This is a genomic window from Paraburkholderia caledonica NBRC 102488, from assembly GCF_000685095.1.
Taxonomy (GTDB): Bacteria; Pseudomonadota; Gammaproteobacteria; order Burkholderiales; family Burkholderiaceae; genus Paraburkholderia; species Paraburkholderia caledonica.
Window position 1 is genome coordinate 1 of the sequence record NZ_BAYE01000012.1, and the last position, 113,227, is coordinate 113,227.

104 protein-coding genes, 1 tRNA gene, 1 other RNA gene, 1 pseudogene and 1 riboswitch are annotated in these 113,227 nt (G+C 63.2%); of the genes and pseudogenes, 54 read left to right on the forward strand and 53 right to left on the reverse strand.

What is annotated here, in order from left to right; all coding sequences use genetic code 11:
• Positions 1-45 precede the first annotated feature (45 nt).
• Complete coding sequence (locus BCA01S_RS22230) at positions 46-978, reverse strand: class II glutamine amidotransferase (protein WP_084166907.1); 933 nt, start codon at positions 976-978, stop codon at positions 46-48.
• 188 nt (positions 979-1,166) lie between these two features.
• On the opposite strand from BCA01S_RS22230, the gene pyrC reads away from it, so the two are divergent.
• The 3 genes and pseudogenes from pyrC to rnpB all read left to right on the forward strand — a co-directional run bounded on the left by pyrC (position 1,167) and on the right by rnpB (position 3,583).
• Positions 1,167-2,237, forward strand: coding sequence for a dihydroorotase (gene pyrC / locus BCA01S_RS22235; protein WP_027778822.1), 1,071 nt, complete (start codon positions 1,167-1,169; stop codon positions 2,235-2,237).
• A gap of 41 nt (positions 2,238-2,278) precedes the next feature.
• A pseudogene (locus BCA01S_RS22240) lies at positions 2,279-3,148 on the forward strand (DUF3025 domain-containing protein); the annotation flags it as partial.
• A 21-nt stretch (positions 3,149-3,169) separates the two neighbouring features.
• Positions 3,170-3,583, forward strand: an RNA gene (rnpB, locus tag BCA01S_RS36520) — RNase P RNA component class A.
• 111 nt (positions 3,584-3,694) lie between these two features.
• Here rnpB and BCA01S_RS22245 read toward each other — a convergent pair.
• Positions 3,695-4,117 (reverse strand): OsmC family protein, encoded by a 423-nt coding sequence (locus BCA01S_RS22245; RefSeq protein WP_025602559.1) that lies wholly within the window; start codon positions 4,115-4,117, stop codon positions 3,695-3,697.
• A 630-nt stretch (positions 4,118-4,747) separates the two neighbouring features.
• On the opposite strand from BCA01S_RS22245, the gene rplM reads away from it, so the two are divergent.
• From rplM to erpA, 3 genes are all read left to right on the forward strand, one after another.
• Positions 4,748-5,176 (forward strand): 50S ribosomal protein L13, encoded by a 429-nt coding sequence (rplM, locus tag BCA01S_RS22250; RefSeq protein WP_020069304.1) that lies wholly within the window; start codon positions 4,748-4,750, stop codon positions 5,174-5,176.
• Between the two features lie 11 nt (positions 5,177-5,187).
• Positions 5,188-5,580, forward strand: coding sequence for a 30S ribosomal protein S9 (gene rpsI, locus BCA01S_RS22255; RefSeq protein WP_007180423.1), 393 nt, complete (start codon positions 5,188-5,190; stop codon positions 5,578-5,580).
• Between the two features lie 267 nt (positions 5,581-5,847).
• A complete protein-coding gene (gene erpA / locus BCA01S_RS22260; RefSeq protein ID WP_007180424.1) occupies positions 5,848-6,213 on the forward strand; it encodes an iron-sulfur cluster insertion protein ErpA in 366 nt (121 codons plus the stop codon).
• Positions 6,214-6,339: 126 nt separating this feature from the next.
• Here the strand turns inward: erpA and BCA01S_RS22265 are convergent, their stop codons facing one another.
• Entirely contained in the window at positions 6,340-7,470 is a 1,131-nt protein-coding gene (locus BCA01S_RS22265) for an anhydro-N-acetylmuramic acid kinase (protein ID WP_027778824.1), read from the reverse strand.
• Between the two features lie 248 nt (positions 7,471-7,718).
• Here BCA01S_RS22265 and tyrS point away from each other — a divergent pair, with 248 nt between their 5' ends.
• From tyrS to BCA01S_RS22280, 3 genes are all read left to right on the forward strand, one after another.
• Entirely contained in the window at positions 7,719-8,969 is a 1,251-nt protein-coding gene (gene tyrS / locus BCA01S_RS22270) for a tyrosine--tRNA ligase (RefSeq protein WP_027778825.1), read from the forward strand.
• A gap of 43 nt (positions 8,970-9,012) precedes the next feature.
• Positions 9,013-9,471, forward strand: a complete 459-nt coding sequence (dtd, locus tag BCA01S_RS22275; protein WP_027778826.1) for a D-aminoacyl-tRNA deacylase — start codon at positions 9,013-9,015, stop codon at positions 9,469-9,471.
• 66 nt (positions 9,472-9,537) lie between these two features.
• Entirely contained in the window at positions 9,538-10,209 is a 672-nt protein-coding gene (locus tag BCA01S_RS22280; RefSeq protein ID WP_027778827.1) for a histidine phosphatase family protein, read from the forward strand.
• 195 nt (positions 10,210-10,404) lie between these two features.
• Here the strand turns inward: BCA01S_RS22280 and ruvB are convergent, their stop codons facing one another.
• From ruvB to ruvC, 3 genes are all read right to left on the reverse strand, one after another.
• Positions 10,405-11,469, reverse strand: a complete 1,065-nt coding sequence (ruvB, locus tag BCA01S_RS22285) for a Holliday junction branch migration DNA helicase RuvB (RefSeq protein WP_020069299.1) — start codon at positions 11,467-11,469, stop codon at positions 10,405-10,407.
• 133 nt (positions 11,470-11,602) lie between these two features.
• On the reverse strand, positions 11,603-12,184 hold the full coding sequence (ruvA, locus tag BCA01S_RS22290) for a Holliday junction branch migration protein RuvA (RefSeq protein WP_020069298.1): 582 nt from the start codon (positions 12,182-12,184) through the stop codon (positions 11,603-11,605).
• Positions 12,185-12,290: 106 nt separating this feature from the next.
• Positions 12,291-12,833, reverse strand: a complete 543-nt coding sequence (gene ruvC, locus BCA01S_RS22295) for a crossover junction endodeoxyribonuclease RuvC (protein WP_020069297.1) — start codon at positions 12,831-12,833, stop codon at positions 12,291-12,293.
• 128 nt (positions 12,834-12,961) lie between these two features.
• Here ruvC and BCA01S_RS22300 point away from each other — a divergent pair, with 128 nt between their 5' ends.
• Positions 12,962-13,201 (forward strand): hypothetical protein, encoded by a 240-nt coding sequence (locus tag BCA01S_RS22300; RefSeq protein WP_027778828.1) that lies wholly within the window; start codon positions 12,962-12,964, stop codon positions 13,199-13,201.
• A gap of 120 nt (positions 13,202-13,321) precedes the next feature.
• Here BCA01S_RS22300 and purH read toward each other — a convergent pair whose 3' ends face one another.
• From purH to BCA01S_RS22325, 5 genes are all read right to left on the reverse strand, one after another.
• Positions 13,322-14,887 (reverse strand): bifunctional phosphoribosylaminoimidazolecarboxamide formyltransferase/IMP cyclohydrolase, encoded by a 1,566-nt coding sequence (purH, locus tag BCA01S_RS22305; RefSeq protein ID WP_027778829.1) that lies wholly within the window; start codon positions 14,885-14,887, stop codon positions 13,322-13,324.
• Positions 14,888-14,943: 56 nt separating this feature from the next.
• Positions 14,944-15,177, reverse strand: a complete 234-nt coding sequence (locus BCA01S_RS22310; protein WP_020069294.1) for a Fis family transcriptional regulator — start codon at positions 15,175-15,177, stop codon at positions 14,944-14,946.
• Positions 15,174-16,250: a tRNA dihydrouridine synthase DusB gene (gene dusB / locus BCA01S_RS22315; protein WP_027778830.1), complete on the reverse strand. Its 1,077-nt coding sequence runs from the start codon at positions 16,248-16,250 to the stop codon at positions 15,174-15,176. The genes BCA01S_RS22310 and dusB overlap by 4 nt, the downstream gene beginning before the upstream one ends.
• Positions 16,251-16,510: 260 nt before the next feature.
• Positions 16,511-17,881: a UbiH/UbiF/VisC/COQ6 family ubiquinone biosynthesis hydroxylase gene (locus BCA01S_RS22320; protein WP_027778831.1), complete on the reverse strand. Its 1,371-nt coding sequence runs from the start codon at positions 17,879-17,881 to the stop codon at positions 16,511-16,513.
• A gap of 19 nt (positions 17,882-17,900) precedes the next feature.
• Positions 17,901-19,292 carry an aminopeptidase P N-terminal domain-containing protein gene (locus BCA01S_RS22325; protein WP_027778832.1) on the reverse strand — a complete coding sequence of 464 codons (1,392 nt, stop codon included), beginning with the start codon at positions 19,290-19,292 and terminating at the stop codon, positions 17,901-17,903.
• Between the two features lie 219 nt (positions 19,293-19,511).
• Here BCA01S_RS22325 and BCA01S_RS22330 point away from each other — a divergent pair, with 219 nt between their 5' ends.
• Together BCA01S_RS22330 and loiP are read left to right on the forward strand one after the other, a co-directional pair.
• Positions 19,512-20,132 (forward strand): glutathione S-transferase family protein, encoded by a 621-nt coding sequence (locus BCA01S_RS22330; protein WP_027778833.1) that lies wholly within the window; start codon positions 19,512-19,514, stop codon positions 20,130-20,132.
• Positions 20,133-20,391: 259 nt separating this feature from the next.
• The gene (gene loiP, locus BCA01S_RS22335; RefSeq protein WP_027778834.1) at positions 20,392-21,150 is read left to right on the forward strand and encodes a metalloprotease LoiP; all 759 of its coding nucleotides are present in this window, start codon (positions 20,392-20,394) and stop codon (positions 21,148-21,150) included.
• An 82-nt stretch (positions 21,151-21,232) separates the two neighbouring features.
• On the opposite strand, the gene lnt is transcribed toward loiP, so the two are convergent.
• The 7 genes from lnt to BCA01S_RS22380 all read right to left on the reverse strand — a co-directional run bounded on the left by lnt (position 21,233) and on the right by BCA01S_RS22380 (position 29,221).
• Positions 21,233-22,951, reverse strand: a complete 1,719-nt coding sequence (gene lnt, locus BCA01S_RS22340; protein WP_027778835.1) for an apolipoprotein N-acyltransferase — start codon at positions 22,949-22,951, stop codon at positions 21,233-21,235.
• Positions 22,952-23,057: 106 nt separating this feature from the next.
• Positions 23,058-23,951, reverse strand: coding sequence for a CorC family transporter (locus tag BCA01S_RS22345; RefSeq protein WP_027778836.1), 894 nt, complete (start codon positions 23,949-23,951; stop codon positions 23,058-23,060).
• 250 nt (positions 23,952-24,201) lie between these two features.
• Positions 24,202-24,915 carry a gamma-glutamylcyclotransferase gene (locus BCA01S_RS22350; RefSeq protein WP_027778837.1) on the reverse strand — a complete coding sequence of 238 codons (714 nt, stop codon included), beginning with the start codon at positions 24,913-24,915 and terminating at the stop codon, positions 24,202-24,204.
• Positions 24,916-24,934: 19 nt separating this feature from the next.
• Complete coding sequence (gene ybeY / locus BCA01S_RS22355) at positions 24,935-25,396, reverse strand: rRNA maturation RNase YbeY (RefSeq protein ID WP_027778838.1); 462 nt, start codon at positions 25,394-25,396, stop codon at positions 24,935-24,937.
• Positions 25,397-25,487: 91 nt separating this feature from the next.
• Positions 25,488-26,567: a PhoH family protein gene (locus BCA01S_RS22365; protein ID WP_027778839.1), complete on the reverse strand. Its 1,080-nt coding sequence runs from the start codon at positions 26,565-26,567 to the stop codon at positions 25,488-25,490.
• A 94-nt stretch (positions 26,568-26,661) separates the two neighbouring features.
• Entirely contained in the window at positions 26,662-28,047 is a 1,386-nt protein-coding gene (miaB, locus tag BCA01S_RS22370; protein WP_027778840.1) for a tRNA (N6-isopentenyl adenosine(37)-C2)-methylthiotransferase MiaB, read from the reverse strand.
• 178 nt (positions 28,048-28,225) lie between these two features.
• Positions 28,226-29,221: a LysR family transcriptional regulator gene (locus tag BCA01S_RS22380; RefSeq protein WP_027778841.1), complete on the reverse strand. Its 996-nt coding sequence runs from the start codon at positions 29,219-29,221 to the stop codon at positions 28,226-28,228.
• Between the two features lie 117 nt (positions 29,222-29,338).
• Here BCA01S_RS22380 and BCA01S_RS22385 point away from each other — a divergent pair, with 117 nt between their 5' ends.
• The 4 genes from BCA01S_RS22385 (at position 29,339) to ribB (ending at position 33,072) form a co-directional block, all read left to right on the forward strand.
• Entirely contained in the window at positions 29,339-29,737 is a 399-nt protein-coding gene (locus BCA01S_RS22385; protein WP_027778842.1) for a VOC family protein, read from the forward strand.
• Between the two features lie 16 nt (positions 29,738-29,753).
• Positions 29,754-30,944 carry an MFS transporter gene (locus tag BCA01S_RS22390; protein ID WP_027778843.1) on the forward strand — a complete coding sequence of 397 codons (1,191 nt, stop codon included), beginning with the start codon at positions 29,754-29,756 and terminating at the stop codon, positions 30,942-30,944.
• Between the two features lie 222 nt (positions 30,945-31,166).
• Positions 31,167-31,856 carry a helix-turn-helix domain-containing protein gene (locus tag BCA01S_RS22395; protein ID WP_027778844.1) on the forward strand — a complete coding sequence of 230 codons (690 nt, stop codon included), beginning with the start codon at positions 31,167-31,169 and terminating at the stop codon, positions 31,854-31,856.
• Between the two features lie 158 nt (positions 31,857-32,014).
• A riboswitch (FMN riboswitch) is annotated at positions 32,015-32,199 on the forward strand.
• Between the two features lie 153 nt (positions 32,200-32,352).
• The gene (gene ribB, locus BCA01S_RS22400; RefSeq protein ID WP_027778845.1) at positions 32,353-33,072 is read left to right on the forward strand and encodes a 3,4-dihydroxy-2-butanone-4-phosphate synthase; all 720 of its coding nucleotides are present in this window, start codon (positions 32,353-32,355) and stop codon (positions 33,070-33,072) included.
• Between the two features lie 162 nt (positions 33,073-33,234).
• On the opposite strand, the gene BCA01S_RS22405 is transcribed toward ribB, so the two are convergent.
• The 4 genes from BCA01S_RS22405 to glpD all read right to left on the reverse strand — a co-directional run bounded on the left by BCA01S_RS22405 (position 33,235) and on the right by glpD (position 38,250).
• Entirely contained in the window at positions 33,235-33,921 is a 687-nt protein-coding gene (locus BCA01S_RS22405) for an HAD family hydrolase (protein ID WP_027778846.1), read from the reverse strand.
• 180 nt (positions 33,922-34,101) lie between these two features.
• A complete protein-coding gene (locus BCA01S_RS22410) occupies positions 34,102-34,815 on the reverse strand; it encodes an MIP/aquaporin family protein (protein WP_027778847.1) in 714 nt (237 codons plus the stop codon).
• 240 nt (positions 34,816-35,055) lie between these two features.
• The gene (gene glpK, locus BCA01S_RS22415; protein ID WP_027778848.1) at positions 35,056-36,555 is read right to left on the reverse strand and encodes a glycerol kinase GlpK; all 1,500 of its coding nucleotides are present in this window, start codon (positions 36,553-36,555) and stop codon (positions 35,056-35,058) included.
• Positions 36,556-36,720: 165 nt separating this feature from the next.
• Positions 36,721-38,250: a glycerol-3-phosphate dehydrogenase gene (glpD, locus tag BCA01S_RS22420; RefSeq protein ID WP_027778849.1), complete on the reverse strand. Its 1,530-nt coding sequence runs from the start codon at positions 38,248-38,250 to the stop codon at positions 36,721-36,723.
• A gap of 198 nt (positions 38,251-38,448) precedes the next feature.
• On the opposite strand from glpD, the gene BCA01S_RS22425 reads away from it, so the two are divergent.
• A complete protein-coding gene (locus BCA01S_RS22425) occupies positions 38,449-38,823 on the forward strand; it encodes a hypothetical protein (protein WP_027778850.1) in 375 nt (124 codons plus the stop codon).
• Positions 38,824-39,029: 206 nt separating this feature from the next.
• Here BCA01S_RS22425 and BCA01S_RS22430 read toward each other — a convergent pair whose 3' ends face one another.
• Together BCA01S_RS22430 and BCA01S_RS22435 are read right to left on the reverse strand one after the other, a co-directional pair.
• Positions 39,030-39,227 carry a hypothetical protein gene (locus BCA01S_RS22430; protein ID WP_006049938.1) on the reverse strand — a complete coding sequence of 66 codons (198 nt, stop codon included), beginning with the start codon at positions 39,225-39,227 and terminating at the stop codon, positions 39,030-39,032.
• 317 nt (positions 39,228-39,544) lie between these two features.
• Complete coding sequence (locus BCA01S_RS22435; RefSeq protein WP_027778851.1) at positions 39,545-40,324, reverse strand: DeoR/GlpR family DNA-binding transcription regulator; 780 nt, start codon at positions 40,322-40,324, stop codon at positions 39,545-39,547.
• Positions 40,325-40,626: 302 nt separating this feature from the next.
• Between BCA01S_RS22435 and BCA01S_RS22440 the strand changes: the two genes are divergently transcribed.
• The 3 genes from BCA01S_RS22440 to BCA01S_RS22450 all read left to right on the forward strand — a co-directional run bounded on the left by BCA01S_RS22440 (position 40,627) and on the right by BCA01S_RS22450 (position 44,108).
• Positions 40,627-42,264, forward strand: coding sequence for a gamma-glutamyltransferase family protein (locus BCA01S_RS22440; protein ID WP_027778852.1), 1,638 nt, complete (start codon positions 40,627-40,629; stop codon positions 42,262-42,264).
• Positions 42,265-42,649: 385 nt separating this feature from the next.
• A complete protein-coding gene (locus BCA01S_RS22445) occupies positions 42,650-43,477 on the forward strand; it encodes a ferritin-like domain-containing protein (protein WP_027778853.1) in 828 nt (275 codons plus the stop codon).
• A 109-nt stretch (positions 43,478-43,586) separates the two neighbouring features.
• Positions 43,587-44,108, forward strand: a complete 522-nt coding sequence (locus BCA01S_RS22450) for a hypothetical protein (protein WP_027778854.1) — start codon at positions 43,587-43,589, stop codon at positions 44,106-44,108.
• Between the two features lie 222 nt (positions 44,109-44,330).
• Here the strand turns inward: BCA01S_RS22450 and BCA01S_RS22455 are convergent, their stop codons facing one another.
• The 4 genes from BCA01S_RS22455 to BCA01S_RS22470 form a co-directional block, all read right to left on the reverse strand.
• Positions 44,331-45,860 carry a DEAD/DEAH box helicase gene (locus tag BCA01S_RS22455; protein ID WP_027778855.1) on the reverse strand — a complete coding sequence of 510 codons (1,530 nt, stop codon included), beginning with the start codon at positions 45,858-45,860 and terminating at the stop codon, positions 44,331-44,333.
• Positions 45,861-46,077: 217 nt separating this feature from the next.
• Positions 46,078-46,698 (reverse strand): PAQR family membrane homeostasis protein TrhA, encoded by a 621-nt coding sequence (gene trhA / locus BCA01S_RS22460; RefSeq protein WP_027778856.1) that lies wholly within the window; start codon positions 46,696-46,698, stop codon positions 46,078-46,080.
• Between the two features lie 126 nt (positions 46,699-46,824).
• Entirely contained in the window at positions 46,825-48,123 is a 1,299-nt protein-coding gene (locus BCA01S_RS22465) for a c-type cytochrome (protein WP_027778857.1), read from the reverse strand.
• Positions 48,124-48,144: 21 nt separating this feature from the next.
• Entirely contained in the window at positions 48,145-48,876 is a 732-nt protein-coding gene (locus tag BCA01S_RS22470) for a c-type cytochrome (protein WP_042319161.1), read from the reverse strand.
• A gap of 386 nt (positions 48,877-49,262) precedes the next feature.
• Here BCA01S_RS22470 and copC point away from each other — a divergent pair, with 386 nt between their 5' ends.
• The gene (copC, locus tag BCA01S_RS22475; RefSeq protein ID WP_027778859.1) at positions 49,263-49,640 is read left to right on the forward strand and encodes a copper homeostasis periplasmic binding protein CopC; all 378 of its coding nucleotides are present in this window, start codon (positions 49,263-49,265) and stop codon (positions 49,638-49,640) included.
• Positions 49,637-50,566, forward strand: a complete 930-nt coding sequence (locus tag BCA01S_RS22480) for a CopD family protein (RefSeq protein WP_027778860.1) — start codon at positions 49,637-49,639, stop codon at positions 50,564-50,566. Before copC ends, BCA01S_RS22480 begins: the two co-directional genes overlap by 4 nt.
• Before the next feature lie 156 nt (positions 50,567-50,722).
• Here the strand turns inward: BCA01S_RS22480 and BCA01S_RS22485 are convergent, their stop codons facing one another.
• Complete coding sequence (locus tag BCA01S_RS22485; protein ID WP_027778861.1) at positions 50,723-51,025, reverse strand: hypothetical protein; 303 nt, start codon at positions 51,023-51,025, stop codon at positions 50,723-50,725.
• Between the two features lie 199 nt (positions 51,026-51,224).
• Positions 51,225-52,373, reverse strand: coding sequence for a galactonate dehydratase (dgoD, locus tag BCA01S_RS22495; RefSeq protein ID WP_020069259.1), 1,149 nt, complete (start codon positions 52,371-52,373; stop codon positions 51,225-51,227).
• A 124-nt stretch (positions 52,374-52,497) separates the two neighbouring features.
• Between dgoD and BCA01S_RS22500 the strand changes: the two genes are divergently transcribed.
• Entirely contained in the window at positions 52,498-53,175 is a 678-nt protein-coding gene (locus BCA01S_RS22500; protein ID WP_042319163.1) for a FadR/GntR family transcriptional regulator, read from the forward strand.
• 287 nt (positions 53,176-53,462) lie between these two features.
• Here the strand turns inward: BCA01S_RS22500 and BCA01S_RS22510 are convergent, their stop codons facing one another.
• The 5 genes from BCA01S_RS22510 to BCA01S_RS22530 form a co-directional block, all read right to left on the reverse strand.
• Positions 53,463-53,801 (reverse strand): hypothetical protein, encoded by a 339-nt coding sequence (locus tag BCA01S_RS22510; RefSeq protein ID WP_027778863.1) that lies wholly within the window; start codon positions 53,799-53,801, stop codon positions 53,463-53,465.
• 78 nt (positions 53,802-53,879) lie between these two features.
• A tRNA-Met gene (locus BCA01S_RS22515) sits at positions 53,880-53,956 on the reverse strand.
• An 85-nt stretch (positions 53,957-54,041) separates the two neighbouring features.
• On the reverse strand, positions 54,042-55,700 hold the full coding sequence (locus tag BCA01S_RS22520; RefSeq protein WP_027778864.1) for an MFS transporter: 1,659 nt from the start codon (positions 55,698-55,700) through the stop codon (positions 54,042-54,044).
• A 218-nt stretch (positions 55,701-55,918) separates the two neighbouring features.
• Positions 55,919-57,466: a sensor histidine kinase gene (locus BCA01S_RS22525; RefSeq protein WP_027778865.1), complete on the reverse strand. Its 1,548-nt coding sequence runs from the start codon at positions 57,464-57,466 to the stop codon at positions 55,919-55,921.
• 9 nt (positions 57,467-57,475) lie between these two features.
• Entirely contained in the window at positions 57,476-58,264 is a 789-nt protein-coding gene (locus BCA01S_RS22530; protein WP_027778866.1) for a response regulator transcription factor, read from the reverse strand.
• 236 nt (positions 58,265-58,500) lie between these two features.
• Between BCA01S_RS22530 and recA the strand changes: the two genes are divergently transcribed.
• The 8 genes from recA (at position 58,501) to BCA01S_RS22570 (ending at position 66,908) form a co-directional block, all read left to right on the forward strand.
• Entirely contained in the window at positions 58,501-59,577 is a 1,077-nt protein-coding gene (gene recA / locus BCA01S_RS22535; protein WP_020069253.1) for a recombinase RecA, read from the forward strand.
• 7 nt (positions 59,578-59,584) lie between these two features.
• Positions 59,585-60,343 carry a recombination regulator RecX gene (recX, locus tag BCA01S_RS22540; protein ID WP_027778867.1) on the forward strand — a complete coding sequence of 253 codons (759 nt, stop codon included), beginning with the start codon at positions 59,585-59,587 and terminating at the stop codon, positions 60,341-60,343.
• Between the two features lie 158 nt (positions 60,344-60,501).
• A complete protein-coding gene (locus tag BCA01S_RS22545) occupies positions 60,502-61,239 on the forward strand; it encodes a DUF2889 domain-containing protein (protein ID WP_027778868.1) in 738 nt (245 codons plus the stop codon).
• A complete protein-coding gene (sucC, locus tag BCA01S_RS22550) occupies positions 61,236-62,405 on the forward strand; it encodes an ADP-forming succinate--CoA ligase subunit beta (protein WP_020069250.1) in 1,170 nt (389 codons plus the stop codon). Before BCA01S_RS22545 ends, sucC begins: the two co-directional genes overlap by 4 nt.
• Positions 62,406-62,531: 126 nt before the next feature.
• On the forward strand, positions 62,532-63,413 hold the full coding sequence (sucD, locus tag BCA01S_RS22555; RefSeq protein ID WP_008920420.1) for a succinate--CoA ligase subunit alpha: 882 nt from the start codon (positions 62,532-62,534) through the stop codon (positions 63,411-63,413).
• Positions 63,414-63,558: 145 nt separating this feature from the next.
• On the forward strand, positions 63,559-64,269 hold the full coding sequence (locus tag BCA01S_RS22560; RefSeq protein ID WP_027778869.1) for a TerC family protein: 711 nt from the start codon (positions 63,559-63,561) through the stop codon (positions 64,267-64,269).
• A gap of 98 nt (positions 64,270-64,367) precedes the next feature.
• The gene (locus BCA01S_RS22565) at positions 64,368-64,991 is read left to right on the forward strand and encodes a pilin (protein ID WP_027778870.1); all 624 of its coding nucleotides are present in this window, start codon (positions 64,368-64,370) and stop codon (positions 64,989-64,991) included.
• Between the two features lie 132 nt (positions 64,992-65,123).
• The gene (locus tag BCA01S_RS22570) at positions 65,124-66,908 is read left to right on the forward strand and encodes a PglL family O-oligosaccharyltransferase (protein ID WP_027778871.1); all 1,785 of its coding nucleotides are present in this window, start codon (positions 65,124-65,126) and stop codon (positions 66,906-66,908) included.
• A 52-nt stretch (positions 66,909-66,960) separates the two neighbouring features.
• Here BCA01S_RS22570 and moaC read toward each other — a convergent pair whose 3' ends face one another.
• Positions 66,961-67,437 (reverse strand): cyclic pyranopterin monophosphate synthase MoaC, encoded by a 477-nt coding sequence (gene moaC, locus BCA01S_RS22575; protein WP_027778872.1) that lies wholly within the window; start codon positions 67,435-67,437, stop codon positions 66,961-66,963.
• Between the two features lie 172 nt (positions 67,438-67,609).
• Between moaC and BCA01S_RS22580 the strand changes: the two genes are divergently transcribed.
• Entirely contained in the window at positions 67,610-69,358 is a 1,749-nt protein-coding gene (locus BCA01S_RS22580; protein ID WP_027778873.1) for a M48 family metalloprotease, read from the forward strand.
• 111 nt (positions 69,359-69,469) lie between these two features.
• On the opposite strand, the gene BCA01S_RS22585 is transcribed toward BCA01S_RS22580, so the two are convergent.
• The 6 genes from BCA01S_RS22585 to BCA01S_RS22615 form a co-directional block, all read right to left on the reverse strand.
• Positions 69,470-70,042, reverse strand: coding sequence for a DUF2946 family protein (locus BCA01S_RS22585; RefSeq protein ID WP_027778874.1), 573 nt, complete (start codon positions 70,040-70,042; stop codon positions 69,470-69,472).
• Complete coding sequence (locus BCA01S_RS22590) at positions 70,035-71,147, reverse strand: YheT family hydrolase (protein WP_027778875.1); 1,113 nt, start codon at positions 71,145-71,147, stop codon at positions 70,035-70,037. Before BCA01S_RS22590 ends, BCA01S_RS22585 begins: the two co-directional genes overlap by 8 nt.
• Positions 71,148-71,187: 40 nt before the next feature.
• Positions 71,188-71,634 carry a nuclear transport factor 2 family protein gene (locus BCA01S_RS22595; RefSeq protein ID WP_020069241.1) on the reverse strand — a complete coding sequence of 149 codons (447 nt, stop codon included), beginning with the start codon at positions 71,632-71,634 and terminating at the stop codon, positions 71,188-71,190.
• Between the two features lie 180 nt (positions 71,635-71,814).
• Positions 71,815-72,840 (reverse strand): lipopolysaccharide heptosyltransferase II, encoded by a 1,026-nt coding sequence (gene waaF / locus BCA01S_RS22600; protein WP_027778876.1) that lies wholly within the window; start codon positions 72,838-72,840, stop codon positions 71,815-71,817.
• Between the two features lie 346 nt (positions 72,841-73,186).
• On the reverse strand, positions 73,187-73,381 hold the full coding sequence (locus BCA01S_RS22610) for a zinc-finger domain-containing protein (RefSeq protein WP_020069238.1): 195 nt from the start codon (positions 73,379-73,381) through the stop codon (positions 73,187-73,189).
• A 90-nt stretch (positions 73,382-73,471) separates the two neighbouring features.
• The gene (locus BCA01S_RS22615; protein WP_027778877.1) at positions 73,472-74,395 is read right to left on the reverse strand and encodes a branched-chain amino acid transaminase; all 924 of its coding nucleotides are present in this window, start codon (positions 74,393-74,395) and stop codon (positions 73,472-73,474) included.
• A 283-nt stretch (positions 74,396-74,678) separates the two neighbouring features.
• On the opposite strand from BCA01S_RS22615, the gene BCA01S_RS22620 reads away from it, so the two are divergent.
• The 9 genes from BCA01S_RS22620 (at position 74,679) to BCA01S_RS22660 (ending at position 84,515) form a co-directional block, all read left to right on the forward strand.
• Positions 74,679-75,425: an AzlC family ABC transporter permease gene (locus tag BCA01S_RS22620; protein WP_027778878.1), complete on the forward strand. Its 747-nt coding sequence runs from the start codon at positions 74,679-74,681 to the stop codon at positions 75,423-75,425.
• The gene (locus BCA01S_RS22625) at positions 75,422-75,745 is read left to right on the forward strand and encodes an AzlD domain-containing protein (RefSeq protein ID WP_027778879.1); all 324 of its coding nucleotides are present in this window, start codon (positions 75,422-75,424) and stop codon (positions 75,743-75,745) included. Before BCA01S_RS22620 ends, BCA01S_RS22625 begins: the two co-directional genes overlap by 4 nt.
• Positions 75,746-76,011: 266 nt before the next feature.
• Complete coding sequence (locus tag BCA01S_RS22630; RefSeq protein ID WP_027778880.1) at positions 76,012-77,205, forward strand: phosphoglycerate kinase; 1,194 nt, start codon at positions 76,012-76,014, stop codon at positions 77,203-77,205.
• A gap of 505 nt (positions 77,206-77,710) precedes the next feature.
• Positions 77,711-79,147, forward strand: coding sequence for a pyruvate kinase (pyk, locus tag BCA01S_RS22635; RefSeq protein WP_020069233.1), 1,437 nt, complete (start codon positions 77,711-77,713; stop codon positions 79,145-79,147).
• A 290-nt stretch (positions 79,148-79,437) separates the two neighbouring features.
• Positions 79,438-80,502: a class II fructose-bisphosphate aldolase gene (gene fba / locus BCA01S_RS22640; protein ID WP_020069232.1), complete on the forward strand. Its 1,065-nt coding sequence runs from the start codon at positions 79,438-79,440 to the stop codon at positions 80,500-80,502.
• Positions 80,503-80,644: 142 nt separating this feature from the next.
• Positions 80,645-81,535: a phosphoribosylaminoimidazolesuccinocarboxamide synthase gene (locus BCA01S_RS22645; protein WP_027778881.1), complete on the forward strand. Its 891-nt coding sequence runs from the start codon at positions 80,645-80,647 to the stop codon at positions 81,533-81,535.
• A gap of 36 nt (positions 81,536-81,571) precedes the next feature.
• Positions 81,572-82,087 carry a 5-(carboxyamino)imidazole ribonucleotide mutase gene (gene purE / locus BCA01S_RS22650; protein ID WP_027778882.1) on the forward strand — a complete coding sequence of 172 codons (516 nt, stop codon included), beginning with the start codon at positions 81,572-81,574 and terminating at the stop codon, positions 82,085-82,087.
• Positions 82,088-82,243: 156 nt separating this feature from the next.
• Positions 82,244-83,440 carry a 5-(carboxyamino)imidazole ribonucleotide synthase gene (locus tag BCA01S_RS22655; protein ID WP_027778883.1) on the forward strand — a complete coding sequence of 399 codons (1,197 nt, stop codon included), beginning with the start codon at positions 82,244-82,246 and terminating at the stop codon, positions 83,438-83,440.
• Positions 83,441-83,450: 10 nt separating this feature from the next.
• Positions 83,451-84,515, forward strand: a complete 1,065-nt coding sequence (locus tag BCA01S_RS22660) for an L-threonylcarbamoyladenylate synthase (RefSeq protein WP_027778884.1) — start codon at positions 83,451-83,453, stop codon at positions 84,513-84,515.
• A 156-nt stretch (positions 84,516-84,671) separates the two neighbouring features.
• On the opposite strand, the gene BCA01S_RS22665 is transcribed toward BCA01S_RS22660, so the two are convergent.
• From BCA01S_RS22665 to BCA01S_RS38065, 4 genes are all read right to left on the reverse strand, one after another.
• On the reverse strand, positions 84,672-85,922 hold the full coding sequence (locus tag BCA01S_RS22665) for an SGNH/GDSL hydrolase family protein (protein WP_027778885.1): 1,251 nt from the start codon (positions 85,920-85,922) through the stop codon (positions 84,672-84,674).
• Between the two features lie 94 nt (positions 85,923-86,016).
• Positions 86,017-86,970, reverse strand: coding sequence for a sterol desaturase family protein (locus tag BCA01S_RS22670; RefSeq protein WP_027778886.1), 954 nt, complete (start codon positions 86,968-86,970; stop codon positions 86,017-86,019).
• 149 nt (positions 86,971-87,119) lie between these two features.
• Positions 87,120-88,817, reverse strand: coding sequence for a D-alanyl-D-alanine carboxypeptidase/D-alanyl-D-alanine endopeptidase (gene dacB, locus BCA01S_RS22675; protein ID WP_027778887.1), 1,698 nt, complete (start codon positions 88,815-88,817; stop codon positions 87,120-87,122).
• Positions 88,814-89,122, reverse strand: coding sequence for a hypothetical protein (locus tag BCA01S_RS38065; protein ID WP_146221181.1), 309 nt, complete (start codon positions 89,120-89,122; stop codon positions 88,814-88,816). The genes dacB and BCA01S_RS38065 overlap by 4 nt, the downstream gene beginning before the upstream one ends.
• Here BCA01S_RS38065 and BCA01S_RS22685 point away from each other — a divergent pair.
• From BCA01S_RS22685 to BCA01S_RS22710, 6 genes are all read left to right on the forward strand, one after another.
• Positions 89,121-89,783, forward strand: a complete 663-nt coding sequence (locus tag BCA01S_RS22685) for a response regulator (RefSeq protein ID WP_020069223.1) — start codon at positions 89,121-89,123, stop codon at positions 89,781-89,783. The genes BCA01S_RS38065 and BCA01S_RS22685 overlap by 2 nt on opposite strands.
• A 4-nt stretch (positions 89,784-89,787) precedes the next feature.
• Positions 89,788-91,089, forward strand: coding sequence for an ATP-binding protein (locus BCA01S_RS22690; protein ID WP_027778888.1), 1,302 nt, complete (start codon positions 89,788-89,790; stop codon positions 91,087-91,089).
• A 141-nt stretch (positions 91,090-91,230) separates the two neighbouring features.
• Positions 91,231-92,751, forward strand: a complete 1,521-nt coding sequence (locus BCA01S_RS22695) for a DegQ family serine endoprotease (protein ID WP_027778889.1) — start codon at positions 91,231-91,233, stop codon at positions 92,749-92,751.
• 256 nt (positions 92,752-93,007) lie between these two features.
• Entirely contained in the window at positions 93,008-93,505 is a 498-nt protein-coding gene (locus tag BCA01S_RS22700) for a hypothetical protein (protein ID WP_027778890.1), read from the forward strand.
• Positions 93,506-93,633: 128 nt separating this feature from the next.
• Positions 93,634-94,026 carry a DUF427 domain-containing protein gene (locus BCA01S_RS22705; protein ID WP_027778891.1) on the forward strand — a complete coding sequence of 131 codons (393 nt, stop codon included), beginning with the start codon at positions 93,634-93,636 and terminating at the stop codon, positions 94,024-94,026.
• Between the two features lie 30 nt (positions 94,027-94,056).
• Positions 94,057-94,791, forward strand: a complete 735-nt coding sequence (locus BCA01S_RS22710; protein WP_027778892.1) for an SRPBCC family protein — start codon at positions 94,057-94,059, stop codon at positions 94,789-94,791.
• Positions 94,792-95,041: 250 nt separating this feature from the next.
• Here the strand turns inward: BCA01S_RS22710 and BCA01S_RS22720 are convergent, their stop codons facing one another.
• On the reverse strand, positions 95,042-96,049 hold the full coding sequence (locus tag BCA01S_RS22720; protein ID WP_027778893.1) for a helix-turn-helix domain-containing protein: 1,008 nt from the start codon (positions 96,047-96,049) through the stop codon (positions 95,042-95,044).
• A 177-nt stretch (positions 96,050-96,226) separates the two neighbouring features.
• On the opposite strand from BCA01S_RS22720, the gene BCA01S_RS22725 reads away from it, so the two are divergent.
• Entirely contained in the window at positions 96,227-96,853 is a 627-nt protein-coding gene (locus tag BCA01S_RS22725) for a cysteine hydrolase family protein (protein WP_027778894.1), read from the forward strand.
• 227 nt (positions 96,854-97,080) lie between these two features.
• Here the strand turns inward: BCA01S_RS22725 and BCA01S_RS22730 are convergent, their stop codons facing one another.
• Positions 97,081-97,719: a TetR family transcriptional regulator gene (locus BCA01S_RS22730; protein WP_027778895.1), complete on the reverse strand. Its 639-nt coding sequence runs from the start codon at positions 97,717-97,719 to the stop codon at positions 97,081-97,083.
• A gap of 425 nt (positions 97,720-98,144) precedes the next feature.
• On the opposite strand from BCA01S_RS22730, the gene BCA01S_RS22735 reads away from it, so the two are divergent.
• Genes BCA01S_RS22735 through BCA01S_RS22745 form a run of 3 tightly spaced genes read left to right on the forward strand, consistent with a single transcriptional unit; the run spans position 98,145 to position 104,148 of the window.
• A complete protein-coding gene (locus BCA01S_RS22735) occupies positions 98,145-99,377 on the forward strand; it encodes an efflux RND transporter periplasmic adaptor subunit (protein WP_027778896.1) in 1,233 nt (410 codons plus the stop codon).
• A gap of 18 nt (positions 99,378-99,395) precedes the next feature.
• Complete coding sequence (locus BCA01S_RS22740; protein ID WP_027778897.1) at positions 99,396-102,617, forward strand: efflux RND transporter permease subunit; 3,222 nt, start codon at positions 99,396-99,398, stop codon at positions 102,615-102,617.
• Between the two features lies 1 nt (position 102,618).
• Positions 102,619-104,148 (forward strand): efflux transporter outer membrane subunit, encoded by a 1,530-nt coding sequence (locus BCA01S_RS22745; RefSeq protein WP_027778898.1) that lies wholly within the window; start codon positions 102,619-102,621, stop codon positions 104,146-104,148.
• Positions 104,149-104,311: 163 nt separating this feature from the next.
• Here BCA01S_RS22745 and BCA01S_RS22750 read toward each other — a convergent pair whose 3' ends face one another.
• Entirely contained in the window at positions 104,312-105,721 is a 1,410-nt protein-coding gene (locus BCA01S_RS22750; RefSeq protein WP_020069209.1) for a nucleobase:cation symporter-2 family protein, read from the reverse strand.
• Positions 105,722-106,148: 427 nt separating this feature from the next.
• On the opposite strand from BCA01S_RS22750, the gene BCA01S_RS22755 reads away from it, so the two are divergent.
• The 3 genes from BCA01S_RS22755 to fghA all read left to right on the forward strand — a co-directional run bounded on the left by BCA01S_RS22755 (position 106,149) and on the right by fghA (position 109,816).
• A complete protein-coding gene (locus BCA01S_RS22755) occupies positions 106,149-107,615 on the forward strand; it encodes a xylulokinase (RefSeq protein WP_027778899.1) in 1,467 nt (488 codons plus the stop codon).
• A 191-nt stretch (positions 107,616-107,806) separates the two neighbouring features.
• Positions 107,807-108,913 (forward strand): S-(hydroxymethyl)glutathione dehydrogenase/class III alcohol dehydrogenase, encoded by a 1,107-nt coding sequence (locus tag BCA01S_RS22760; protein WP_027778900.1) that lies wholly within the window; start codon positions 107,807-107,809, stop codon positions 108,911-108,913.
• A 51-nt stretch (positions 108,914-108,964) separates the two neighbouring features.
• A complete protein-coding gene (gene fghA / locus BCA01S_RS22765; RefSeq protein ID WP_027778901.1) occupies positions 108,965-109,816 on the forward strand; it encodes an S-formylglutathione hydrolase in 852 nt (283 codons plus the stop codon).
• A 60-nt stretch (positions 109,817-109,876) separates the two neighbouring features.
• Here the strand turns inward: fghA and BCA01S_RS22770 are convergent, their stop codons facing one another.
• The 4 genes from BCA01S_RS22770 to BCA01S_RS22785 are packed head-to-tail and all read right to left on the reverse strand — an operon-like array spanning position 109,877 to position 113,087.
• Positions 109,877-110,659 (reverse strand): metal ABC transporter permease, encoded by a 783-nt coding sequence (locus BCA01S_RS22770; protein ID WP_027778902.1) that lies wholly within the window; start codon positions 110,657-110,659, stop codon positions 109,877-109,879.
• On the reverse strand, positions 110,652-111,620 hold the full coding sequence (locus BCA01S_RS22775) for an ABC transporter ATP-binding protein (RefSeq protein WP_027778903.1): 969 nt from the start codon (positions 111,618-111,620) through the stop codon (positions 110,652-110,654). Before BCA01S_RS22775 ends, BCA01S_RS22770 begins: the two co-directional genes overlap by 8 nt.
• The gene (locus BCA01S_RS22780) at positions 111,617-112,558 is read right to left on the reverse strand and encodes a metal ABC transporter solute-binding protein (RefSeq protein ID WP_027778904.1); all 942 of its coding nucleotides are present in this window, start codon (positions 112,556-112,558) and stop codon (positions 111,617-111,619) included. Before BCA01S_RS22780 ends, BCA01S_RS22775 begins: the two co-directional genes overlap by 4 nt.
• 52 nt (positions 112,559-112,610) lie before the next feature.
• On the reverse strand, positions 112,611-113,087 hold the full coding sequence (locus BCA01S_RS22785) for a Fur family transcriptional regulator (RefSeq protein ID WP_027778905.1): 477 nt from the start codon (positions 113,085-113,087) through the stop codon (positions 112,611-112,613).
• Between the last annotated feature and the right edge of the window lie 140 nt (positions 113,088-113,227).

A 113,227-nucleotide genomic window follows, 5' to 3' on the forward strand; every position in this document is an offset into this window, starting at 1 on the left:
AAGAGCGGCTTTTTTATTGCTGAAACGCTGCTGATTCGCGTGTGATCAGGACTCGAACGCCGCGGCGTCGTCCGCCGCTTCGAGATCGACTTCGACTTCCATAGCGGTGGCCGGTGCCGACGCCGCGATCGTGCTCGCCGAAGCGGACGCATCCAGCGCCGGATTGCGCAGCTTTTCCAGCACCGAAGCCGGCACGGGCACATTGACGCGGCCGATTACGTCGCCGTGCTGGAACATCAACAGATCGCCGGGTTCGAACGCGCTCCATACTTCGTTGTCGGTCAGCGGCTGCGTCGCGATCACCGCAACGCGGTCTTCGGGTGTGGTGTATTTGGCGAAGTCTATCGAGACGTCGGCGTCGACCAGATGCGCGGTAGAAAAAGGCCAGCGCCGCACGATGTAGTGCAGATGCGTGGAGCAATGCGCGAACAGCGCCTGGCCATTCGACATCAGAAAATTGAACACGCCGAACTGCGTAATCTCGCGCGTGAGGGTTTCGAGCGCGGCGAAGAGTTCATTGAGCGGCGGTTGCTGCGCGCCAGGAAACGCCTTGCGCAAACCTTCGAGCAATGCGCAAAAAGCAAGCTCGCTGTCCGTCGTGCCGACTGGCTGATAGACGCCCGAGAGTACCGGCGAAAAGTCTTTCAGATCGCCGTTGTGCGCAAAGATCCAGTGGCGTCCCCACAGTTCGCGCATGAACGGGTGGCAGTTTTCGAGCAGGATGTGCCCTTGCGTCGCCTTGCGAATATGCGCAATGGTGTTCTTCGACTTGATCGGATAGCGCTTGACCATTTCGGCGATCGGCGAGGTGGCCGACGATTGATGGTCGATGAACAGGCGACATGCTTTGTCTTCGAAGAAGGCGATGCCCCAGCCGTCGGCATGATGATCGGTGACGCCGCCGCGCGCCGCAAAGCCGGTGAACGAGAACGTGACGTCCGTCGGCGCGGCGCAGTTCATTCCGAGAAGTTGGCACATGTTGCGGGTAAGCCTGTGAACGGGGCGAGCCGTTACAATGACGATTGTTCAAGCATATCACCGAGCCAGAAACGCCAAATAGCAAAATTGACGTGTGTTCAGGCCGCAACACGGCGGTTTGACCTCATTGCTGGCGCATTGCTCGCATTTTCAGCTGCCTCCTGTTCCGCTCTCGCTCTCCTCTCGCCATGACCGATTCCAACGCTTCTCCTGATTCCCGCGACTCGATCACGCTCGCACGCCCTGACGATTGGCACTTGCACGTGCGCGACGGCGCGATGCTTGCAGCCGTGTTGCCGGACACAGCCCGCCAGTTTGCTCGCGCGATCATCATGCCGAATCTGAAGCCGCCGGTTACGACCACGGCGATGGCGCAGGCGTACCGCGAACGCATCGTGGCCGCCATCCCGGCGGGCGCAAAGTTCGAGCCGCTGATGACGCTGTATCTGACGGACAACACGCCGCCGGACGAAATCCGCCGCGCGCGCGACAGTGGTTTCGTGCACGGCGTGAAGCTCTACCCGGCGGGCGCTACGACCAACTCGGATGCCGGCGTGACCGACATCATGAAGTGCGCGAAAACCCTCGAAGCGATGCAGGAGACGGGCATGCCGCTCCTGGTGCACGGCGAAGTGACGGACTCGTCGATCGATCTGTTCGACCGCGAAAAGGTGTTCATCGACCGGGTAATGACGCCGTTGCGCCGCGACTTCCCCGCGCTGAAAGTAGTGTTCGAGCACATCACCACCAAAGACGCGGTCGACTACATCCGCGAAGCCGGCGTTGCGCCGAACCTGCTCGGCGCGACGATCACCGCACACCACTTGCTGTACAACCGCAACGCGATTTTCCAGGGCGGCATTCGCCCGCATTATTACTGCCTGCCGGTGCTCAAGCGCGAGACGCATCGCGTCGCGCTGGTCGAAGCGGCAATCTCGGGCAATCCACGTTTTTTCCTGGGTACCGACAGCGCGCCGCATCCGAAGGGTTTGAAGGAGCACGCTTGCGGCTGTGCCGGCTGCTACACGGCGCTGCACGCGCTGGAGCTGTACACCGAAGCCTTCGACCAGGCGGGCGCGCTCGACAGGCTCGAAGGCTTCGCGAGCTTCTTCGGCGCGGACTTTTATGGTCTGCCGCGCAACCAGGAGAAGGTCACGCTGCGTCGGGAAGAGTGGACGTTGCCTGCTGAACTGCCAGTCGGCGACACGCCTGTTGTGCCGCTGCGCGGCGGTGAGGCGATCGGTTGGCGGCTGATTTGAGGCTTTGCTAGATGCAGAGTGACGCGGGCGCGTGTGTGGGTGTGGACGTGGGCGACGGCGAAGGCGCGGGGGCACGTGTCGGTGTGGAAGCGGTGCCGGGCGCGGGCGCCGGGGCGCGCTTCGCCGCTATCGACTGGTCAAAGCCGTGGTTCGCGCAGTTCGCCCGACGCGGCCAGCGCTGGCAGCGGGCCGCACTTACGAGTTACGCCGCGTTGCTCGCTGAAATGAATGCCGACGCCGCTAACACGTGTCAGACCACAGGGCGCGGCCAACGCCTCGCGTTCATCGCGCAGGACGAACTCCCGCCCGGCGCCGCGTACGAGGCGCACATCGCGTCGACCGGTCGAGTGCCGACACGCCACAATTTGCACGACTTCTTCAACGCGTCGATGTGGTTCGCCTTCCCGCGCATCAAGGCCGCGCTCAATACACGGCAGTCGGCGGCGATCGACCTGCTCGGCGTCGGCTCGACGCGCGGCAGCGTGCGCGATGCGCTCACTCTCTTCGACGAAAACGCACTGCTGTTTGCGTGCAGTGATCCAGCGTTGAGCGCCGCGCTGCGTGGCTTCGACTGGCAGACGTTGCTGCTCCAGCGGCGCGACGCATGGGGTTCGAGCTGCGAGGTGCGCTGCTTCGGCCATGCGCTGCTGGAAAAACTCATCGCGCCGTTCAAGGGCTGCACGGGGCATGCATGGATCGTCGACGTACCGTCGGCGTACTTCGAATGGAACGCCGCCGCCCGCGACGCGTGGCTTGACGAGGCCGTCAGCGCCGCGTTGCTGACCACCGACGCGCTGACGAGCCGGCTGTTCGCGCCGCTTCCGGTGCTCGGAATTCCGGGCTGGTGGGCCGACAACGAGACACCGGGCTTTTACGACGATAAGTCTGTGTTCCGCTCCGGCCGGCGCGCAGATGTTAAAATCGGCGACAGCAAAGCAGGCCAGGCAGTCGCGGCCTCAGCGGCTTCGGCCAAAGAGGGCGAGGAAAGTCCGGACTCCACAGGGCAGGGTGATGGCTAACGGCCATCCGTGGCGACACGCGGAACAGGGCAACAGAAAGCAAACCGCCGATGGCCCGGCGCAAGTCGGGATCAGGTAAGGGTGAAACGGTGCGGTAAGAGCGCACCGCGGCTGCTGCAAGGCAGACCGGCACGGTAACCTCCACCCGGAGCAATTCCAAGTAGGCAGGCGCGCATCTTCGAGATGCAGGACGGGGCCCCCGTCTCGTCTGCGGGTAGGAAGCTTGAGCGTGTCAGTAATGACTCGCCTAGAGGAATGGCTGCCACGCGCGTCGCGTCTTCGGACGTTGCGCGTGCACAGAATCCGGCTTATCGGCCTGCTTTGCCACCTCATAAAAAATGCCGGCGTCTTTTCAGAACGCCGGCATTTTTTGTTTCTACGTGCGGGGCTTCAGTCAGGACCGCCCGCGCGGCTCGTGCCTTCGCCGTGACACCGCGCTCAGTTCGCCACAATATCGAACGAGTGCGTGAGTTCGGCCGTTTTCGCGATCATGATCGACGCCGAGCAGTATTTGTCGTGCGACAGGTTGATTGCGCGTTCCACGGTGGCCGGATTCAGATTCTTTCCGGTCACAGTGAAGTGGAAATGGATCTTCGTGAACACTTTCGGATCTTCGCTGGCGCGCTCGGCCTTCAGCGTCACCGAGCAGCCGGCGATTTCCTGGCGGCTTTTCTTCAGGATCATCACGACGTCGTAGGCGGTGCAACCGCCCGTGCCGAGCAGAACCATTTCCATCGGACGCGGTGCGAGATTGCGGCCGCCGCCCTCGGGCGCGCCGTCCATCGCAACCAGGTGGCCGCTGCCCGTCTCAGCAGCAAACGCCATCCCGTCTTGCCCCATCCAGCTCACTTTGCATTCCATGCTGTACTCCACCGCGCATCGCTATATCGAGACGGCATTGTAGCCCGGCGATGCAGCGTCCGCCCGAGGCGACCCGCGAGTCAAGTATGCGAATTGACGTCTCACGTGCTGCAGCGCGGCATGTTTGGGCCAGGTTAGAAAGATTGCCCGGCGTTTAGGGGTTTTACTCTAGTAGCGCTAGATTGGGGCCGCACGATCCCGTATGCCTCGTCGCTGTATCCACTTGGGCGAACGCCCCTTTCGCCATCCGTGATCCGCATTATGAAATCAGATTTCACATTGCAAATGTTCTTGCGTTGCACAAGCTTGCTTCATATAATTGCGTCATCGGTTGCGGCAGTTCGCAACCTCCGCTGTCTCCTCCACCTCCTCCTTTGGTGGATTAAACCCGAATCGCTTGTTCGGGTTTTTTTTTCGCCTGCGTTCTTACGCGCTCCAAAGGCCCCACGAGGGCACATTTGGAACCAAGTCCCGCACGTTTTGACTTGACGTCGCAAATTCCTTTATAATTCAGGGCTTTTCCGCATTCGCGCCCGCGGAGGAAGAACAGGGAGAGCCTGCACGCGCCTCGATGCGCACACTACAAGCAGGAAAAAACACATTGGGCGCAGCAATTTTTTTGGATCGATCATGAAGACGTTTTCCGCAAAAGCCCATGAGGTGACGCGCGAATGGTACGTGATTGACGCGACGGATAAGGTTCTCGGGCGTGTCGCCAGCGAAGTGGCACACCGTCTTCGCGGCAAGCACAAGCCTGAATTCACTCCGCACGTCGACACCGGTGATTTCATCATCGTTATCAACGCCGGCAAGCTGAAGGTCACGGGCAACAAGGCTACTGACAAGAAGTACTATCGCCACTCGGGCTACCCGGGCGGTATCTATGAAACGACGTTCGGCAAGATGCAGGAACGCTTCCCGGGCCGTGCGCTCGAAAAAGCGGTCAAAGGCATGCTGCCGAAGGGCCCGCTCGGCTACGCGATGATCAAGAAGCTGAAGGTCTACGCTGAAGCAACGCATCCGCATTCGGCGCAACAGCCGAAAGCGCTCGAGATCTAAGGGGAGCCCACATGATCGGTAACTGGAATTACGGCACGGGCCGCCGCAAGAGCGCCGTCGCACGCGTGTTCATCAAGGCAGGCAAGGGCGAGATCATTGTGAACGGCAAGCCTATCGCCGATTACTTCTCGCGCGAAACGTCGCTGATGATCGTTCGTCAACCGCTGGAACTCACGAACCACGGCGTCACGTTCGACATCAAGGTCAACGTGAACGGTGGCGGTGAAACGGGTCAAGCCGGTGCAGTTCGCCACGGCATCACCCGCGCGCTGATGGACTACGACGCAACGCTGAAGCCGGAACTGTCGAAGGCTGGCTTCGTTACGCGTGACGCTCGTGAAGTCGAACGTAAGAAGGTCGGCTTCCACAAGGCACGTCGCAGGAAGCAATTCTCGAAGCGTTAATCGCTTCGGGTGCGCACCGGCTCCAAGGTCGGAACGCAGCAAAAGCCGCCAACGCTGTCGCGAAGGCGGCTTTTTTTATGATCAGTGGCGCCAATTGGGCAATCGCGCGGTCGCCGCTCCGACCGCTTCGGCGCCAATGCAGGCAGACTGCGCGCGCAACGGCAGCGTCGATCGAAGCGACTGTAAGAACCCATTGATTTTGTGGGCTTCGGCACGATATTGAGATCAGCCCTACAATAGCGGTTAGAAGCTTTTTGGAGAGTTCGAATGAACGCAGTCACCGACACACCCGTGACCGAGATGCCCGCCCCCTTCGTCTTTACCGACGCAGCGGCTGACAAGGTCAAGCAACTGATCGAAGAAGAAGGCAATGCGGACCTGAAACTGCGCGTTTTCGTGCAGGGCGGCGGCTGTTCCGGCTTCCAGTACGGCTTTACGTTCGACGAAGCCGTCAACGAAGACGACACCGTCATGAACAAGAGCGGCGTGCAATTGCTGATCGACTCGATGAGCTACCAGTATCTGGTCGGCGCTGAGATCGACTACAAGGACGATATCAACGGCGCGCAGTTCGTGATCAAGAACCCGAATGCGACCACCACGTGCGGTTGCGGTTCGTCGTTTTCGGTCTGACACAACGGACAGACAAAGCGTTGGAAAGCAACGGGGCTTCGCGCCCCGTTTTTTATTGCCTGTGCACGCCGACGAACCGCGCGCCCGCACGACATGTGCAATGGCGCTCGTTCGACGACGACTGCGTCAACGCGGGTAAATTGCTCCCAGCACACGTTCCGCGCTCGCGCCGGTGACGGCCGGCAAATTTCCCGGCAGGCGCGCGACGCAGCGCATTGCGAGCCACGCAAAGGCCAGCGGCTCGACCTGGCTCGGCGGCACCCCGAGGGCGTCGGTCGTCATTACGGGAACGCCGCTTACGCCGCTGTCTTCCAGTGCCTGCTGCAGCGCCTTCAGAATCTCCGGATTGCGCGCACCGCCGCCGCACACGTAAACCGCTCGCGCGTCCGGCGCGTGCCGCTCGACCTCCCGCGCGACCGTCACAGCGGTCAGCGCGACCAGCGTCGCTTGTACATCGGCCGGCGCGAGTTCGCTAAACGGACGCAGTTTGGCGTCGAGCCACTCCGCATTGAAGAGATCACGTCCGGTACTCTTGGGCGGTTGCTGTGCGAAAAACGGTTCGTCGAGCAGCGCGTTCAGCAGTGACCGGTCGACCTGGCCGCTTGCCGCCAACTGACCGTTTTCGTCGAATGGCTTGCCGAGATGGCGCTGCGCCCACTCGTCGAGAAGTGCGTTCGCCGGCCCGCAATCGAAGCCGCGTACGCTGCCAGTCGCGTTCAGAATAGTGATGTTGCTGATGCCGCCAAGATTGCACACCACGCGCGTCTCGTCTTTCGCGCCGAAGATGGTCGCATGAAACGCCGGCACGAGCGGCGCGCCCTGGCCGCCAGCGGCGACGTCCCTACTGCGGAAGTCGGCGACCACGTCGATATGCATCATCTCGGCGAGCAGCGCCGGGTTGTTGATCTGCCGCGTGTAGCCTTTCTCTGGCCTGTGCCGCACCGTCTGCCCATGCACGCCGATCGCGCGCACTTCCGCGGCGGAAACGTGGCAGCCGCGCAGGAGCTCGTGACAACACACCGTATAGCGCGTGGCGAGCGCGTTGGCGGCCAGCGCTTCCCGTTCGATCTCGTTTTCGCCCGGCTGCTGCAGCGCGAACAACGCGTCGCGCAAGCCAGCTGCAAAGCCGACGAACGCCTCGGCCAGCACCACGGGCGGCTTCCCCTGGGCGAACCGGACAGCGACGCCGTCCACGCCGTCCATGCTGGTGCCGGACATCAATCCAAAGTAGACGCCGTCTGCGGGGTCTTGCGCCACGTTGCTGCTCCTGGTAATGGTTCGTTGCTCTTTCATTGCCGCTTCTTTGCGAAGGTTTTAGCAGATTATCGATGCAAGCGCGCTCGAATATAAAGCGTGTCCCGGCCGAAGCGACGTGCTGCGGCCAGGACGCGGCGTGCCGCGAAGTACAACTCGTACCGGCAGGACGCGCTCTCACCCCTGCCGGTGGGCGCGGCGGCGCGCATCTATGGGACAATCTACCTTTTCCGCGACTTCCCGTTTCCAGCATGAGCACCGAGTCCACCAAGCCTAACGCCGCCCCCGCCTTCCCGATCACCGACGAAGTCCGTCACGCGCTCGCCGTCACCAAGCGAGGCGTCGACGAATTGCTGATCGAAGAAGAATTCGCGCAAAAACTCGCGAAGAGCGCGGCGACCGGCACGCCGCTGCGTATCAAGCTCGGGCTCGATCCGACAGCGCCGGACATCCATATCGGCCATACGGTCGTACTGAACAAGATGCGGCAGTTGCAGGATCTCGGTCACACGGTCATTTTCCTGATCGGCGACTTCACGTCGCTCATCGGCGACCCGTCGGGCCGCAATGCCACGCGCCCGCCGCTCACGCGCGAGCAGATCGAATCGAACGCGAAGACTTATTTCGAGCAGGCCGCGCTGGTGCTCGACCGCGAGAAGACCGAGATCCGCTACAACAGCGAGTGGTCGATGCCGCTTGGCGCCGACGGCATGATCAAGCTCGCGTCGCGCTACACGGTCGCGCGAATTCTCGAGCGCGAAGATTTCACCAAGCGTTTCCAGAGCGGCGTGCCGATTTCTATCCACGAATTCCTGTATCCGCTGATGCAGGGTTATGACTCGGTCGCGCTGAATGCCGATCTGGAACTCGGCGGCACCGATCAGAAGTTCAACCTGCTGGTCGGTCGCGAACTGCAGAAGCAGTACGGCCAGGAGCAGCAGTGCATCCTGACGATGCCGCTGCTCGAAGGCCTCGACGGTGTCGAGAAGATGTCGAAGTCGAAGAACAACTACATTGGCATCAGCGAAAAGCCGACAGAGATGTTCGGCAAGCTGATGAGCATTTCCGACGTGTTGATGTGGCGTTACTTCGAACTGCTGTCGTTCCGTCCAATGGACGAAATCGCAGGCTTCAAGAAAGAAATCGAAGCCGGCCGCAATCCGCGCGATTTCAAGGTCATGCTGGGCCAGGAAATCGTCGCGCGCTTTCACTCGCAGGCCGATGCCGAGCGTGCGCTGGAAGACTTCAACCACCGCGCGAAGGGCGGCGTGCCGGACGATATCCCGGCGGTGACGCTGGCGGGCGCACCGCTAGCCATCGGCCAATTGCTGAAGCAGGCCAACCTCGTGCCGTCGACGAGCGAAGCGTTGCGCAACATCGAGCAGGGCGGTGTGAAGATCGACGGCGCGACTGTGTCGGACAAGGGCCTGAAGGTCGAGTCGGGCGAGTACGTCGTGCAGGTCGGCAAGCGCCGCTTTGCGCGCGTCACGCTGACTCCATGAGCGTGCGCGCAATGAACCGAACTTCGCGGCCGGAGCCGGCCCGATGATCGCGTTGATCCAACGCGTGCGGCGCGCCGAAGTGCGCGTGGCCGACCGCGTGACGGGCGAGATCGACGCCGGCCTGCTCGCGCTCGTGTGCGCGGAGCGCGGCGACACCGAAGCGGCGGCCGACCGGCTGCTCGCCAAAGTGCTCGGCTACCGCGTGTTTAGCGACGCCGCAGGCAAGATGAACCTCTCTGTGCAGAACCTGGACGGCGCCGGGCGCGCTGGAGGTCTGCTGCTGGTTTCGCAGTTCACCTTGGCCGCGGACACCAACAGCGGCTTGCGTCCGAGCTTCACGCCGGCCGCGCCGCCAGACGAGGGCAAACGCCTGTTCGACTACTTTGTTTCGGCGGCGCGCGCCAGGCATCCTATCGTCGAGACCGGCGAATTTGGCGCCGACATGCAGGTGTCGCTCGTCAACGACGGGCCGGTCACGTTCTGGCTGCAGACCAACGCCTGAGTTTCGAGCAGTTCTTGCAACCATAGCGGTTTGGCACAACCGGCCAACAGTGCTCAACTGGATCCCATGACCACGCAGATTCTGTTTATCCGGCACGGCGAGACCGACTGGAATCGCATCAAACGCATTCAGGGGCACATCGACATTCCGCTCGCGGCGGTCGGACTTGCGCAGGCGCACAGCCTTGCACGCCGCATCGCCGATGAAGTGAAGCACGGCGCGCGGCTCGACGCGATCTATTCGAGCGACCTGCAGCGCGCGCGGCAAACCGCGCAACCCGTCGCGGACGCGCTCGGTTTGCCGGTGCATTTGCGCGAAGGGTTGCGGGAGCGCTCATACGGCGCGTTCCAGGGTCACGACAGCGACGAAATCGCCGCGCGTTTCCCTGACGAATACGCACACTGGCAAACCCGCGACCCCGGCTTTACGCCGCCCGGAGGTGAGTCGCAGCGCGCGTTCTACCACCGCGTGTTGCACGCGATCGAACCGCTCGTCGCCGCGCATCCGGGCGGGCGAATTGCCTGCGTCGCGCACGGTGGCGTGCTCGATTGTGTGCGCCGCTTTGCATGCGGTTTACCGCTCGATGCGCCACGCGACTACGCGCTGCTGAACACCAGCGTGAATGTGGTGGACTTCGACAACGGCCGCGCTACGGTGGTGTCGTGGGGCGACATCTCGCATCTCGACGCGCCTGGCGCCGACGATAGCTTCAAGAGGGCTCCGGAACCGGGACGTTAATCACTTGCGCCGCGTCACGTGAACTCGTGTCACGCCGTTGAGCGAAGATCCGAGGCCGCGCGCCGCAGTAGCCGACGACGCGCGCGTTCGAACAAGCCTTTCATTCCGTTAATCTGATTACTGGCCGCGACGACCCGCACGCAGGCCAATCTGCTCAACGGGCCCAGGAATAGCCGCTCGCGCTGAGATCCGGCTTCAGGTCGCAGCCGAGTCCCACAGCCCAGGCAAGGTGCTGGACGCGTCTGGCGCCGCGAGTCCGAAGTGCCGGTAAGTCAGCAGCGTGGCCACGCGGCCGCGCGGCGTGCGTTGCAGAAATCCTTGCTGGATCAGATACGGCTCGAGCACGTCTTCGATAGTGTCGCGTTCTTCGCCAATGGCCGCCGCAAGGTTGTCGACGCCGACCGGTCCGCCGTCGAACTTGTGCAAAATCGCTTCCAGCAGCTTGCGGTCCATCAGGTCGAAGCCAACCGCGTCGACGTCGAGCATTCTGAGCGCCGCGTCGGCGACTTGGGCGGTGATGTTGCCGTCGGCTTTGACTTCGGCGAAATCGCGCACGCGGCGCAGCAGCCGGTTGGCGATACGCGGCGTGCCGCGCGCACGCTTGGCGATTTCGAACGCGCCGTCAGGATGAATCTGTGCATTCAGCAGCGAAGCCGAACGCGTGACGATGCGCGCGAGTTCCTCGGCGTTATAAAACTCCAGCCGTGCAACGATGCCGAAGCGATCGCGCAGCGGATTGGTCAACATGCCCGCGCGGGTGGTCGCGCCGACCAGCGTGAACGGCTGCAAGTCCAGCTTGACGCTGCGCGCGGCCGGCCCTTCGCCGATCATGATGTCGATCTGGTAATCCTCCAACGCGGGGTACAGAATTTCTTCGACGACCGGTGAAAGCCGGTGAATTTCGTCGATGAACAATACGTCGTTGGCTTCGAGGTTGGTCAGCAGCGCGGCCAGGTCGCCGGCGCGCTCCAGCACCGGCCCGGAGGTTTGCCGTAGATTCACGCCCATTTCCCGCGCGATGATGTGCGCGAGCGTGGTTTTGCCCAAGCCCGGCGGCCCAAACAGCAACACGTGGTCGAGCGATTCGGAGCGGCGCTTGGCTGCCTCAATGAAGATTTCCAGTTGACCGCGCACTTTTTCCTGCCCGACATATTCTTCGAGCTGGCGCGGTCGCAACGCTCGTTCGAACGCTTCTTCGTTCGGCGAGACGGGCGTGGCCGCGATGATGCGCTCGGCGGCGAGTTTGTCGGTTTCGATCATGTGGTCATTGTACCGCGCGAGGACGGTCGGGAAACCCGGCCGAATGGCCGATGCGCGTCGACCTGACAGACGACCTCACATCACGCGGGCGTCATTGCCCGAGCACGGCGAGGCCGCCGCCGAGACCTCGGCTTCAGGCCTTGGACAACGCCTTGAGCGCGAGTTTGATCCCTTCCGAAACGCCGGTGCCGGCCGGCACGTTCTTGATCGCGGCCAACGCTTCTTTCTCCGAGTAGCCCAATGCGAGCAGCGCGTTGAGAATGTCGGACGCGTGATCCGATGCCGACGCCGCGCCGGCCATCGCGCCGAGGTCCGCGCCAAGCTTGCCCTTCAGTTCGAGCAGCAGTCGCTCCGCCGTCTTCTTGCCGATGCCCGGTACGCGCGTGAGGCGCGCGGCGTCCTGCAGCGTGACGGTCTGCGAAAGCTCGTGCACGCTCATGCCGGACAGCACGGCCAGCGCCATGCGCGCGCCGATGCCCGAGATTTTCAACAACTCGCGGAAAGTGGAGCGTTCCTCCGTCGTGCCGAAGCCGTAGAGCAGATGCGCGTCTTCTCGCACGATCATTTGCGTGAGCAGCACCACGCGTTCGCCGGTGGACGGCAAGTTGTAGAACGTGCTCATGGGCACATCGACTTCGTAGCCGACACCGTTACAGTCGACGAGCAGATGCGGCGGGTTTTTTTCCAGCAGAACGCCGGCAATGCGACCGATCATGGCGAATTCAGATTCGAGAGAAAGGGCGAGTGTAGCGCAGGGCGTGTGCGCCGCTTAAGGCCAGTCATTGCATCAAGCGAAAAAAGCGGAAGCCGGCACGGAAACATTAGCCAACCAGACGCCCGCGCCGCACGCGCAGTCCTTTCTTTGCAAGCGATGGCGCGATGCCACCGAGCGTGCTCAATGTCGTGCCGCCGTGCGCATGACAAATGGCCATGCCGAGTGCGTCGGCGGCGTCGGTGCTCGGCACGCCCGAAAGATTGAGCAGGCGCACGACCATCTGCTGCATCTGCTCCTTGGTCGCGCGGCCGTAACCGACTACCGCCTGCTTCAACTGCAGGGCAGTGTATTCGGCGACCGGCACGCCGCCCGCCACGAGTCCGCAGATGGCCGCGCCGCGCGCCTGGCCGAGCAGCAACGTGGATTGCGGATTGACGTTGACGAACACCTTTTCGATCGCCGATTGATCCGGCGAGTGCTGGCGAATCAGCGTCGAGATACCCTCGAAGATAGTGCCGAGCCGCGACGGTAAATCGGCGTCCGCGGTCTTGATGATGCCGCTCGCGACATAGCTCAGTGTGTGACCGCTTTGATCGATCACGCCGAAGCCGGTCACGCGCAGGCCGGGGTCGATGCCGAGAATTCTCATGAAGTGCCGCAGATGCGGTTAAAACCAGGTGCCTGCGATACTACAACACACACGCCGCGCGGCGGTCCGCATGTGGCGGGGCAGGCGGAATAAAAACTGCTGCCGTGGGCGCAGGGAGGCGATCGCATATGCAGCGCTATGGGAACAGAAGCGGAAAATCGGGCGTCGTGGCCTACGAAATCGGCGATAACTTCGTCGCCGCTCGCTTCAACTCGGGCACGACCTACTGGTATTCGAAAGAGAGCGTCGGCGCGAAACATGTCGCTGCGCTCAAGCGCCTCGCGAAGCAAGGCGAGGGCCTTGGCACCTACATCAGCCAGCACCCGGACGTGAGGGACGGCTACGAGCGCAAGGATCCCCCGGACTGACGACGCAGTCGGCGTTGGCCGGGCATCCGAAACAAAACGGCCCGGCGGAAAATTCCACCGGGCCGTTCGATCGTCTCTGATTGCGGATGTTGCAATGACACGCCGCTCGTCAAACCCGAATCAATGCCGGAAATGACGCACGCCGGTCAACACCATCGCGATGTTGTGTTCGTCAGCGGCGCTCACCACTTCGTCGTCGCGCATCGAGCCGCCCGGCTGGATCACGCAGGTCGCTCCGGCTGCCACGACCACGTCGAGGCCGTCGCGGAACGGAAAGAACGCGTCCGACGCGACCGCCGAGCCACTCAGCTTCAAACCGGCGTTCTGCGCCTTGATGCTCGCGATGCGCGCCGAGTCCACACGGCTCATCTGGCCAGCACCGACGCCGAGCGTCATGCCGTTGCCGCAGAACACGATTGCGTTCGACTTCACGTACTTCGCCACGCGCCATGCGAACAGCAGGTCGTCCATCTCCTTCGGCGTCGGATGACGCTTCGTGACCACGCGCAACTCGCGCGGCTGCACGTTCTTCGAATCGAGTGATTGGACCAGCAGGCCGCCGCCCACGCGCTTAAGATCGAAAGCGTTATGGCCTTCGCCCAATGCGATTTCAAGCAAGCGCACATTCTGCTTCGCCGCGAAAACCTGGCGCGCTTCGGCAGTGAACGACGGCGCGATGAGCACTTCGACGAACTGCTTGGCCACCGCTTGCGCCGCCGCTTCATCAACTTCGCGATTGAACGCGATGATGCCGCCGAACGCCGACGTCGGATCGGTCTGGAACGCCTTCGAATAGGCTTCGTTCGCGTTGGCGCCGACCGCCACGCCGCACGGATTCGCGTGCTTGACGATCACGCAGGCCGGCACGTCGAAGGTCTTCACGCATTCCCACGCCGCGTCGGAGTCGGCGATGTTGTTGTACGAGAGTTCCTTGCCTTGCAACTGGTTGTAGTTCGCGAGCGCGCCGGCCGGCACCGACAGGTCGCGATAGAACGCGGCGCTCTGATGCGGGTTTTCGCCGTAGCGCAGATCCTGCACCTTGTTGAAGGCGAGGTTCAAGGTCGCCGGATAGGCGTTGCGCGACGCGTGCTGCAGTTCGTCGGTGAGACTCGTCAGATAGTTCGTGATCGCGCCGTCGTACTGCGCGGTGTGTGCGAACACCTTGGTCGCGAGACGGAAGTTCGTCTTGTACGACACCGCGTTGCTCTTCGCGCGCATTTCCTCGAGCACGACCGCGTAATCGGCGGGATCGACCACCACGGTCACGTCGCGATGATTCTTCGCAGCGGAGCGCAGCATGGTCGGGCCGCCGATGTCGATGTTCTCGATCGCGTCTTCCAGCGAGCACTCTTCTTTCGACACCGTCTGCACGAACGGGTACAGGTTCACGACCAGCAGGTCGATGGTCGGGATGTCGTGCTTCTCGAGCGCTGCCATGTGTTCCGGCAGGTCGCGGCGCGCGAGAATGCCGCCGTGCACCTTCGGATGCAGCGTCTTCACGCGCCCGTCGAGCATTTCCGGGAAGCCCGTGTAGTCGGCGACTTCGGTGACGGAGAGGCCGGCGTCCGCGAGCAGTTTCGCGGTGCCGCCGGTCGACAGGATCTTGACACCGAGGTCCGACAGCGACTTGGCGAAGTCGACGATGCCGGACTTGTCGGAAACGGAGATGAGCGCTTGCTTGATCATGATGAAGACGAAAAGCCGAAGGGAAACGTGGCAGGGCGCGAGAAAACTACTTCGAGCTACAACAAACCGTGCTGTTGCAGCTTCTTGCGCAGCGTATTGCGGTTGATGCCGAGATACTCGGCGGCCAGCGACTGATTGCCGCCGGCCTGCTCGAGCACCACTTCGAGCAGGGGTTTTTCAACGCACGAAATCACCATGTCGTACACATCGTGCGGATTCGAGCCGTCGAGATCCTGGAAGTACACGCCCAGGCTGTCGCGGACAGATTGTTCGATATTATTCTTGCTCATGCTGCTAGTCGGTCTGTGTGGTCCTCGCCCTTGTTGTCGGGCCCGGGGTTGCCGACGGTTTCGTCGACGTAGACGAGACGGTCGGAGATCGCCTTCTGTGCGTCGAAAAACTCGTTGACGGCGAGGAGTTGTTCGCGCGTGGTGTCCAGCGTATTCATGCGATGCCGGAACACGTTGGCGCCGGAAAGGCCGCGAGTGTACCAGCCGATGTGCTTGCGCGCAGTGCGAACGCCGGTAAATTCCCCGTAGAACTCGTAGTGATCTTCCAGGTGCTCGTTCATGACCTGCTGGATTTCGTCGATGCGCGGCGGCGGCAACAACTCGCCCGTCTGCAGGAAATGTTCGATCTCGCGGAACAACCACGGGCGCCCCTGCGCCGCGCGGCCGATCATGATGGCGTCGGCGCCCGTGACGGCGAGCACGTGGCGCGCTTTTTCCGGCGACGTTATATCGCCGTTGGCTACCACCGGAATGCGCACCGCCGCCTTGACTGCGGCGATGGTCTCGTATTCGGCGTCGCCGTGATACAGGTCGGCGCGGGTGCGGCCGTGCACGGTCAGCATCGAAATGCCGGCGTTCTCCGCGAGGCGCGCGACATTCAGCGCATTCCTGTTCTCGCGATCCCAGCCGGTGCGGATTTTCAATGTGACCGGCACCGCGTCGGGACCGACGCCCACCGCGCTCACCACCGCCTCGACAATGCGCTGCACGAGCGGCTCGTTCTGCAGCAGGGCGGAACCGGCCGCCACATTGCAGACCTTTTTGGCCGGACAGCCCATATTGATGTCGATGATCTGCGCGCCGTTCGCCACGTTGTAGCGGGCCGCTTCGGCCATCATGGCGGGATCGGCGCCAGCGATCTGCACGGCGATCGGCTCGACCTCGCCCGCGTGATTCGCGCGGCGCATGGTCTTCTCGCTTTTCCACAACTGCGCGTTCGACGCGACCATTTCCGACACGGCGTAGCCCGCGCCGAGCCGTTTGCACAGTTGGCGGAACGGCCGGTCGGTCACGCCGGCCATGGGCGCGACGAACAGGTTATTACGTAGATTGTGCGAGCCGAGAGTGGGCATGACATGGACGCGCCAGCGACCGATTGCACAGTGTTGTCAATCGGAGCGTTCGCGAAATGCGAGGGAAAACCGCTATTTTAGCGTTAACAGATAACCCGCACCGGACCTGCGAGTGCTGTAACCCATTAAATCTTCTATGAAAGTGGTCGGCGTCATAGAGTCCTGGCTGCTCGCCGAACCTGGCTCGGGCGGCGAAGACGCGACGAAAGCGGAACCGCGCGAGCCGCGCATAAACCGGGATGCGAGCCGCGCGTCTCTGCTCAGCGGCGCTGCCCGAACATCATCTGACGCGCGAGCGCGGTTTTCACAGGAGGCACGAATTCGAGCGCGGTCAGTGCGAGGCCGCGCATGATCGCGAGCGGCGCGAAGTCGACGGTGAAAAGACGCGCGAGCGTGTCGGTCGCACCAATCGTCATGCGGCGGTCGAGCGCGCGGCGCTGCGCGAACGTCGCGAGCGCGAGCGGCGTGGGACCTTCCGCCGACAACGCGTCGGCGAGCGCATGCGCGTCGCGCAGGCCGAGATTGAGCCCTTGACCCGCTACCGGATGCAGCGTTTGCGCCGCATTGCCGATTGCGACAGCGCGACCCTTGACGAGCGTATCGACGGCGTTCAGGCCGAGCGGGAACGACGCGCGCCCCTTGATGTGCGTGAAGCGTCCCATGCGACCGCCGAACGCGCCGCCGAGTTCGTGCAGGAAATCGTCGTCGGAGAGTTGCGCGCGACGCGCGGCTTCGTCCGGCGAGCAGCACCACACGAGCGCGTAGTCCGCGCCACGCACGCCGCCCATCGGCAGCAACGCGATCGGACCTTCCGGCGTGAAGCGTTCCCACGCGACATGCGGCTGCGGCGCCGACACGGTCACCGTGCCGACCAGCGCTGTTTGCCCGTAGTCGCGCGTGCCCTGCGTGCCCTGTTTGTCCGAGCGTTTGCCGGCATGCTCGCCCGCGTCGTTGGGCGCCGATGTGCGCGTGTGCGCTTCGGGGTCGCGCCCGTCGTCTGCTTCGGTGTCGTTGTCAGCGCTTGCGCCGACGGCCGCGGCTGCGCGCCTCTTTGCGCCGCCGTGTCCGCTTTTCTGGTCGCCGAACAGGCCACCTTCCGCATTCACAAGAATCCGGGTGCGCAAGCGGCGCGTGACGCCGGCGGTTTCGATCGGCAGCGTGACGCCGTCGTTTTCCTGAACGGGCGCGGCGGCGGAGGTCGAGCGGAACCAGTGCACCGGCGTCGCGTGCACGGCTTCGGCGAGGCCATGCACGATCGAGCCATAGCGCAGCACATAGCCGAGCGCCGGCAGGCCGTGCTCAGCGTGGTCTATCAGCGTGCGGCCGAAACGACCGCGCTGCGATACGTGGATGCGTTGGATCGCGGTGGCGTCGGCGGGCCAGCGCAACGGCTCCAGGATCATGCGGCTGCCGTGCGAGACGGCGATCGCGCGCGGATCGGCAATTGAATCCTCGGGCTCGCGGGCGTCCACGAGGCCGACTTTGAGCGCGCGCGTCGCACTGCGGCGGGCCAGCCAACCGGCAAGCGCGAGCCCCACCGGCCCGGCGCCCACGATCGTCACGTCGAAATCGAATGTCTGATCGAGTGCGGCGGGCCTCAGGATCACCGTGGACGGGGAGACATCGTTCATTGCGGGTTACTTCCTTGTTTCATGAGCCGCGGGCGTCGCGCATCAGCGCTTCGATTTCGTCGGGGGCGACCGGCACGTCGCGCGTCATCAGTTCACAGCCTGCGGGCGTGACGATCGCGTCGTCTTCGATGCGAATGCCGATGTTCCAGTAGCGCTCGGGCACGCCTTCGGCCGGGCGGATATACAAGCCGGGCTCGATGGTCAGCGTCATCGAAGCCTGCAACGTGCGCCAGGGCAACGCGCCGGTTTCGTCGCGCGGCGCGCCGCGCTCACGGTAGTCGCCGACATCGTGCACGTCCATGCCGAGCCAGTGGCCGGTGCGGTGCATATAGAACGGCGCGTAGGCGCGCTCGGCGATCAGGTCGTCGACAGAAGCAAACTTGTTGCGCTCGACAATGCCCGTGTCCAGCAAGCCTTGCGACAGCACGCGCACGGCGGCCTGATGCGGATCGTCGAAGGTGGCGCCGATCCGCGTCGCGTCGACGGCCGCCTGCTGCGCGGCGAGCACGATGTCGTAAAGCTCGCGCTGCGCCGGCGTGAAGCGGCCGCTTGCCGGGAACGTTCGCGTGATGTCGGATGCGTAGCCGTCCAGTTCGCAGGCCGCGTCGATCAGGATGAGGTCGCCATCCTGCGCAATCGCGTTGCCGGCCGGATAGTGCAGCACGCAAGCATTGGCGCCGGCCGCGACGATCGACGTATAGGCGGGCGCCTGCGCACCGAATTTGCGGAACGTGTAGAGCAGCTCCGCTTCGAGTTCGTACTCGCGCACGCCGGGGCGGCACGCCGCCATCGCCCGGCGGTGCGCCTGCGCGGATATCTGTCCGGCGCGGCGCATGATCGCCAGTTCGTGGTCGTCCTTGATGAGCCGCATGTCGTCGAGCAGCGGCACGAGATCGCGCGCGGCCATGGGCGCCGCGACGCCGCTGCGGCCTTGAGCGCGCACGGCCTCGAGCCAGCCGCGCACCTGGCCGTCGAATTTCTCCGACGCGCCCAGCGCGTAGTGCAGCGACGGCTTGTCCGCGAGCAGCCTCGGCATGTGCGCATCGATTTCGCCGAACGGAAACGCGGCGTCGAATCCGAAGGCTACCCGCGCGCCGTCTGGCCCGAAACGGAAGCCTTCCCATGTTTCGCGCTCGATATTTTTCTCGCGGCAGAACAGGATGGACGCGGGCTCGCCAGTTGCGGCGCTTGCGTCGAGCACGAGCAGCGCTTCGGGCTCGGTGAAGCCGGTCAGATAGTAGAAGTAGCTGTCGTGCCGGTACGGATAATCCGCGTCGCGGTTGCGCAGCGCTTCGGGCGCGGTCGGCACGATGGCGACGCCGCCGCCCGCCGCGCGCAGCGCGGCGAGTACGCGCTCGCGGCGTGTACGGTAGACGTCGATGGCAATGGTGGGTTCGGTCGGCTGGTTCATCGTGCGATTGTAGCGCCCAATGCACAGAGTCATTTTTGTGCCGATGCCGACGCCGAACGACCGGTGCGTTGGCCGTTCGGCCGGCTAGACGGCGCTCGGGCGGCGCGGCAATGTTGCAATCCATCCACAGCAAACGTGCATGCGGCTCGCAGAGAGCGCACGGGCCGCTCGCGCATGGCGCCAAGCACTTATACTTTCGCCGGATTCAGAAAAAGGCAGATGGCAATGATGAAACTCATCGGTTCGCTCGCCAGCCCGTTCGTGCGCAAAGCGCGCATCGTGCTGGCCGACAAGAAGATCGACTACGAGCTGGTGCCCGAGAACGTCTGGGCGCCGGATACCCGCATCCACACCTTCAATCCTCTCGGCAAAGTCCCGTGCCTCGTGATGGAAGATGGCGAAGCAGTGTTCGACTCGCGAGTGATCTGCGAGTACGTGGACACGCTGTCGCCGGTCGGCAAGCTGATTCCACAAGCGGGGCGCGAGCGCATCGAGGTGCGTTGCTGGGAAGCGCTCGCCGACGGCTTGCTGGACGCCGCCGTGCTGATCCGCCTCGAAAGCACGCAGCGCACCCCGGAGCAGCGGGTCGACGCGTGGGTGGCGCGGCAGCAGCGCAAGATCGACGAATCGCTCGTCGCCATGTCTCAGGGCCTGGGCAGCAAGCCGTGGTGCGCTGGCAATCACTACACGCTCGCCGATATTGCCGTGGGTTGCGCGTTGGGCTATCTCGACTTCCGCATGCCGGATCTGAACTGGCGCGAGTCGCACCCGAATCTCGACAAGCATTTTCAGAAGCTTTCGTTGCGCCCGTCGTTTATTGATACCGTGCCGGTTAACTGACCGAGCCGATAAAGCTGGTTGCCCGAGATTAATGCAAGTTTGCAAAATTGCGTTAATCAGTCTTTCAAAGTCATGAATTAATGCTTTCGTTTGTGGTAAAAAAAGCGCCTCCCGTCAGGCGCTTTTTTTCGTCTGCCGCGTGGGGCAATGGTTCTGCGGTTATTTATTCGGCATGTTTCAGCGTCGAAAGCGGCCATTGCAAATGGGCGACGCGTTATGTGCGTCGTCAAAACGAATACACCACAAAGAGACTTTCATGATGAAACCGTATCGCTTTGTTATTGCCGCCTCCGCCTGCTCGCTGTTTGCCGCGTGCTCCAATGTGAGCAGCCTCGACCCGTCGGCACTGGTTCAATCCGGCCAGCTGGTCACGCAAGCGGCTACGCTTTCCGACGCCGACGTGCGCACGCTGACCGACAAATCCTGCGCGCAGCTCGACAGCGAAAACACGATCGCGCCCGCTAATAGCAAATACCAGAAGCGTCTAAACAAGATCGCCGCGCAATTGGGCGACAACATCAACGGCACGCCGGTGAATTACAAGGTGTACATCACGAAGGACGTCAACGCGTGGGCAATGGCTAACGGTTGCGTGCGCGTGTACAGCGGTCTGATGGACATGATGAACGACAACGAGGTGCGCGGCGTGGTCGGCCATGAGATGGGTCACGTGGCGCTCGGCCATACGAAGAAGGCAATGCAGGTTGCGTATGCGACATCTGCGGCGCGTTCGGTTGCTTCTTCGGCGGGCGGCGTTGCGGGCGCGCTGTCCGGTTCGCAATTGGGCGATTTCTCGGAAAAGCTGATTAACGCGCAATTCTCGCAAACTCAGGAAAGTGCCGCCGACGACTATTCGTTCGAGTTGCAGAAAAAGAAAAATCTCGATCCGTCGGGTCTTGTCACGGCGTTCAACAAACTCGCGCAAATAGACGGCGGAAAATCGAGTATGTTGAGTTCGCACCCGGCGTCGCCTGCACGGGCGCAGCATATTCAGCAGCGTATTGCTTCAAATCAATAACGCTTGCGTGGTTCAACCATAACGCTTGCGTGGTTCACCAAACGCGCGCTTGCGGCCATGCCGCAGCGCGCGTTTTTATTGCCTATGCCTCACCGTTCCCGGATTTACCGTTTCTCCGGAAAGTACTGCCCGGCCCGAAAGCAAAGCCGAATGCGAGCAGGAATAACGAAACGGCGAGCACCGTGTTATTGCCGCTCGTCACATATGGCGTACGGCCGGCCGTGCCTTGCACCGTGACGTCGAGAGAACCGAGCGTGTAGGGCGTGAGCCGTCCGATCACCTTGCCGTTGGCGTCGATCGCTGCCGTCATGCCCGTGTTGGTCGCACGCAGCATCGGGCGGCCGGTTTCGAGCGAGCGCATGCGCGCTATCTGCAAGTGCTGGTCGAGCGCGATGGTGTCGCCGAACCACGCGAGATTGGTCGAGTTGACCAGCACGCCTGCCGGCGTATCGCTTTCGCGGATGGTTCGCGCAATTTCTTCGCCGAAAATGTCTTCGTAGCAAATGTCGACCGCGACCGGCTGGTTGTGCACGACGAACGGCTTTTGCACCGGTCCGCCGCGCGCGAAGTCGCCGAGCGGAATGCTCATCAGGTTGACGAACCAGCGAAAGCCCCACGGTACGAATTCGCCGAAGGGTACCAGGTGATGCTTGTCGTAGCGGTAGATCTCACGTGTGCCGGGCGTCACGCCAAACAGGCTGTTCGTGTAGTCGACCACGCGGCCTTCGGGCGTGACGGAGCCGCCAATTGCGCCGAACAGGATCGCGGTGCCGGTAGAGTCCGAAAAGCTGCGCACCGCCGACGCGAATGGCGCCGGCAACTGCTGCGCCAGCACGGGAATGGCCGTCTCCGGCGTGACGATCAGGTCGGCAGGCTTCGAGGTGATCATCTGCTGATACTGGTCGATGGCGGCGCGCATGCCCGCTTCCTCGAACTTCATTTCCTGTTTGACGTCGCCTTGCAGGAGCCGCACGGTCAACGGTGCGTTGGCGGGAACGGTCCATCTAGCGAGCGGCAGCAGCAGGCCTGCCGCGATCAGCGCCAGCGCGACGCCGGCCGGCGCGGCAATCTGCGCGGCGCCGCCGCGGGTATGCTCGCCGCTGGACGAAGCCTCGCGAGCCTCGCGCCGACGGCGCAGCAGAGCAAGGACCGCCTGCACGATCAACGCCGCTGCGAGCGCGAGCACCCAACCGACACCATACACGCCCGCGAGCGGCGCGAATCCGGCGAACGGACCGTCGACTTGCGCGTAGCCGCTAGCGAGCCACGGAAAACCGGTGAACGCCGTGCCACGCAACCATTCGCCGATCGCCCATGCGCTGGCGAAGGCGAGCGCTCCATGCCATGTCGGCGAGAACGGCGTATCGGTACTCGACGACCCATTGCGGGCGTGGCCGGCGCAGAACGACCAGATGCCCGCGGCCAAAGCAGGATACAGCGCGAGGTAGAGCGAAAACAGCACGAGTGCCGTGCCGGCAAGCGGCGCTGGCATGCCGCCGAAAAAATGCATGCTGACGTACAACCACCAGACGCCGCTCACGAAGTTGCCGAAGCCAAACGCGCCGCCTGTCAGGGCGGCGCTTTTCCAGCCGGTGGTTCGTGTCAGCCAGCCGAAGAAAAATACGAAGATGACAAGTTCGAGCCAGCCGCCATGCGGCGTGGGTGCGAACGACAGCGTGTTGGCCGCGCCCGCCGCCAGCGCGACGAGATAATGCCAGCGGGGAAGCGTGCGCACTCGCGTGGGCCTGGCGGCAGAAGCGCTCGTGCCGTGACGGGAGCGGGAAGTAATCGGGTCGGCCATTGTTGCGCGGTCGGCGTTGAGGAGTGGCAAATTGAAAAGTCAGGCCGCGCAGCCGGCGGGTAGGCATCGGCGGCTTGAAGCGGGAGCAGCCGGGCCGCTCAGGTGCTCAGGTCTGCACGTGCTGCGCTTCGCGCTCGCGCTGACCGGCGAGCGGGTCGCGCCGCACGAGCAGCATGTGAACCTGGCGGGCGTCGCCGCGCAGAATCTCGAAAATGAGATCGTCGATGCGAACCTTCTCGCCGCGATGCGGGACGCGCCCGAAGTGATGCGTGACGAGTCCGCCGATCGTATCGACTTCTTCGTCCGGGTAGTGTGTGCCGAAAGCCTCGTTGAACTGCTCGATTTCGGTCAGCGCCCGCACACGGAAGCGTCCGTCCGGCGAGGCGATGATGTTGCCGCTTTCTTCGTCGAAATCGTATTCGTCTTCAATATCACCGACGATCTGTTCCAGCACGTCCTCGATGGTGATGAGACCCGCCACGCCGCCGTATTCGTCGACCACCACCGCGAGGTGATTGCGATTCACCCGGAAATCGTGCAGCAACACGTTCAGTCGCTTGGATTCGGGGATAAAGACGGCGGGGCGCAACATGCCGCGCACATCGAACTCTTCTTCCGCGTAGTAACGCAGCAGGTCTTTCGCCAGCAGCACGCCGATGATGTTGTCGCGGTTGCCTTCATAGACCGGATAGCGCGAATGCGCTTTTTCCAGCACGTAAGGAATGAATTCGGCGGGATTGTCCGCGATGTTGATCGCGTCCATTTGCGCGCGCGGCACCATGATGTCGCGTGCGCTGAGTTCGGTGACCTGGAATACGCCTTCGATCATCGACAGCGAGTCGGCGTCGATCAGGTTGCGCTCGTGCGCGTCCTGCAGAATTTCCAGAAGTTCGGCGCGCGAGTCGGGCTCGGGCGAGATGAAATCGGTAAGACGCTCGAGCAGCGAGCGTTTTTCCTGCGGTTTGTCGGTGTGGCGTCGACTGGGATACGTGTCGTTCATGGTAGTGCGCCCGGCAAGACTGGGCGCGCTGTTGCAGAGCATTAAGGATACACCAGGCACATGGCAGGACCGTGTCCCGCCGCACCTGGCGATGAATGAAACCGGGCTGACACCGTTGCGCCGCAAGGCGCGGGCCATGGGTCAATCCTAACTGATTACCGGGCGAAAAGCGTTTCGGAACAAAAAACGGCGCGGCGCTCAACTAGCGCTTACTGACACTTTATTGAGCCTTATTAAGCTTTACTGAGCCTCACTTACCCGCTTGCGGCTGCCTGCCCACCTCAGCGCCCGCGGAAGCGGGCTCGTCATTGCCGGCCTGACAGCGCTGGAGTAGCGCTTCCAGCGCCCGGTCCGGCATGCCGCTTTCGCGTAGCGCGTGAACGGTGCGACTCACATAGTCGAGCGTCGTGCCGTAGCGGCCGCGTGCGCAGCCGAACACCGTTTTGACAATTTCGTCGCCCAGCTTGCCGGTGTAACTCGGTACGTCGCGGCGCATCACGAACGCGAGTGCGTCGACGCGCCGGCCGTCGGCGAGCACGCACGGCAGCCATGCTGGCCGGTACGAACCCATCGCCATCTCGCGGCGCCAGAGCGCTTCGAGATGCGGCATGGCGCCTTGCGCCGCGAGACGAAACGCAATGCCCGTGCAGGAGCCGCCGCGATCGAGCGCGAGTACGAGGCCCGGCTGTTCCGGCGTGCCGCGATTCACGCGCGACCAGAGATACAGGCCTCGGTGATAACCGTGCACCTTCGAGCGCGTGGCTTCGACGGTGGGCAGACCGGGATTCCAGATCAGCGAGCCATAGCCGAAAAGCCATAAGTCGCTCTGTCGGTCCCAGTCGCGCAGCGTGCATTCGAGCGACGCGCGCAACTCCTCGTCCGTCAGCAGCCGCGATTCGCCGAGCGCGGGGGGATAGTCCGGGCAGGGCGTTCGGGCGTCGGCGTCAGAGGAGAATGAGCTCACGGTTCGGTCCGGGCGACGGTTAGCGATAAGGGTCGGGAAAGCCGAGCTTGCCGAGAATTTCGGTTTCGATCGCTTCCATTTCCTCGGCTTCTTCCTCGACTTCGTGGTCGTAGCCTTGAGCGTGAAGCGTGCCGTGCACGAGCAGATGCGCATAATGCGCGAGGAGCGGTTTGCCCTGCTCGGCGGCTTCTTTCTCGACGACGGGGCAGCACAGGATCAGATCGCCCGTCACCGGATCGTCTGCCGACTCCGCGTACGCGAAAGTCAGCACATTGGTCGAATAATCCTTGCCGCGATACGTGCGGTTCAACGTCCGGCCTTCTTCCGCGTCGACGAAACGCACGGTCAGCTCGCCGTCCGCGAAAAGCGCGGCCTTGATCCAGCTGGCCACCGTGGCGCGAGGCAGCAGCGCCTTGTGCTCGGGCCACGCCTTGGCCGCGGGGAATTGCAGGTTCAGCGTCAGTTTAGGGGCGCGGCTCATGCTGGTTTGAAGTGATGCGTGAAGCGAGGCGCGTAATACAGCCGGTCCGAAGGCCGCGCGTTCAGCGGATTATCGGTTGCGTCGAGCCGCATTAACGCGAATCCGCCGGGTTGGCAGTTTTTTGCGAATGCGCGTCGTACGCCTCGACAATTCGTGCGACGAGCGGATGCCGCACCACGTCCGCACTGGTGAAGCGTGTGAGCGCAATGCCGCGCACGTCGGACAGAACCTGCTGCGCTTCGATGAGCCCGCTCTTGTGCCCGCGCGGCAAGTCGACCTGAGTCGTGTCGCCGGTCACCACGGCCTTCGAGCCAAAGCCGATCCGCGTGAGAAACATCTTCATCTGCTCGGGCGTGGTGTTCTGCGCTTCGTCGAGAATGATGAACGCGTGATTCAGCGTGCGGCCGCGCATGTACGCGAGCGGCGCGATTTCGATCATTTGCCGCTCGAACATCTTGGCGGTTTTGTCGAAGCCCAGCAGATCGTAGAGCGCGTCGTACAGCGGACGCAGATAGGGATCGACCTTCTGCGCGAGATCGCCCGGCAGAAAGCCGAGACGCTCGCCCGCTTCGACGGCTGGGCGCGTGAGGACAATGCGTTTGACCTGATCGCGCTCGAGCGCGTCAACCGCGCAGGCGACCGCGAGATAGGTCTTGCCTGTGCCGGCCGGACCGACGCCAAACGTGACGTCGTGAGAAACGATCTGCTTCAGATACTCGCGCTGCGCCGGCGTGCGGCCGCGCAGATCGGCGCGCCGTGTGTACAGTTTCGGACCGAGCTCTTCGAGGTCGTCTTCGTCGCTGTCGGCGGGTTGGTCGAACGGATGGTCGGGATTGCCGGGAAAGCCTGGCTCGCCCGCTTCGTCACCATTCCCATTGCCGTTGCCGTTGGTGCGATGCCGCGCCGGATGGCGCACTTCGACGAGTGCAAGCTGAATGTCGTCGACCGACAGCGGCTCGCGCGCGTTGTTGTAGAAGTTTTCGAGAGCGGTAAGCGCAAGCTTGGCGCCGCGCCCGCGAATCGTAATGCGATGTCCGCGGCGTTGCAGCGTCACGTCGAGCGCCTGCTCGATTTGCCGCAGGTTTTCGTCGAGCGGTCCGCAGAGGTTGGCGAGCCGCGCATTGTCGTCGCGCGGAGCGGTGAATTCCAGATGCGGCTGAGTGGTTTTCAAGGCGGTGATTCGATCCTGTCGGTTTCAGTACTCGGGGTGCGTCGGGCGGTGCGTGGCGCGGCGCGCCCGCGCCGCTCGGTCAGTTGTCAGTCGGTCAGTGCGTGATGGCGCTTGCGTTGTCCGCTGCATGGTCGCGCACCAGCACGAGCTCCCCACGCAGTGAATGTGGGTACGCCTTGACGATTTTCACGTCGACCATCTGACCGGTCAGTCGCGCATGCGAAGCCAACGGCGCCGGAAAATTCACTACGCGGTTATTTTCGGTGCGGCCCGCAAGTTCGTTCGGGTCTTTACGCGCCGGGCGTTCGACCAGAATGCGCTCCACCTTGCCGACCATCGAATCGCTGATTCGCTGCACGTTTTCTTCGATCGTAGCTTGCAGATGCTGCAGGCGCCGCAGCTTCACTTCGCGCGGCGTGTCGTCGTGCAGGTTCGCAGCCGGCGTGCCCGGGCGCGGACTGTAGATGAACGAGAAGCTCGTGTCGTACTTCATCTCGTGCACGAGCGCCATCATCTTGTCGAAATCTTCTTCCGTCTCGCCGGGGAAGCCGACGATCATGTCCGTGGAAAGCGACAGATCCGGGCGAATAGCGCGCAATTTGCGGATCACAGACTTGTATTCGAGCACCGTGTAGCCGCGCTTCATCGCCATCAAAATCCGGTCGGAGCCGTGCTGCACCGGCAGATGCAGGTGACTCACGAGCTTGGGCACCTTCGCGTAGGTGTCGATCAGGCGCTGCGTGAATTCCTTCGGATGCGACGTGGTATAGCGAATCCGCTCGATTCCCGGAATATCCGCGACGTATTCGATCAGGGTCGCAAAGTCGGCGATCTCCGACGAACCCAGCGTGAGCGCGCCACGATACGCGTTCACGTTCTGACCGAGCAGCGTGACTTCGCGCACGCCCTGGTCGGCGAGGCCCGCAATTTCGGTGAGCACGTCGTCGAGCGGACGCGATACTTCTTCACCGCGCGTGTAGGGCACTACGCAATAGCTGCAGTACTTGCTGCAGCCTTCCATGATCGACACGAACGCGCTCGGACCGTCGACGCGAGCCGGCGGCAAATGGTCGAACTTTTCGATTTCCGGGAAAGTGATGTCGACCTGCGCGCGGCCGCTTTCACGGCGCTTGTCGATCATTTGCGGCAGACGGTGCAGCGTTTGCGGCCCGAACACCAGATCGACGTAGGGCGCGCGCGCTACGATCGACGCGCCTTCCTGGCTCGCCACGCAGCCGCCCACGCCGATAATCAGGTTCGGGTTCGCTTCTTTCAGTTCGCGGACGCGGCCGAGGTCGGAGAAGACTTTCTCCTGAGCTTTCTCGCGTACCGAGCAGGTGTTGAACAGAATGACGTCCGCGTCTTCCGGCGTGTCCGTCTTGATGAGCCCTTCAGCCGCGCCCAGTACGTCGACCATCTTGTCAGAGTCGTACTCGTTCATCTGGCAGCCAAAGGTCTTTACATAAACTTTCTTGGTCATCGAATTTCGCCGGTCGCAGTGGTTAATCTGGGGGCGTCGTATTAGGGGTCAAAGAGATGCGAAAACGTGCGCGAAGCCTCGAAACGGCCGGCACTTTCAGCGCACTTGGGCGGGCAGGGACCCGTCATTCCAGTCATGTCTAGCCGCTTGCCGCGCACGCTCGCAGCGTAACGCAACATTATAGCCCTTCGCCGGATACGGTTTGTCCGCCCGTTCCGGCCCGCGACACGTGTGTGGGCACGTCGGGCGGCAAGCCCAGCAGGCTTTCCAGTTCGTCGGACACTTGCGCGAAGCGCTCGCTCAGGAAATCCAGCAGGACGCGCACGCGCGGCGCCATGAAACGGTTGCGGTGGTAGAGCGCGTGCAGCGGCGCGTCCGGATAGCGCCACTCGGGCAGCAGAATTTTCAGGCCGTCGGCGCGCAGATCCGCTTGCACGTCCCACATCGACTTGATCGCAATGCCGTAGCCGCGCAGCGCCCATTCGCGGGCGACGGCGCCGTCGTTCGTCTCGCGCGCGGTTTCGAACGGCACGGTGTACTGCTGCACTTCGTCGCCGCGCGTGAAGCGCCACTCGTTCACCGGACCCGAGCCGGTGCTAAGCACGATGCAATCGAAATTGGCGAGATCGTACGGGTCTTTGGGCTCGCCCTTGCGTGCGATGTATTCCGGCGATGCGCAAAGCACGCGCCGGTTGGGCGCCAGCTTGCGCGCGACCAGCGAGCTGTCTTGCGGCACGCCGAAACGGATCGCGAGATCGATGTCCTCCTGCACCAGGTTCGACAGCGAGTCCGACAGCGTCAGGGCGAACGTCACCTCCGGGTAGAGCGCGTTGAACTCGTCGAGCCAGTGCATCAGCAGATTGCGGCCAAAGTCGGACGTCGCCGAGACGCGCACCTTGCCGCGCACCACCCCTTGCCCCGCTTGCAGCGCGGCCTTTGCGTCGTCTAGCGATTGCAGCGCCTGGCGGCAGCAGTTCAGGTAGAGACGCCCTTCGTCGGTGAGTCGCAACTGGCGGGTGGTGCGCTCGAACAGGCGCGCCTTCAGGCCGGCTTCGAGTTTCGCGAGGCGCGCGCTCGCAGCAGCCGGTGTCAGCCCCATTTTGCGGCCCGCCGCAGACAGGCTGCCGTGTTGCGCGGCCTCAACGAAGAGACGAATGTCGCCAAGGTTATCCATTGCGTTCTTCAAATCACATTTGAAAATGCTTCAAATGCTACGCCAATTATCAAATTGATGCGTCGCAGTCACAATGCAAGCCTCGAACCAATGCGGCGCAGTCAGCCGGCCGAAGCCATGCAACTCGATCACGCGACTATCGTCACAGCCGATCTCGACACGGCCCGGCGTTTCTTCGTCGATGTAGTCGGGTTGACGCAAGGCGCCCGTCCGCCGTTTTCCGTCGGCGGCTACTGGCTGTATGCCAACGGCAGCCCGGTGATCCATCTGGTCGAGAGCACGTTGCCGGACACCTCGGTGAGAGCCGCGCCGCGCATCGATCACATCGCATTCCGTCTGGAAAGCCCCGCCGAGTGGCAGGCGCTGCTCGCGCGCCTGCGGGCAACCGGCGCGGACTATCGGACGGCGCAAGTGCCGCCGATGGGCCCGCAAGAAGCCGCCATGCAGATTTTCGTGGCGCTCACGCCGGGTGTCGTCGTCGAGTTCGTGACGGCGCTGCATCATGCTCAACCGTAGAACCTGGAGAACAACAGTGCCAATTCCATTACTCGCGCTCGCGATCAGCGCCTTTGCTATCGGGACGACCGAGTTCGTCATCATGGGCTTGCTGCCCGAGGTCGCGCGTGATCTCTCGGTGTCGATTCCGTCGGCGGGATTGCTGGTGAGCGGGTATGCGCTCGGCGTCGCGGTCGGCGCGCCGCTGCTTGCCGTCGTCACGAGCCGGATGCCGCGCAAGCTCGCTTTGCAATTGCTGATGGGCGTTTTCATCGTCGGCAATACGTTGTGTGCGATTGCGTCGGACTATTCCGTGCTGATGATCGCGCGCGTGGTGACGTCGTTCGCGCACGGGTCGTTTTTCGGCATTGGCGCCGTGGTGGCCGCGTCGCTCGTGCCGCTCGAGAAGCGCGCGAGCGCAATTGCGTTGATGTTCACCGGCCTCACGCTTGCCAACGTGCTCGGCGTTCCGTTCGGTACTTTCGTGGGCCAGGAGTTCGGCTGGCGCGCGGCCTTCTGGATCGTCAGCGGGTTCGGCGTGCTGTCGCTCGCAGGCGTGACGGCACTCGTGCCGAATCGCCACGATTCGGGTCCTGCCGGTCTCGGTCATGAAGTGCGCGTGCTGAAGGACCCGCAAGTCTGGACCGCGCTTGCGATGACGGTGCTCGGCTTCGGCGGCGTATTCGTCGTGTTCACGTATATCGCGCCGATTCTGGAGCAGGTGAGCGGCTTCTCGCCGCGAGCCGTCACGCTGATCCTGGTGCTGTTCGGCGTTGGGCTTACGATCGGCAACACGGTCGGTGGCAAGCTCGCGGACCGTGCGCTGATGCCCTCGTTGATGGGCATTCTCGCGGCGCTGGCGGTGGTGATGGCGATATTCGCGCGTACCAGTCATTCGCCCGTGGCCGCGGCAATCACGGTGTTCGTGTGGGGCATTGCCGCCTTCGCGACCGTGCCGCCGTTGCAGATGCGCGTGGTCGAGAAAGCCGCCAAGGCGCCGAATCTCGCGTCGACGCTGAACATCGGCGCGTTCAATGTCGGCAATGCGGGCGGCGCGTGGCTGGGAGGTCTCGTGATCGATCACGGCCATTCGCTGGATACATTGCCATGGGTTGCCGCGGCCGTGAGCGCTGTGGCTCTGTTGCTGACCTGGTTGGCATCGCGCATGGATCGGCCGGTGCCACAGCCGGTCAATCGACGCGACATGGAAGTGCGCGAGCGGGCTTGAGTGCTCAGGAAGTGCAAGCGCCGTTGGCTGACCTGTATGGGCGCGCTCCAACGGGAAGCGAAGTCGCGCCCATATGAAAAATCCGCACAAGCTTTGCGAGAAACGCCCTCCGCAATGCTGATAACAGTGTGAAGATAACTTCGTTGGGCACGGCGGGGCGCGATGCTATCTTGCTTCCACTAACTGCTTGCCCGCCGTCCGGCGGCGCTTCTGGAGGCAATCATGCATTCCCCGCTTGCGCTGGTTCGCGATCCCACCGCTGATACCGATGCGCCGCCGCGTGCTGCTGAACCCTTCGATGCACTCGAACATCTGGTCGGCGTGAATCTCGCGCGCTTGCGCGCCGAGCGCCAGTTGTCGCTCGATGCTCTGGCCCGCGCATCCGGCGTGTCGCGCGCCATGCTCGCGCAGATCGAGTCGGCGCGCAGCGTGCCGTCGATCAAGGTGCTTTGCAAAGTGGCGGCCGCGTTGAAAGTGTCGGTCGCGGCATTCCTGCGGCGTCACGCGACCAACGGCTTCGAGCACTTGCCGGCGGAGCGCTCGTCGCGCGTCGTCAGTTCCAACGGACGCTATTCGGCTCGTCCGCTCTATCCCGATACTGAACCGACCGCCGCCGAATTCCACGAGTTGCGCATCGCGCCGTTGCACACGGAACCCGGCACGCGTCGCGCGCCGGGCACGACGGTGAACCTCGTCGTCAGTGAGGGCACGCTCGAGGTGAGCGTGCACGATCAACGTCAGTTGCTGGCCACAGGCGACGCGATCGTGTTCGACGCCGATCAGCCGCATAGCCTGCGCAATCCCGGCGACACCGAGGCGCGCGCGTTTCGCGTAACGTTGAAGGCAGAGACGCCGCCCCGTTGGGACGTGCCCTCGCAACCGGACACGGCGCGCGAAGCCGCGCCGGTTTGATCGAACGCGCGGGCGTCGCGTCGGCTCGCTGGTCAGCGTCTCGAAGTTAGAAATATGGGTGAGCACGGCGTTCACCGCGAATCCCGTTGCGCAGTAGGGTTGCACTGCTGTTCGCGCGCGACTGTTGTATGCTTGGCCCGCCGGTTGTCCGGCAATCAGTGCGTCTTCAGGGCGGGGTGAAATTCCCCACCGGCGGTATGCCGGCAACGCGAAAGCGTGAGCCGGCGAGCCCGCGAGCGCCCGCAGTAGTCTGGCTTTCAGTGAATCGGAAGCCGCCGCGGGGTCAGCAGATCTGGTGAGAAGCCAGAGCCGACGGTCACAGTCCGGATGGAAGAAGATGTGCAGATAGTCATGTTCGTCTCCGTGGCGCCGCTCGCAGGTTCGGGCGGTGCATGAACACCGCCTCGACTATGCAGAGGCGGTTCGCGGCGCGTCTTTGTCTGTTTGCAATGCCCTGAAACGTTTTTCGCCCCACTTTTGCGATGAGCGTTTCAACATGTCCTTTGCTACTTTTGCTGCCCCGTCGACGATTGCAGACGATGCATTCGCCGATCTTCCGCTGCTCGACACCGAATCCGTTCCGCCGCGTATCGCCGCCGCGCTGCAAGCAATGCGCGATGGCCGCGCCGTTGTGCTGCAAGACGACGACGACCGTGAGAACGAGGCCGACCTGATCGTATCCGCCGAGCGTCTTTCCGTCGAAACAATGGCGCTGCTGATTCGTGAATGCAGCGGGATCGTCTGCCTGTGCCTGCCCGACGAGAAGATCCTCGCGCTCGAACTTCCGCCGATGGTCGCCAACAACGAGAGCCGTCATGGCACGGCGTTCACGGTTTCGATCGAAGCACGCGAAGGCGTGACGACCGGCGTGTCCGCACTCGACCGCGTGACGACCATTCGCGCCGCCATTGCCGATACCGCGAAGCCCGGCGACATCGTGAGCCCCGGCCACGTGTTTCCGTTGCGTGCGATGCCTGGCGGCGTGCTTGCGCGTCGCGGACATACGGAGGGCACGGTGGATCTCGCGATTCTCGCCGGCCTGAAGCCGGCCGGCGTACTGTGCGAATTGATGAACGCTGACGGCACGATGACGCGCGGCGCGGACGTCGAACGCTTTGCCGCGCAACACAATCTGCCGATGCTGACGATCGCTGAGCTGGCCGAGTTCCGTCGCGCGTTGGCTGAGGCGCGTGAATGCGTCGAGCAGGAAGCGTGAACCCAGCGATGTAATTCGGGCAGCGCGCGCCGGATCAATGCGCTGTTCGACGTCGCTCTGTGACGGGCTCTTTCCGCTCGTTGCAGGACGTTGTGTTCGAAGCACCAGGCCGACCGCATACAGTCGGCCTGTCTTCTTGAACGCTACCTTCGGCGCAGATCGCTACGACTGCACGTCGCCGAATTCTCCCCGCACGCCCGCTTCGAGCAACGCGGGCAATTCGTCCATGTGTTTCATGATGCGCGTCATGCCCATCTTGCGCAGCGCGTCCGCGTAGCCGTCGGGAATATGGCTCGCGCCGACGAAAGCGATCGTCTTCATGCCCGCCGCGCGCGCCGCATTCAGACCCGCCACGCTGTCTTCCACGACGATGCATCGCGATGGCTCGACGCCGAGCGTCTGCGCGGCAAACAGGTAGACATCGGGAAAAGGTTTGGGACGTGCGACCTGTTCGGCGCTGAAAATGCGCTCGCCGAAAATCTGCTGCAGTCCGGCGCGCTGCACTGACGCCGTCACGCGCGCCATGCGGCTGTTCGACACGACCGCGGCCGGCAGCGTCACGCGTTGCAGCGCAGTTCGAACGCCGTTGATCGGACTGAGCGACGCGGCCAGCGCGAGCTCGACATTGTGTTCAATCGTGCGCAGGAAATCGGGCGGCAGAGCGATGTCGAACGCTTTCTCGATGCCTTCGAGAAAGCGCGACGTTTGCTGGCCAAAGGCCGTCTTGACGATGGGTTCGAAGTCGAGTCCGGGGAAAGTCGCCGATAGCGTCTCGAACATGACGCGGTCAGCAATGACTTCGCTGTCGACGAGCACGCCGTCGCAGTCGCAAATGAGATGGTCGATCATGCCTGAAGGAACGGAAAGCGGGGTGGGTGGCCGGAATGGCCAGCCCATGCGCGCCGGGTGAAAGCGCCATGATACGTGCTTTGACGCGGCTCGCGTCGCGCGGCCGCTTTCCGCTGCAATCCACTGTTCCATCGCCCGCGATTCTCGCGCGCGTCAGCTATTCACCTCTGCTCGGCGAGATCAGCGCGTGTGCAGATACAGATAAAGAGCCGCCGCCACCGCGCCGCCGACGAGCGGCCCGCACACCGGAATCCATGCATAGCGCCAGTCGCTGTCACGCTTGCCGGGAATCGGCAGCAGCGCATGCATCAGACGCGGCGACAGATCGCGCGCAGGACTCATCGCGTAACCCGTCGGGCCACCGAGCGAGATGCCGATGCCGAGCACGAGCAGGCCGACTGGCAGCGCGTCGAGCGCACCGAGACCGACTTGCGGCGAGGCTAGATACAGCACGCCGAGAATTAGCACGAAGGTTGCGATCATCTCGGTCAGCAGGTTGTGAGGGACGCTGCGAATTGCTGGCGCGGTGCAGAACACGCCGAGCTTGACGTCGGCGTCGCCTTCTTTCGCGAAGTGCTGGCGATACGCGACCCACACGAGCAGCGCGCCGGCCATCCCGCCGAGCATTTGCGCCGCGATATAGCCGGGGACCTTGGCCCACGCGAACTTGCCAGCGAGCGCAAGACTGACCGTCACGACCGGATTCAGGTGCGCGCCGCTGTACGATGCAGTGACGTAGACCGCGATGAAAACGGCCATGGCCCAGCCCATCACGATCACGATCAGATCCGCGCCCTTGCCTTTGGTGCGCGCGAGCAGCACGTTGGCGACAGCACCGTCGCCGAGCAGCACGACGAGCGCCGTGCCAATGAATTCCGCAATGTATGGTGACATTGTTGGGTATCCGAAATATTGTTGTTAGGAAAACCGCGAGACGGGCGGCCTGGTCGCGTTTTGTGGCCTGGTGCTTGCCGCCTCGTCATGGCTTTTGTTGATTCGTTGCAGTTGTGTCGCGATCGGGTCGCGCTTTCATCGCGCTGCTGTCGCGGCCGCGTTCATCCTTGTTCGACTTGCCTCATGGCGAGCGCTTAGCCGCGAACAACGCAACCAAAGCGACCATCGCGAAGACCGCTCTCAAGGTGTGTCGGCCCACGCTTTGGCGGCGCGAATCGCGCGCTTCCAGCCGTCGAGACATTCCTCGACATCCGCTTGTTCGAGCGCGGGCGTAAAGCGGCGGTCGAGCTTCCACTGGCTTTGCAATTCGTCCACATCTTTCCAGTAGCCGACCGCGAGGCCCGCCAGATACGCCGCGCCCAACGCAGTGGTTTCCGACACTTTGGGGCGAACCGCATCCACACCGAGGATGTCGGCCTGGAACTGCATCAACAGGTTGTTCGCGCAGGCGCCGCCGTCAACCCGCAATTCGCCGATGCGAATGCCGGAGTCGGCCTCCATCGCCTTCAGAACATCGAGCGACTGATACGCGATCGAGTCGAGCGCGGCGCGAGCGATATGCGCCGACGTCGTGCCGCGCGTCACGCCGAACAGCGTGCCGCGGGCGCGCGCATTCCAGTGCGGCGCGCCGAGCCCGGCGAACGCGGGCACCAGATAGACGCCGTCGCAATGCGGCACGCCGCGCGCCAACGTTTCGATCTCAGCCGCGTTCTTGATGATGCCCAGACCGTCGCGCAGCCATTGCACGACCGCGCCGCCGATGAAGATGCTGCCTTCGAGCGCGTAGTTGATCTGATCGCCGATCTGCCACGCGATCGTGGTGACGAGATTGTTCTTAGATTCGATCGGCTTGTCGCCGGTGTTCATCACCAGAAAGCAGCCTGTGCCGTAGGTGTTCTTCACCATGCCCGATTCGGTGCACATCTGGCCGAAGAGCGCTGCGTGCTGGTCGCCGGCAATGCCCGCGAGCGGGATCTTGGAGGCGAATACGGTGGTCTTGGTAGGCCCATACACTTCGGACGAAGGACGCACTTCAGGCAGCATGCTGCGTGGAATGTCGAGTGCGTCGAGCAGTTCGTCGTCCCACTTCAGCGTGTGGATGTTGAACAGCATGGTGCGCGACGCGTTGGTCACGTCGGTGACATGCAGGCCGCCCTTGGTGAAGTTCCACACGAGCCAACTATCGACGGTGCCGAACGCGAGGCGGCCTTGCTTCGCTTTTTCGCGTGCACCTTCCACGTTGTCGAGAATCCAGCGGATTTTGGTTGCCGAGAAATACGAGTCGATCGGCAAGCCGGTTTTCGCGCGAACTTTGGCTTCGAGGCCTTGCTCCTTGAGCTGATCGCAGAAGTCGGCGGTGCGGCGGTCCTGCCACACGATCGCGTTGTAGATCGGATGGCCGGTCTCGCGATCCCAGACAATCGTGGTTTCGCGCTGATTCGTAATGCCGATCGCGGCGATCGACGTGCCATTCATCCCGGCGCGCGTCACGGCTTCGGCAGCGACGCCCGCCTGCGTCGACCAGATTTCCTGCGGGTTGTGCTCGACCCAGCCCGGACGCGGGTAGATCTGCTCAAACTCCTTTTGTGCCGTCGACACGACGTTGCCGAGGCGGTCGAACAGCATCGCGCGTGAACTGGTGGTGCCCTGGTCAAGCGCGAGGATGTACTGATCCTGCATTGTCTCTTCTCCATGCGTTTTATGAATCGCCGTAACAGCTTACCGGCGACGGGAACGGCTTGTCGTTCCAAGCGGCCGCGACCGCTCGGGTCGGTGCAGCCGGCTCGATGCAGCCGAGGGGTGAAACGTTTTTTTTACGCTGCGAGCGCGCAGACTTTCACCCGGTCAGGCGCTCTGTCGCTCGGGTTGGCGAGCGAACCATGCGTCGATGTCGCGTGTAATCGAGTCGAGCGTGCCCGGCTCGACGTGAAGGCCGAGCTTTGAGCGGCGCCATAGCACGTCGTGCGCGCTGCGTGCCCATTCGGTGTCGCGCAGATACGTCAGCTCGGCCTCGTAGAGACCCGGCGCGAACGCCTCGCCGAGACCGGCGAGCGAGCGCGCGTCGCCGATCACGTTCTTCACTCGCGTGCCGTACGCACGGGCCAGACGGTGCGCGAGGTCCGCCGGCAACCACGCGTGCTGCTGCTTCAGTCCAGCGAGAAAGCGCTCGAAGTTTGCCTGCGGGATATCGCCGCCGGGCAACGGCGCGCCGGCCGTCCACGAAGGCGCGTCGCTGCCGAGAGCAGCCGCGAGCTTGTCGACGGCTTCTTCCGCGAGCTTGCGAAAGGTCGTGATCTTGCCGCCGAACACGGACAGCAGCGGCGCTTCGCCCGCCGGCGCATCCAGTTCGAGCGAATAGTCGCGCGTCACCGCCGACGGATTGTCCGCGCCTTCTTCCTCGAGCAGCGGCCGCACACCCGAGTAGGTCCAGCGCACGTCGGCCGGGGAGATCTTCTGCTTGAAGTAGCGATTGATCGAGTCGCACAGGTACTGCGTTTCGTCGGCACTGATTGCCACTTGCGCGGGGTCGCCGCGATATTCGAGATCGGTTGTGCCGATCAGCGTGTAGTCGTGCTCGTACGGAATCGCGAAGATGATCCGCTTGTCCGGATTCTGGAAGATGTACGCGTGGTCGTGTTCGAACAGGCGCCGCGTGACGATGTGGCTGCCCTTGACCAGTCGCACGCTGTGCGACGCCGCGCGGCCGAGCGCGCCCTGGAGCAGTTCGCCGACCCACGGGCCTGCGGCGTTCGCGATCGACGCGGCCCGCACGTCTACGGTCGTGCCGTCCGCGCGTTTGAGTTGCGCGCGCCATTCGCCGCCTGCGCGCACGGCGCTCAGCAGCTTGGTGCGCGTGAGAATCTTCGCGCCGTGCTCGGCGGCGTCGAGCGCATTCAACACGACGAGGCGAGCGTCGTTGACCCAGCCGTCGGAGTACACGAAGCCGCGCGTGATCGATTCGACGAGTGGCGCGCCGGCCGGATGATCGCGCATCACGATGCCGCGCGAGCCGGGCAGCAGTTCGCGCCGGGCGAGATGATCGTAAAGGAAAAGACCGGCGCGAATCAGCCAGGCGGGACGCAGATCGGGCATGTGCGGCATCACGAAGCGCAGCGGCCACATGATGTGCGGCGCGGCGCGCAGCAACGTCTCGCGCTCCTGCAACGCTTTGCGCACCAGTCCGAACTCGCGGTATTCCAGGTAGCGCAAACCGCCGTGGATCAGTTTGGTACTCGCCGAGGACGTATGCGCTGCCAGGTCGTCCTGCTCGCACAGCAGCACGGACAGGCCCCGGCCCGCCGCGTCGCGTGCGATGCCTGCGCCGTTGATCCCGCCGCCCACGACGAGCAAATCGTATCTCGTGCCTTGCGTCACCTGCTGCGTCTCCTGACTTTTCCGAAAGTTTGTCCGAACCCTATCGAACCGATAGTGTTCGTTTTCGAACTTTAATGAACATATTCGAAAAAGTAAAGTTCGCGCATTTGACGTGAGCCTCTATCGAAAGGCCAAGGCAGTGGCGCAACGCGCGGCCACGGACGATACTCTTGGCAGTAGCCATTCCAGGGTGATTTCATGCGTGTACTTTTCATGGTGGGCGCGGCAGCGCTTCTCGCAGGGTGCGTTGCTTCGCCGAGCTTGAGCGGAACGATGGGCGCGCCGTCGTTCGCGTCGTTGCAGCAGATGTGCAGCGCCCAGACGGTCGATTACGGCAACGACGCTCAAGGCGTGTATGCGACGTTGTTCGACGCCTATGTGGCGAACCGGCGCGGGCGGTTGTCGAAGGAGGATTACTGCGCGTTTCAGACGGAAATCGCGCAGCGCTACACGAGCCAGGGGGCGAGTACCGACCCGCAGATTCGGAATCAGTGGGTTGCGTTCTTTACGGAGCAGCGCGCACGAGCAATAAGCTGGCGCGCCGCAGTCGATCCGACGTTGCGCAGCGGTTGAGGTTTTGTCGTTAGGTGGCGGCGGCTCGGCGGTTAACCGGTCATCGGTGACGCGGCCGTAATGAAAGTGAGCGCCGCTGCGGGCGCCCACGTTGACACAAACCGAATGGACAAGGCCGGCTCGAGGGTTGGCCGTGTGCGTGCGGCTGAGCTGGCAGCCGCACCGGCCGTGAACCGGCAATCAGCCCGACGATGCGCGGGTTGTTATCAGGAAAGGCGCTTGATTGCTCGGAGTGCGCTATCGCCGGATTCCGTTACACGCCATTGTTCATTGCCCGAGGCGAGCCGCTCCAGTTGCACAAGCTGGCGTTCGAGGAGGGCGTCGAGTTCTTCTCGCTCCATGTCCACCTGATTGGGAGCGTCCTTGACGAGCAACAACGTGGCGAATTCGTGCGGACTCAGCATCGTTTCTCTCCATGTCAAGCAAACGCGGACAGCCTCGACGGCGACTGGCATGCATGGCGACAGCCATGGCCGGGTGGTCCGCAAAAGATGGGGCGGGAGGTGCAGCTACGACAGGTTTTCTTAGCACCGGCGACACGCGGGCACGCAATGAACGCCGGGGAACTGGAGTGTAGTCAAGCAAACGTTAAACACCAAACTGGCCCCTGCAAATTTTCCCTTTGACAACCGCCCCCCACAGAGGCGGTTATTCGCCGCGGCCAAATCCTTGATTTCACTTGAAGTTTCGCGTGCGCTGCAACATGGGCGCGACCGCCTGATCAGCCGGCCACGTACACCTGGCAATTGGCGGCGGTGAGCGTTTCGGCCATGTCAGGCGGCGGGGCCGCATCGGTGAAGAGCGCGTCGATCTGGTCGAGATGTCCTTGACGAACCAGCGCAGGGCGGCCGAACTTCGAACTGTCGGCGGCGAGAAAAACGGTGCGTGCGTGGTGAATGATGGCTTCGGCCACGCGCACCTCGCGCGTATCGAAATCGCGCAGGGTTCCGTCGGGTTCAATGCTCGAGGTACCGATAATCGCGAAATCCACCTTGAACTGGCGGATGAAGTCGATGGCGAGTTCGCCCACGATGCCTTTGTCCCACGGTCGCACGATGCCGCCCGTCACCAGCACCTCGCAGTCGGGATAGCCGCTCATCATGCTCGCGACATTCAGATTGTTGGTAATCACGCGCAATCCGCGATGCCGGTTGAGCGCGCGCGCGACTTCCTCGGTGGTGGTCCCGAGATTGATGAAGAGCGACGCCTGGTCGGGAATGTGAGTGGCCACTAGCGCCGCGATGCGCCTTTTTTCGTCGTGGAACATGCGCTGCCGAGCCGTGTACGAGACGTTCTCGGAACTGGTCGGCAGGCTCGCGCCGCCGTGATAACGGCGCAGCAGATTCATGTCGGCGAGCCAGTTGACGTCGCGGCGGATCGTCTGCGGCGTCACGTCGAAGTGTGCTGCTAGGTCGTCCACGGTCACGAAGCCGTCGCGTTGCACCCACTCCAGCAGTTCCTGTTGCCGGGCGTTGAGAGTGAGGCGGGGGTCTCGGGTCATGGGTCTCGGTGATGAGTTGTTATCGGCCTGCCGCGGTCGGCGTCGGCGGGATGCGTATGCGAGCGTGCGTGTATTGTAAGACCATCGCGCGGGTCGTCTGCCAGGTCGTGCGACATGCATAAGCTGCGTGCGCCGCACATAGGCGCATTCAGCGCGGCGGCGCATTTATCCATGCGATAAATGAATTTGTGTTTTGCGGCCGCTCGCGCTGCAATCGAAGATTTCTGTTCCGTCCGCGTTTTATCTTTCCTATTGTTTCCGGCGGCTTGCGTCGCCTGACCGTGCTTTCGAGAGCGTTCGACATGACTGGCTTCAACTGGCAGAACCCTTATCCGACACCGCGCTTGCCCGTGTTCGCGCGTAACATCGTTTCGACGTCGCATCCGCTCGCCGCCCAGGCGGGTCTACGCATGCTGTGGAAAGGCGGCAACGCGGTCGACGCGGCAATCGCCGCCGCGGCCGCGATCACGGTCGTCGAGCCGGTCTCCTGCGGTCTTGGCGGCGACGCGTTCGCGCTCGTGTGGGACGGCCGCAAGCTGCACGGCCTGAATGCATCGGGCGTGGCGCCGGCGGCGTGGAGCGTCGACTACTTCAAGCGCAAATACGGCGAGGAAGACGGCCTCGCGATTCAACCCAAGCGCGGCTGGGATGCGGTGACCGTTCCTGGCGTCATTGCGGGCTGGGAAGCGCTGCACGAGAAGTTCGGCTCTCTGCCGTTCGCGGATCTGATGGAGCCCGCCATCGAAATTGCGGAGCGCGGTCACGCGGTGGCCAGCATCGTGGCTCACAAGTGGGCTGCGGCGGTTCCGGAATTGAAGGACCAACCGGGGTTCGCGTCCACCTTCATGCCCCGCGGACGCGCGCCGGAAGTGAGCGAACTCGTGCGTTTTCCCGGCCACGGCAAGACGCTGCGCAAGCTCGCGGAGCAAGGCCCGCGCGCGTACTACGAAGGCGAGGTTGCCGAGCGAATCGCGGCGTTCTCGCGTGAATGCGGCGGCGCGCTGACCGTCGACGATTTGCGCAACTATCGCGCGGATTGGGTCGAGCCGATCGGCAAGGACTATCGCGGGTACACCGTGCACGAGATTCCGCCGAACGGGCAGGGCATCGCGGCGCTCATCGCACTTGGCATCCTCGAACAGTTCGATGTGAAGGAGTTGACGGTCGACAACGTGGAGTCGCAACACCTCCAGATCGAAGCGATGAAACTCGCGTTTGCCGACGTCTATCGCTACGTTGCCGATCCGCGTTCTATGGAAGTCACGCCGGAGCAGATGCTCGACGACGCCTATCTCGCGTCGCGCGCGAAGCTGATCGATCACAAGCGCGCCACGCAATTCGATTTCGGCATGCCGAAGGCGGGCGGCACCATCTACATGTCGGTGGCGGACGAGCGCGGCATGATGGTCAGCTTCATTCAGTCGAACTACATGGGCTTCGGATCGGGGATCGTGGTGCCGGATACCGGCATCTCCATGCAGAATCGCGGCTGCGGATTCTCGATGGATCCGAAGTCGCCGAATGTGGTGGAAGGCGGCAAGCGGCCGTTCCACACGATCATTCCGGCTTTTCTCACGCAGCAGGTGAACGGGCAGCAGGAAGCGGTCATGAGCTTCGGCGTGATGGGCGGCGACATGCAGCCGCAGGGGCATTTGCAATCTGTCGTGCGCATGCTCGACTACGGTCAGCAGCCTCAGGCGGCATGCGACGCACCGCGCTGGAAGGTCAACCGCGACTTCACGATCGACATTGAATCGACGCTCGACGCAAAGACGGCAGAAGGGTTGCAGAAGCTCGGCCACACGATCAAATCCGTCGACGATCCTTACATGGATTTCGGTTCCGGCCAGTACATCTGGAAGCTCGATCGCAATGATCCGGAGCGTGGTTACGTGGCCGCCAGCGACAGCCGCCGCGACGGTTTGGCAGCTGGCTTCTGACGCCCGTCGGCGCCTTCTTCAGCGGGGCGCGAGAGGTAGCTGGAGAGGTGGCTCGAAGTATCCATACCCCGTAACTTTCGAATCACGGTTTGTCGCGTTTTGCGAAGCAGAGCCAGCTCGTTGAGCTGGCTTTTTCGTGCGCGGTGCAATCGTGCTTGCCTCACCGAAACTTTCGTCTATCGTGAAATTGGAACCCTGGCCAATCGGTACGGTCTGTGCTGGGTTGTCTGCAGACTTGCGAAACAGCGGCTAAGATGCAGACACAAGGGGTTAACTCTAATTCACGGCGCTGTATCCGACACGGCGAACCGCAACGCGAGGTAGCGCGATAGCAGCGGTTCCAAGCATGCTCCACGAGTCGATGCAGCTTTCGGAGCAAGACACGATGCACACAGAGCTGAACCATGTCATGCCCTGGCGGATCGAGGACATAGACCTCACGCGCATTGATCGCCAGAAAGCGGTCGCGAACGAAGACCTGTTATTGCTGCTGTGCGCCGCTTCGTTTATTGAAAGCGGCACAGATGTTTACACCAGTAATCTGAGCAAGTTTTTCGACGGCGATCCGGAAGTCTCCGCGTGGCTCAACAACGAGTGGGAGCCCGAGGAAATGCAACACGGCCGCGCACTCAGAACGTATGTCGCTTACGTGTGGCCAGAATACGATTGGGACACGGCGTTCCGTAATTTCATGGACGAATATTCGCTGACCTGTTCAGTGGAAGATTTCGAAAAAACCCGCGCGCTTGAAATGGTGGCGCGGTGCGTCGTCGAAACAGGTACGGCCACTTTGTATCGCGCCATTGGCGAGTGTTCGGACGAACCGGTGCTCAAGGAGATTACCGACAACATCCGTACCGACGAGGTCCGTCATTACAAACACTTTTTCAAGTACTTCAAGAAGTACAACAAGATTGAGGGCAATGGCCGGCTCGCCGTTCTGGGCGCGTTAATGCGTCGTGTGATGGAGATCAAGAACGAAGACTCGGAAATCGCGTTGCGTCACGTGTTCGCGATCCGTTATCCGGAGCGCGTGCGTGACCAGGCTTACAACCGCGAGCGGGCCGCGCGGATTAATGCACTCGTGCGGCGTAATCTGTCCGCTGACATGTGCGTGAAGATGCTGCTCAAACCGCTCGACTTGCCGGCGAAAATTCAACCCGGGGTGCATTACCCGCTCGCCAAGATCACGCAGCATGTGTTTTTTCGTTAAACGGTAGAGCGAATGTCGGCAGTTCGCCGGCTTAGAAGATGGCCCGCCTATGCGGGCCATTTGTGTTTCAGGGCATCATGGAGGCTTGCCTCTTAACCGGACCCATGCGATGAGCGATTCCTCCTTGCCCCAGCGCCCGCTCGAGCAGACTGCATTCGACGAATGGCCCGACGCGGTTCGCGCGCTATTCGACGGCTCGTCGCTCGCGAGCAAGACCGGTTTCACGGCCTCGCTGCTGACCGTCGACGCGAATCAGCATATCCGCACATCGCTGCTCGGCGCCGGCGAGTTGTATGCGCCCGATTCGCGCACGCTGTGTATCGCGCTCTGGCCGCAAGCCCGGGCGGCGCGCGCAATCGTGCAGAGCGGGCGGGCCGCATTGAGCTTCGTCCTGGAAGAGGCGTTTTATCAGGTGCAGTTGCTCGTCGCGCCGCTGCCGCCCGCCGATGGCGACGACAGTGGTCTCGTCTATATGAGCTGCACGATCGATTCAGGCGAAACCCAAAGCGTGCGCTACGCGCGCCTGACAAGCGGCATTACGTTTGAACTGGAAGAAGGGGCGCAGACGGTGCTCGACCGATGGGAGCGGCAGATCGAGCAGCTGAAACGGGCTGCGGCGTTGGGGGGCTGAGGTAAGGCCCCGCGCCGGTGCTGCGACTGTGTTTGCTGGATGGTGACGACGAGGGTTCAGCGGCCCTTGGCTTGTATAGCGCGCTCTGCGCGCGGCGGCTGATGGCGAGGGTTGGCGGTGGCTGAGCTGGCTGTCGGGCTGGACGGCGGTAGTCAGCGGCAGAGCTGACTACCGACAACCTTCACTGGCAACCTCAGCCGCCCGAAGCCTCAACCTCCAACCTCAACGACCACGCTGGCCGCTGCGCGCCGGGTTGCCCCCGCGCGGCGAGTCGTTGCGCGACTTTGCGCCGCCGAGCAATGCACCCGGATTGCCGCTCTGCGGCTTGCGCGGCGCGTGCTGCGCGCCGCTACCTTCATGAGCAATAGCGCGCGGACGGTCGTCCTGACGCTGACCGTCGCGGCGCGGCTGGCCGCCGTTGCCGGCCGGCTTCGCGGCTTGTGGCTTCGGCTGCTGCTGGCCGTTCGCCGGGCGATGCCCGGAGCGTTGCGCTGGTTTTGCCGCGCCGCCGTTGCCAGCCTTCGGCGCGCCTTGACCTTGACGCGGCGAACGACCGCCGCCGCCACCGCCCTGGCCCCGGCGCAAAATCGGTTCCGGCTTCGCGGTCGGGTCCGGTTCGAACCCGGCGATCACTTCCTGCGGCACCGGACGCTTGATCAGCTTCTCAATGTCCTTCAGCAATTGCAGTTCGTCGACGCACACCAGCGAAATTGCCTCGCCCGTCGCACCCGCGCGACCGGTGCGGCCGATCCGGTGGACGTAATCTTCCGGCACGTTGGGTAGATCGAAATTGACGACGTGCGGCAACTGATCGATGTCGATACCGCGCGCGGCGATGTCGGTGGCGACCAGCACCTGCAGCGTGCCGTCCTTGAACTCGGCAAGCGCACGCGTACGAGCCGACTGGCTCTTGTTGCCGTGAATCGCCAGCGCGCTGATGCCGTCTTTGGTCAACTGTTCGGCGAGGCGATTGGCGCCGTGCTTGGTGCGCGTGAACACCAGTACTTGAAACCAGTTGTGCTGCTTGATCAGGTGCGTGAGTAACTCGCGCTTCTTGTCGCGATCCACCGGGTGAATTTTCTGCGCGACTGTTTCTGCGGTCGTGTTGCGGCGCGCGACTTCGATTAGCGCCGGCGAGTCGAGCAGATTGTCGGCGAGCGTTTTGATCTCGTCGGAGAACGTTGCCGAGAAGAGCAGGTTCTGGCGCTTCGGCGGCAGCTTGGCCAACACGCGTTTGATGTCGTGAATGAAGCCCATATCAAGCATGCGATCCGCCTCGTCGAGCACGAGAATCTCGAGATGCGACAGGTCGATGGTCTTCTGCTGCATATGGTCGAGCAATCGGCCAGGTGTCGCGACGACGATGTCCACGCCGCTTCTGAGTGCGCCGATCTGCGGATTGATGCCGACGCCGCCAAACATGACCGTTGACTTCAGCTTCAGATACTTGCCGTAAGCGCGCACGCTTTCTTCGACCTGTGCAGCGAGTTCCCGCGTAGGCGTAAGGATCAGCGCGCGCACTGCACGCTTGCCCGACGCGGATGCGTGCGGCGGCATGGAATTGAGACGTTGCAGGATTGGCAGCGTGAAACCGGCCGTCTTGCCGGTGCCGGTTTGCGCGCCAGCCAGCAGATCGCCGCCGTTCAGTACAGCGGGAATCGCTTGCGTCTGGATGGGAGTCGGGGTGGTGTAGCCGAGTTCGTGTACAGCGCGGACCAGGGGTTCGGACAAGCCGAGGGAATCAAAAGACATAGAAACTCTTTGCAATGCAGTTTCGCGAGCGGCACACGTGGGCCCCCAGCGGGCACAAATGCGGCATGAACACGCCGCATGGCGTGATCGAGATCAAGGCCGAAGCCCCGTTCCGTTCGCAGAGAAATCGGCGGCACGCTCGGATGCGTGCCGAATGCTTCAACGCGCTATGCAGACACGTTGACTGGCCTTAAGTTGCATTTCGCCGCCGTGGACGTTACGCGACATAGCGCGCAACGCTGACGAATTGACACAGACTGCCCGCCAGTACGAACAGGTGCCAGATACCATGTCCGTGCCGGATGCGCTCGTCGTTGATGAAGAAGTAGATGCCGGCGCTGTAGATGACTCCGCCGGCCACGAGCCAGGCAGTGCCCGCGGCCGGTAATGCTTGGACCAGCGGGCGGACGGCAACGAGCGCGAGCCATCCCATCAGGACATACAGCACCATCGAAACGCTGCGGGTGCGTCGCCCGAGCGTCAGTTCCTGCACGATGCCGAGAGCAGCAAGCCCCCAGCTTACGCCGAATAGCGACCAGCCCCACGGCCCGCGCAACGTGACAAGCGTGAACGGAGTGTAGCTTCCGGCGATCAGCAGATAGATCGCCGAATGGTCGCATTTCTGCAGCACTGCCTTGATACGGGGACGGCGCACGCTGTGGTAAAGCGTCGAGATAGCATATAGCACGAACAGCATCGCACCGTACACGCTGAAGCTGACCACCTTGTATGCGTCGCCCTCTACCGCACCCATCGTCACGAGCGTAGCCAGCCCCGCCACCGACAGCACGGCGCCGACGAGGTGGGTAATGCTGTTGAAACGCTCACCGACATGCACGGGTCTTTCCTCCTGCACGGTTTCATCGAGGCATGCGTTGCCGAAGCCTCATGATACCGGTCCTCAAAAAACGAAGGGCGCGGCCGCGAATTTCGCAGGCCGCGCCCCCGGTGCATCGAACGCTGCTTAGTCGAGCGGCGCCGAACGCAGATCCGACACTTGCTGCGGCGACACGGCCGTGCCGTGGTTGCCCCACGACATACGGATATACGTGACGACAGCGGCTACTTCCTGGTTCGACAGCGATTGCGCGAACGGCGGCATGCCGTACGGATGCGGATTCGCGTCCGTGCTCGGAGGATAACCGCCGTTCAGCACCATGCGGATCGGGTTGACCGCCGACGGCATCTGGATCGACTGGTTGTTCGCGAGCGGCGGGAAGGCCGGCGGCTGGCCGAGGCCGTTATCCGCGTGGCACTTCGCGCAGTTGTCAGCGTAGATCTTCTGACCTTGCTTCAACAGCTCGCCGCCGAACTTTTCGGACGTTTCCAGTTGCAGCGGCTCCGGTGCTTCGCTCTTCTGCGGAATCGTCTTCAGGTACGTGGCCATTGCGTTGATGTCCGCATCGCTCATGTACTGCAGGCTGTTGTGAACCACTTCCGCCATCGGGCCGAAGACCGCACCGCGGTTCGACACACCCGTTTTCAGCAGATCGGCGATGTCTTTCGTTTCCCAGTCGCCGAGGCCCGCTTCCTTGTTCGACGTGAGCGACGGTGCGTACCAGTTCTGCAGCGGGATCAGGCCGCCTGCAAAAGCCGCCGAGCTGACCGGGCCGCCCATTGCGTTGATCGACGTGTGGCACATGCCGCAGTGGCCGAGGCCTTCGATCAGGTACGCGCCGCGGTTCCACTCGACCGACTTGGTCGGATCCGCTTTGTACTCGCCTTCACGGAAGAACAGCGTGCGCCAGCCGATCAGCATGTTGCGCTGGTTGAACGGGAACCTCAGTTCGTGCGGGCGGCTCGGCACGTTGACCGGCGTGACCGAGCGCAGATACGCATAGATCGCGTCCGAGTCGGCGCGCGTGACCTTCGTGTAGCTCGTGAACGGGAAGCCCGGATAGAGCAGGCTGCCGTCTTTCGAGCGGCCGGTGTGCATGGCGCGGTAGAAGTCGTCCTGCGTCCACTTGCCGATACCGTACTGATCGTCAGGCGTGATATTCGGCGTGAACATCGTGCCGAACGGCGTGGCCATGGGCAGGCCGCCGGCGAACTGCTTGCCGCCGCGGACCGTGTGGCAGGCAATACAGTCGCCGGCGCGGGCGAGGTATTCGCCCTTCTTCACGAGCGCAGCCTGGTCGGCGGGCGTTGCCGCCACGGCCGAGCCGTTATGCAGATTGTCGCCGCCCGACCACAGGACGGGAACGAGTGCAGCAGCCGCAACAACGACAACTGCCGAGAGGGCGAACAAAGACTTGCGTTTCATTTGAGTGTCTCTCCCGGTGCCTTATTGCGGTTCGCTGCCGCAGGCAAGCGGAGTCTTCATCGAGCGGGCCGGAGCCGGCACGGGGTTTTGTGGGGCCTGTTGCGTGGAAAGCCAGGCGGCGACCGCGTTCACGTCTTCGTCTGTGAGACGCGTGGCAATGGTGTGCATGCAATCAGGTGCGATTGCGTGGCGCGTGCCCGAACGCCATGCGCCGAGCTGCGCGCTGATGTAGTCGGAGTGCAGACCGACGAGACCCGGGATTGCAGGCTCCATACCGGTCAGACCCTTGCCGTGGCAGGCGGCGCAAGCCGGAATCTGCTTCGACGCGTCGCCGTTCAGCACGATCTGCTGGCCCCGAGCAAGCGTGGTCGACGACACCGTCGGCTTGGCCGGCTGCGGATAGGGCGGGCGTTGCTTCGAGAAGTACGTGGCGATCTGATGCAGGTAGTCGTCGGAAAGGTACGTGACGAGGTAATTCATGGGCGGGTACTTACGGCGCCCTTCGCGGAAATTCAGCAACTGGTTGTACAGATAGTCGGCCGGCTTGCCCGCAAGACGCGGGAAGTAGTCGTTGTCAGTACCTTGACCGTGCGTGCCGTGGCAGGCCGTGCAACCTTGCACGCGCGCTTCCATAGTATCGGGGGCCTTCGGTTGAGTCTGCGCTTTCGCAGCGCTATAGACACCCGCGGAGCCGATCAGCAGAAGGGCAAGCAACGGGCGGAAAATGCGTCTTGAAGACACGCGTAACTCCATCAAAATCGGGGACCTGACCGAACTTCGAGCGGCTCGGTGTGAAGGGCAGCCGGCGCTGCGGCGACGCAGCATTCTATCATCGAAGGGTGATGATGACTATTTGCCACATTCGACAAGCTTGCGGCCGTCACAGGCATGCGACAGTTTGACGCGCATCGCCACACGGAACCGCCGCGACTTTCAGACTTGGTGCGTGGACGTCAGTTGCAATCGCTGTACCCGGCAAACTTTTGTCCGCTCGATGTTGAACCGACCCGCGCGCGTGCCATCGAAGCGTACACTTCCGGGCGCCGAACCGCGGACGAGATCTGTCCGCGCGCAGGGACCCGGTTCATCCGGTCCGGCAGGCGCCCGCCGTTTTCCCGTTCATCCGCTATCGGCCTTACATGAAGCTAATCAATCTTTTCAGTCCGGCGTGGTTTTCGTCCGCGCTCGGCGCCGCGGCGCTCATTATGGCGTCCACGGCATTCGCGCATGCGCATCTCGTTTCCAGCGAACCCGCAGCCAACGCCGAAGTTGCGCCACCTGCAGAGGTCACCCTTCACTTCAGCGAGCCGCTCGAGCCGGCCTTCAGCAAAATCGCGCTGAACGACGCGAACGGCAAGGTAGCCGCGCCCGCGGCGTCGCAAGTCGACAAGCACGACGCGCGTGTCATGCATCTGCCGCTGCCGCAGTTGAGCGCGGGACGCTACGCGGTGCACTGGACCGCCGTGGCAACCGACGGTCATCGCACGCAAGGCGACTTTGCGTTCATCGTCAAATGAGCATCGACGGATTGTGGATCGGGCAGGTCGCCATGGCCGCGCTCATGAATGTCGCGTTTGCGTTTGCCGTCGGTTCGGCATTGCTCGGCGCGTGGCTCGCGAACGATGCCAAGGCGAAGATCGCGCCAGGGCGTGCCGCCTGGTTGCGCGCGCAACGTTCAATGCTGACGGCGAGCGTCGTCCTGGTGCTCGCGGACCTCGGCTGGCTGTTGTATCAGGCGGCGTCGATGAGTGGCGTTGCGCTTCCCGCCGCATTTGCCTACGTGCCGACGGTGCTCACCCAAACGCATGTCGGCTACGGCTGGAGCATTGCGTTCGCGGGCACACTGGTGTTGCTGGGCACGGCAATGACGGCTCATAGCGGCATGTTGCGCAACGCGCTGCTGTGGCTCGCGGTGATTGCGGTCGCCGCAGGCAAGGCGTCGCTCGGGCACGCGGTGGACGCGGGCCCGGCATCCGCGGCCATCGCAATGCAAACGCTTCATGTGCTCGTGACCAGCGTGTGGGCCGGCCTCGCGATTACAGCCGGATTGGCGGTGTTGCCGGCGCTCGGCACGTCGACCGCTCGCGGCATATTGATCCGCACAGCGACGCAGGTGTCGAACGTGTCGGTGGTCGCGGTGGGATTCGTGCTGCTCTCCGGCATCTTCAATGCGGTGCGCGGCTCCGGCGGCTCATTCGAGGCGATCGGGTCGAGCACATGGGGCCACGTTTTGATCCTCAAGCTTTCGCTTGTCGCTCTCGCGCTCGTGCTCGGCGGCCTCAACCGCTTCCTTGCGCTTCCGCGTCTGCGCCGTACTGCATCGACGATGGACGCCCATACGTTCACCAACGTGCTTTATCTGGAAGCGCTTGCCATGATCGGCGTTCTCGTCGCTGCCGCCGCGCTGTCGCATAGCGTGCCGGCGTTCGCGATGGTGAACTGAGTTCTATACGCGAGATGACCGGCGCCACGGGGCGGGCCGTGTTGCCAGTAGGCGTGTGTGCATCCGCGTAAGAATGCGCCGCACGGTTTCAACGTGCGGCGCGATGACCAACTCGAGCGAACAATCGCGTGTCGAGCATTCGACCGATCAGCCAATTCATTCGAGACCCAGCCGGTGACCGAGAATCGGCGCACAAAATAACGCGATTGCGCAGCCAGCTACTTTGCCTTCGAGTTCGGCTGCTGCTGCATGTGCGCCGTAGACATGCATGAGCAGATCGAAAAGCTGGGGGATGCAATACACGACGGCGGCGACGATAAACCATTTTTCAAGCGGCGCGATGCGCCAGCCGCGTTCATACGCAACGGCCGCGCCAATCACGCGAAGCACGCCGAACAGCACCAGCGCGCCGACGGCCGCCTGCTCGCGCAGCAGATAATCCGGAATGAATTCGCCCATGAGACTCCCCGATGCATTCGTTGTTCGGACGCATTTCAGCAAGGAGCAGGCCATGTATCTGTCTGATGCCGAACAAAGGGCACGCAAGCCTATTGGGGGAAGGCCAGAGGCGGCGCAAGCCGCAGCGCTGTGATCTGTCACGGCGCACAAAAGAGGACGCCGCCCGCAGGCGGCGTCAGTCAGCAAGCGCGTGAAGCGATCACCACTCGGCGACGCTGCCGTCCGCGTGACGCCAGACCGGATTGCGCCAGCGATGGCCGACCTTCGCCATCTCGCGCACTTTCTCCTCGTTCACTTCGATTCCGAGACCCGGACCTTGCGGAATCGACACGAAGCCGTCTTCATATTTGAAGACTTCCGGGTTCTTGATGTAGTCGAGCAGGTCATTGCCTTGGTTGTAGTGAATCCCGAGGCTCTGTTCCTGGATAAACGCGTTGTAGCTCACGGCGTCGATCTGCAGACAGGTTGCCAATGCAATCGGGCCGAGCGGGCAGTGCAGCGCGAGCGCGACGTCGTAGGCTTCGGCCATCGACGCGATCTTGCGGCACTCGGTGATCCCGCCCGCGTGCGACGCGTCCGGCTGGATGATGTCGACATAGCCGCCGGACAAAATGTGCTTGAAGTCCCAGCGCGAATAGAGACGCTCGCCCAGTGCAATCGGCGTGTTCGTCTGATTGACGATGTCACGCAGCGCTTCTGCATTCTCCGAAAGCACCGGCTCTTCGATGAAAAGCAGCTTGTACGGGTCGAGTTCTTTCGCCAGCACCTTGGCCATAGGCTTATGCACGCGGCCGTGAAAGTCCACACCGATGCCGATGTTCGGCCCTACCGCCTCGCGCACGGCCGCGACGTTGTTGATTACGCCTTGCACCTTGTCGAAGGTGTCGATGATCTGCAGCTCTTCCGAGCCATTCATCTTGACAGCCTTGAAGCCACGTTCAACCACGGCGCGCGCGTTGTTCGCGACGTCGCTCGGACGGTCGCCGCCGATCCACGAATACACCTTGATCCGGTCACGAACCTGGCCGCCGAGCAGCGCGTGCACCGGCACGCCGTGATGCTTGCCCTTGATGTCCCACAGCGCCTGGTCGACGCCGGCAATCGCGCTCATCGTGATCGGACCGCCGCGATAGAACCCTGCTCGATACATGACCTGCCAGTGGTCTTCGATCAGAAGCGGGTCTTTGCCGATCAGATAATCCGACAACTCCTCGACCGCCGCCGCGACCGTATGCGCGCGGCCCTCGACTACCGGCTCGCCCCAGCCGACGATGCCTTCGTCGGTCTCGATCTTCAGGAAACACCAGCGCGGTGGAACGATGAAAGTTTCGAGCTTGGTGATTTTCATAGTGTGCGTCTCCGATCGCATGCCAAATTTTCGAGGATCCCCATGCTACAACAAAAGGCCGCTACAGTACTATTAATAGTACTATTCGCCACATGTTGAGCGGCCTCGCCGCAAGGAGGAACCTATTCGGCACGATCTGCATGGGCGCGTCGCCCACAGGCTGGCTACTGCGATACTGCGCGGCGATTACGCGCCCGATTCGATTCTGCCGCGTGAGGCGGAGTTGATGGACGCGTTTGGCGTGAGCCGCACGGTATTGCGCGAGGCGTTGCGCACGCTGACGTCGAAAGGGTTGATCGAATCGCGCCCGCGCGTGGGTACGCGGGTGCGGCCACGACAGGCGTGGAATCTGCTCGATGTCGACGTGCTCGACTGGTATTCACGCGTCGCCGAGCCGATGCAGTTCGCGCTCAAGCTGCAGGAAATGCGGGAGATGGTCGAGCCGTATGCCGCAGGTCTCGCGGCCGCTTCACACTCCGACGAGACATTTGGCGCCCTTGCGGCCGCTCACGCCGCGATGGCCGGTGCGCGCAACGTCGATCAATGGGTGCGGGCCGATCTGCAATTTCACCTGAGCGTGTTGATCGCGTGCAGTAACGAGTTGCTGATACCGCTCGGCACGCTGATCGAGCGCACGCTCGAGGCGCAGCTTCGGCTGAATGCGAAACGCGCGGACGTCTTCAACGCTTCACTCGCCGAACATACGGCGGTGTTCGAGGCGATTCGCGACCGCGACGCGGACGCGGCGCGCGACGCAATGGCGCGCCTGCTCAGCGTGACGCGCGCCCGCATCGAGGCGTGACGAGTTCATCGCCGCATGTGCCGTCGAGCGTCTTGCGTCTTATGCGTCTGGCGGAGTGTCAGCAGTGACGGAATGACCGGCAGGATCGCGACGATGTACGTCAGCGTGAGGTCGTTTAGATAAGCGGCCATTGACGCCAACTGTGTGGTTCATGCAATCAATGCCGGCATGCCGCGGTTCGAGCCGCTGGCGAATTTTCGGCTAGAACGCCGGGTTGAACGGCGTCAAAGCGACCGCCCGCGCTGCGTGTGAAGGACGCAACTGGCGCGGCCGCTTCCGGTCGCATGCTATTTCGCCTCGGAGCCTGTCGCCGTGCCCGACGGCGGCGCAAGTTCATAGCAGCCCGGCGCGGTTTTGCCCGCCTCTGGCGCTTGTGGATCGATGCATTTGAAAGCGCTCTGATCGCGCTGCACGAAGATCGTGTCGGCGGGGCCGCCGGCGCCGCGAGGCGTATTGACGACGGCGACGATCTTGTAACCGTTTTGCAGGAGTGTCGACAAGGTTGTCTGACTTGCGCGCCACTGATTGTCAGTCGGCGTTTGCGCCAGAACGGCAGTTGTGGAAGCGGCGCCCAGAAGCGCGATCGATGCGGCGGCCACGGCGCGCGCGGCGGTGCGGAACGTCATCAAGAAACCTCCTTGAAGTTGCGGGTGTAAAACAAAAAAGCCGCTGAACCTTGCGGATCAGCGGCTTTTTCTTGCAACTGGTGGCGAATCAGGGACTCGAACCCCGGACCTGCGGATTATGATTCCGTCGCTCTAACCAACTGAGCTAATTCGCCGAAAGAAGCGAGATTATGAGGATAGCACCGAGGGCTGTCAACCCCCGGCGCCTAACTTTTTCAGTTGCCGCCTGAACAAGGCGCCTCAGTCTTTTGCGTAGATGTCCGAGTCTTTGGTTTCACGAACGAACAGCATGCCGATCACGAAGGTAATGAGCGCGATCACGATTGGATACCACAAGCCCGAGTAGATATTGCCCTTTGCCGCGACGATCGCAAACGCCGTGGCCGGCAGGAAGCCGCCGAACCAGCCGTTGCCGATGTGATACGGCAGCGACATCGACGTATAGCGGATTCGCGTCGGGAACATCTCGACCAGCATCGCCGCGATCGGTCCGTAGACCATCGTCACGTAGATCACGAGGATCGTCAGAATCACCACGCTCATCGGCCAGTTGATCTGCGAAGAATCGGCCTTCGGCGGATAGCCGGCGGACTTCAGCGTGGTCGAAAGCGACTTGTCGAACACCTTGCCCTGATCTTTGGCGTCGGCGGCTTTGCCGTCATAGGTGGAGACCACCGCATCGCCCACCTTGATCTGCGCAAGCGTGCCCGCCGGAGCCGCAACGTTTTCGTAGTTCAAGCCGGACTTCGAAAGCGCGCTCTTCGCGATGTCGCACGAACTCGTGAACTTCGACGTGCCGACCGGATTGAACTGGAACGAGCATTCGTCCGGGTTCGCGATCACGACAATCGGCGCCTTCGCCGTGGCCGTTTCAAGCGCCGGGTTGACATAGTGCGTCAGCGCCTTGAAGAGCGGGAAGTACGTGAGTGCCGCGATCAGCAGGCCGGCCATGATGATCGGCTTGCGGCCGATCCGGTCCGACAGCGAGCCGAAGAACAGGAAGAAGGGTGTGCCGATCAGAAGCGCAATGGCGATCATGATGTTGGCCGTCGCGCCGTCCACCTTCAGCGTCTGCGTCAGGAAGAACAGCGTGTAGAACTGGCCCGTGTACCAGACGACGGCCTGGCCGGCGGTCAGGCCGATCAGCGCGAGAATCACGACCTTCAGGTTCTTCCACTGGCCGAACGCCTCGGAAAGCGGCGCCTTGGACGTCTTGCCTTCGGCCTTGATGCGCTCGAACACCGGCGATTCGTGCAGTTGCAGGCGGATCCACACCGAAACACCGAGCAGGAGGATCGACGCGATGAACGGAATCCGCCAGCCCCAGGCGCCGAACGCGTCTTCGCCCATGGCCGTGCGCACGCCGAGAATGACCAGCAGCGACAGGAACAGGCCGAGCGTCGCAGTCGTCTGGATCCAAGCGGTGTAGAAGCCGCGACGTCCGGGCGGCGCGTGTTCGGCCACATAGGTTGCAGCGCCGCCATATTCGCCGCCGAGTGCGAGGCCCTGCAGCATGCGCATCGCGATGAAAATCACCGGCGAAGCAATGCCAATCGCCGCATAGCCGGGCAGGAAGCCGACCAGAAAGGTCGACAGACCCATGATGACGATCGTGACGAGGAACGTGTACTTGCGGCCGACCATATCGCCGAGCCGTCCGAACACCACCGCGCCGAACGGCCGGACTGCGAAGCCCGCGGCGAAACTGAGCAGCGTGAAGATGAAGCCCGCAGTCGGATTGACGCCCGAGAAAAAGCTTTTACTGATAAAGGCCGCGAGCGAACCGGCCAGATAGAAGTCGTACCACTCGAAAACCGTGCCTAGCGACGACGCGAAGATCACCCGCTTCTCATCGCGCGTCATGGGCACGGGCGAAATGTGTCCGCCAACGGTAGCCATATGTCGTCTCCAATATTGATATACACGCGGTGCGCCGGCCCGCGGCGTTCCCGTGCAACCGATTATTGGAGTGAAAACTTACGGCCTTCTGACATGAGCGGCCGCTGCCGCAGCTTTTGATGAGTCGGCGGAATGTCGCTAAAATCCGTCAATGGACCTGCAACGCCGCGTGAATACGCATGAACGCCGCCTATCTCGCCATCTGGCGCCCGTCGCGTTCAGTTCGCGTTAGGGTAAGTCCTGCCCCGTTCCAGCACATGCAAACTGACGCGTACGAGCGTTCCCGCGAGCCGTGGAGAGTTCTGATAGACGTTGTCGTCGATAGTCAGCTCGCCGCCGTGCATCGTCGCAATCTCGCGAACGATCGCAAGCCCGAGCCCGCTGCCATCGCCCTCACGGCCGAGAATCCGGTAGAACCGCTCGATCACTCGCGAACGTTCGGCCACGGGAATGCCGAGGCCTGTATCTTCCACTTCCAGATGCACGAGCCGCGCGGCTTTCTCGTGCCGCACCCTGACCGTGATGCGGCCGCCCCCCGGCGTATAGCGAATGGCGTTGTCGATGAGATTCGACAACATTTCGCGCAGCATGACGGGATTGCCTTCGACTTCGACGGGCTCGTCCGGCGCTTCGTAGCCCAGATCCATCTGTTTGGCGAACGCGGCCTGCACCCAGTCGCGCACGGCGTTGCGGGCCACTTCTGTTACTTCCACCGGCGTAAAAATCTGTCCAGACATGCGGTTTTCCGCGCGAGCGAGCGCCAGCAACTGTGTGACGAGGCGGGCCGCGTGTTCCGAACTCGTCGCAATCTGCTCGAGCGAGCGATGCACTTCCGCCGACGCGTCCTGCCGCAACGCCAGCTCCGCCTGGGTCCGCAGGCCGGCAAGCGGCGTTTTCATCTGATGCGCGGCGTCGGCGATAAAGCGCTTTTGCAATTCCATGTTCTGTTCGAGGCGCGTCAGCAGATCGTTGAACGACGTGACGAGCGGCTCGATTTCCGGAGGCGCGCGACGCGCTTCCAGCGGCGACAGGTCGTCGGGGCGCCGCGCGCGGATATGCGCCTGCAATGCGTGCAGCGGCGCGAGACCGCGTGACAGGCCGAACCACACGAGCAGGATGGCGAGCGGGAGGATCACGAACTGCGGCAGGATCACGCCTTTGATGATGTCGTTGGCAAGCTGGCTGCGTTTGTCGAGCGTTTCGGCGACCTGCACCAGCACGGGCTCCGCGCCAGGCGTCTGCGGAAACTCGACGGTCGTATAAGCCACGCGGATGTCGTTGCCGCGCAGCATGTCGTCGCGAAATGCGACGAGCCCCGGTTGCGGCCGGTCGTCTTCATGCGGCAGCGGCATGTCGCGCTCGCCCGCCACCAGTTCCCCTCGCGTGCCGAGCACCTGATAGAAAACACTGTCGACGTTGTCCGTGCGCAAAAAGTCGCGCGTGGAGTCGGGCAGCGTCAGTTCAGCCACGCCGTTGACCGGGTGGATCTGGCGCGCGAGCACATAGGCGTCGGTTTCGAGCGCCCGGTCGAACGGTCCGTTCGCGATTGATTTGGCAACCAGATAAGTCACCGCGAGACTCATCGGCCACAGCAGCAACAGCGGCGCGAGCATCCAGTCGAGAATTTCGCCGAACAGCGAGCGCGGGCGGGCCGCGGCGGCGGCTTCGGTTTCGTCGGGCGGAGCGAACGGATTGGCGTAGCGCTCGTCGCGCGCCTCGTCGAGATCCGCCGCGCGGGCCGTCGCGCGATCGGCGCGTGCGGACATGGGTGTGCTCTATTTGTAGTGGTGGCTCGCCGGCATCCCGCCTGACTGCGGCGACGAAGGCGAAGAAGGCGGCTCGGGTTCGGGCTCGGCGGGCGTGGATGCGGCGGCGTTCGTATTGGGGTTTGCGGGCGCGACCGCCTTCTCGAGACAGTAACCGAGCCCGCGCACGGTAATGATGCGCACGCCGCTCGGCTCGATCTTCTTGCGCAGCCGGTGCACGTACACCTCGATCGCATTGTTGCTGACTTCCTCGCCCCATTCGCACAGATGATCGACGAGTTGCTCCTTGGAAACCAGACGCCCGATCCGCTGCAGCAGCACTTCGAGCAGTCCGAGTTCACGCGCCGAGAGCTCGATCACCTGCTCGTTGATATAGGCGATCCGGCCCACCTGATCGAACGACAGCGAACCGTGCCGCACGACCGTCGGGCCGCCGCCCGCACCGCGCCGCGTCAGCGCGCGCACACGCGCTTCGAGTTCGTTGAGTGCGAATGGCTTGGCCATGTAGTCGTCGGCGCCGAGATCGAGGCCTTTTACGCGTTCGTCGACGCTGTCTGCAGCGGTCAGGATGAGTACGGGCAGATTGGAGTTGCGGGCGCGCAGGCGGCGTAGCACCTCGAGTCCGGACATGCGCGGCAGGCCGAGATCGAGAATCAGCAGGTCGAAACTTTGCATGGACAGCGCGGTGTCGGCCTCCACGCCGCTCTTCACGTGATCGACAGCATAGGCCGATTGGCGGAGTGATCGAACCAGACCGTCCGCGAGTATGCTGTCGTCTTCGGCAATCAGAATTCGCATGGTGCGCCAGCTCAAGGCTTGGCCGGCACCTCGGGTGTCCCCGCGGCGCACAGCGGTCTCCGAAAATTATTGTGGGTGATTTGGGCAGCGCGGCGGTAAACATGCGCGTTCGCATGAGAATCGCGCTTGCCAAAACCACTGTTTTTTTATACAGTGTCTGGGTTTCGTGTGCTGTCCTTCAAAAGGTGGGCCGCACATCTGCCTCAGACGCCGTTCATCATAGCAAAGGACGATTCATGGAAGAAAGCAAGAAAGGCTCGGCTGGACTGACTGCTGAAAAGAGCAAGGCACTCGCTGCCGCCCTCGCGCAGATCGAAAAGCAGTTCGGCAAAGGGTCGGTCATGCGGCTCGGCGCAGGTGAGGTAGTCGAAGACATCCAGGTCGTTTCAACGGGATCGCTCGGCCTCGACATCGCACTTGGCGTCGGCGGTTTGCCGCGTGGCCGCGTGGTTGAAATTTACGGTCCGGAGTCGTCGGGTAAAACCACGTTGACGCTGCAAGTTATTGCTGAAATGCAAAAGCTCGGCGGCACGGCAGCGTTTATCGACGCAGAACACGCGCTGGATATCCAGTATGCGGGAAAGCTCGGCGTGAACGTGAACGACCTGCTGGTTTCGCAACCGGACACGGGCGAACAGGCGCTCGAAATTGCCGACGCACTGGTGCGTTCGGGCTCGATCGACATGATCGTGATCGACTCGGTCGCGGCGCTCGTGCCGAAGGCTGAAATCGAAGGCGAAATGGGCGATTCGCTGCCGGGTCTGCAAGCGCGTCTGATGTCGCAGGCGCTGCGCAAACTCACCGGCACGATCAAGCGCACGAATTGCCTCGTGATCTTCATCAACCAGATCCGCATGAAGATCGGCGTGATGTTCGGCAACCCGGAAACCACTACGGGTGGTAACGCGCTGAAGTTCTACGCGTCGGTGCGTCTGGATATTCGCCGCATTGGTTCGATCAAGAAGAACGACGAAGTGATCGGCAACGAAACGCGCGTGAAGGTGGTCAAGAACAAGGTGTCCCCACCGTTCCGCGAGGCGATTTTCGACATTCTGTATGGCGAGGGTATTTCGCGTCAGGGCGAAGTCATCGACTTGGGCGTGCAAGCCAAGATCGTCGACAAGGCCGGCGCGTGGTACAGCTATAACGGTGAGCGTATCGGCCAAGGTAAGGACAACGCGCGCGAATTCCTGCGCGAGAATCCGGACATCGCTCGTGAAATTGAAAACCGTATCCGCGAATCGCTGGGCGTGAATGCAATGGCTGAAGCGGTGACCGGCGCAGGCGCAGAAGTCGCGGGCGAAGAAGAGTAACCATTACGTGATACGCAAGGGCCGGTCACTGTCCGATACCGGACGCAACGCGGGCGGCCCGCATAATGACGAGAACGATTCGTTGGATCCGTCCGAATCGTTCGACGCGCATAATCGCGCTGCGGGCCGTGGCCCGCAGCGTGCCCAGTTCCAAAACCCGCCTGCTAGCCCAAATTCCGCGGATTTCTCGGACCCATTCGAGACTGCGCGAATTACCACGGCTACCGAGCCCACGTATAGCCGCTCACGTGACTCGCGCCGAGCATCCGGCAACGCGAAGCCCGGCCAAAACGAAGCGAAAAAATCGCAACGTCCCGCACGTTCGCTTAAGGGTCGCGCGCTCGGCTATCTGTCTCGTCGCGAATACAGTCGCAGCGAACTTGCACGTAAGCTCAAGCCGTTCGTCGAAGAGAACGACTCGCTTGATACGCTGCTTGACACGCTGGAAGCCGAGAACTGGCTGTCCGATTCGCGCTTCACTGAAAGTCTGATCCATCGCCGGTCGTCGCGACTGGGTGCGAGCCGGATCGTCGGCGAATTGAAGCAACATTCTGTCGATCAAACGCTAGTCGAAGAGGCGAGTGCCCAATTGCGCGAAACCGAGCTTGCGCGCGCCCAAGCGGTGTGGCGCAAGAAGTTCGGCGAACTTCCGCAAACACCGGCCGAGCGCGCCAAGCAGGCGCGTTTTCTCGCATCGCGCGGTTTCTCTGGCGCCACGATCGGCAAAATCCTCAAAGGCATCGACGAAGAATGGAGCGGTGACTAGGCACAAGTAGGGGAGTAGTCCGCGACCGCGCGCATAGCGTCGTCAAGCACGAAACCGGCTCTGGGCGGCCCGCAGGCCGTTCCGCCGCATTCGGGGCTGTTTCAAATACCCAGTATGCTAAAATTCACGCGTTTTCCAATTCGGCCTTTCCTTTCCGCATGCCGCTTTCCTCGCCAGTGCCCCGTCAATTGCGCCATCGCCGCGCAATCAGAGCGGAAGCTTTTGAGCGAGCCGATGGCCTGTGGGATGTGGAAGCGTGCTTGACCGACGAAAAGCCACGCGATGTGGCGCTTGCGTCGGGCGTCCGGCCCAATGGTCAACCGATCCATGAACTCTGGCTTCGCATCACCATCGATCGCAAGCTCAATGTCGTCGACGCCGAGGCGTCGTCCGACTGGGTGCCCTATCCCGGGCTATGCCAAGCCAGCAATCCTGCCTACCGTGCCCTCATCGGGCTCAATCTCCTTCACAACTTCCGTCGCGATGCTGCCCGTTTGCTGGCCGGCACGGCCGGTTGCACGCATCTCACCGAGTTGTGCGCGATCCTGCCGACCGCTGCTATCCAGGCGTTCGCCGGCGATGTGTGGGATACCGGCGACAAGGCAGCAGGCGCGAGCGCCAGTTCAGAAACGGAGTCGGCTGACGGTACCGCCGAACCTTTAAACGACAAACCGCCATTCCAGTTGGGACGCTGCCAGGCGCTGCGTTTCGACGGGGAGGCAGTGCAGAAGTTTTACCCGCGCTGGTATGGCTATGCGCCACGCCCAGCTGACCGCCCGGCATCGCCAGACAACGGGGCGGCCCGCCAAGAAGGCAGGGGCAATGCGCCCGGCATGTTGGACGGTAGCGGAAACGAAGTTCAATCCAACTCTCAGACTGAAGGGAATCACGCATGAAGATTCACGAGTACCAGGGTAAGGAAATCCTGCGGAAATTCGGCGTCGCGGTACCGCGCGGCAAGCCGGTCTTCTCGGTGGATGATGCGGTCAAGGCCGCGGAAGAGCTCGGCGGCCCGGTATGGGTCGTGAAGGCTCAGATCCACGCGGGTGGCCGTGGCAAGGGTGGCGGCGTGAAGGTTGCCAAGTCGCTGGAACAGGTTCGCGAATACTCGAACCAGATCCTCGGCATGCAACTCGTCACGCACCAGACTGGTCCGGAAGGCCAGAAGGTGAATCGCCTGTTGATCGAAGAAGGCGCGGACATCAAGAAGGAACTGTATGTCGGCCTCGTGATCGATCGTGTTTCGCAGAAGATCGTCGTGATGGCATCGAGCGAAGGCGGCATGGACGTCGAAGAAGTCGCGGAAAAGACGCCCGAGCTGATCCACAAGGTTGCGGTCGATCCGTCGACGGGCCTGAAGGACGCCGAAGCAGACGACCTCGCGAAGAAAATCGGCGTGCCCGACGCATCGATCCCGCAAGCGCGCGCGATCCTGCAAGGCCTCTACAAGGCATTCTGGGAAACCGACGCATCGCTCGCCGAAATCAACCCGCTGATCCTGACGGGCGACGGCAAGGTCATCGCGCTCGACGCGAAATTCAACTTCGATTCGAACGCACTGTTCCGTCATCCGGAAATCGTCGCGTATCGCGATCTGGACGAAGAAGATCCGGCTGAAGTCGAAGCGTCGAAGTTCGATCTGGCGTACATCTCGCTCGACGGCAACATTGGCTGTCTGGTGAACGGTGCGGGCCTCGCAATGGCAACGATGGACACCATCAAGCTGTTCGGCGGCGAACCGGCGAACTTCCTCGACGTGGGCGGTGGCGCCACGACCGAGAAGGTCACGGAAGCGTTCAAGATCATGCTGAAGAACCCGAACCTGACCGCGATTCTGGTCAACATCTTCGGCGGCATCATGCGCTGCGACGTGATCGCGGAAGGCGTGATTGCGGCGTCGAAGGCCGTGTCGCTGAAGGTGCCGCTCGTGGTCCGCATGAAGGGCACGAACGAAGACCTGGGCAAGAAGATGCTCGCTGAATCCGGGCTGCCGATCATCGCGGCTGACAGCATGGAAGAAGCGGCTCAGAAGGTCGTCGCGGCCGCTTCGGGCAAGGCGTAAGCCTAGTCCACAGCGCGTTTACCAGGATTAACCAGGATTACGAATGGCATCGCGCGAGCGACGCTGGCGGCGAACGTGTCGTCCAGTGGCGCCCCCGCGCGACGCCAAACGAACAGAGGTCAATACATGTCGATTCTGATTAACAAAGACACCAAGGTCATCACGCAGGGCATCACCGGCAAAACCGGTCAGTTCCACACGCGTGCTTGCCGTGAATACGCAAACGGCCGCGAAGCGTACGTTGCCGGCGTGAACCCGAAGCGTGCCGGTGAAGACTTCGAAGGCATTCCTATCTACGCGAGCGTCGCTGAAGCAAAAGCTGAAACGGGCGCGACCGTGTCGGTGATTTACGTGCCGCCGGCGGGCGCTGCTGCCGCAATCTGGGAAGCAGTCGAAGCCGACCTGGATCTCGCGATCTGTATCACGGAAGGCATTCCCGTGCGCGACATGATCGAGATCAAGGACCGCATGCGTCGCGAAAACCGCAAGACGCTGCTGCTCGGACCGAACTGCCCGGGCACGATCACGCCGGACGAGTTGAAGATCGGCATCATGCCGGGCCACATCCATCGCAAGGGCCGCATCGGCGTCGTGTCGCGTTCGGGCACGCTAACGTATGAAGCAGTCGGCCAGTTGACGGCGATCGGCCTCGGTCAGTCGTCGGCAGTCGGTATCGGCGGCGACCCGATCAACGGTCTGAAGCACATCGACGTGATGAAGATGTTTAACGACGATCCGGACACGGACGCCGTCATCATGATCGGCGAGATCGGCGGTCCGGACGAAGCGAACGCGGCCGAGTGGATCAAGGGCAACATGAAGAAGCCGGTTGTCGGCTTTATCGCCGGTGTGACGGCGCCCCCGGGCAAGCGCATGGGCCACGCCGGCGCGCTGATCTCGGGCGGTGCCGATACGGCCGAAGCGAAGCTGGAAATCATGGACGCATGCGGCATCAAGGTCACGAAGAACCCGTCGGAAATGGCGCGTCTTCTGAAGGCCATGCTGTAAGTCGAAACTGGCGCACAGTTGGAGCGCCTTTTTTGATACGCTTACGAGATCCTTTCGTTAGCGTGCGGTTTCAAGAGCGGGGGAGTTAAACACTCCTCCGCTTTTTTATTGGCCGCGCTTCCCGTTCCCTTCTATTCTTCCGCTCATGTTCGAGTTCCTCGCCACGCTCCATTGGGGCGCAGTCATTCAGATCATCGTCATCGACATCCTGCTGGGTGGCGACAACGCCGTCGTGATCGCGCTTGCCTGCCGCAACCTGCCGCCAGCCCAGCGCACGAAGGGTGTGCTGTGGGGCACTGCGGGCGCCATCCTGCTTCGTGTCGTATTGATTGCGTTCGCGGTCGCGCTGCTCGACGTGCCGCTGTTGAAGTTCGCTGGTGGGCTGTTGCTGTTGTGGATCGGCGTTCGCCTGATGGCGCCGGCGCACGACGCGCACGAGAACGTGAAGCCCGCTGACAGGCTGATGTCGGCAATCAAGACGATCATCGTCGCGGATGCCGTGATGAGTCTCGACAACGTGATCGCCATCGCGGGCGCGGCCGAGGCCGCCGACCCGCAGCATCGCCTCGCGCTCGTGATTTTCGGGTTGGTGGTGAGCATTCCGTTGATCGTGTGGGGCAGCCAGTTGGTGCTCAAGCTGCTGGACCGTTTCCCGATCGTGATTACGCTCGGCGCCGCGTTGCTCGGCTGGATCGCGGGCGGTCTTATCATCAACGATCCGGCCGGCGACCGTTGGCCGGTTCTCGATACGCCGGTAGCCGAATATGGGATGAGCATCGCCGGTGCGCTGTTCGTCGTGATCCTCGGCTACCTGATCAAGCGCCGCAACGCGAATCGCGCGGCGGCTCAACATTAGCCATTCGGCCGACTGTGTGACACGAGGGCCGCTCGCTACGATGGAAGCGCCTGTTCCCGATCCGTGGGGCAGGCGTTTTTCGTTTCTGGAGCCTGCCGATGATCGTCACTTTGCCTTATTCCCCATATTCTCAGTCCGCACTGGCCTCACAGTCGCGGCTCACGCGAGCACGCTGGTCGTCTACATTTGCGCGCGCGTGCCGGTGCCTCGGCCTCGGTTTTACGCTGATCGAACTGATGATCGTGCTCGCGATTGTCGGCGTGATCGCGGCCTACGCGATTCCCGCGTATCAGGACTATCTGGCGCGCAGCCGTGTCGGTGAGGGCTTGTCGCTTGCGGCGTCGGCGAGACTCGCCGTGTCGGAAAACGCGGCGAGCGGCAACGCGTTTAGCGGCGGCTATGCGTCGCCGCCCGCGACGCGCAACGTCGAGTCGGTCCATGTCGACGACGACACGGGTCAGATCACCGTCGCCTTCACGACACGTGTGGCTCCGTCCGGCTCCAACACGATCACGCTCGTACCGTCGGTGCCCGATAACGTCGATGCACCCACCGCACGCGTCGCGCTGACGAAGGGTTCGGTGCAGGCAGGCGCCCTTGCGTGGGAATGCTTCGCTGGCGGTAAAACGGCGTCCTCTTTGCCAGCGCCGGGCGCGGGACCGAATCCTGTCAACGCCCCTACGTTGTCGTCGAACCTCGCACCGCCCGAGTGCCGCACGTAATACAACGGACGGGCGCATGGCGGGCGATTCGAGCGTAAATCGCTGATTTTCGGGATATTTCGGCAAGGCCGGCGCACAGCACAAGGATTTTTTTGTATAGTGCGCCGGTTGCTGACGCCCACCGCTTATTCGATGCCCACCCCATTCGCGCGCTACCTTTCTCTCGTTCTGTTGGCTCTCGCGTTGGTGCTGCCTTATGCAGTCGTCAACCATACCTATCCGATTCCGACGTTCTACGCGGAGTTCACCGCGCTCGCGCTGTACCTGTTGATGGGCGCGGGCGTCGTCTTCCTGATCGCGAGTTCGCGGCCGCGTATCGGCTTTGCGTCCCCCGTCGTCGCACTCGTGCCGTTGCTGTTCGGCTTGCTGCTGGTCGCGCAGTCGGTGGTGTTGCCGGTCTCCCAGCCGTCGATGAACTGGCTCGGCGGCGGCTTCCTGCTCGCCGCTTTCATGGCGACGCATGCGGGCTACGGCTTCGTACGCGCGAAGCTCAATGAGACGGCGCTCCGGTGGGCCGCCTCAGCGCTGGTTGTCGGCGGTCTTTACGCGGTGTTCTGCCAGGTCATTCAGCTGTTTCATCTCGAGGCGCGAGTATCACCGCTTGTTGTCGCGTACAACGTGACCGTCGAGCGCCGGCCGTTCGGCAACATGGCGCAGGCGAATCACCTCGCCACTTATATCGCGTTCGCGATGGCGGGCGCATTGTTTCTCGTCCAGACGCGCCGGATCGCCGTCGCCATCTGGGCATTGGTGTCGACGCTATTCGCGGTCGGACTGGCGCTGACCGTCTCGCGCGGACCGTGGCTGCAAATGGGCGTGATCGTGGTAGCGGGTTTCTGGATGGCGTTTGCTCAGACTCGCGCCGAGCCGCAATTGCGCCGAAGTCATCGTCAGTGGCTTATTCCGATCGCGCTAGGGGTGCTGTTCTTTGTCGTCAATGCGCTGATCCGATGGGCCAACGTGCGTTATCACCTGGAGCTGGGGCAGTCCGCGGCCGATCGCTTTAAGGATGCCGGCCAGATCGCGCCGCGGCTCGCGCTTTGGAAATACGGCTGGACGATGTTCCGGACTCATCCGCTGATGGGCGTCGGTTGGGGCGAGTTTCCGAGTTATCAGTATCAGTTCGCGAAGACCCTCGGCGGCGTCGAGATCGCCAACAATTCACACGACATTTTTATCGACCTGCTTGCGAAGACGGGCTTGATCGGCCTCGCGATCGTGCTGTTCGGTCTCGTAACGTGGCTTGTGCGGGCGGTGCGCGCACCGCAGAGCGCCGCGCGGGTTTTCGGCATCGCGCTGATCGGCGTGCTCGTCATGCATGCGCTCGTGGAATATCCACAGCAGTACATGTTCTTCCTGCTGCCTGCCATGTTCGTGTTCGGCCTGCTGGAGACGCGCCCGCTGCGTCTCGTGCCCGCGCGCTTGTCGTTCGGCGCGTTCGCGGTGGTCGTGTTCGGCGGCATTGCTGCGCTGTATCCGGTTTATCGCGATTACGCGCGCGCCGAGGTGCTGTACTACGGCTCGCGTCCGGCCGAACAATATCGCGCCGATCCATCGTTCCTGTTCCAGGCATGGGGCGAATACGGCATGGCCACGCTGTTGCCCATGGATTCGACGGATCTGCAACACAAGCTCGCGATGCACCGTCAGGCGATGGCGCTGTTGCCCGGCGAAACCGTGCTGCGTCGTTATGCGGTGCTGCAGGCGTTGAGCGGCGATACGGCCGCGGCATTCGACACCGTTGAGCGACTGAAAATTTTCGCCCAGGAGTTGAAGGACTGGCCGTCGCAATTGAGCTACCTGTACCAGCTCTGCGATGAGCAGAAGACGCTCGCCGGCTTCAAGGCGGAACTGGTCAAGCGTTATGGCATGCCGTCGGGAGACGTCGCGCCGGACGACGACAGCGACGAGGATTGAGCCGCGCTGTCGTTTGTAAACGAGTCGAAGAGGGGGCTACGTGAGTGGGTATTCAGCCTGCCACCCAGTCCCCCGACTTCCCCCCATGCTTTTCCATCACCCGCACATCAGTGATCGTCATTCCGCGATCCACCGCTTTGCACATGTCGTAGACCGTCAGCAGTCCAACCTGCACGGCGGTGAGTGCCTCCATCTCAACTCCGGTTCTGCCCAGCGTCTCGACTTGCGCAGTGCAATGCACGCCCGGCAGCGTGTCGTCGAGTTCGAAATCCACTTTGACACGCGTGAGCGCAAGCGGATGACATAGCGGGATCAGGTCGGCGGTGCGCTTCGAGCCCTGGATCGCGGCAATGCGCGCGACGCCGATCACGTCGCCCTTTTTGGCATTGCCGTCGCGGATCAATGCGAACGTTTCCGGCAGCATGCGGATCGAACCGCGTGCGATGGCAACGCGCTTCGTCTCCTGCTTGCCGCCGACGTCCACCATGTGCGCGTCGCCGGCAGCGTCGAAATGAGTGAGTTCAGGCATGGTTGGCTCCTTCAGAGGGCGCCTATCATAGCAGTGCAGCGCGCACGTCCGGCTTGCATGAACGAGCCGGATCCGCGCAACGGCTGATTACAATTGCGGCGTGCCCGCTTATCTTAGACCGCTTGTCCTTGAGCGCAGGGCGTCGCTTTCCGAATCCGTCATAGAACTCGTAATGCGTCCGAACCGGTTCCTTGCTGCGTTGCTGTGTGTCGCGCTTGCGGCGCCGCCCGAGGCGTTCGCGCAAGCGCGGGCCGCGTCCGGCGTCGCGCCCGTCGCTACGCAGTCCGCTGAGCCGCCGCTCGTCAGCGGGCCGGTGGAGTCGTATTCCGATCCGATGGTGCCGCCTGAGATCGCCCAAGGTGTGTTCGGCGTGTACGGCGGCGCGGAAAGCCGCTTTTCCGGCAATTTTGGCTTGAACCGCGGCGCCGGCAATTCGACCGGTAGCGGAAGCAACGACGGCTGGCGCGCGCCGATTGCCGCGCAGCAACTACCCGACCTCGGCAGCGGCGGCTCGGGCTCGCTCACGCCGCAGGCGGAGCGCAAGCTCGGCGAACGCGTCATGCGCGACTTGCGCCGGGACCCGGACTATCTCGACGACTGGCTGGTACGCGACTATCTCAACTCAGTCGCCGCGAAGCTCGCCGCAGCGGCCAACGCGCTTTATATCGGCGGCTATCGCCCGGACTTCGATCTGTTCGCGGTGCGCGACACGCAGATCAACGCCTTCTCGCTGCCAGGCGGTTTCATCGGCGTGAACACGGGGCTGATCGTCGCCACGCAAACCGAATCCGAACTCGCGTCCGTGCTCGGTCACGAGATGGGGCACGTCCTGCAGCGCCATATCTCGCGGATGATCACCGCCGGTGAGCGCAGCACCTACGCCGCGCTCGCCAGCATGCTATTCGGCGTTCTCGCGGGCGTGCTCGCGCACAGCGGCGACCTGGGCAGCGCGATCGCGTTCGGCGGCCAGGCTTATGCCGTCGACAACCAGTTGCGTTTCTCGCGATCCGCCGAGCACGAGGCCGACCGCGTCGGTTTTCTCCTGCTCGCCGGCGCAGGCTACGATCCCTATTCGATGATTACGTTTTTCGGCCGGCTCGACCGCGCGGCAATGAGCGACACCGGGATACCGGCGTATGCGCGCACCCATCCGCTGACCGGCGAGCGGATCGCCGACATGGAGGACCGCGCTCGTCGCGCGCCGTACCGTCAGCCGCATCAGGCTGCCGAATACGGGTTCGTGCGTGCGCGAGCGCGTCTGCTGCAGGACCGTTCTCGCAGCGAGTACGCGGACGAGATCTCGCGGATGCGCTCGGAGATCGAGGACCGCACCGCGCTGAACATCGCGGCGAACTGGTACGGCATTGCGTTCGGCCAGATGCTGCTGGAACGTTATGACGACGCGGCGGCTTCGCTCGCGTCGTCGCGCGCGGCGTTTGCCGCAGTCACACAGGCGGCCAGCGATGCCGCCCGCAGTTCGCCGAGCCTCGACGTGTTGGCCGCCGACATCGCGCGGCGCGCGGGCCATGATGACGAAGCCGTCCGTCTCGCCGACCTCGCGCAAAAGCGCTGGCCACAGTCCCACGCCGCTATCGACATGCACATACGCACTCTGCTGACGTTGCGGCGATTCACCGAAGCCCAGGCGCTAGCGCAGAAAGAGACTCAGGCGCAGCCCGATCAGCCCGCATGGTGGTTGTATCTCGCGCAGGCAAGCGCGGGGACTGGCGACGCGCTCACGCGGCGCCGGGCGCTCGCCGAAAAGTTTGCACTCGAAGGCGCGTGGCCGTCGGCGATCCGGCAACTGAAGGACGCGCGCGATATGAAGACGATTGGCTATTACGACCTCGCCACCGTCGACGCCAGACTCCATGAGATGGAGAAGCGCTACATGGAAGAGCGGCTCGACGAGAAGGGCTAGGCGAGTTGAGCGAGGCCGCGCTACGCGAGCATGGTGAGAGGCGCGGCTGTCAATTGAATGCGCAAGCGTGAGCCGCACGAGTTTCGCGGCAGATTGCCGAAAGCTTCTGCCTCAGGTGTTGGCCGCCGGACTTTGCACAAAGCCGAAGCGCGACGCAATATCCGTCCGACGCACGGGCTCCAGCGACAGCTTCACGCCGTCGTTCCAGTGAAATTCGCCGCTCAGCGAATCTTCGGCGAGCGCTGCGTGATCCGCGAAAACTTCGAGATCGTGATCGTGCAACACGGCCACTCGCGGCTGCGCGGAGGTGTCGGCGAACAGAATGCCGCCCTCGTCATCGGCCAATACCGCCGACGGCTCGAAATCGTTGCCTGCGTGGTCTTTCAGCGCCAGCGTGCCGTCGGGTTCGACCACCAGGCGCACGACCCAGGGCGTGTAACCGAGCTCCACATATACGCGCTGCGGACCGTTCTGAAAGAACCATTGCCCGCGTTCGTCGCGCTCGTAATTGCGGTTGATGAAGCCCAGCAACGCCTCGTGACGGATCGGCACGCCCGACGAACCGCTCGCCTGCGCGGTCTCGTCGCGCATACGCCAGTTGCCGCGCCGGTCGAGCATCAGCCAGCCGGTGCAACTCGGTACGTTCGGCCACTTGGCCAACGCCTGTTTGACGATGTCATCCATGATCGACGTGCTGCTCCAGATAGCCGAGCACGCGCCGCGACAACCAGTCGATGCGGCCCGGAAACGGTCCGGTCATGAAGCCGGCGTGGCCACCGTGCCGCGGCTGATCCAGTTCCACCGCCGCCGACACCTCATGCCGTGACGGCAACGCCTCGGCCGGCAGGAACGGATCGTTGCGCGCGTTCAGCACGAGCGTAGGCACCTGTATGTGCGGCAGCAACGGTCGCGTGGTTGCCGCGCTCCAATAATGGTCAGTATTGCGAAAGCCGTGCAGCGGCGCGGTGACGACGTTGTCGAACTCGTACATCGTGCGGCTTGCAAGCATCGCGTCGCGGTCGAAAAGACCCGGAAACTGCACGAGCTTCTGCGAAGCTTTCAGCTTGAGCGTCTTCAGGAAGTTGCGCGTATAGACGAGGCCGAAGCCCTGCGACAACGCTCGGCCGCCAGCGTGCACGTCGATCGGCGTGGAAATCGCGGCGGCGGCGGAGACGATCGCCGCCGCGTCCTCGCGCTGCTCGCCAAGCCAGCGCAGCAGCACATTGCCACCGAGCGAGACGCCCGCTGCGGCGATCGGCCCGCGATGCACAGTGCGCAGGCGTCGCAGGACCCAATCGACTTCATTGCTATCGGCAAGATGATAAAAGCGCGGCAAGCGATTCAGCGGGCCGCTGCAACTGCGGAAATGCGGCACTACGCCATGCCAGCCGTACTCGCGTGCTGCCGCCATCAACGTGGACGCGTAGTGCGATGCCGAACTGCCTTCCAGACCGTGGAACAGAACGAGCAACGGCGCGTCGGCGGCCGGAGTTTCGGCTGCCGTATTCGTTGCAAGCGTCGGGCGTGGCTCGCCGCCGTGCACCACCCAATCGACGTCGATGAAATCGCCGTCAGGCGTATCCCAGCGCTCGCGGCGAAACGCCACCGCCGGACGTCGGGCGAACAGCGACGGCACGATGGTCTGCACATGCTTGTTCGGCAGCCAGAGCGGTGCGCGGTAGAGCAGGTCGATGGCAGCCTCGACGGCAGCTTCGGCGCGCGTCGCGCCCGAAGACGTGGATCCGTCTTGCATCGTTCCCGACGAGGATTTGCTGCGGGGCGTGCTCATGCCGGCCGTGGAGCGAGAGTGCGGCGCTGCCGACCGCGCGTCAGTGAAGCGACCCTTGGCCATGTCGCATCTTGGTGGCGAACTGACTGGCTGCTTCGTTCGGCATAGGGCTCGCGTGAATGTGCGCGATGCGCCACTCGCCGCGTTCGTGAACCATCACGTAGGTGGTGAAGACCATTGCAGGCAAGGCTTTCGGATCGACCGGGCGATGCGCTTCCGCGATCGCGTAGACGACGGTGCCGAGGCTGTCGTACACGCGGATGTCGAGCGGCTCGATCGAGACCGGCGCGGCTTCGAGCTGGATCTGCAAGCCGGCCCGAATGCTGTCGAGGCCATGCAGATGCGAGCCGTCGGCACAGATGCAGCTCACGAACTCTTCATCGATCCACAGGCCCATCAGGCTGTCGATATTGACCTCGGCGACAGCCTGGTAATAGGCGTTGAGGGTATCGGCGGCAGCTTCGAAGATATGGGCAAAACGTGGCATGGCTCGTCAGTCTCTTGTGCGCGGCGCGCGGTTGCGGGGCAGCGGTCAGCGGGACAGTCCGGCGCACCGGACAATCGCCCCGGGCGCCAGAATGCCCGCGCCGCAAGGCGTGAACATGACGCGACGCGCTCAGGGGCGTGCGGTGTTGCGTGCGAGTGCTGCGTACGAGTGCCAGCCGGCTCAGCGATGCGCGAGCAACATGCCGCGCAGATCCCCGAAAACCTGCTCGGCGCTCAACTGCTTCAGACAGTTCAGATGACCAAGCGGACACTCGCGCTGAAAACAGGGGCTGCATTCGAGATGAAGCCATTGTACCTTCGCAAGCTCCGACAAGGGCGGCGTATGGCGCGGATCCGTTGAACCGTAGACGGCCACGAGCGGCCGGCGCAGCGCCGCGGCGACGTGCATCAACCCGGAATCGTTCGTGACGACCGCGTTGGCTCGCGCGATGAGCGCGCATGCTTCGCCGAGCGCCGTTTGTCCGCACAGATTGCGCACGTTGGGCGCTTTCTCGGCGATCGCCTGCGCAAGCGGCGCGTCTTTCGGCGAGCCGAGCGCGACGATCTGCGTGTACGGGAACGACTGTCCGACCATTTGCGCCAGCGCCGCGAAGTGCTCGGGCGGCCAGCGCTTGGCCGGACCATACTCGGCGCCGGGACAGAACACGAGCAGCGGCACGCGCGTGTCGAGGTTAAAGCGCGCCGACACGCGCGACGCTTCGTTCAGATCGGCGTCGAGCCGCGGCATTGGCAGGTCGTCGGGGATTTTGGCGCCAGGAGCGTAGGCGAGGGCGGCGTAATGGCCGACCATCGGCGGACGCTCGTCTTTGCGCGGATTCGCGTGGCGCACGTTCAGCAGGCCAAAACGGCTTTCGCCGGTATAGCCGATCCGCAAGCGGATGCCCGCCATCCACGGAATCAGCGCCGACTTGAACGAGTTCGGCAACACGTACGCCGCGTCGTAGCCGACGTCACGCAAGTCGCTCGCGAGTTGCCAGCGGCGCAGCATCTGCAGCTTGCCGTGCGCGAGGTCGGTCGCGTAGACATCATGGATTTCCGGCATGCGTTCGAGCACGGGCGCGACCCAGGAGGGCGCGACCGCGTCGATGGCGATGCGGGGATGCAGTTTCACGAGGCGCGCAAACAGCGGCTGCGCCATCAATGCGTCACCGATCCAGTTCGGTGCGATAACCAACGCGCGACGCATCAGAGTGATTGTCCGGTGTCGAAACGAAGCGCCGCGCGCGATGCGCGTGGCGCTTCGGATAGGTAAAAATGAAAGGAGAAGCCGTCAGCCGGGCGACGCGATGCCGTCATAGCTGTCATGCCGCGTGGATGCCTTGCTGCTGCGTGCCCGTCTGCTCGCGCTGCCTCGAACGCGCTGCCAATGGAGCGCAACTGAGAGCAACGCGCCGAGACAACGCGTGCGAGACTGAGTCTCGCGCCACCGCGCGTTGCAAATTCACGCGATCAGTCGGACAGGAAATGACAGGCAACTTCGCAGATAACGACAGATAAATAAGGCCGCAGACGAGCGAGTCAGAGCGTGAGCTTTAGTGGCCCTTGATGACTTCGCCGTCGCGCAGCTTGTAACGGGTGCTGCAATAGGGGCAGCGCGCTTCGCCGTGCGTGACGTCGATAAAGACGCGGGGATGTGCGCTCCAGCGCGGCATGGCCGGATTCGGGCAGTACGCCGGGAGGTCTTTTGCCGTCAGTTCGACCAGCGGCATTTCCTTGATATCGCTCATGAGACTTTCTCGTTGTATGCAGGGTGCGTGCGGCGCGCCGTGTCGGGTCGTCGTCAAACGAAGGCGGCCCGAAGCCAGACGCGGCGCGCGTTAGATCTTGGTCAGCCAGTGCGTGTACTTCTCGCTCTTGCCGTTGACGATATCGAAGAAGCCAGACTGCAGCTTCTCCGTGATCGGGCCGCGCGCGCCCGCGCCGATCGTGCGGTTGTCCAGTTCACGGATCGGCGTGACTTCCGCGGCGGTGCCGGTGAAGAACGCTTCGTCGCAGGTATAGACCTCGTCGCGGGTAATGCGCTTTTCGATGACCGGAATGCCCATGTCGCGGGCGAGCGTGATGACCGTGTCGCGCGTGATGCCGTCGAGGCACGACGACAGGTCCGGCGTGTACAGCTTGCCGTTGTTCACGAGGAAAAAGTTTTCGCCGGAGCCTTCCGACACGTAGCCGTCGACGTCGAGCAGCAGCGCTTCGTCGTACCCGTCGGCGATGGCTTCCTGGTTGGCGAGAATCGAGTTCACGTACCAGCCCGACGCCTTCGCGCGGACCATCGACACATTCACGTGATGGCGCGTGAACGACGAAGTCTTTACGCGGATGCCTTTGGCAATGCCGTCTTCACCGAGGTAAGCGCCCCACGGCCATGCCGCGATCGCCACGTGGATGGTGTTGCCCTTGGCCGAGACGCCGAGCTTTTCCGAGCCGACCCAGATGATGGGGCGCAGGTAGCACGACTCGAGCTTGTTCTCGCGGACCACCTCGCGCTGCGCGGCGGCGAGCGTTTCGTGGTCGAACGGCACGTCCATCTGGAAAATCTTGGCCGAGTTCAGCAGACGCTTGGTGTGTTCCTGCAAACGGAAAATCGCGGTGCCGCCGTCTGCTGTTTTGTAGGCGCGCACGCCTTCGAAAACGCCCATGCCGTAATGCAGCGTGTGGGTCAGCACGTGGATCTTGGCATCGCGCCAGTCGATCAGCTTGCCATCCATCCAGATCTTGCCGTCGCGGTCGGCCATTGACATACGATTCTCCAGCAGGTGCGTGTTTATCTGAGCCCCCAGGCCCGTCGCCTCGCGTCAGGCCCCCGAAGGGGCGGGACAGCCGGTACGTGCCGGCGGCTTCCGGTGGGGTGCGGCGAAGAGCGTCATTTTAGCGTCTTTTGCACACGGAACGGGCATTTGGACGCACTTCGGGCGCTATAATTCGGCACACGCATAATTCACATCCGGACGCGCCAGCGGGTGCTTGACGACCTGGCGCCCATTTCCCTTATCGCGGCCACCTGCGCTGGCGCTTTTTCGCCTCATGCTCGCTCGTCTGTCAGATACCGATCGCCGTGCCTTCCGTGAAGGCGCTCGCGACTATTCGCCAACGCTCATGGCGATCTGCTCGTGGGGTCTCGTCACCGGCATCGCAATGAGCAAGTCCGTGCTCACGCTGCCCCAGGCGCTCGCCATGTCGCTGCTGTGCTACGCCGGTTCGTCGCAGCTGGCGGTGCTGCCGCTCCTCGCCGCCAAGCTGCCGGTCTGGACCGTGCTGCTCACGGCCGCCATGGTCAATATGCGTTTCGTGATCTTCAGCGTCGGCCTCGCGCCGCATTTTTCCTATCTGTCGATGTGGCGGCGCATCTCGCTTGGCTACTTCAACGGCGACGTGATCTATCTGCTGTTCGTAAAGAAGAACTTCCCGACCGGCTACGTGCCCGGCAAGGAGGCGTACTTCTGGGGCATGGCGGTGAGCAGCTGGCTGTCGTGGCAGGTCGCGTCGATCGCGGGCATCCTGCTCGCGAGCCTGATTCCCGACAACTGGGGCCTGGCGCTCGCCGGCACGCTTGCGCTGCTGCCAATCATGGTGGCGGCAATCGCGACCCGCTCCACGCTGGTGGCGGTCGGCATCGCGGGCGTCGTCTCGCTTCTCGCGTTCGATCTTCCGTACCGGCTCGCGCTGCCGCTCGCGGTGATCGCGGCGATTATCGCGGGCAGCGCTGCGGATCTGATGGTCGAGCGCGCCGACTTACGGCGCATTCGCGGCGGCGCGGGAGATTCGCGGTGACATCCACGGAAATCTGGCTGGCAATTATCGGCATGACCATCGTCACCGCGGTGACACGCGCGATGTTTCTAATCGGCGGCGAGCGCACGGTTTTGCCCGCGCGCGTTCAGCGCATGCTGCGCTATGCGCCGGCCGCAGCGCTCGCGGCGGTGGTGCTGCCCGACGTACTGGCAACGCCCGAGGGCCTGTCGTTTGCGCCGTCCAACCACGAGTTCTATGCGACGCTGGCCGGCCTCGGATGGTTTCTGTGGCGCCGCACCATGCTTGGCACGATCGTCGTCGGAATGGTGGTGTTCACGATGTTGCGGCTCTTCATGTAACTCCCGTGCGGCCGATGCTGCGCTGCGGCATGCAGCGCGCCGTCCAAATACGGGACATTCGCCCGTTCGCGGGTGAGAAGGCAGTTCGGATCAGTTAAAATGCCCCTTTCCGGGATGACCGCGCCGATGCCTGGCGCCTGCGCCGCGGCCTTGCCGCCGGCCCCCGACTTTGTGGAGCCGCCGTGCCGACGCGCTGGAGTTCACTGCGCCCAAAGCCCTGAGCGACGTCCGCCACCGCCTTCTCATCAACTCGCACACAAACGCCCATGAACAAGGTATTGCGTCTCTCCGATCTGATCGCCGAAGGCAAGCTGTCCGGCAAACGGGTGTTCATCCGCGCCGATCTGAACGTGCCGCAGGACGATCAAGGCAACATCACCGAAGACACCCGCATCCGCGCGTCTGTGCCGGCCGTCAAGGCAGCGCTCGACGCTGGCGCGGCCGTAATGGTCACGTCGCACCTGGGACGTCCGACCGAAGGTGACTTCAAGCCGGAAGATTCTCTCGCGCCGGTCGCAAAGCGTTTCGCTGAACTGCTTGGCCGCGACGTGCCACTCGTCGCGAACTGGGTGGAAAACGGCGTGAACGTCGCGCCGGGCGACGTTGTGCTGTTGGAGAACTGCCGCGTCAACAAGGGCGAAAAGAAAGACTCCGACGAGCTCGCGCAGAAAATGGCGAAGCTCTGCGACATCTACGTGAACGACGCGTTCGGCACCGCGCATCGCGCTGAAGCAACCACGCACGGCATCGCGAAATATGCGCCGGTTGCTTGCGCCGGCCCGCTGCTCGCCGCCGAACTGGAAGCGCTCGGCAAGGCGCTCGGCGCGCCGAAGCGTCCGCTGGTTGCGATCGTCGCGGGCTCGAAGGTGTCGACCAAGCTGACCATTCTGAAGTCGCTGGCCGAGAAGGTCGATCAGCTGATCGTGGGCGGCGGCATCGCCAACACGTTCATGCTGGCGGCCGGTCTGAAGATCGGCAAGTCGCTGGCGGAAGCGGATCTGGTGAACGAAGCCAAGGCGATTATCGACGCGGCGAAAGCACGCGGCGCATCGGTGCCGATCCCTACCGACGTGGTCACGGCCAAAGAGTTCTCGCCGACCGCCAAAGCGGAAATCAAGGCCGTCGCCGATGTCGAGGACGACGACCTGATCCTCGACATCGGGCCGGAAACTGCGAAGGCGCTTGCCGCGCAACTCGAAAAAGCCGGCACCATCGTGTGGAACGGCCCGGTCGGCGTGTTCGAATTCGACCAGTTCGGCAATGGCACGAAGACACTGGCCGACGCCATCGCGAGATCGTCCGCGTTCTCGATTGCGGGAGGCGGCGATACGCTTGCCGCGATCGCCAAGTACGGCATCCACGACAAGGTGAGCTATATCTCGACGGGCGGTGGCGCCTTCCTCGAGTTCCTCGAAGGCAAGAAGCTGCCCGCCGTTGAAGTACTGGAATCGCGGGCTTAACGTGGCGACGCGCTCACCAACGTCGAAATCTGCAAAAGCGGACGGTCAGCGCGGCAAGCCGCGCGACACCGCAACAGCAGCGGCAGGGGAGCGCGCCACGCGCTCCGACGTGGCAACGGCGGCAACGGCGGCCCCGGAGTCGGCGCTTGCCGACACGGTTGCCGCCGCGGTTGCGGCCGTCGGCGAAGCCGCACACGCTGACAGTCATCCAGAAACATCCGGGACTTCTCCCGTGCTCGCGGAGCCGACCACTGCAGGCGACGCCGTTCGATCGGCCAACGACCAGGCTAGCGAATCGGCCGGCCTGCCAGCAGAACTCCCCGATCCGCAAGTCGCGCCCGCTCCCTCACCGGCGCCTCGCGTGCTGGTTTCGAACACTGCTTCACCCCATAAAGCGACGCTGGTTTCAACCGGCGCGCAGCCCCCGGCAGCATCTTTCGGTGCGCAGCCTCCGCATCCGACTCGCAGCGCTCTTTCCAGCGATCCCATCCAGACGAGGAGATTCATGCATCGCGCCACCAAGATTGTCGCTACCATCGGACCGGCTTCCAGCACGCCGGAGATCCTGTTGCAAATGATTCAGGCGGGTGCCGACGTGGTGCGGCTCAATTTCTCGCACGGCACGGCCGACGACCACCGCCAGCGCGCCGAATTCGTGCGCGAGGCGGCTCGCCAGGCAGGCCGCGAGGTCGCCATCATGGCGGACCTGCAAGGCCCGAAGATCCGGGTCGGCAAATTCGAAAACGGCAAGGTTTCGCTCGTCGCGGGCGAGCCGTTTATCCTCGACGCCGATTGCGAACTCGGCAACCAGGAGCGCGCCGGTCTCGACTACAAGGACTTGCCGCGCGACCTGAAGCCGGGCGACGTGCTGCTGCTCAACGACGGCCTGATCGTGCTGAACGTTCAGCGCGTGATCGGCAACGAGATTCATACGATCGTGAAAATCGGCGGCGACCTGTCCAACAACAAGGGCATCAACCGCCAGGGCGGCGGTCTGTCGGCGCCCGCGTTGACCGCGAAGGACATGGAAGACATCCGCACGGCCATGTCGCTTGGCGTCGATTTTGTCGCGGTGTCGTTCCCGAAGAACGCGACCGACATGGAAATGGCTCGCCAGCTGGCGAACATCGCCGGCGCACCTTACGGCATCAAGCCGAAGATGATCGCCAAGATCGAGCGCGCGGAAGCCATTCCTGCGCTGCAGGGCATTCTCGACGCATCCGACGGCATCATGGTCGCGCGCGGCGATCTCGCCGTGGAAGTGGGGAATGCCGCAGTCCCCGCGCTGCAAAAGCGCATGATTCGTATGGCGCGCGAGTCGAACAAGTTCGTGATCACCGCGACGCAGATGATGGAGTCGATGATCTACGCGCCGGTGCCGACCCGCGCCGAAGTGTCGGACGTCGCGAATGCGGTCCTGGACGGTACGGACGCGGTTATGCTGTCGGCGGAATCGGCGGCGGGCAAGTATCCGGTGCAGACCATCGAGACAATGGCCGCGATCTGCGTCGAAGCCGAGAAGTCGGAGCAGTCGGAGCTGGACCGGGATTTCCTCGATCGCACGTTTACGCGCATCGACCAGTCGATCGCCATGGGCGCGCTCTTCACGGCGTTTCACCTTGGCGCGAAGGCGATCGTCGCGTTGACCGAATCGGGTTCGACCGCGCTGTGGATGTCGCGTCACTGGACGCATGTTCCGATCTTCGCGCTCACGCCGCGGGTCGGCAGCGAGCGGGCAATGGCGCTGTACCGCAACGTGACGTCGCTGCATCTGGACACCAACACTGACCGCGACACCGCGTTGCAACAGGCGTTGGAGACGGTGGTCAGCAAGGGGTACGCATCGCGTGGCGACATGGTCGTGCTGACTGTCGGCGAGCCGATGGGGCAGGCCGGCGGCACGAACACGCTGAAGATCGTGCGGGTCGGCGAGCCGTATTGATCGCATGCCCGGCAGATCGGGGTGAGTGAGTTGCACCCGCTCCGATCGGCTGCTTTTCATGGGACCTGAGTAACGCGCTGAAGCGCGAACTCCGGTCGACAGCTGTGCATGACCGGTACTGGCTGGATCGAACGAAGCAGGTTGTCAGGCCCCGCGAGAGGCGGTGCACCGGCCGCGATTGCGTGCGCGGCGTGAAGGAACGGGTGCGCACGGGTATGCAGCTTGCTTCGCCACATCGCCTACAAGATGCCGGCAGCACAAGAATTCGTTTCAATCTAAGGAGTTACAGCATGCCTCTCGTATCAATGCGTCAACTGCTGGACCATGCCGCTGAAAACGGCTACGGCCTTCCGGCATTCAACGTGAACAACCTGGAGCAGGTGCAGGCGATCATGGCGGCGGCCGACAAGGTCAATGCGCCGGTCATCATGCAGGCTTCCGCCGGCGCGCGTAAGTACGCGGGCGAAGCGTTCCTGCGCCATCTGATCGAAGCAGCGGTCGAGTCCTATCCGCACATTCCCGTCGTAATGCACCAGGACCACGGCCAGTCGCCGGCGGTCTGCATGGCAGCGATCCGCAGCGGCTTCACGAGCGTGATGATGGACGGCTCGCTCGAAGCCGACGGCAAAACGGTCGCTTCATACGAGTACAACGTCGACGTATCCCGCAAGGTCGTGGAAGCCGCGCATTCGATCGGCGTGACGGTCGAAGCGGAACTCGGCGTGCTCGGCTCGCTGGAAACCATGAAGGGCGACAAGGAAGACGGCCACGGCGCGGAAGGCACCATGACCCGCGAGCAATTGCTGACCGATCCGGAACAGGCCGCCGACTTCGTCAAGCTGACGCAATGCGACGCGCTCGCAATCGCAATCGGCACGTCGCACGGCGCATACAAATTCAGCAAGAAGCCGACGGGCGACATTCTGTCAATCCAGCGCATCAAGGAAATTCACCAGCGCATTCCGAACACGCACCTCGTGATGCACGGTTCGTCGTCGGTTCCGCAGGAACTGCTCGCGGAAATCCGCGAATTCGGCGGCGACATGAAGGAAACCTACGGTGTGCCGGTCGAGGAAATTCAGGAAGGCATCAAGCACGGCGTGCGGAAGGTCAACATCGACACCGACTTGCGTCTCGCGATCACCGGCGCAATTCGGCGCTACATGGCGACCAATCCGGGCAAGTTCGATCCGCGCGATTACCTGAAGCCGGCGCGTGAAGCTGCGATGAAGATCTGTATCGAGCGCTACACGCAATTCGGCTGCGAAGGCCAGGCTGGCAAGATCAAGCCCGTTTCGCTTGATAAAATTGCGGAGAAGTACAAGTCGGGCGAGCTTGCGCAGGTCGTCCGCTAAGCGGTATTTGCTTCAGCGCAGGCTCTACACCTGACCGTCTGGCCAGGTTGTCGTTAGATCGCCGTTCCCGCATCATCCGGGGAACGGCGTTTCCCTTTTGTTCCGGTCACACTTTTTGCCTTACTTTTAGCGAACCACGACGATGTCTACCCTCTACGAATCCACGCTCCGCTCGCTGCCGTTGCTCGGCCGCGGAAAAGTCCGCGACAACTATGCAGTGGGCAACGACCAGTTGCTGATCGTCACGACCGACCGTCTGTCGGCGTTCGACGTCATCATGGGCGAGCCGATTCCGAATAAGGGGTGCGTGCTCAACGAAATGGCGAACTTCTGGTTCGAAAAGCTCAAGCACGTGGTGCCGAATCACCTGACCGGCGTGGCGCCGGAATCGGTGGTGGCGGCGGACGAAGTCGAGCAGGTCAAGGGCCGCGCGGTCGTCGTGAAGCGCCTCGAGCCGATCCTCGTTGAAGCCGTGGTGCGCGGCTATCTGGCCGGCAGCGGCTGGAAAGACTACCAGGCCACGGGTTCTGTGTGCGGCGTCGAATTGCCGGCTGGTCTGCAAAACGCGCAAAAGCTGCCTGAGCCGATCTTCACGCCGGCAGCCAAGGCTGAGATGGGCCATCACGATGAAAACATCACGTACGACGACATGGAGCGTCGCATCGGCACCGAACTGTCGGCCACGATCCGCGACATTTCGATCAGGCTGTACAAGGAAGCTGCGGATTACGCCGCCACGCGCGGCATCATCATCGCCGACACGAAGTTCGAGTTCGGTCTGGACAACCACGGCAAGCTGTACCTGATGGACGAGGCGCTCACCGCCGACTCGTCGCGCTTCTGGCCGGCCGACCAGTATCAGGTCGGCACCAATCCGCCGTCGTTCGACAAGCAGTTCGTGCGCGACTGGCTGGAAACGCAGGACTGGGCGAAAGAGCCGCCCGCGCCGAAGCTGCCGGACGACGTTATCCAGAAGACGGGCGAGAAGTACCAGGAAGCGCTCGAACGCCTGACCGGGCAGAAGCTCGCCTGACCAGATCCGCGACGTTCGAGAAAAGGAAGCCGCAAGATGAGTGAAGCACAGACCCACACACATGGCGCGCCGGTTATCGGCGTGTTGATGGGCTCCAGTTCCGACTGGGAAGTAATGAAGAACGCCGTCGCGATCCTGCAGGAATTCGGCGTGCCCTACGAGGCAAAGGTCGTCTCCGCGCACCGCATGCCGGACGAAATGTTCGCCTATGCTGAAAGCGCGCGCGAGCGCGGTATCCGCGCGATCATCGCGGGCGCGGGCGGCGCGGCGCATCTGCCGGGCATGCTGGCAGCCAAGACCACGGTGCCGGTGCTCGGCGTGCCGGTGGCGAGCAAGTATCTGAAGGGTGTCGACTCGTTGCACTCGATCGTGCAGATGCCGAAAGGCGTGCCCGTCGCCACATTTGCAATCGGCGAAGCGGGCGCGGCGAATGCGGCGCTGTTCGCGGTCTCGATTCTGAGCGGCACGAGCGGCGAATATGCAGCCAAGCTCGCGGCGTTCCGCGTGCGCCAGAACGAAGCGGCCCACGCAATGGTATTGCCGGCGCTGTAAGCGCGCGCCGAAAAATGGGCCGATGCATCTGCTGAAAACGGACTCAGTAACGGCTCGATTGATACACACAGTCCTCTGTCAGACCCACCGGCCGGACGGTTGCCATTGCAGGAGTTGCAGAACTGCAGGCACACCCGGTCGCGACCGACCACTAAGATGAACCCAGACAACACACCGGTTTCACCGATTTTGCCCGGCGCATGGCTCGGCATGGTTGGTGGCGGCCAGCTCGGCCGCATGTTCTGCTTTGCCGCTCAGGCAATGGGCTATCGCGTCGCCGTGCTCGATCCGGATGAAAGCAGTCCCGCGGGCTCGGTCGCCGACCGCCATCTGCGCGCGGCCTACGACGATGAAGCGTCGCTGACCGAACTCGCCCGGCTGTGCGCGGCGGTATCGACCGAATTTGAGAACGTGCCGGCCGCGAGCCTCGACTTCCTCGCGAAGACCACGTTCGTGAGCCCGGCCGGCAGGTGCGTCGCCGTGGCCCAGGATCGCATCGCCGAGAAGCGCTTTATCGCGTCGTCGGGCGTGACGGTCGCGCCGCACGTGGTGATCGAATCGTCGGACGCGCTCGCCGCGCTTGACGATGCGAAGCTCGAAGCCGTGTTGCCCGGCATCCTCAAAACGGCTCGCATGGGTTACGACGGCAAGGGCCAGGTTCGTGTGCGCAACGCCGCCGAAGTGCGCGAGGCGTATGCGTCGCTCGCCGGCGTGCCGTGCGTGCTGGAAAAGCGCTTGCCGCTGAAGTTCGAAGTTTCCGCGCTGATCGCGCGCGCGGCGAGCGGCGCTTCGGTCGTGTACCCGCTCGCGCAAAACACGCATCGCGACGGCGTGCTGTCGCACACCATCGTTCCGGCGCCGGACGCAAGCGCCACACTCGTCGAGCAGGCGCAACAAGCCGCGCTGCAGATCGCCGACAAGCTCGGCTATGTCGGCGTGCTGTGTGTCGAATTCTTCATTCTCGAAGACGGCTCGCTCGTGGCCAATGAAATGGCGCCGCGTCCGCACAACTCCGGGCATTACACCGTCGACGCCTGCGCGACCAGCCAGTTCGAACAGCAGGTGCGTGCAATGACCGGCATGCCGCTTGGCGACACCCGCCAGCATTCGCCGGCAGTCATGCTGAACATTCTCGGCGACGTCTGGTTCCCAGGTGGCCCGAAGGGCGCGTCGGTCACGCCGCCATGGCACGAGGTCGCGGCGATGCCGGCGGCGCGTCTGCATCTGTACGGCAAGGAAGAAGCCCGTTGCGGCCGCAAGATGGGCCATGTGAATTTCACGGCTGCGACGCTCGAAGAAGCGCGCACGGCGGGGCGCGACTGCGCGCGGCTGCTACACATCGCCACGAGCTGACGCGCGAGCCATGCCCAATCACCAGCAACCCGCCCAAGCCGGTGCAGACGCCGCAAATGCTCTGCCCGTGAGCGCCGAGCAAATCGAGCACGCAGCGGCGCTGCTCGACGCAGGCGGCCTCGTCGCGTTTCCCACGGAGACGGTCTATGGGCTCGGCGGCGACGCCGAGAACCCAGACGCGGTGGCTCGCATTTATGCGGCGAAGGGCCGGCCGGCGAATCATCCGGTGATCGTGCATCTGGCTCCGCAGGGCGATCCGCACTACTGGGTCGAGTATTTGCCTCAGGAAGCGCAGCGTTTGATCGACGCGTTCTGGCCTGGGCCGCTCACGCTCATCCTGAAGCGCGCCGCGCGCATACCCTCGGCGGTCAGCGGCGGGCAGGATTCGGTTGGACTGCGCTGTCCTTCGCATCCTGTAGCGCAAGCGTTGCTGCAGGCGTTCAGCGCGTTGCGCGATGGACATGGCGGCGTCGCGGCGCCCTCGGCGAATTGCTTTGGGCACGTGAGTCCGACCACCGCACAACATGTTCGCGAGGAGTTCGGCAGCGCGATTCATGTGCTCGACGGCGGCGCGTCCGACGTCGGTATCGAATCGACAATCGTCGATTTGTCGCGTGGTTTTCCAGCTTTGCTGCGACCGGGCCGCGTCACGCCGCAAGACATCGCCGACGTGCTCGGTGAAGCCCCGCGCCTTCCCGACGGCTCCGACGCAACGGCGCCCCGTGCGTCCGGAACGCTGAAGGCGCACTACGCGCCTCGCACGCCGTTGGCGCTGTTGTCGTTCTCTGCGCTGGAACCGGTGCTGGCCGCCCGCGAGCCGGGCGAGCGCGTTGCGCTGGTTGCCCGCGCTTCGCGCGCGGGGCATTGGGCCGACGCCGAAGGCGTGCATTTCATTGCGGCCCCGGAAGATCCGCATGTGTATGCACGCGAGTTGTACGGCTTGCTGCGGGCGCTCGATCGTGCCGACGTCACGCGCATTTTGATCGAGAAGTTGCCGGATACGATCGAATGGATCGCCGTGAATGACCGCCTGGGCCGCGCGGCGGCGGCGTTCGAAGCGCAAAGCCACGCCTGAGCTCTCGCGTCTCCCAAAGCGCTCCAGAGCAGCGCAAGCGCGCAATAAAAAACGCCTGGCTGCAATCGACACACTCACACAGTCGATCAGCCAGGCGTTTCGCATTCCAACCTTCACAGCTCAAGACCGCGTCACGCGCGGTCTCCCGAACTCCACTTATTTACCCAGCCCGGTCGCCGCGATCTGCTGCTGGACATACTGCGCGAACAACGCGTGCATGTGCGTGCTCGGGTGGACCGTGTCCGCGAACATGTAGGTCTGGTCGGCACCGGCCGCCGTGTAGGTTTGCGGCGAGCAGAACAGCGAAGAGGCGAACTGGCTGCCGTACTGCTCCGGAGTCAGTCCGTTCGTGGCGGCGGGATTGGTCCGGGCGTAAGCCGTTGCGTTGGCCTGCATCGCGCTCAGGTTGCACGCGGTGTCGGTGTTGGACACCGTGAAGCCGAGCGCCTTGTAGTTCGGCAACTGCTGATCCTGCCATGCGAACGCATCGACCACGATCACTTTGCCCGTGCCCACGAGGCCGAGCGCCGTGAGGTTTTGAACGAAGAGATAGTTATACGCGGCGGCGATTCCCGACAGCAGCGCGGCGGAACCCGGTGTCTTCGCGTTGGATGCGACGCCAAGCGGCGTATTGCCAATGTCGGGCACAGTCGAGACCACCACGTGGGTCGCACCCGCGCCAACAATGGTTTTGACTTGCGCGGCCAGTTGGGCGGCGGCCTGAGCGACTTGCGGGTTAGCCAGCTGCTGCAGATAGCCGACGATAAACGCGACCTGGCCTGCCTGTGTGTTCGGCAGCTTGCCCGCCTGCACGAGCAGAGGGTATTGCGTCTGTAGCGCGGTGCCGAGCGCGGTCAGGTTAGCGGTGTTTTCCGCGAACTGGAAGATGTCGTTCGCTCCGCCGTTCACGAGCACCAGCTGATTCGGGTTGAAGCTCGAATGGGCACCGAGGTAGTTCGCGACCTGAGTCACGATGGGCACCGTCGTGGCTGCCATGTTGTTAGGCGCCCAGCCTTTGCCCTGAGCATTAACGACGTCCGAGCCGCCCTGGGCATAACCGTAGCCGCCCGTTGCGACCAGCGGCTGGCCGAAGCCGCCGAGGTATGCCGGCTTCAAGGTGTCGCCGTAATACTCTGCCACTTTCTGCGTCCACACTTCGCCCGGATTGGTCGTGAAGCGACCGCCGCCGAAGCTGCCCTGAATCACCGGCGAATAGGTGCCGGCGTCCGACAGGCTGTCGCCGAACGAAACGACTTGCAACTTGACGCCGCCCGCAGGCGTGCTGCTGGCGTTGTTGTTATTGTCGCTGCCACCGCCGCACGCGGCGAGCAGCGCAAACGCCGCGCTCGCGATGGCGGTTTGCGAGAGGCGCAACCAATGCTGTTTCCTCGATGCTGTGTGCTTCATGTTGACTACATCTCCTCGTATGTTTGGCCCTTGCGCCATGTATTGCAGGCCGCGTCCACCGCGTCGGCGGCGTGACGACAGCTTACAGAATCTTCTACGGTCTGCGTCGTGCGGAAAACGCGGCCCTATCGTTGGTGTCGTTGATGGTTGCGTGCGCAAGCGCGGCCGTTGAGCCGCCGCTGCTACGCGCGTGATAATCGGCCGCCCACGCGGGCGGTGCGAAAAGCGCTCGCAGCTTGTTGCGCGCGCCGTGCACGCTCGCGAAGTCGCGCGTCATCGACGCCCATTCGTGGAACGTCACCTTCAGCGGGTTATACGTATCGAGCGGCTCCACGATGCCGTACACGGGCGGCTCGCGCGGGTCCTCGTCGACGTAGCTGCCGAACAGCCGGTCCCAGACCACGAGCACGCCAGCGAAGTTGCGATCGATATAGCGGTCATTGCGCGCGTGATGCACGCGATGAATCGACGGCGTGTTGAATATGTACTCGAGCCAGCCGAGCTTGCTGCCGAATTTACCGATCGCCTGCGTATGCACGAAAAACTGGAAGCCCAGGTTGATCAGCACGATAGCGACGATCTGCTTCGGCGGAAACCCGAGTACGGCGAGCGGAATCCAGAAGATCCACATGCCAGCCACCGGATACATCAGGCTCTGGCGGAACGCGGTCGAAAAATTCATCCGCACCGACGAGTGGTGCACGACATGCGCGGCCCATAGCCATCGCACGCGGTGGCTGCAACGGTGAAACACGTAGTAGAGCAGATCCTGCGCGACGAACAGCACGGCAAACGAAAGCCAGCCTGCGTGCCACGTGTAGACGCGGTAGTGATCGTAGAAGAATGCATAAACAGGGATGATCGCGAGCCAGGCGAGCTTGTCGGCGGCTTGCTGCATGAGCGCGAGCGCTACGTTGCACAGCGTGTCGCGCCAGCTATAGAGCCGCGCGCCGGGGCGCGTTCGCCGCAGGTGCCACGCCTCCCAGCCGATACATGCGAGAAAGACTGGCGCCATGGCGAGCAGCAGCAATTCGGCGTCGAATTGCATGGTGTCTTCCTCCGTGGTCCCTTGTCGCCGCGTGATATGCCGCGGTGTTTTGTCGTGTTGCTGTGCGAGCGCGCAGCGCGTCTCGGACACTGCTCGACAGCGTACACGCTTAAGGTCTCACCGCGCGCCGCCTTCGCTAGAAGGAATCCTCAATGCGCGTCGTGTTTGCGCGGGTTTTTCCTGGGCTTGCCATGTGGTGCCACGCTGGCCGATTCCGCGACAGGCGCCGAGATTCTGCTGAAGCCTTGGTTTGGTCCTTGATACACCCATTCGAGCAGCGCGTCGTGCGCGGCGCGCGCGGCCTCAGAGTGCGGATCGTTGATGAAGCTCACCACCACGTAGCTGTTGCCGTCCGCCGATGCCACGTAGCCCGCAATCGCCCGCACGTCGCGCAAGGTGCCGGTCTTGATTTGCGCGTTGCCGCCCGCGCCCTGGTTGGTCAGCCGGTTGCGCATGGTGCCGTCGACACCGGCGATCGGCAGCGACTGCACGAACACCTGGGCGACAGGGCTCGCGTTGGCGCGTTGCAGCAGGTCGGCGAGCGACAGCGCGGTGATGTGCTCCTCGCGCGAGAGGCCCGAGCCGTTGTCGAGCGTCAGATATTCCATGTCGATGCTGTCACGCCGCAGGAACGCCTCGATCGCGCGGGCTGACTTGGCGGGCGTCGCAGGCCCTTTTTCTTCAGCCGCTCCGATCGACAGGAACAGGTTGCGCGCCATTGTGTTGTTGCTGAACTTGTTGATGTCGCGAACGATATCTGACAGCACCGGCCCCTGATGCGTGGCCACCGGTTTTGCGCCGACGGGCACGGCGCCTTCACGCGTCGCGCCGCTGAAGGTGCCGCCCGTCTGCTGCCACAAAGCGAGGAAGCCGCCCGCGAAGAACGCCGAGTGATCGAGCACCGCGACGTTGACGGTGCGCGGGCCGCAGCGCACCGAATAGTCGCCGGCGAACGATGCGACGAGCGTGCCGTTCGGCGTCGGCGTGACGGTGGGCGACACGGATGCCGCTTCGCCGCGGCATGGGCCGTTGACCGCGCGCATCTGATTGTCGATCTGCAACTGTGCAAGCGCGGGTAGCACGTCGATCGTGACGGTGCCGTCCGATGAAGGCGTCAAGGTGAACGATAGCGACTTGAATGCGTACAGCAGCGGGTCGGGCCCGACGTTATACGGCGCGCTCGCGTCGTCGTCGAACGGCGGCAGATCGCGCGTCGACGGATCGAAGTAGCGCTTGTCTAGCACGAGCGCGCCGTCTATACCGCGAATCCCCGCCTTGTGGATCTTCTGCACGAGGTCGATGAGTTCTTCGGGCACGAGCTTCGGGTCGCCCGTACCTTGAATGTACAGATTGCCGTGCAGCACGCCGTTGGCGTCGACTGTGCCGTCGGCGTACGCGTTGGTGCGCCAGCGGTAGTCGGGGCCCAGAATCGACAGACCGGAGTAGGTGGTGACGAGCTTCATCGTCGAGGCGGGCATCATCGGCTTGCCCGCATTCAGCGCGACGATCGGCGTGCGATCGCCGACTTTTTCGATGACCACGCTGATCGACGACAACGGCACATGCGCGCGCTGCAAGCCGATCATCACCGATTGCGGCAACACGGTGCTGACGTTGACGCTCGGATGTGCCGCCTTGACGCGCGCCTGCGCAGCAAGCGGCAGCGACGCGCCACCGGCGAGCGCGGCACAAACGAGCAGCCATGCGCTCGCGTGCGACGCCGCGCGGCGCGGCGCGACAGAAACAGAGCAGGCGGACAAGGATGCGATGAACGACGACGTTAAGCGCGAGCGCAGCGCCGCTTTATGAAGATGGCGTGCGGCGAAAGACAGGAAAGCGTGCGTCATGGACGGGCGAGAAAGCAAAATGTCAGGGCGTGCAGCACGCGGCGATTCAAAGCAATGGAGATGCGCTGCACGAAGGTTCGCAGCGCGTCGGCGAGTTCGTCATTGCGCATGCGGCATTGAGGCATTCGAGCTCGCGCGCATTGCTTGCGTACTACGTGAGTCAAGCCCCAAAACCGCCGCGCGATGCAAAGCGCCCATTGTAGTGACATGCCGCCGGCCTGCGGTGAAAAAAGCGCCACACGGCGCGCACGCGCAGAGCGGGCGCTAGAATGCGGCATCATCGAATGTTGAGGAAACGGGATCATGCGCATCTTGCTAGTCGAAGACGACCGGATGATCGCCGAGGGCGTACGCAAGGCGCTGCGCGGCGAAGGCTTCGCGGTCGACTGGGTGGAAGACGGCGAAGCGGCGCTCAGCGCGGCGGGCAGCCAGCCCTACGACCTCGTATTGCTCGACCTTGGGCTGCCCAAGCGCGACGGTCTGGATGTGTTGCGCACGCTGCGCGCGCGCGGCCACGCTTTGCCGGTGCTGATCGTCACGGCGCGCGACGCGGTGGCCGACCGCGTGAAGGGTCTCGACGCCGGCGCGGACGATTACCTCGTCAAGCCATTCGATCTCGACGAACTCGGCGCGCGTATGCGCGCACTGATCCGTCGTCAATCGGGCCGCAGCGATTCGACAATCCGCCACGCCAACCTGACGCTCGATCCCGCGTCGCATCAGGTCACGCTCGACGGCGCGCCGGTGGCCTTATCGGCGCGAGAGTTTGCGCTGCTCGAAGCGCTGCTCGCCCGGCCCGGCGCCGTGCTCTCGAAGAGTCAGCTGGAAGAAAAAATGTACGGCTGGGGCGAGGAGATCGGCAGCAATACCGTCGAGGTCTACATTCATGCGCTGCGCAAGAAGCTCGGCGCGGACCTGATCCGCAACGTGCGTGGCCTTGGCTACATGATTGCCAAGGAAGCCTGAGCCGATGCGTTCGATCCGCCGTCAATTGCTGGTGTGGCTGCTCGCGCTCGTGTTACTCGGCGTCGGCGTGGCGGGCTGGCTGATTTACCGCCAGGCGCTTGCCGAAGCGAATGAACTGTTCGACTACCAGTTGGAGCAGATAGCCGCGGCGCTGCCGTCCGAACCGTTCTCACAAGTGCTCGGCTCGCGCGATACCGGCGACGAAGGCATCGTGCTGCAGATCTGGAATCGCAACGGCGTGCTGATGTACTATTCGCGTCCTCGCGCGCCGCTCGCGCCGCGCGCTGAATTGGGCTTCACGACCGAGCATACCGATCGCGGCGACTGGCGCGTGTATGGGGCGATCGTCGGCGATAACGTCGTGCAGTTGGCGCAGCCGTTGTCGGTGCGCAACCGCCTTGCCGCCGACGTCGCCTTGCGCACGTTGTGGCCGTTGATCGTGCTGCTGCCGGCGCTCGGGCTCGCGGTGTGGGTGATCATCGGACGCGGGTTGCGCCCGCTGCGGCGCGTGACGAGCGCGCTCGACACGCGTCATCCGGAGGCGCTCGATCCGTTGCCCGATCAGCGCCTGCCGCTCGAGGTGCAGCCGCTCGTGCGCGCGTTGAACGGGCTGTTGCAGCGGCTCGCCACCGCGCTCGACATCCAGAAGGCGTTTGTCGCCGACGCCGCGCACGAACTGCGCACGCCGCTTGCCGCTGTGCAGATTCAATCGCAACTGGTGGCGCGCGCAAAAGACGACGCGGCGCGCAGCGAAGCGCTCGCCGACCTGCAAGCGGGTGTGACGCGCGCGACGCGCCTTGCCGAGCAACTGCTCGCGCTCGCGCGCTCGGAACCGGACGGCCTCGGCGCAACTGACGCCGTCGACTTGCGCTCGTTGCTGCAGGACTGCGTGGTGACCTATGCGCCGCTTGCTGAAAATCGCGGCGTGGACCTCGGCATCGAGGCGAGCGAAGCGGCTACCGTGATCGGTGATCCCGAGTCGCTGCGCGTCATGTTCAACAATCTCGTGGATAACGCGACCAAGTACACGCCGCGAGGCGGGCGTGTCGACGTGAGCCTGCATGTCGAACAGGGTCATCCGGTCGTGCGTATCGCCGACAGCGGGCCCGGCATCGAGCCTGCGGAACGCGAGCGTGTCTTCGACCGTTTCTATCGCGCGGGCGCCGGCGAAAATCGCGTGCGTACCGATGTGGCCGGCAGCGGACTCGGCCTAGCGATCGTCCGGCGAATCGCGACGCAACATCACGCGGCAGTGTCGCTCGGCCAATCGTCGGCCGGCGGCCTAGAGGTTACCGTGCGCTTCTGAACCAATGCTTTCAATTTGCCTGGTGCAGAAAACCCCTGAAAAGAAGGCCAAAACACGATCTGTCGCTGCTTAAGACTCTTTTAAGCGATGCCCCGTACGCTTCCTGACATCCGAGTTTCTTTCTCCAGTCAGGAGTACACGATGAACGCGAAAACCTTGTCTCGCAGCGCTGTTGCAGCGGCTGTCGCCGTTGCGCTTTTCGCCGGCTATGTGGCGGGCCATCGCGACGTGCCCGCGCCCCAGGTCATCTCACCGGCGCAAGCGGCGATGATGCCCGCCGAAGCCGCCGCGAAAACCGGCATTCCCGATTTCTCCGGTCTCGTCGAAACGTACGGGCCCGCGGTAGTCAACATCAGTGCAAAGCACGTCGTGAAGCGCGCGGCGCTGCGCAGTAACGGCGGCAATGGCGGCATGAGCGGCGGCAATCAGTTGCCGATCGATCCGAGCGACCCGTTCTACCAGTTTTACAAGCACTTCTTTGGCGGCATGCCGGGCGTGCAGGGCGGCGACGGCGGCGACGCGCCCGACCAGCCGAGCGCGAGCCTCGGTTCCGGGTTTATCGTCAGCAGCGACGGCTACATCCTGACCAATGCGCACGTGGTTGACGGCGCAAACGTCGTCACGGTGAAGCTGACCGACAAGCGCGAGTTCAGAGCCAAGGTGATCGGCGCCGACAAGCAGTCGGACGTCGCCGTCCTTAAGATCGACGCAAGCAATCTGCCGACAGTGAAGATCGGCGATCCGCGTCAGAGCAAGGTCGGTCAGTGGGTGGTCGCGATCGGTTCGCCGTACGGCTTCGATAATACGGTGACCTCCGGCATCATCAGCGCGAAATCGCGTTCGCTGCCGAACGAAAACTACACGCCGTTCATTCAGACCGACGTGCCGGTGAATCCCGGCAATTCGGGCGGGCCGCTGTTCAATCTGCAAGGCGAGGTAATCGGCATCAACTCCATGATCTATTCGCAGACCGGCGGCTTCCAGGGGCTTTCGTTCGCAATCCCAATCAATGAGGCAATCAAGGTCAAGGACGACATCGTCAAGACGGGTCACGTGAGCCGTGGGCGCCTTGGTGTCGCCGTGCAAAGCATGAATCAGACGCTGGCAAATTCGTTCGGCATGCAGAAGCCGCAAGGTGCGCTCGTCAGCTCGGTCGATCCGGACGGTCCTGCCGCGAAGGCGGGGTTGCAACCGGGAGACGTGATTCTGTCGGTGAACGGCGATCCGGTGGGCGATTCGTCGGCGCTGCCTTCACAGGTGGCAGGGCTCGCGCCCGGCAGCACGGCCACCGTGCAGGTGTGGCGTGACAAGGGCACGAAGGATCTGAAGGTGACGATCGGCTCGTTGTCGGACGCGAAGCTGGCCTCGGACAAGACCGATCAGCCCGCGCAGTTGCAAGGGCGTCTGGGCGTGGCCGTGCGTCCGCTGACGCCGGAAGAAAAGAGCAGCGCTTCGATCTCGCACGGTCTTCTCGTGCAGCAGTCGGGCGGCGCGGCAGAAAGCGCGGGCATCCAGCCGGGCGACGTCATTCTCGCCGTCAACGGCCGGCCGGTGACGAGCGTCGATCAGTTGAAGCAGATGGTCTCCGGCGCGGGCAATAGCATCGCGTTGCTGATCCAGCGTGACAACGCACAGATTTTCGTACCGGTCGATCTGGGTTGATCGACGTCCGGTCAGTCATGACTGGTCGATGAACAGCATCGAGTAACGCTTGCCGGTCTGTTTGCACTTACTGCAGACAGACCGGCATTTTTCTTTCTGTACCGGAAGCCGCAAACCGGGCGCTGTGCGGCGTGTGACGTGCGAAGCGGGCGATTCGCCGTGCTGTCGAGCGGCCGCGTGGCACGGCAGTTGCATCCACATTGAATCCGGTCCCATCGACGGGTAACGGATAAGGACGTCAATAAGGAGCAAACCGATGAAGAACCAACGCACTCAGCGAAAGATCGTAGCCGCCGCGGCCAGCGTGGCGCTCACTCTCGGTCTGGCGGGCGGCGCATATGCGCAGCAGGCGAGCGAAGTAACCGGCGGCACCACCGCCGACCAGACGAGCGCAGGCAACGCCAACGGCGGAGGTCTGCCGCAAATCCAGCAACAAGGCGACGTGTCGTTCGTCTCGGGCGGCGTCGGTCTGGACGAGTCCAAGGCACTGCAGCAGGCGCAAAGCCAATGGCCTTTGTCATTGCGCTTTACCGGACCGGGCTCGGACTATCTGGCCGACGTCCACGTACGGATCGTCGACGCGCATAACGGCGAGGTGTTGAGCACCGCGTCGCGCGGACCCTACATGCTCGTGAAGCTGCGCCCAGGGCGCTACACGGTGCATGCGACCTACAAGGACCGCGACCAGTCGAAGGCATTGACGGTGCCCGCGAAGGGCACGGCGAAAGCGGCGTTCTACTGGAACACGCAGTAAACCCGAGGCTTGTCTGGCATGCAGCACGGAGGCCGCGCAATCGCGAGGACTTTGACCGATAATGAAGCCACGGGCCCGTCCCGTGGCTTTGCTGTATGCACGACCGCACACTTTCACGGAGCCGAGACATGAGCGATGCCTTGACACCTCACGCAAATCCGGACAAACCCTCCGGCGGGCACGCCATTACGATAACGGGCAATCATCACCGGGTGCGGGTGATTCATGGCGGCGTGACGATGGCCGACACGCACGCGGCGCTCACGCTCGCCGAAACCGGTCTGCCCGACGTTTTCTATTTTCCGCGTGAAGACGTGAACATGGCGCGGCTCGAACGCTCCACGCACACGTCGCACTGTCCGTTCAAGGGCGACGCCTCGTACTACCATCTGCGCACCGAAGACGGCTTGATCGAAAACGCCGTATGGACTTACGAGACGCCGTTCGAACAGGCAGCCCCGATCCAGGGATATCTCGCGTTTTACTCATCGCGCGTCGACCGCATCGATCAGACCTCCTGATCCGCTGTCGCGCGTCTGTCGGAGGCTGGGATGGAACTGAACGACGCGTTACGGATTCCACTTGCGCCGTCCGATGTCTGGGACGCGTTGCAAGACCTCGCGCTCCTGCGCGCCAGCCTCGATAACTGCGAATCGTTCACGCGCCTTTCGCACGGCGAATACGCGCTGGCTATGACGGTGCCCCTCGGCCCGCTGCGTGCGCGTTACGAAGCACGCGCGCACGTCGCCGGCCAGGATTCCGGCCCTGCCGACGCGGAGCGCCGCACGATCAATTTCAAGGCGCGCGCCGAAGGTATCGGCTCACTGCGCGGTCAAATCGAAGTGCGTCTGCGCGCGGAAGAGGGCGCGCTCGGCAGCAGGGAGCGCGGCACGCGGATCGACTACACGATCTGGGCGACGTCGTCGGGGCCGCTCGCTGAACTGCCCACGCGTCAGCTCGAAAACGCGCTGCACCATCTCGCCGACGATTTCTTCGCCGAATTCAGCGCGGTGGTGCGGGCGAAGCATGGGCAGGGCCCGAACCGCGCGCGCGGTTCGGCGGCGCGTCGCCAGCATGTATTTTTACGGCCCATCACGCTGGGCGGCGTTTCGCGGCGCACCCGCGCAGAACATGGCAGCCCGCTTGCCGGACGCGCTGCCAGCGTGTCGCACGGCGTCTCGCATCCCGAGCCGACCCCTCATGCCATGCCGAACTGGGCGTGGGCGGCGATGATTTTTCTCGTCGCGCTTCTGCTGTATGTGGCGCGCTGGATCAGCGAGCACTGACGGCGGCACGCATGTTCTTCGCGCCTGGACCGGCGCGCGAGCGGCATGGTCGCGCGGAACGGTTGCGCAGCGTGCGGGGTCGAGTGTCGTGCGGGCGCGACTACGAATTCGCGGTGAAAGACTACGAAAGCGCGTCGCTTTGCACCCTGCGTTGCTTCGCGACGTCGATGCCGTACTTCGCTTTCAATGTGTCACCCGGCGTCTTCATTGCCATCAGCGTGTCACGCGGCATTTGCGTGGGCGCTGTGTCTCATGCGCCGCGAAACTCTCTTCGCCATGCTGAGGGCGAGGTCCGAAACGCTTCTGCGAAATGTTGACGCAATGACGCCGCCGACCCGAACCCGGCGATGCCCGCAATCGCTTCCACTGACTGATCCGAGCTCTCCAGCAACTGCTGCGCGCGCGTGAGCCGTTGTGCGAGCAGCCACGCGCCGACGGTCGTGCCGGTGGCGAGTCTGAAGCGCCGCGTGAAGGTGCGCCGGCTCATCAGTGCGCGCGCCGCGAGGCTGTCGAGCGTGTGCGGCGCGTCGAGGTTGCCGCACACCCAGTCGAGCAGACCCGAGAGCCGGTCTTCGCGGACGTCCGGCGGCAGCGGCTGCTGGATGTATTGCGCCTGGCCGCCTTGCCGGTGCGGCGATACGACGAGCCGCCGCGCGACGAAGTTCGCCACCTCGGCGCCGCACATCTTGCGCAGCACATGTAGACAGCAATCCAGGCCGGCAGCCGTGCCCGCCGATGTCAGCACGTTGCCGTCGTCGACATACAGCACGTCGCGATCGAGCCGGACACGCGGGTAACGGCCCGCGAAGTCGTCCGCCCATGCCCAATGCGTCGAGGCCGGGCGGTCGTCGAGAATGCCGGCGGCAGCCAGCACGAACGCGCCGAGGCATAGGCCGACGAGTTGTGTGCCGCGTGCGTGCGCCGCGCGCAGTGCATCGAGCAAAGCGGCTGGCGGCGGCTCGGCGGGATCGCGCCAGCTCGGCACGATGATCGTGTCGGCTTCGGCGAGCGCTTCGAGGCCGTGAGTCACGGCAATCGAGAATCCTGCGGTCGTCGTCAGCGGGCCGGTTTCGCCTGCGCACACGCGGAAGTCGAAGCCGGGAACGCCACTGCCACTACGGTCCTCGCCGAACACCACGCATGGCACAGAAAGATGGAATGGGCTGATGCGGTCGAACGCGATCACTGCGACGATGTGTGCCCGCTGTCCGCGGGGCTTTGCGGCGGCCGGGGCGGGAGAGGCGGCACGTGTAGCCATGAGTCAGGCACCTTGGGAAAGCGACGACGATGGCCCGATTCTAGCGAAGATTGTCAATCGGGCCACTGTTGGCATAACGGGCGTGGGCGAACAATGCGTCATCGCGGCGGCCTCGTTTGCCTGAAGCTAGTGGGGCTGTGGCGCGCGACCTCATCAATCTTTCACAGGAGTCTGGCCATGACCACACCACGCCGTGCGCTGATTGTCATCGACGTGCAGAACGAATACGTAACGGGCAATCTGCCGATCGAGTATCCCAACGTTCAAAGCTCGCTAGCCAACATTGGACGCGCGATCGACGCCGCGCGCACCGCCGGCGTGCCGGTGGTGATCGTGCAGAACTTCGCGCCGGCCACTTCTCCACTGTTCGCGCGCGGGAGCGCGGCAGCGGAACTGCACCCGGTGGTCGCTTCCCGTGAGCGCGATCATTATGTGGAGAAGTCGCTGCCGAGCGCCTTCACCGGCACGGACCTCGCCGATTGGCTGGCAGCACGGCAAATCGACACGGTGACGGTAGTGGGTTACATGACGCACAACTGCGATGCATCGACGATCAATCACGCGGTCCACGCGGGCCTCGCCGTCGAATTCCTGCACGATGCAACCGGCTCCGTGCCGTATGAAAACAGCGCGGGCTTTGCAAGCGCGGAAGACATTCATCGCGTGTTCAGTGTGGTGCTGCATTCGCGCTTTGCGGCGGTGGCGAGCACCGACGAATGGCTTGCCGCCGTCAGTAGCGGTGTGCCGTTAGAGCGCGGCAACATTTATGCGTCGAATCAGAAGGCGCGCAGCCGGAATCGCTGATGTTGGCGTGAGGGACGCGGCTTAAGGGCCGCGAGTCAAGGATCGCGACCGGGAGGTCGCGGCGTATGCCGGTCCAACGCTGGGCCAGCGTGACAACGAGCGCTGCGGGAGCGGGCGCGACCGTTGCGCCAAATGGTGTGTCGGAAGCGTTGCCGACAGCGCCGGCGCCGACAGCACCGCTCGATCAGCCGCAAACTACACCGCCCGAGCGGCCCCCAGCCGCCGCTTCACGTTGACTTGCGCAGCGCCGGACTCAGACGTAATGCATCGAAAATACCTTCGACCATCCGCTCGCCGAGCGCGGTGAAATCCGTCGCATCGGGTAGAAACAGCATGTCGCGCAGCGATCCGCCGACAAACGCATGCACCATGGCAGCAGCGAGTTTCGTGTCGAGGTCTGCCGGCAATTGCCCTTTCGAGATCGCGTTGCGCAAGCCGCCTTCTATCTTGATCAGCGCCTCGCGCATATTGGTCTGGTAGCGGACCATCACCGGCCCCATCTCTTCGACCAGCTCGCACTTCAGAAACAGAATGTCGAACACGCGACGGCGCCGCTGATCGGTCGCGGTATCGCGCACACAGACGATGCAGATTTCCATCAGCCGCCCAAGCGGATCGGGCTCGTTCGGGTCCAGCGACGCGGCTTTGAGTTCGTCCAGCGGCAGCAGCACGCGGTCGAACATCTCGGTGAACAGATCGCTCTTATGCGCGAAGTGCCAATAAATGGCGCCGCGCGTGACGCCGGCCGCCTGTGCGATGTCGGCGAGCGAAGTGCGCGACACACCCTTTTCGAAGAAGACCCGCTCGGCTGCGTCGAGGATGCTGTTGCGCGTCTCCAGCGCTTCTTCTTTGGTTCTTCTGACCATATTTGTCTAACTTGCCCTGATTGCGGGTTTTCCCGAGCTTTTTTAAGTACGCTCGATGACAATCCGTTTGCCCTGAACTGTTTGGCGAAGCTTTCTTCCGGGTCCCCGCCCCGCAAGAGAAGTAACGCACTTTTACATCCATTCGTGAATGTATATATAATAGCACCCCACGATCGGATAGCCCAAGCTGTGACGACCGGTTAATATCCGTCACTGTTGTCTTCAGAACGCTTACGCGCCGTGCTTCAACGGGCGGCGCGGTGCGGCATTTCCCGGTAAGGCGCATTTGGTTCAGGTTGCCTCGCAACTGTTGCCGGCATCCATGGGCGTTCGGTCGAGCGTCGCAAGACGCATGTGTGCGCCGTCGTCCCCGGGGTAGGGATGCGCGCACTTTTTCATTCTCAGTCATAGACAGAGGTCGCTCCATGCGCGTCGAACGGGTTCCATTCCGCTTAATCAGTGCCGCGACGGCTGCCATATTGCTGGCAGCATGCGGACCAAAACAATCTGCCCCGCCGCAACAGACGCCCGAAGTCGGCGTCGTCACAGTCCAGCCGACTACCGTACCTGTCGTCACTGAACTGCCGGGCCGCACCAGTGCTTTCCTCGTCGCGCAAGTGCGCGCGCGGGTGGACGGCATCGTGTTGCGCCGCGAATTCACCGAGGGCGGTCAGGTCAAGGCAGGCCAGCGCCTGTACAAGATCGATCCAGCGCCGTACATCGCCACGCTGAACAACGCGAAGGCGTCGCTCGCCAAGGCGCAGGCCAACCTCGCGTCCACCACGGCGCAGGCAAACCGCTTCAAGGTGCTGGTTGCGGCCAACGCGGTCAGCAAGCAGGACTACGACAACGCAGTAGCCGCGCAAGGCCAGGCCGCCGCCGACGTCGCCGCGGGCAAGGCCGCGGTCGAGACGGCGCAGATCAACTTGGGCTATACCGACGTGACCTCGCCCGTGACGGGCCAGATCGGCGTGTCGCAAGTCACGCCGGGCGCTTATGTTCAGGCGAGCGCCGCAACCCTGCTCGCCACCGTGCAGCAACTCGATCCGGTCTACGTCGACCTGACGCAGTCGAGCCTCGACGGTCTGAAGTTGCGCCGCCAGATGCAGGAAGGGCGTCTCAAGACGAACGGCCCTGACGCCGCGAAGGTTTCGCTCATTCTCGAAGACGGCCGTACGTATTCCGAAAAGGGCAAGCTGCAGTTCACCGACGTGACGGTCGACCAGGGCACGGGCTCTGTCACGGTCCGCGCGATCTTCCAGAACAAGGACAAGGTGCTGCTGCCGGGCATGTTCGTGCGCGCAAAGATCGAGGAAGGCGTGAACGAGAACGCGCTCGTCGTGCCGCAAGTCGGTATCACGCACGACCAGAAGGGTCAGCCTACCGCGCTCGTCGTCGGTGACGACAACAAGGTCGCGTTGCGTCAGCTCGTCACCTCGGGCACGTACGGTTCGAACTGGGTGGTCGAGAGCGGCCTGAAACCTGGCGACCGCGTGATCGTGCAGGGCACCGACAAGGCGAAACCGGGCATGCAGGTCAAGACCGTTGCCGCGCAGCTTCCCGCTACACCCGCCTCCGGCGCAGCCGCTCAAGGTGCGCCGGCCGCCAGCGGCGGTGCGCAGACGGCTCAACCTGCCTCCGCTGCATCGGGCGCGTAATAACAGGGAGCCCGCCACATGGCAAAGTTCTTCATTGATCGCCCGATTTTTGCATGGGTGATCGCCATCATTTTGATGCTCGCGGGTATCGCGTCGGTGTTCACATTGCCGATCGCGCAATATCCGACCATCGCGCCGCCGGCTGTGCAGATCAGCGCAACGTATCCGGGCGCTTCGGCGAAGACGGTGGAAAACACCGTCACGCAGGTGATCGAGCAGCAGATGAGTGGTCTCGACCACTTGCTGTACCTGTCGTCCACTTCGGACGACTCGGGTACCGCAACCATCACGCTGACGTTCGCGGCCGGCACCAATCCTGACATCGCGCAGGTGCAGGTGCAGAACAAGCTGCAGCTCGCCACTCCGTTGCTGCCGCAAGCGGTTCAGCAGCTGGGTACGAAGGTCACGAAGTCGAGCAGCAGCTTCCTGCTGGTCATGGCGTTCGTGTCCGAAGACGGCAGCATGAGCAAGTACGACCTCGCGAACTACGTGGCGTCGAACATTCAGGACCCGGTCAGCCGTATCGACGGCGTGGGCACGGTGACGCTGTTCGGCTCGCAGTACGCAATGCGAATCTGGCTCGACGCGAACAAGCTGACCAACTTCGGCCTGACTCCCGTAGATGTGCAGACCGCGCTGCAGGCGCAGAACGTACAGGTTGCCGGCGGCTCGCTCGGCGGCACGCCGTCGGTGCCGGGGCAGGTGTTGCAGGCGACCATCACGGAAGCGACGCTGCTCAATACGCCTGAACAGTTCGGCAACGTGCTGCTGAAGGTCAATCCCGACGGCTCGCAGGTCCGTATCAAGGACGTTGCACGCGTCGAGCTCGGTGGCGAAAACTACAACTTCGACACCAAGTACAACGGTCAGCCTACCGCCGGCTTCGGTATCCAGCTCGCCACGGGCGCGAATGCACTCGCAACGGCGAAGGCAGTGCGCGCGAAGGTCGCGGAACTGTCGAAGTACTTCCCGCACGGTCTGGTCGTCCAGTATCCGTACGACACCACGCCGTTCGTGCGTCTGTCGATCGAGGAAGTGGTCAAGACACTGCTCGAAGGTATCGTGCTGGTGTTCCTGGTCATGTACCTGTTCCTGCAGAACCTGCGCGCCACGCTGATCCCAACCATCGCAGTTCCGGTGGTGTTGTTGGGCACGTTCGCGGTCATGAGCATGGTGGGCTTTTCGATCAACACGTTGTCCATGTTCGGACTCGTGCTGGCAATCGGCCTCTTGGTGGACGACGCGATCGTGGTGGTGGAAAACGTCGAGCGGGTGATGGCGGAAGAGGGCTTATCCCCTCGTGAAGCCACGCGCAAGGCGATGGACCAGATTACCGGCGCGCTCGTCGGCGTGGCGCTCGTGCTGTCGGCGGTGTTCGTGCCGGTGGCGTTCTCGGGCGGCTCGGTCGGCGCTATTTACCGGCAATTCTCGCTGACCATCGTGGCGGCCATGGTGCTGTCGGTGCTGGTCGCGTTGATTCTGACGCCGGCTTTGTGCGCGACGATTCTCAAGCCGATTCCGCAAGGTCATCACGAAGAGAAGAAGGGTTTCTTCGGCTGGTTCAACCGGAACTTCAACAAGAGCCGCGACAAGTATCACTCGGGCGTGCACCACGTGATCAAGCGCTCGGGCCGCTGGCTCATCATCTACATGGTGGTGATCTTCGCGGTCGGTTTGCTGTTCGTGAAACTGCCGAAGTCGTTCCTGCCGGACGAAGACCAGGGCACGATGTTCGTGCTGGTGCAAACGCCTTCGGGCTCCACACAGGAAACCACGGCGCGCGCGCTGAAAGACGTGTCGGACTATCTGCTCAACAGCGAAAAGGCGATTGTCGAATCCACCTTCACGGTGAACGGCTTCAGCTTCGCGGGCCGCGGTCAGAACGCCGGTCTCGTGTTCGTGCGGATGAAGGACTACGCGCAGCGTCAGCATGCTGATGAAAAGGTGCAGGCGCTGGTGGGCCGCCTCTTCATGCACTTCGGCAGCTACAAGGGTGCGCTCGTGTATCCGGTGAATCCGCCGTCCATTCCGGAACTCGGCACGGCTGCCGGCTTCGACTTCGAGCTGCAGGACCGCGCGGGTGTCGGCCACGAAAAGCTGATGCAAGCGCGCAACATGCTGCTCGGCATGGCCGCGCAAGATCCGACGCTGGCTCAGGTGCGCCCGAACGGCCTGAACGATACGCCGCAGTTCAAAGTGAACATCGACCACGAAAAGGCCTCGGCACTCGGCGTATCGCTGTCCGCAATCGACCAGACGTTCTCGATCGCGTGGGCGTCGCAATACGTGAACAACTTCCTCGATACCGACGGCCGGATCAAGAAGGTGTACATGCAGGGCGATGCACCGTTCCGTATGACACCGGAAGACCTGAACACCTGGTACGTGCGCAACACGGCAGGCGGCATGGTGCCGTTCTCGGCGTTCGCAAGCGGCCAGTGGACCTATGGTTCGCCGAAGCTCGAGCGTTACAACGGTATTTCCGCGGTGGAAATCCAGGGCGCGGCGGCACCGGGCAAGTCGACGGGCCAGGCGATGACGGCAATGGAAGCGCTCGTGGCGAAACTGCCCGCGGGTGTCGGCTACGAATGGACGGGCCTGTCGTTGCAGGAACGCCAGTCCGGTTCGCAGGCGCCGATTCTGTACGGCATCTCGATCCTCGTCGTGTTCCTGTGTCTCGCGGCGTTGTATGAGAGCTGGTCGATCCCGTTCTCCGTGATTATGGTGGTGCCGCTCGGCGTGATCGGTGCATTGCTGGCCGCCACGCTGCGTGGGCTCGAGAACGACGTGTTCTTCCAGGTTGGTCTTCTGACAACAGTGGGGCTCTCGGCGAAAAACGCGATCCTGATCGTCGAATTCGCGCGCGAATTGCAGCTGAGCGAGGGCATGGGTCCGGTCGAGGCCGCGTTGGAAGCGGCACGTCTGCGGCTGCGTCCGATTCTGATGACGTCGCTCGCGTTCATTCTCGGCGTGATGCCGCTCGCGATCAGTAACGGCGCGGGCTCGGCGAGCCAGCACGCAATCGGTACGGGCGTGATCGGCGGTATGTTGACGGCGACCTTCCTCGCGATTTTCATGATCCCGATGTTCTTCGTCGTGATCCGCGCGAAGTTCGGCGGCGACAAGGAAGACCCGGACGCGGCGCTCGCACACTATAACGAGCACCATCCGCATGATCCGCAAGGTGGCGGAGCGGCTGGCGGGTCCGACACCAATGGCTCGGGCAAGGACGGACATTGAGATGCAAAAACACTCTTTGATTGCAGTGGCGGTCGCGTTCGTCGCTGCCGGTTGCACGATGGCGCCGAAGTACGAACGCCCCGCCGCGCCGGTGACAAGCACGTTCCCGACCGGCGGCGTGTACGACACGCAGCCGGGCACGACGCAGGCTGGCGGGGCCGGTGCGCGCAGCGCGAACGGCCTGGCGGCGGCCGACATCGGCTGGCGCGATTTCTTTATCGATCCGCGCATGCAGCAGTTGATCGACATCGCGCTGAAGAACAACCGCGATCTGCGCGTGTCGGTGCTGAATATGCAGGCGTCGCAGGCGCAGTTCCGGATCGTTCGCGCGGGCCTGTTCCCGACGCTCGACGCTGCGGCATCGCAAAGCAAACAGCGGACACCGAAAGATCTGTCGGTGTTCGGCAATACGATCTCGAATTCGTATTCGGTCGGCCTGAACGCATCGTGGGAAATCGACTTCTTCGGGCGTATTCAAAGCCTGAAGGACCAGGCGTTGGCTCAGTACCTTGCCACGGCTCAAGCGCGCAAGGCAGCTGAAATCGCGTTGGTCTCGCAGGTGGCGAATCAGTACCTGACGGTGCTCGAACTCGACGATCTGCTGAAGGTCACGCAAGGTACGCTGAAGACCGCGCAGGAGTCGTATCGCATCACGAAGCTGCAGTTCGACAACGGTACGGGCTCCGAACTCGATGTTCGCCAGGCGCAGACCGTGGTCGAGCAGGCCGAGGCGAACCTGCATGCGCAGGAGCGTCTGCGGGCCCAGGCGGAGAACGCGCTGGTGCTGCTGGTCGGCGAGCCGTTGCCCGCCGGCCTCGCGCCGGGCCTCACGTTGAACGACCAGAATCTGCTCACGGATATTCCGGCGGGTCTGCCGTCCGATCTGCTGACGCGTCGTCCCGATATCATGGAGGCCGAAGAGAATCTGCTTGCGGCCAATGCGAATATCGGCGCCGCGCGCGCGGCCTTCTTCCCGAAGGTTTCTCTCACGGGCAGCTTTGGCACGCTGAGCCCGACGCTCGGCGGCTTGTTCAAGCCGGGGTCGGCAGCGTGGAGTTTCGCGCCGTCGATCACGCTGCCGATTTTCGAAGGCGGTCAGAACATGGCCAACCTCGACCTCGCGAATATCCAGAAGAACGTCCAGATCGCCACGTACGAAAAGGCGATCCAGACGGCCTTCCGTGAGGTAGCAGACGGGCTCGCCGCGCGCGGCACATACGATCAGCAGATCCAGTCGCTCGAGCGCAACGCGTTTGCGGAACAGCGCCGGCTGGATCTGTCGAATCTGCGCTATACGAGCGGGGTCGACAGTTACCTCGCGGTGCTGACCGCGCAGACCGCTTCGTATTCGGCGCAGCAGTCGTTGATTACCGCGCGCATGGAGCGTCTGCAGAACCTGGTGACGTTGTACCAGGCGCTCGGCGGCGGCTGGATCGAGCATAGCGGCGATCAGCCGCGTCCGGCCGACGCACCCGTCGACTACGGTGCGGCAAGTGCGCCGGCAGCGGCTTCGGCTGCGACCGCCGGCTGACCGTTAAAGCAGTTCGACGGCTAAGCGACCGGAGAAAAAAACGCCACGGCATGCCGTGGCGTTTTCTTTTACTGCGGTGAGCGGATCGAGCGGAACGCGCCTCCTGGCGAGGCATTGCAATAAAACCCCAAGCTTCAAGAATTCAACGTCAGAGCCCTCACTTTCAATGCAGGTCCGCCGCGCGCAGCATTTCGTCGCGAGGTTGATCGTTGCCGCCGCGTCCATCGAAATCGTGGCCAGCCTTGCGGATTTCGCACTGCGCCTTCTTCTCGCTTTTGACGCCGTTGAAAATCAGATTCAGCACGACCGCGGATACCGAAGCCAGCAAGATTCCACTATGCAGCAGCGGTGACAGCGCGGGCGGCAGTCTGGAGAAGAAGTGCGGCGACACGACCGGTACGAGCCCCAGCCCGATACTGACCGCAACGATGAACAGGTTGTGGTGATTCCTTACGAAGTCGACCTTCGACAGCACCTTGATGCCATTGGCCGCGACCATGCCGAACATCACGATCCCTGCACCGCCGAGTACGAATGCCGGCACCGACGCGACCACTTGCGCCATCTTCGGAAACAGGCCGAGCAACACGAGGATCACGCCGCCCATCGCGCAGACAAAGCGGCTCTTCACGCCCGTGACGCCGATCAGGCCGACATTCTGCGAGAACGACGTATGCGGAAACGAGTTGAAGATGCCGCCGATCAGCGTGCCGAGTCCGTCCACGCGCAGGCCGCGCACTAGCGCTTTCTGATCGACCGGACGATCGACCATATCGCCGACAGCGAGGAACATGCCCGTCGATTCGATGAAGGTGACGAACATTACAGTGACCATGGTCGCAATCGACAACGGATCGAAGTGCGGCAAGCCGAAGTGGAATGGCATCACGAAGCCGACCCACGGTGCGTGCGTGACGCCTTCCATGTTGACGCGGCCGAGCGCCAACGCGATCACGAAGCCCGCGACAATGCCGAGCAGTACGGAAATATTCGCGATGAATCCCTTGGCGAACTTGTTGATGAGCAGAATCAGCATCAGCACGAGCAGCGACAGCCCGAGGTAGACCGGGTTGCCGTAGTCGGGATTGCCCACGCCGCCGGCCGCCCAGTTGATGCCGACGCCCATCAGCGACAAACCGATCACCGAGATCACCACGCCGATCACCACCGGTGGGAAGAAGCGCAGCAGCTTGCCGACGGCCGGCGCAAGCAGGATGCCGATCACGCCTGCGGCAATCGTCGAGCCGAAGATGTCGAGGATGCCGAGCGACGGATTCGTGCCGATCGCGACCATCGGACCGACTGCGGCGAACGTGCAGCCCATGATGACCGGCAGGCGGATGCCGAAAATCCACAACCCGAGCGTCTGGATCAACGTGGCGATGCCGCACGAGAACAGGTCGGCGCTGATCAGAAACGCGATCTGGTCTTTCGGCAGTTTCAGCGCGGCGCCGACGATCAGCGGGACGGCGACAGCGCCCGCGTACATCACCAAAACGTGCTGGATGCCGAGGGTGAGCAACTGGCCCGCAGGTAGCCGCTCGTCGCACGGGTGAACCGTGTTCGATTGCATAACGTCTCTCTCCACAATCTAGTTTTGGGATGGGCTCCAAGGTATCGGGGACGAAAAAGCGCAACAAGACCGCTGGGGCCTATTCCGGCATTCCCGGTGACGATATGCGCAAGCCCGTTTTGAAAGCCGGAATCGACGCGAGCGGCGGGTTCACCGGCGGTCAGCCCCTTGCAGCGGCGATGCGCGCGCGGTCGTGCGCATGCCCGAGCCGCCTCGATATATGTGAGAATCGATCAGGTGTATCCGGGCTGGCACATAGTCATGTTTTCACGAAACTCGCCGCCGACCGGGGTTAACCCGCGATTCGGCCGCTTTGCGCACGCGGCAGCCCTTGGTTTGCACACATCGCGCGATTGGCAAAAGTCGGCGCTCACGGCACCGTCTGCGTGCTCTCACTGACACCCTAACTGACGACGCTCCACCACTCATGAGCTTTCTCGGCATCGACCTCGGCACCGGCTCCCTCAAAGTTGCAATCGTCGATGAAGACGGCCATGAACAGGCCGCCGCGAGCGCCGCTTATGGCCTTGAGACGCCGCACGCCGGCTGGGCGGAAACGTCGGTGCAGACGTGGTGGCGCGCGCTGGGCGAAGCGGCTGCCCGCTTGCCCGACGGTTTGCGTCGCGAGGTCAAGGCGATTGGCTTGTCGGGGCAAATGCACGGCGTTGTGTTGATCGACGAAACCGGCAATGCCGTGCGGCCCGCCATGCTGTGGCCTGACACGCGCGCGCGGACTTTGCTCGACGCGTGGCCCGAGCCGCAGCCCAATCCGGTGGCGCCAGGCATGGCCGGTCCGTTGCTGCGCTGGATCGTGTTGCATGAACCGGAGTCCGCGCGCCGCACCCGTTGGGCACTGCAACCAAAAGACTGGCTGCGCGTCGCGCTGGGCGGGGCGGTCGCAACCGATCCGTCGGATGCCTGCGCAACCGCGCTCGCCGATCCTGATGGCACGTGGGACGCGGCGCTGGCCGAACGGCTGGGCATTCCGCACGAGTGGTTCCCGCCATTGGGGCCGTCTTATGCAGCCGCCGGCGTGTTGTCGCAGAACGCGGCGCAGGCCTTGGGTTTGCGCGCGGGGATCGTGCTTGCGACGGGTGCCGCCGACACCCCATGCGCTGCGCTCGGCAGCGGCATTGCACGCGACGGCGACGCGCTTCTGACGACGGGCACCGGTGGCCAGATCGTCGTACTCGCCGAGCATGAGCCGCAGGCGGTGAAAGGCTTGCATCGTTATCGCGCGGCGAGCGATCACTGGTATCGGATGGCGGCCATGCAGAACGTAGGCATTGCACTCGAGCGCGCGCGCGGATGGCTATGCTACGAATGGAGCGACGCCTATGCCGAAGCCTTCGGCGATCACGCGAACCACGGCTCCGACATCAACGCCAACGCCGCCGCAGCGACAGCGCCGCTGACCTTCCTCCCGTACCTCACAGGCGAGCGCACACCCTGGCTCAATCCCGCGGCGCGCGGCGGCTGGCTCGGCCTTGCTCTCGACCACACGCGCGGCGCGATGATGCGCGCCGCGTTCGAAGGCGTCGCTTTTTCGCTGCGCGCGGGGCTCGATGCGATCCGCGCGAGCGGCGCAACAGTGACGTCTTTGAAGCTTGCAGGAGGCGGTTCCGTCGATGCCCGCTGGCGCCAGTTGCTTGCCGATGCGCTGAATGCGGAACTGCACGCGGTCGATTGTCCAAATGCTGCCCCGCGCGGCGCGGCTATTCTGGGTGGCATTGCAAGCGGTCACTGGCATGTGCACGATCTCGCAGCGCTCGCGCCTGGTGCGACACACGTGGCGAGCCCTCGAGGCGATCACGCGCTCGCTGAACGCTACGCGCGTTTTCTGGATCTATATGGTCGCGTCGAAACATGGTTCGACGCACCTCCCGGCGCTTGACGATGAGAGCGGTAATGTCACCTGCTGACAATGCCGCGACGCACTTTCCAATACCATGACGCTTCTCATGCGTTAGCCTGTAGCTCGCGCGGCGCAGGCATCGGCCGCAGCATGATCCCCGTATATTCGCGCGTCGCCTTGTTGCAGGCCTCGACGCGCGTCGCATTCACAGACTCACAGGAGCATTCACGATGAAGACCAAAGCAGCAATCGCATGGAAAGCCGGCGCACCGTTGACGATCGAAGAAGTCGATCTCGAAGGACCGCGCGCAGGCGAAGTCCTGATCGAAGTGAAAGCGACGGGCATCTGCCACACCGATTACTACACGCTCTCGGGCGCCGATCCCGAAGGCATTTTCCCGGCGATTCTCGGCCACGAAGGCGCGGGCGTGATCGTCGATACGGGTCCGGGCGTCGGCACGCTGAAGAAGGGCGATCACGTCATTCCTCTTTACACGCCGGAATGCCGTCAGTGCAAATTCTGTCTGTCGCGCAAGACCAACCTGTGTCAGGCGATCCGCTCGACGCAAGGCAAGGGCCTGATGCCAGACGCCACGTCGCGTTTCTCGCTGGACGGCAAGCCTCTGTTCCACTACATGGGGACGTCCACCTTTTCGAATTACATTGTCGTGCCGGAAATCGCGGTTGCCAAGGTGCGTGAAGACGCGCCGTTCGACAAGATCTGCTATATCGGCTGCGGCGTAACGACGGGCGTCGGCGCGGTCGTGTATTCGGCGAAGGTGGAAGCGGGTGCGAATGTGGTCGTATTCGGGCTCGGCGGCATCGGTCTGAATGTGATTCAAGGCGCGAAGATGGTGGGCGCGGACAAGATCATTGGTGTGGACATCAATCCGGGCCGCGTGGAACTCGCGAAAAAATTCGGCATGACGCACTTCATCAACCCGAACGAAGTCGAGAATGTGGTCGATCACATCGTGCAGCTTACCGACGGCGGCGCCGACTATTCGTTCGAATGCATCGGCAATACGAAGGTGATGCGCCAGGCGCTCGAATGCACGCATAAGGGTTGGGGCCAGTCATTCATTATCGGCGTGGCGGCGGCGGGCGAGGAGATCAGCACGCGTCCGTTCCAGCTCGTCACGGGCCGCGAGTGGAAGGGCTCCGCATTCGGTGGCGCGCGTGGCCGCACCGACGTGCCGAAAATCGTCGACTGGTACATGGAAGGCAAAATCAATATCGACGATCTCATCACGCACCGTCTGCCGCTCGAGCGCATCAACGAGGGCTTCGACCTGATGAAGAAAGACGAGTCGATCCGCTCGGTCGTGCTGTATTAACTCGGCTCAATGAAAGCGACTCAATGAAAGCGACCAACAAGGAGCAAGACGATGCTTGAGCTACTGTCGTCGCACGCCTGTCATGGCGGCGAGCAGCGCTTTTACCGGCACGAGTCGCAGACTGTCGGCCTGCCAATGCGCTTCTCGGTTTTTCTGCCGCCGCAGGCCCTGCAGGCAGATGCGAAGGTGCCCGCGCTGTTTTATCTCGCAGGGCTCACCTGTACCGAAGAGACGTTTCCGATCAAGGCCGGCGCGCAGCGCTTCGCCGCGCAACATGGCGTTGCGCTCGTCGCGCCGGATACGAGCCCGCGGGGCGCGGGCGTGCCGAACGAAAGCGCCGCGTGGGACTTCGGCGTGGGCGCGGGCTTTTACGTCGATGCAACGCAGGAGCCGTGGGCGCGGCACTACCGGATGTACTCGTATGTACGCGACGAGCTGCGTGAAACGGTGCTGAAGGAACTGCCCGTCGACGGCTCGCGTCTCGGCATCTTCGGGCATTCAATGGGCGGCCACGGTGCGCTAATGATGGCGCTGCGCAATCCGGACATCTATCGCTCGGTATCGGCCTTCGCGCCGATCGCGGCGCCCACGCATGCCCCTTGGGGCGAGAAAGCGTTCAGCGGCTATCTGGGCGAGGACCGCGAGACGTGGAAGGAATACGACGCAAGCGAACTCGTGCGGCGAGCGTCGCGCCAGTTCGCGGAGGGGATTCTGGTCGATCAGGGACTCGCCGACCAGTTTCTCGCCGAGCAGTTGTACCCGGACGTGTTCGAAGCCGCATGCCGTGAGGCGGGCCAACCGCTGACGTTGCGCCGCCATGCGGGCTACGACCACGGCTATTACTTCATCTCGACCTTCATTCAGGATCACATCGCGCATCACGCGAAGGTCTTGATCGGCTGAAATCTTTTGTACCGATGGCGGCGCCGTTGCGGGCCGCCATCCCATCTAGCGCCTTTGAGTTTAGCGGCGCTTCAGCAGACTTCCGCCGTACACCACCGCCGACAGCGCGGTGATCCAGAAGCTGGTCGGCCAATCGGTATAGAACGCGAGCGTCACGCCGAGCCACGCCTGCAGCAACGCGAACCCGGCGGCGAGCACCAGGCCAGCGGAAAGCCGCGTCGTCATGTTTTGCGCGGCGGCGGCCGGGCCGACCATCAGCGTGAAGACCAGCAGCACGCCGACTATCTGCGTGCACGCGGCCACTGCGAGCGCGGCAATCGCAAGAAACAGCACCGACACGAGACGCAACGACACGCCTTTGGCTTCGGCCAGTTCAGGCTGCAGCGAAGCAAACAGCAACGGTCGCATGATCGCCGCGAGCGCGAGCAGGCTGACTACGCCCAAGGCCGCCAGCACAGCGAGCGTCGACTCGTTTACGCCGAGCACGTTGCCGAACAGCAGCGCTGTGACCTGCGTCGCGTAGGCGGTAAAGAAGTGCAGAAACAGCAGGCCGAAGCCGAGCGACAGCGACAGGATCACGCCAATTGCCACGTCGCGGCCGGCAAGGCGCTCGCCTAGTGCGCCCATGCCGATGCCGGCCGCGAGCGTAAAGCCGACCATGCCCCAGATCGGCGAAACGCCGATCAGCACGGCGCCGGTCGCGCCAGTGAAGCCGACGTGCGAAAGCGCGTGGCCAGCGAAGGTCTGTCCGCGCATCACGAGAAAATAGCCGACCACGCCCGCGAGCACCGCGACGATTCCCGACGCGGCGAACGCGTTCACCATGAAGTCGTATTCAAACATCGTGCTTATGTCCGTCGCGTGGGTCGTGCTGGTGTGAGTGGCCGTGCGCAGGTCCGTGCGCGGCTCCGTGCGAATGACCATGGGAATGCGAGTGGCCGCCGTTCCCGTCGTGTTCATGTTCGTGATCGTGCTTTTCTACTTCGACGCCGCCCGACATCACGAAGATGCGGCCGTTCACGCGCATCACGTCGATGGGCGAACCGTAGAGGCGCGACAGCACGGGCCGGGTGATGACCTCGTCGACGGTGCCGAGCGCGGCCACGCCGCTGCCGAGATACAGCACGCGATCGAGCGAGTTGAGCAGCGGATTCAGTTCGTGCGCCGAGAACAGCACGGCAATGCCGAGTTCCTGCTGTACGCGCCGCACGAGTTCGACGACGCTCTTCTGATGATGCGGATCGAGGCTGATGAGCGGTTCGTCGAGCAGCAGCAGTTTCGGCGCGCCGAGTAGACATTGCGCGAGCAGCAGGCGCTGCCGCTCGCCGCCCGAGAGTTCGGATAACGGGCGCTCGGCGAGCTTTCGGCCGTCGACAAGTTCGAGCACGCGCTCGACGTCCGCGCGCGTCCTGGCATCTGCATGCGGTAGTCCCCAACGGTGGCCATCTGCCGCCATTGCCACGAAATCGCGGCCGCGCACGCGCCGTCCGGCGAGCGCGCTGCGCGTTTGAGGCATATAACCGATCGACGCGTTGCCTCGCTCCACCGGCTGCCCCAGTACGCGGATCGAGCCGCTTGCCGCCGGTACGAGGCCGAGCACCGCGCGCATCAGCGTGGTCTTGCCGGCGCCGTTCGGCCCCAGTACGCCGATGAATTCGCCCTGATTCACGACGAAGCCGGCATCGCGCAAGATCGTGCGGTCGCCGAGTTCGAGCGTGACGTGATCGACTTCGAGCACGGGCGCGCGGCTCGCAGCTGCGCTTGCTGACAGATTGGCTGGCGTGCTGCGGCCAGTGTCATTCATTGCGTTTTTCCTTTGACGCTTGCCGCCGCCGCATTCGCACCGGCCGCGTCGCTTTGGGCGAGCGCTGCGCCGAGCGCGTCGAGCTGCGAAAGCATCCACGTCTGATACGTCTTGCCCGCGGGCTCGGTCTCCGTGACGCTCATGGTCGGCACCTTCGATTGCTGCGCGAGTTTCAACATGCGTTTGGTCAGAGCCTCGGTTGCCTGGCTGTTATAGATCAGCAAGCGCACGCGTTTTTCACGCAGATCGCGTTCGAACGCGGCGATGTCGGACGCGCTCGCTTCGGTGTCGTTCATGGCCGCCAGCTGAAAGCGCATGTTGCGCATGCTCAGCCCGATTGCGTCCGACATATAGCCGAACACCGGCTCCGTTGCCGTGACCGCCGTGCCCGCGTAGCGCGCATGCAACTCGGCAACCTTCGCCTCGACCGGTTTCAGCGAATCCAGAAACTTCGCGAGATTCGCATCGTACGCCGACTTGTGCGCCGGGTCAGCCGCGACGAGCGCCTCGTTCACCGCGCGCGCCACTTTGGGCATGGTCGACGGGTCGTACCAGAGATGCGGATTGTCGCCGCTCTTCTTGCCGGTAAGGTCGGCCGCGACGATCGTCGCGCGCTTCGTGCCTTTCGAAGCCGCCAGCAGTTTCACCATCCACGGATCGTAGTCGGCACCGTTGTAGACCACGATGCTCGCGTGTTGCAACGCGCGAGCCGTCTTCGGGCTGGCTTCGAACAGATGCGGGTCCTGGTCCGGATTGCTGAGAATGCTGGTCACGTCGATGCGCTCGCCGCCGAGTTGCTGCACCACGTCGCCATAAAAATTTTCCGCGGCAACCACCGGGATTTTCGCATCCGTGGCAAATGCCGCCTGGCTTAACGCGAAGGCGGCTGTAACCGCGGCGACATACTTCGAGAACAACCTCGTGCCGGTCTTTTTCATTATGTGTCCTGCTGCGTGAGGGTTGAATGAATTGCAAACGTGAAGCGATGGCTCATGTGGACGCAGTGGCGCGCGACGCGCGTGCGCACCGTGCGCAAAGACCGCTTAATTCGACGACCGCTCGGTGTACCTCGAAGCCGTGTGCCGGCGCGCTGTGCGACAACTGCTCGGCGAGGGCGTCGCCCGGAATCTCGACGGTCGCCCCGCAGCGGTCGCACATCAGAAACTGGCTGCAGTGCGGCACGCCGACCTCGCAGCAGGCGACGAATGCATTCTTCGACTCGATGCGATGCACGAAGCCATGCGCGAGCAGAAAATCGAGCGCGCGATAGACCGTGGTCGGCGGTACGCGGCCCCGTTCGGGTTCGAGCGCGGCCAGCAATTCGTAGGCGCCGACAGGCCGTTCGCTCGCGACAATGGCCGCATACACCTGACGCCGCAGCGGCGTCAGGGCCAAGCCGTGCAACGCGGCATGCGCTTCGGCATGCGCAAGCCGCACAGCATGATGTTCTGCAGTCGGTGTAGCCATCGGCACGAATCTCCTTGTCGGTGACGTGGCGGATGTAAGGGCGGCTCGTGACGCAAGGTCGCAATGATATAACGTATCTCGTTTTTTTGTCACCGGTCGGATGCAGGAGCGCTGCAACCGTCGGACGCCGTTGTTCCGCG

Coding starts and splice junctions, on each gene's coding strand:
- BCA01S_RS22230 (WP_084166907.1), bottom strand. CDS start 978: ATGTGCCAACTTCTCGGAATGAACTGCGCCGCGCCGACGGACGTCACG.
- pyrC (WP_027778822.1), top strand. CDS start 1,167: ATGACCGATTCCAACGCTTCTCCTGATTCCCGCGACTCGATCACGCTC.
- BCA01S_RS22245 (WP_025602559.1), bottom strand. CDS start 4,117: ATGGAATGCAAAGTGAGCTGGATGGGGCAAGACGGGATGGCGTTTGCT.
- rplM (WP_020069304.1), top strand. CDS start 4,748: ATGAAGACGTTTTCCGCAAAAGCCCATGAGGTGACGCGCGAATGGTAC.
- rpsI (WP_007180423.1), top strand. CDS start 5,188: ATGATCGGTAACTGGAATTACGGCACGGGCCGCCGCAAGAGCGCCGTC.
- erpA (WP_007180424.1), top strand. CDS start 5,848: ATGAACGCAGTCACCGACACACCCGTGACCGAGATGCCCGCCCCCTTC.
- tyrS (WP_027778825.1), top strand. CDS start 7,719: ATGAGCACCGAGTCCACCAAGCCTAACGCCGCCCCCGCCTTCCCGATC.
- dtd (WP_027778826.1), top strand. CDS start 9,013: ATGATCGCGTTGATCCAACGCGTGCGGCGCGCCGAAGTGCGCGTGGCC.
- BCA01S_RS22280 (WP_027778827.1), top strand. CDS start 9,538: ATGACCACGCAGATTCTGTTTATCCGGCACGGCGAGACCGACTGGAAT.
- ruvB (WP_020069299.1), bottom strand. CDS start 11,469: ATGATCGAAACCGACAAACTCGCCGCCGAGCGCATCATCGCGGCCACG.
- ruvA (WP_020069298.1), bottom strand. CDS start 12,184: ATGATCGGTCGCATTGCCGGCGTTCTGCTGGAAAAAAACCCGCCGCAT.
- ruvC (WP_020069297.1), bottom strand. CDS start 12,833: ATGAGAATTCTCGGCATCGACCCCGGCCTGCGCGTGACCGGCTTCGGC.
- BCA01S_RS22300 (WP_027778828.1), top strand. CDS start 12,962: ATGCAGCGCTATGGGAACAGAAGCGGAAAATCGGGCGTCGTGGCCTAC.
- purH (WP_027778829.1), bottom strand. CDS start 14,887: ATGATCAAGCAAGCGCTCATCTCCGTTTCCGACAAGTCCGGCATCGTC.
- BCA01S_RS22310 (WP_020069294.1), bottom strand. CDS start 15,177: ATGAGCAAGAATAATATCGAACAATCTGTCCGCGACAGCCTGGGCGTG.
- dusB (WP_027778830.1), bottom strand. CDS start 16,250: ATGCCCACTCTCGGCTCGCACAATCTACGTAATAACCTGTTCGTCGCG.
- BCA01S_RS22320 (WP_027778831.1), bottom strand. CDS start 17,881: ATGAACGATGTCTCCCCGTCCACGGTGATCCTGAGGCCCGCCGCACTC.
- BCA01S_RS22325 (WP_027778832.1), bottom strand. CDS start 19,292: ATGAACCAGCCGACCGAACCCACCATTGCCATCGACGTCTACCGTACA.
- BCA01S_RS22330 (WP_027778833.1), top strand. CDS start 19,512: ATGGCAATGATGAAACTCATCGGTTCGCTCGCCAGCCCGTTCGTGCGC.
- loiP (WP_027778834.1), top strand. CDS start 20,392: ATGAAACCGTATCGCTTTGTTATTGCCGCCTCCGCCTGCTCGCTGTTT.
- lnt (WP_027778835.1), bottom strand. CDS start 22,951: ATGGCCGACCCGATTACTTCCCGCTCCCGTCACGGCACGAGCGCTTCT.
- BCA01S_RS22345 (WP_027778836.1), bottom strand. CDS start 23,951: ATGAACGACACGTATCCCAGTCGACGCCACACCGACAAACCGCAGGAA.
- ybeY (WP_027778838.1), bottom strand. CDS start 25,396: ATGAGCCGCGCCCCTAAACTGACGCTGAACCTGCAATTCCCCGCGGCC.
- miaB (WP_027778840.1), bottom strand. CDS start 28,047: ATGACCAAGAAAGTTTATGTAAAGACCTTTGGCTGCCAGATGAACGAG.
- BCA01S_RS22380 (WP_027778841.1), bottom strand. CDS start 29,221: ATGGATAACCTTGGCGACATTCGTCTCTTCGTTGAGGCCGCGCAACAC.
- BCA01S_RS22385 (WP_027778842.1), top strand. CDS start 29,339: ATGCAACTCGATCACGCGACTATCGTCACAGCCGATCTCGACACGGCC.
- BCA01S_RS22395 (WP_027778844.1), top strand. CDS start 31,167: ATGCATTCCCCGCTTGCGCTGGTTCGCGATCCCACCGCTGATACCGAT.
- ribB (WP_027778845.1), top strand. CDS start 32,353: ATGTCCTTTGCTACTTTTGCTGCCCCGTCGACGATTGCAGACGATGCA.
- BCA01S_RS22405 (WP_027778846.1), bottom strand. CDS start 33,921: ATGATCGACCATCTCATTTGCGACTGCGACGGCGTGCTCGTCGACAGC.
- BCA01S_RS22410 (WP_027778847.1), bottom strand. CDS start 34,815: ATGTCACCATACATTGCGGAATTCATTGGCACGGCGCTCGTCGTGCTG.
- glpK (WP_027778848.1), bottom strand. CDS start 36,555: ATGCAGGATCAGTACATCCTCGCGCTTGACCAGGGCACCACCAGTTCA.
- BCA01S_RS22425 (WP_027778850.1), top strand. CDS start 38,449: ATGCGTGTACTTTTCATGGTGGGCGCGGCAGCGCTTCTCGCAGGGTGC.
- BCA01S_RS22430 (WP_006049938.1), bottom strand. CDS start 39,227: ATGCTGAGTCCGCACGAATTCGCCACGTTGTTGCTCGTCAAGGACGCT.
- BCA01S_RS22435 (WP_027778851.1), bottom strand. CDS start 40,324: ATGACCCGAGACCCCCGCCTCACTCTCAACGCCCGGCAACAGGAACTG.
- BCA01S_RS22440 (WP_027778852.1), top strand. CDS start 40,627: ATGACTGGCTTCAACTGGCAGAACCCTTATCCGACACCGCGCTTGCCC.
- BCA01S_RS22445 (WP_027778853.1), top strand. CDS start 42,650: ATGCACACAGAGCTGAACCATGTCATGCCCTGGCGGATCGAGGACATA.
- BCA01S_RS22450 (WP_027778854.1), top strand. CDS start 43,587: ATGAGCGATTCCTCCTTGCCCCAGCGCCCGCTCGAGCAGACTGCATTC.
- BCA01S_RS22455 (WP_027778855.1), bottom strand. CDS start 45,860: ATGTCTTTTGATTCCCTCGGCTTGTCCGAACCCCTGGTCCGCGCTGTA.
- BCA01S_RS22465 (WP_027778857.1), bottom strand. CDS start 48,123: ATGAAACGCAAGTCTTTGTTCGCCCTCTCGGCAGTTGTCGTTGTTGCG.
- BCA01S_RS22470 (WP_042319161.1), bottom strand. CDS start 48,876: ATGGAGTTACGCGTGTCTTCAAGACGCATTTTCCGCCCGTTGCTTGCC.
- copC (WP_027778859.1), top strand. CDS start 49,263: ATGAAGCTAATCAATCTTTTCAGTCCGGCGTGGTTTTCGTCCGCGCTC.
- BCA01S_RS22480 (WP_027778860.1), top strand. CDS start 49,637: ATGAGCATCGACGGATTGTGGATCGGGCAGGTCGCCATGGCCGCGCTC.
- BCA01S_RS22485 (WP_027778861.1), bottom strand. CDS start 51,025: ATGGGCGAATTCATTCCGGATTATCTGCTGCGCGAGCAGGCGGCCGTC.
- dgoD (WP_020069259.1), bottom strand. CDS start 52,373: ATGAAAATCACCAAGCTCGAAACTTTCATCGTTCCACCGCGCTGGTGT.
- BCA01S_RS22510 (WP_027778863.1), bottom strand. CDS start 53,801: ATGACGTTCCGCACCGCCGCGCGCGCCGTGGCCGCCGCATCGATCGCG.
- BCA01S_RS22520 (WP_027778864.1), bottom strand. CDS start 55,700: ATGGCTACCGTTGGCGGACACATTTCGCCCGTGCCCATGACGCGCGAT.
- BCA01S_RS22525 (WP_027778865.1), bottom strand. CDS start 57,466: ATGTCCGCACGCGCCGATCGCGCGACGGCCCGCGCGGCGGATCTCGAC.
- BCA01S_RS22530 (WP_027778866.1), bottom strand. CDS start 58,264: ATGCGAATTCTGATTGCCGAAGACGACAGCATACTCGCGGACGGTCTG.
- recA (WP_020069253.1), top strand. CDS start 58,501: ATGGAAGAAAGCAAGAAAGGCTCGGCTGGACTGACTGCTGAAAAGAGC.
- BCA01S_RS22545 (WP_027778868.1), top strand. CDS start 60,502: ATGCCGCTTTCCTCGCCAGTGCCCCGTCAATTGCGCCATCGCCGCGCA.
- sucC (WP_020069250.1), top strand. CDS start 61,236: ATGAAGATTCACGAGTACCAGGGTAAGGAAATCCTGCGGAAATTCGGC.
- sucD (WP_008920420.1), top strand. CDS start 62,532: ATGTCGATTCTGATTAACAAAGACACCAAGGTCATCACGCAGGGCATC.
- BCA01S_RS22560 (WP_027778869.1), top strand. CDS start 63,559: ATGTTCGAGTTCCTCGCCACGCTCCATTGGGGCGCAGTCATTCAGATC.
- BCA01S_RS22565 (WP_027778870.1), top strand. CDS start 64,368: ATGATCGTCACTTTGCCTTATTCCCCATATTCTCAGTCCGCACTGGCC.
- BCA01S_RS22570 (WP_027778871.1), top strand. CDS start 65,124: ATGCCCACCCCATTCGCGCGCTACCTTTCTCTCGTTCTGTTGGCTCTC.
- moaC (WP_027778872.1), bottom strand. CDS start 67,437: ATGCCTGAACTCACTCATTTCGACGCTGCCGGCGACGCGCACATGGTG.
- BCA01S_RS22580 (WP_027778873.1), top strand. CDS start 67,610: ATGCGTCCGAACCGGTTCCTTGCTGCGTTGCTGTGTGTCGCGCTTGCG.
- BCA01S_RS22585 (WP_027778874.1), bottom strand. CDS start 70,042: ATGGATGACATCGTCAAACAGGCGTTGGCCAAGTGGCCGAACGTACCG.
- BCA01S_RS22590 (WP_027778875.1), bottom strand. CDS start 71,147: ATGAGCACGCCCCGCAGCAAATCCTCGTCGGGAACGATGCAAGACGGA.
- BCA01S_RS22595 (WP_020069241.1), bottom strand. CDS start 71,634: ATGCCACGTTTTGCCCATATCTTCGAAGCTGCCGCCGATACCCTCAAC.
- waaF (WP_027778876.1), bottom strand. CDS start 72,840: ATGCGTCGCGCGTTGGTTATCGCACCGAACTGGATCGGTGACGCATTG.
- BCA01S_RS22610 (WP_020069238.1), bottom strand. CDS start 73,381: ATGAGCGATATCAAGGAAATGCCGCTGGTCGAACTGACGGCAAAAGAC.
- BCA01S_RS22615 (WP_027778877.1), bottom strand. CDS start 74,395: ATGTCAATGGCCGACCGCGACGGCAAGATCTGGATGGATGGCAAGCTG.
- BCA01S_RS22620 (WP_027778878.1), top strand. CDS start 74,679: ATGCTCGCTCGTCTGTCAGATACCGATCGCCGTGCCTTCCGTGAAGGC.
- BCA01S_RS22630 (WP_027778880.1), top strand. CDS start 76,012: ATGAACAAGGTATTGCGTCTCTCCGATCTGATCGCCGAAGGCAAGCTG.
- pyk (WP_020069233.1), top strand. CDS start 77,711: ATGCATCGCGCCACCAAGATTGTCGCTACCATCGGACCGGCTTCCAGC.
- fba (WP_020069232.1), top strand. CDS start 79,438: ATGCCTCTCGTATCAATGCGTCAACTGCTGGACCATGCCGCTGAAAAC.
- BCA01S_RS22645 (WP_027778881.1), top strand. CDS start 80,645: ATGTCTACCCTCTACGAATCCACGCTCCGCTCGCTGCCGTTGCTCGGC.
- purE (WP_027778882.1), top strand. CDS start 81,572: ATGAGTGAAGCACAGACCCACACACATGGCGCGCCGGTTATCGGCGTG.
- BCA01S_RS22655 (WP_027778883.1), top strand. CDS start 82,244: ATGAACCCAGACAACACACCGGTTTCACCGATTTTGCCCGGCGCATGG.
- BCA01S_RS22660 (WP_027778884.1), top strand. CDS start 83,451: ATGCCCAATCACCAGCAACCCGCCCAAGCCGGTGCAGACGCCGCAAAT.
- BCA01S_RS22665 (WP_027778885.1), bottom strand. CDS start 85,922: ATGAAGCACACAGCATCGAGGAAACAGCATTGGTTGCGCCTCTCGCAA.
- BCA01S_RS22670 (WP_027778886.1), bottom strand. CDS start 86,970: ATGCAATTCGACGCCGAATTGCTGCTGCTCGCCATGGCGCCAGTCTTT.
- dacB (WP_027778887.1), bottom strand. CDS start 88,817: ATGACGCACGCTTTCCTGTCTTTCGCCGCACGCCATCTTCATAAAGCG.
- BCA01S_RS22685 (WP_020069223.1), top strand. CDS start 89,121: ATGCGCATCTTGCTAGTCGAAGACGACCGGATGATCGCCGAGGGCGTA.
- BCA01S_RS38065 (WP_146221181.1), bottom strand. CDS start 89,122: ATGATCCCGTTTCCTCAACATTCGATGATGCCGCATTCTAGCGCCCGC.
- BCA01S_RS22690 (WP_027778888.1), top strand. CDS start 89,788: ATGCGTTCGATCCGCCGTCAATTGCTGGTGTGGCTGCTCGCGCTCGTG.
- BCA01S_RS22695 (WP_027778889.1), top strand. CDS start 91,231: ATGAACGCGAAAACCTTGTCTCGCAGCGCTGTTGCAGCGGCTGTCGCC.
- BCA01S_RS22700 (WP_027778890.1), top strand. CDS start 93,008: ATGAAGAACCAACGCACTCAGCGAAAGATCGTAGCCGCCGCGGCCAGC.
- BCA01S_RS22705 (WP_027778891.1), top strand. CDS start 93,634: ATGAGCGATGCCTTGACACCTCACGCAAATCCGGACAAACCCTCCGGC.
- BCA01S_RS22710 (WP_027778892.1), top strand. CDS start 94,057: ATGGAACTGAACGACGCGTTACGGATTCCACTTGCGCCGTCCGATGTC.
- BCA01S_RS22720 (WP_027778893.1), bottom strand. CDS start 96,049: ATGGCTACACGTGCCGCCTCTCCCGCCCCGGCCGCCGCAAAGCCCCGC.
- BCA01S_RS22725 (WP_027778894.1), top strand. CDS start 96,227: ATGACCACACCACGCCGTGCGCTGATTGTCATCGACGTGCAGAACGAA.
- BCA01S_RS22730 (WP_027778895.1), bottom strand. CDS start 97,719: ATGGTCAGAAGAACCAAAGAAGAAGCGCTGGAGACGCGCAACAGCATC.
- BCA01S_RS22735 (WP_027778896.1), top strand. CDS start 98,145: ATGCGCGTCGAACGGGTTCCATTCCGCTTAATCAGTGCCGCGACGGCT.
- BCA01S_RS22740 (WP_027778897.1), top strand. CDS start 99,396: ATGGCAAAGTTCTTCATTGATCGCCCGATTTTTGCATGGGTGATCGCC.
- BCA01S_RS22745 (WP_027778898.1), top strand. CDS start 102,619: ATGCAAAAACACTCTTTGATTGCAGTGGCGGTCGCGTTCGTCGCTGCC.
- BCA01S_RS22750 (WP_020069209.1), bottom strand. CDS start 105,721: ATGCAATCGAACACGGTTCACCCGTGCGACGAGCGGCTACCTGCGGGC.
- BCA01S_RS22755 (WP_027778899.1), top strand. CDS start 106,149: ATGAGCTTTCTCGGCATCGACCTCGGCACCGGCTCCCTCAAAGTTGCA.
- BCA01S_RS22760 (WP_027778900.1), top strand. CDS start 107,807: ATGAAGACCAAAGCAGCAATCGCATGGAAAGCCGGCGCACCGTTGACG.
- fghA (WP_027778901.1), top strand. CDS start 108,965: ATGCTTGAGCTACTGTCGTCGCACGCCTGTCATGGCGGCGAGCAGCGC.
- BCA01S_RS22770 (WP_027778902.1), bottom strand. CDS start 110,659: ATGTTTGAATACGACTTCATGGTGAACGCGTTCGCCGCGTCGGGAATC.
- BCA01S_RS22775 (WP_027778903.1), bottom strand. CDS start 111,620: ATGAATGACACTGGCCGCAGCACGCCAGCCAATCTGTCAGCAAGCGCA.
- BCA01S_RS22780 (WP_027778904.1), bottom strand. CDS start 112,558: ATGAAAAAGACCGGCACGAGGTTGTTCTCGAAGTATGTCGCCGCGGTT.
- BCA01S_RS22785 (WP_027778905.1), bottom strand. CDS start 113,087: ATGGCTACACCGACTGCAGAACATCATGCTGTGCGGCTTGCGCATGCC.